This is a genomic window from Isoptericola halotolerans, assembly GCF_013149785.1.
In the GTDB taxonomy this organism is placed as follows: Bacteria; Actinomycetota; Actinomycetes; order Actinomycetales; family Cellulomonadaceae; genus Isoptericola; species Isoptericola halotolerans.
Map to the genome: position 1 here is coordinate 282,150 of NZ_JABEZU010000002.1, position 111,498 is coordinate 393,647.

General features: G+C 72.7%; 108 protein-coding genes, 1 tRNA gene and 2 riboswitches (1 of these 111 cut by a window edge). Of the genes, 66 read left to right on the forward strand and 43 right to left on the reverse strand.

What is annotated here, in order from left to right; genetic code table 11:
- The 5 genes from HDG69_RS09060 to HDG69_RS09080 all read left to right on the forward strand — a co-directional run.
- Positions 1–1,595: the 3' portion of a PH domain-containing protein gene (locus HDG69_RS09060; RefSeq protein ID WP_171783473.1), read on the forward strand. 118 nt of this gene lie to the left of the window's left edge; only the last 1,595 of its 1,713 coding nucleotides appear in the window; the start codon falls outside the window, past its left edge; the stop codon is at positions 1,593–1,595.
- Positions 1,592–2,560, forward strand: a complete 969-nt coding sequence (locus tag HDG69_RS09065; RefSeq protein ID WP_343036352.1) for a Rossmann-like and DUF2520 domain-containing protein — start codon at positions 1,592–1,594, stop codon at positions 2,558–2,560. Before HDG69_RS09060 ends, HDG69_RS09065 begins: the two co-directional genes overlap by 4 nt.
- Positions 2,557–3,534: a pantoate--beta-alanine ligase gene (gene panC / locus HDG69_RS09070; RefSeq protein ID WP_171783474.1), complete on the forward strand. Its 978-nt coding sequence runs from the start codon at positions 2,557–2,559 to the stop codon at positions 3,532–3,534. The genes HDG69_RS09065 and panC overlap by 4 nt, the downstream gene beginning before the upstream one ends.
- Positions 3,535–3,622: 88 nt before the next feature.
- Entirely contained in the window at positions 3,623–4,033 is a 411-nt protein-coding gene (gene panD / locus HDG69_RS09075) for an aspartate 1-decarboxylase (RefSeq protein ID WP_246256482.1), read from the forward strand.
- Positions 4,030–5,706, forward strand: coding sequence for an L-aspartate oxidase (locus HDG69_RS09080; protein ID WP_171783475.1), 1,677 nt, complete (start codon positions 4,030–4,032; stop codon positions 5,704–5,706). The genes panD and HDG69_RS09080 overlap by 4 nt, the downstream gene beginning before the upstream one ends.
- A gap of 21 nt (positions 5,707–5,727) precedes the next feature.
- On the opposite strand, the gene nadC is transcribed toward HDG69_RS09080, so the two are convergent.
- Entirely contained in the window at positions 5,728–6,594 is an 867-nt protein-coding gene (gene nadC, locus HDG69_RS09085; protein WP_343036404.1) for a carboxylating nicotinate-nucleotide diphosphorylase, read from the reverse strand.
- A 257-nt stretch (positions 6,595–6,851) separates the two neighbouring features.
- On the opposite strand from nadC, the gene HDG69_RS09090 reads away from it, so the two are divergent.
- From HDG69_RS09090 to HDG69_RS09135, 10 genes are all read left to right on the forward strand, one after another.
- Entirely contained in the window at positions 6,852–7,256 is a 405-nt protein-coding gene (locus HDG69_RS09090; protein WP_171783477.1) for a GntR family transcriptional regulator, read from the forward strand.
- Positions 7,204–7,953: an ABC transporter ATP-binding protein gene (locus HDG69_RS09095; RefSeq protein ID WP_246256399.1), complete on the forward strand. Its 750-nt coding sequence runs from the start codon at positions 7,204–7,206 to the stop codon at positions 7,951–7,953. Before HDG69_RS09090 ends, HDG69_RS09095 begins: the two co-directional genes overlap by 53 nt.
- Positions 7,950–8,768 carry a hypothetical protein gene (locus HDG69_RS09100; protein WP_171783478.1) on the forward strand — a complete coding sequence of 273 codons (819 nt, stop codon included), beginning with the start codon at positions 7,950–7,952 and terminating at the stop codon, positions 8,766–8,768. Before HDG69_RS09095 ends, HDG69_RS09100 begins: the two co-directional genes overlap by 4 nt.
- Positions 8,769–8,808: 40 nt before the next feature.
- Positions 8,809–10,323 (forward strand): lysine--tRNA ligase, encoded by a 1,515-nt coding sequence (lysS, locus tag HDG69_RS09105; RefSeq protein ID WP_171783479.1) that lies wholly within the window; start codon positions 8,809–8,811, stop codon positions 10,321–10,323.
- Between the two features lie 10 nt (positions 10,324–10,333).
- On the forward strand, positions 10,334–10,519 hold the full coding sequence (locus tag HDG69_RS09110; protein ID WP_171783480.1) for a hypothetical protein: 186 nt from the start codon (positions 10,334–10,336) through the stop codon (positions 10,517–10,519).
- An 88-nt stretch (positions 10,520–10,607) separates the two neighbouring features.
- Positions 10,608–10,940 carry an Lsr2 dimerization domain-containing protein gene (locus tag HDG69_RS09115; RefSeq protein WP_171783481.1) on the forward strand — a complete coding sequence of 111 codons (333 nt, stop codon included), beginning with the start codon at positions 10,608–10,610 and terminating at the stop codon, positions 10,938–10,940.
- Positions 10,941–11,016: 76 nt separating this feature from the next.
- Entirely contained in the window at positions 11,017–12,096 is a 1,080-nt protein-coding gene (locus HDG69_RS09120) for a lactonase family protein (protein ID WP_171783482.1), read from the forward strand.
- 32 nt (positions 12,097–12,128) lie between these two features.
- On the forward strand, positions 12,129–13,385 hold the full coding sequence (gene mshA / locus HDG69_RS09125; protein ID WP_171784001.1) for a D-inositol-3-phosphate glycosyltransferase: 1,257 nt from the start codon (positions 12,129–12,131) through the stop codon (positions 13,383–13,385).
- Positions 13,386–13,423: 38 nt separating this feature from the next.
- The gene (locus tag HDG69_RS09130) at positions 13,424–13,864 is read left to right on the forward strand and encodes a nitroreductase family deazaflavin-dependent oxidoreductase (protein WP_171783483.1); all 441 of its coding nucleotides are present in this window, start codon (positions 13,424–13,426) and stop codon (positions 13,862–13,864) included.
- A 70-nt stretch (positions 13,865–13,934) separates the two neighbouring features.
- Entirely contained in the window at positions 13,935–14,675 is a 741-nt protein-coding gene (locus HDG69_RS09135; RefSeq protein ID WP_171783484.1) for a phosphoglyceromutase, read from the forward strand.
- A gap of 79 nt (positions 14,676–14,754) precedes the next feature.
- On the opposite strand, the gene phoU is transcribed toward HDG69_RS09135, so the two are convergent.
- Positions 14,755–15,426, reverse strand: coding sequence for a phosphate signaling complex protein PhoU (gene phoU / locus HDG69_RS09140; protein WP_171783485.1), 672 nt, complete (start codon positions 15,424–15,426; stop codon positions 14,755–14,757).
- Between the two features lie 157 nt (positions 15,427–15,583).
- Here phoU and HDG69_RS09145 point away from each other — a divergent pair, with 157 nt between their 5' ends.
- The 6 genes from HDG69_RS09145 (at position 15,584) to pstB (ending at position 21,747) form a co-directional block, all read left to right on the forward strand.
- A complete protein-coding gene (locus HDG69_RS09145) occupies positions 15,584–16,867 on the forward strand; it encodes an ATP-binding protein (protein ID WP_171783486.1) in 1,284 nt (427 codons plus the stop codon).
- A complete protein-coding gene (locus HDG69_RS09150) occupies positions 16,864–17,580 on the forward strand; it encodes a response regulator (protein ID WP_171783487.1) in 717 nt (238 codons plus the stop codon). Before HDG69_RS09145 ends, HDG69_RS09150 begins: the two co-directional genes overlap by 4 nt.
- 180 nt (positions 17,581–17,760) lie before the next feature.
- On the forward strand, positions 17,761–18,852 hold the full coding sequence (gene pstS / locus HDG69_RS09155; protein ID WP_425484028.1) for a phosphate ABC transporter substrate-binding protein PstS: 1,092 nt from the start codon (positions 17,761–17,763) through the stop codon (positions 18,850–18,852).
- Positions 18,853–18,972: 120 nt separating this feature from the next.
- The gene (pstC, locus tag HDG69_RS09160; protein WP_171783488.1) at positions 18,973–19,959 is read left to right on the forward strand and encodes a phosphate ABC transporter permease subunit PstC; all 987 of its coding nucleotides are present in this window, start codon (positions 18,973–18,975) and stop codon (positions 19,957–19,959) included.
- A complete protein-coding gene (pstA, locus tag HDG69_RS09165; RefSeq protein ID WP_171783489.1) occupies positions 19,959–20,921 on the forward strand; it encodes a phosphate ABC transporter permease PstA in 963 nt (320 codons plus the stop codon). Before pstC ends, pstA begins: the two co-directional genes overlap by 1 nt.
- 46 nt (positions 20,922–20,967) lie before the next feature.
- Positions 20,968–21,747 (forward strand): phosphate ABC transporter ATP-binding protein PstB, encoded by a 780-nt coding sequence (gene pstB, locus HDG69_RS09170; protein ID WP_171783490.1) that lies wholly within the window; start codon positions 20,968–20,970, stop codon positions 21,745–21,747.
- Between the two features lie 93 nt (positions 21,748–21,840).
- Here pstB and HDG69_RS09175 read toward each other — a convergent pair whose 3' ends face one another.
- Positions 21,841–22,311 carry a hypothetical protein gene (locus HDG69_RS09175; RefSeq protein WP_171783491.1) on the reverse strand — a complete coding sequence of 157 codons (471 nt, stop codon included), beginning with the start codon at positions 22,309–22,311 and terminating at the stop codon, positions 21,841–21,843.
- A gap of 250 nt (positions 22,312–22,561) precedes the next feature.
- Here HDG69_RS09175 and HDG69_RS09180 point away from each other — a divergent pair, with 250 nt between their 5' ends.
- From HDG69_RS09180 to ispF, 3 genes are read left to right on the forward strand one after another with little or no spacing between them, the layout of a single operon-like run.
- On the forward strand, positions 22,562–23,044 hold the full coding sequence (locus HDG69_RS09180) for a CarD family transcriptional regulator (RefSeq protein WP_171783492.1): 483 nt from the start codon (positions 22,562–22,564) through the stop codon (positions 23,042–23,044).
- Positions 23,045–23,085: 41 nt separating this feature from the next.
- Positions 23,086–23,778, forward strand: a complete 693-nt coding sequence (gene ispD, locus HDG69_RS09185; RefSeq protein WP_343036405.1) for a 2-C-methyl-D-erythritol 4-phosphate cytidylyltransferase — start codon at positions 23,086–23,088, stop codon at positions 23,776–23,778.
- The gene (ispF, locus tag HDG69_RS09190) at positions 23,775–24,260 is read left to right on the forward strand and encodes a 2-C-methyl-D-erythritol 2,4-cyclodiphosphate synthase (RefSeq protein ID WP_171783493.1); all 486 of its coding nucleotides are present in this window, start codon (positions 23,775–23,777) and stop codon (positions 24,258–24,260) included. Before ispD ends, ispF begins: the two co-directional genes overlap by 4 nt.
- 75 nt (positions 24,261–24,335) lie before the next feature.
- Here ispF and HDG69_RS09195 read toward each other — a convergent pair whose 3' ends face one another.
- Entirely contained in the window at positions 24,336–25,697 is a 1,362-nt protein-coding gene (locus tag HDG69_RS09195) for a D-arabinono-1,4-lactone oxidase (protein WP_171783494.1), read from the reverse strand.
- 50 nt (positions 25,698–25,747) lie between these two features.
- Here HDG69_RS09195 and HDG69_RS09200 point away from each other — a divergent pair, with 50 nt between their 5' ends.
- The 3 genes from HDG69_RS09200 to rlmB are packed head-to-tail and all read left to right on the forward strand — an operon-like array spanning position 25,748 to position 29,354.
- The gene (locus tag HDG69_RS09200; RefSeq protein ID WP_171783495.1) at positions 25,748–26,914 is read left to right on the forward strand and encodes an alanine racemase; all 1,167 of its coding nucleotides are present in this window, start codon (positions 25,748–25,750) and stop codon (positions 26,912–26,914) included.
- Between the two features lie 23 nt (positions 26,915–26,937).
- A complete protein-coding gene (gene cysS / locus HDG69_RS09205) occupies positions 26,938–28,368 on the forward strand; it encodes a cysteine--tRNA ligase (protein WP_171783496.1) in 1,431 nt (476 codons plus the stop codon).
- Entirely contained in the window at positions 28,368–29,354 is a 987-nt protein-coding gene (rlmB, locus tag HDG69_RS09210) for a 23S rRNA (guanosine(2251)-2'-O)-methyltransferase RlmB (protein ID WP_171783497.1), read from the forward strand. The genes cysS and rlmB overlap by 1 nt, the downstream gene beginning before the upstream one ends.
- A gap of 31 nt (positions 29,355–29,385) precedes the next feature.
- Here rlmB and HDG69_RS09215 read toward each other — a convergent pair whose 3' ends face one another.
- The 4 genes from HDG69_RS09215 to HDG69_RS09230 all read right to left on the reverse strand — a co-directional run bounded on the left by HDG69_RS09215 (position 29,386) and on the right by HDG69_RS09230 (position 34,351).
- Positions 29,386–30,681: a DUF4032 domain-containing protein gene (locus tag HDG69_RS09215; RefSeq protein ID WP_171783498.1), complete on the reverse strand. Its 1,296-nt coding sequence runs from the start codon at positions 30,679–30,681 to the stop codon at positions 29,386–29,388.
- Between the two features lie 83 nt (positions 30,682–30,764).
- Complete coding sequence (locus tag HDG69_RS09220) at positions 30,765–31,880, reverse strand: ABC transporter ATP-binding protein (RefSeq protein WP_171783499.1); 1,116 nt, start codon at positions 31,878–31,880, stop codon at positions 30,765–30,767.
- A 181-nt stretch (positions 31,881–32,061) separates the two neighbouring features.
- Positions 32,062–32,895: a trehalose-phosphatase gene (otsB, locus tag HDG69_RS09225; protein ID WP_171783500.1), complete on the reverse strand. Its 834-nt coding sequence runs from the start codon at positions 32,893–32,895 to the stop codon at positions 32,062–32,064.
- Positions 32,888–34,351, reverse strand: coding sequence for an alpha,alpha-trehalose-phosphate synthase (UDP-forming) (locus HDG69_RS09230; protein ID WP_171783501.1), 1,464 nt, complete (start codon positions 34,349–34,351; stop codon positions 32,888–32,890). Before HDG69_RS09230 ends, otsB begins: the two co-directional genes overlap by 8 nt.
- 186 nt (positions 34,352–34,537) lie before the next feature.
- Between HDG69_RS09230 and HDG69_RS09235 the strand changes: the two genes are divergently transcribed.
- From HDG69_RS09235 to HDG69_RS09245, 3 genes are all read left to right on the forward strand, one after another.
- The gene (locus tag HDG69_RS09235) at positions 34,538–36,448 is read left to right on the forward strand and encodes a serine/threonine-protein kinase (protein WP_171783502.1); all 1,911 of its coding nucleotides are present in this window, start codon (positions 34,538–34,540) and stop codon (positions 36,446–36,448) included.
- Between the two features lie 124 nt (positions 36,449–36,572).
- A complete protein-coding gene (locus tag HDG69_RS09240; protein ID WP_171783503.1) occupies positions 36,573–37,424 on the forward strand; it encodes a DsbA family protein in 852 nt (283 codons plus the stop codon).
- 62 nt (positions 37,425–37,486) lie between these two features.
- Positions 37,487–37,562 (forward strand) — tRNA-Thr (locus tag HDG69_RS09245).
- Positions 37,563–37,668: 106 nt separating this feature from the next.
- Here HDG69_RS09245 and HDG69_RS09250 read toward each other — a convergent pair.
- Both HDG69_RS09250 and HDG69_RS09255 read right to left on the reverse strand, forming a co-directional pair.
- Positions 37,669–38,514 carry an SGNH/GDSL hydrolase family protein gene (locus tag HDG69_RS09250; RefSeq protein ID WP_343036354.1) on the reverse strand — a complete coding sequence of 282 codons (846 nt, stop codon included), beginning with the start codon at positions 38,512–38,514 and terminating at the stop codon, positions 37,669–37,671.
- Between the two features lie 22 nt (positions 38,515–38,536).
- Positions 38,537–39,187 (reverse strand): uracil-DNA glycosylase, encoded by a 651-nt coding sequence (locus HDG69_RS09255; RefSeq protein ID WP_171784005.1) that lies wholly within the window; start codon positions 39,185–39,187, stop codon positions 38,537–38,539.
- 129 nt (positions 39,188–39,316) lie between these two features.
- Here HDG69_RS09255 and HDG69_RS09260 point away from each other — a divergent pair, with 129 nt between their 5' ends.
- The 4 genes from HDG69_RS09260 (at position 39,317) to groL (ending at position 42,667) form a co-directional block, all read left to right on the forward strand.
- A complete protein-coding gene (locus HDG69_RS09260; protein ID WP_246256497.1) occupies positions 39,317–39,628 on the forward strand; it encodes a DUF3263 domain-containing protein in 312 nt (103 codons plus the stop codon).
- Positions 39,629–39,695: 67 nt separating this feature from the next.
- Positions 39,696–40,406 (forward strand): LytR C-terminal domain-containing protein, encoded by a 711-nt coding sequence (locus HDG69_RS19565; RefSeq protein WP_171783505.1) that lies wholly within the window; start codon positions 39,696–39,698, stop codon positions 40,404–40,406.
- 80 nt (positions 40,407–40,486) lie between these two features.
- Complete coding sequence (locus HDG69_RS09270) at positions 40,487–40,690, forward strand: cold-shock protein (protein ID WP_171783506.1); 204 nt, start codon at positions 40,487–40,489, stop codon at positions 40,688–40,690.
- Between the two features lie 342 nt (positions 40,691–41,032).
- Positions 41,033–42,667 carry a chaperonin GroEL gene (gene groL, locus HDG69_RS09275; protein ID WP_171783507.1) on the forward strand — a complete coding sequence of 545 codons (1,635 nt, stop codon included), beginning with the start codon at positions 41,033–41,035 and terminating at the stop codon, positions 42,665–42,667.
- A 110-nt stretch (positions 42,668–42,777) separates the two neighbouring features.
- Here groL and HDG69_RS09280 read toward each other — a convergent pair whose 3' ends face one another.
- From HDG69_RS09280 to HDG69_RS09295, 4 genes are all read right to left on the reverse strand, one after another.
- Complete coding sequence (locus tag HDG69_RS09280) at positions 42,778–43,065, reverse strand: WXG100 family type VII secretion target (protein ID WP_171783508.1); 288 nt, start codon at positions 43,063–43,065, stop codon at positions 42,778–42,780.
- 106 nt (positions 43,066–43,171) lie between these two features.
- Positions 43,172–43,900: an HD domain-containing protein gene (locus HDG69_RS09285; protein ID WP_171783509.1), complete on the reverse strand. Its 729-nt coding sequence runs from the start codon at positions 43,898–43,900 to the stop codon at positions 43,172–43,174.
- 107 nt (positions 43,901–44,007) lie between these two features.
- Entirely contained in the window at positions 44,008–45,624 is a 1,617-nt protein-coding gene (locus HDG69_RS09290; protein WP_171783510.1) for a sensor histidine kinase, read from the reverse strand.
- Entirely contained in the window at positions 45,621–46,364 is a 744-nt protein-coding gene (locus tag HDG69_RS09295; protein WP_171783511.1) for a response regulator transcription factor, read from the reverse strand. The genes HDG69_RS09290 and HDG69_RS09295 overlap by 4 nt, the downstream gene beginning before the upstream one ends.
- Before the next feature lie 89 nt (positions 46,365–46,453).
- On the opposite strand from HDG69_RS09295, the gene HDG69_RS09300 reads away from it, so the two are divergent.
- On the forward strand, positions 46,454–47,818 hold the full coding sequence (locus tag HDG69_RS09300; RefSeq protein ID WP_171783512.1) for a hypothetical protein: 1,365 nt from the start codon (positions 46,454–46,456) through the stop codon (positions 47,816–47,818).
- Here HDG69_RS09300 and HDG69_RS09305 read toward each other — a convergent pair.
- Complete coding sequence (locus HDG69_RS09305) at positions 47,809–48,444, reverse strand: NYN domain-containing protein (protein WP_171783513.1); 636 nt, start codon at positions 48,442–48,444, stop codon at positions 47,809–47,811. The two genes, HDG69_RS09300 and HDG69_RS09305, sit on opposite strands and share 10 nt — an antisense overlap.
- Positions 48,445–48,537: 93 nt before the next feature.
- On the opposite strand from HDG69_RS09305, the gene HDG69_RS09310 reads away from it, so the two are divergent.
- A complete protein-coding gene (locus tag HDG69_RS09310; protein WP_343036356.1) occupies positions 48,538–49,326 on the forward strand; it encodes a type 1 glutamine amidotransferase in 789 nt (262 codons plus the stop codon).
- Between the two features lie 92 nt (positions 49,327–49,418).
- On the opposite strand, the gene HDG69_RS09315 is transcribed toward HDG69_RS09310, so the two are convergent.
- The 3 genes from HDG69_RS09315 to HDG69_RS09325 all read right to left on the reverse strand — a co-directional run bounded on the left by HDG69_RS09315 (position 49,419) and on the right by HDG69_RS09325 (position 53,527).
- Positions 49,419–50,156, reverse strand: coding sequence for a PspA/IM30 family protein (locus HDG69_RS09315; RefSeq protein ID WP_171783514.1), 738 nt, complete (start codon positions 50,154–50,156; stop codon positions 49,419–49,421).
- A gap of 88 nt (positions 50,157–50,244) precedes the next feature.
- A complete protein-coding gene (locus tag HDG69_RS09320; RefSeq protein WP_171784007.1) occupies positions 50,245–52,386 on the reverse strand; it encodes a TPM domain-containing protein in 2,142 nt (713 codons plus the stop codon).
- 229 nt (positions 52,387–52,615) lie between these two features.
- Positions 52,616–53,527: an NAD(P)-dependent oxidoreductase gene (locus HDG69_RS09325; protein WP_171783515.1), complete on the reverse strand. Its 912-nt coding sequence runs from the start codon at positions 53,525–53,527 to the stop codon at positions 52,616–52,618.
- Positions 53,528–53,621: 94 nt separating this feature from the next.
- On the opposite strand from HDG69_RS09325, the gene HDG69_RS09330 reads away from it, so the two are divergent.
- Positions 53,622–53,954, forward strand: a complete 333-nt coding sequence (locus HDG69_RS09330; protein WP_171783516.1) for a winged helix-turn-helix transcriptional regulator — start codon at positions 53,622–53,624, stop codon at positions 53,952–53,954.
- Positions 53,955–53,972: 18 nt separating this feature from the next.
- Here the strand turns inward: HDG69_RS09330 and HDG69_RS09335 are convergent, their stop codons facing one another.
- From HDG69_RS09335 to HDG69_RS09350, 4 genes are all read right to left on the reverse strand, one after another.
- A complete protein-coding gene (locus HDG69_RS09335) occupies positions 53,973–54,971 on the reverse strand; it encodes a TIGR03557 family F420-dependent LLM class oxidoreductase (RefSeq protein WP_171783517.1) in 999 nt (332 codons plus the stop codon).
- A 305-nt stretch (positions 54,972–55,276) separates the two neighbouring features.
- Complete coding sequence (locus HDG69_RS09340; protein ID WP_171783518.1) at positions 55,277–56,956, reverse strand: DNA repair helicase XPB; 1,680 nt, start codon at positions 56,954–56,956, stop codon at positions 55,277–55,279.
- A gap of 105 nt (positions 56,957–57,061) precedes the next feature.
- Positions 57,062–59,362: a helicase-associated domain-containing protein gene (locus HDG69_RS09345; protein ID WP_171783519.1), complete on the reverse strand. Its 2,301-nt coding sequence runs from the start codon at positions 59,360–59,362 to the stop codon at positions 57,062–57,064.
- Positions 59,363–59,404: 42 nt separating this feature from the next.
- Entirely contained in the window at positions 59,405–60,322 is a 918-nt protein-coding gene (locus tag HDG69_RS09350) for an NAD-dependent epimerase/dehydratase family protein (protein ID WP_171783520.1), read from the reverse strand.
- Positions 60,323–60,435: 113 nt separating this feature from the next.
- Between HDG69_RS09350 and HDG69_RS09355 the strand changes: the two genes are divergently transcribed.
- The 5 genes from HDG69_RS09355 to HDG69_RS09375 all read left to right on the forward strand — a co-directional run bounded on the left by HDG69_RS09355 (position 60,436) and on the right by HDG69_RS09375 (position 67,235).
- Positions 60,436–61,173 (forward strand): TetR/AcrR family transcriptional regulator, encoded by a 738-nt coding sequence (locus tag HDG69_RS09355; RefSeq protein WP_171783521.1) that lies wholly within the window; start codon positions 60,436–60,438, stop codon positions 61,171–61,173.
- 138 nt (positions 61,174–61,311) lie between these two features.
- Positions 61,312–62,811: a sugar transferase gene (locus HDG69_RS09360; RefSeq protein ID WP_343036357.1), complete on the forward strand. Its 1,500-nt coding sequence runs from the start codon at positions 61,312–61,314 to the stop codon at positions 62,809–62,811.
- Between the two features lie 113 nt (positions 62,812–62,924).
- Positions 62,925–63,308, forward strand: a complete 384-nt coding sequence (locus HDG69_RS09365) for a cold shock domain-containing protein (RefSeq protein WP_171783522.1) — start codon at positions 62,925–62,927, stop codon at positions 63,306–63,308.
- A 13-nt stretch (positions 63,309–63,321) separates the two neighbouring features.
- Positions 63,322–64,170: a DUF3027 domain-containing protein gene (locus HDG69_RS09370; RefSeq protein ID WP_171783523.1), complete on the forward strand. Its 849-nt coding sequence runs from the start codon at positions 63,322–63,324 to the stop codon at positions 64,168–64,170.
- Positions 64,167–67,235, forward strand: a complete 3,069-nt coding sequence (locus HDG69_RS09375) for a sacsin N-terminal ATP-binding-like domain-containing protein (protein WP_171783524.1) — start codon at positions 64,167–64,169, stop codon at positions 67,233–67,235. The genes HDG69_RS09370 and HDG69_RS09375 overlap by 4 nt, the downstream gene beginning before the upstream one ends.
- 4 nt (positions 67,236–67,239) lie before the next feature.
- Here HDG69_RS09375 and HDG69_RS09380 read toward each other — a convergent pair whose 3' ends face one another.
- Positions 67,240–67,491 (reverse strand): DUF2530 domain-containing protein, encoded by a 252-nt coding sequence (locus tag HDG69_RS09380; RefSeq protein ID WP_171783525.1) that lies wholly within the window; start codon positions 67,489–67,491, stop codon positions 67,240–67,242.
- A gap of 102 nt (positions 67,492–67,593) precedes the next feature.
- On the opposite strand from HDG69_RS09380, the gene tagD reads away from it, so the two are divergent.
- The 3 genes from tagD to rfbB are packed head-to-tail and all read left to right on the forward strand — an operon-like array spanning position 67,594 to position 70,479.
- Positions 67,594–67,986, forward strand: a complete 393-nt coding sequence (tagD, locus tag HDG69_RS09385) for a glycerol-3-phosphate cytidylyltransferase (protein ID WP_171783526.1) — start codon at positions 67,594–67,596, stop codon at positions 67,984–67,986.
- Between the two features lie 41 nt (positions 67,987–68,027).
- The gene (locus HDG69_RS09390) at positions 68,028–69,482 is read left to right on the forward strand and encodes an NCS2 family permease (RefSeq protein WP_171783527.1); all 1,455 of its coding nucleotides are present in this window, start codon (positions 68,028–68,030) and stop codon (positions 69,480–69,482) included.
- A gap of 1 nt (position 69,483) precedes the next feature.
- Positions 69,484–70,479, forward strand: coding sequence for a dTDP-glucose 4,6-dehydratase (gene rfbB / locus HDG69_RS09395; protein ID WP_171783528.1), 996 nt, complete (start codon positions 69,484–69,486; stop codon positions 70,477–70,479).
- Between the two features lie 5 nt (positions 70,480–70,484).
- On the opposite strand, the gene HDG69_RS09400 is transcribed toward rfbB, so the two are convergent.
- Positions 70,485–71,099 (reverse strand): dTDP-4-dehydrorhamnose 3,5-epimerase family protein, encoded by a 615-nt coding sequence (locus HDG69_RS09400; protein ID WP_171783529.1) that lies wholly within the window; start codon positions 71,097–71,099, stop codon positions 70,485–70,487.
- A 48-nt stretch (positions 71,100–71,147) separates the two neighbouring features.
- Here HDG69_RS09400 and rfbD point away from each other — a divergent pair, with 48 nt between their 5' ends.
- The gene (rfbD, locus tag HDG69_RS09405; RefSeq protein WP_343036358.1) at positions 71,148–72,032 is read left to right on the forward strand and encodes a dTDP-4-dehydrorhamnose reductase; all 885 of its coding nucleotides are present in this window, start codon (positions 71,148–71,150) and stop codon (positions 72,030–72,032) included.
- On the opposite strand, the gene rfbA is transcribed toward rfbD, so the two are convergent.
- Positions 72,013–72,876 (reverse strand): glucose-1-phosphate thymidylyltransferase RfbA, encoded by an 864-nt coding sequence (gene rfbA / locus HDG69_RS09410; protein ID WP_171783531.1) that lies wholly within the window; start codon positions 72,874–72,876, stop codon positions 72,013–72,015. The genes rfbD and rfbA overlap by 20 nt on opposite strands.
- Positions 72,877–72,930: 54 nt before the next feature.
- Positions 72,931–74,244 carry a glycoside hydrolase family 27 protein gene (locus HDG69_RS09415; protein ID WP_246256401.1) on the reverse strand — a complete coding sequence of 438 codons (1,314 nt, stop codon included), beginning with the start codon at positions 74,242–74,244 and terminating at the stop codon, positions 72,931–72,933.
- 54 nt (positions 74,245–74,298) lie between these two features.
- Here HDG69_RS09415 and HDG69_RS09420 point away from each other — a divergent pair, with 54 nt between their 5' ends.
- From HDG69_RS09420 to HDG69_RS09455, 8 genes are all read left to right on the forward strand, one after another.
- Positions 74,299–75,891, forward strand: a complete 1,593-nt coding sequence (locus HDG69_RS09420; RefSeq protein WP_171783532.1) for a DUF2142 domain-containing protein — start codon at positions 74,299–74,301, stop codon at positions 75,889–75,891.
- A 9-nt stretch (positions 75,892–75,900) separates the two neighbouring features.
- Complete coding sequence (locus tag HDG69_RS09425) at positions 75,901–76,350, forward strand: hypothetical protein (RefSeq protein WP_171783533.1); 450 nt, start codon at positions 75,901–75,903, stop codon at positions 76,348–76,350.
- Between the two features lie 63 nt (positions 76,351–76,413).
- Entirely contained in the window at positions 76,414–77,361 is a 948-nt protein-coding gene (locus HDG69_RS09430; RefSeq protein WP_171783534.1) for a glycosyltransferase family 2 protein, read from the forward strand.
- Positions 77,358–78,530, forward strand: coding sequence for a glycosyltransferase (locus HDG69_RS09435; protein ID WP_171783535.1), 1,173 nt, complete (start codon positions 77,358–77,360; stop codon positions 78,528–78,530). The genes HDG69_RS09430 and HDG69_RS09435 overlap by 4 nt, the downstream gene beginning before the upstream one ends.
- Complete coding sequence (locus tag HDG69_RS19010; RefSeq protein WP_343036359.1) at positions 78,527–80,242, forward strand: methyltransferase domain-containing protein; 1,716 nt, start codon at positions 78,527–78,529, stop codon at positions 80,240–80,242. The genes HDG69_RS09435 and HDG69_RS19010 overlap by 4 nt, the downstream gene beginning before the upstream one ends.
- 35 nt (positions 80,243–80,277) lie before the next feature.
- Positions 80,278–81,024: a methyltransferase domain-containing protein gene (locus HDG69_RS09445; protein ID WP_171783536.1), complete on the forward strand. Its 747-nt coding sequence runs from the start codon at positions 80,278–80,280 to the stop codon at positions 81,022–81,024.
- A 73-nt stretch (positions 81,025–81,097) separates the two neighbouring features.
- Positions 81,098–81,523 carry a MarR family transcriptional regulator gene (locus tag HDG69_RS09450; protein WP_171783537.1) on the forward strand — a complete coding sequence of 142 codons (426 nt, stop codon included), beginning with the start codon at positions 81,098–81,100 and terminating at the stop codon, positions 81,521–81,523.
- Positions 81,520–82,815, forward strand: a complete 1,296-nt coding sequence (locus HDG69_RS09455; RefSeq protein ID WP_171783538.1) for an MFS transporter — start codon at positions 81,520–81,522, stop codon at positions 82,813–82,815. Before HDG69_RS09450 ends, HDG69_RS09455 begins: the two co-directional genes overlap by 4 nt.
- A gap of 23 nt (positions 82,816–82,838) precedes the next feature.
- Here the strand turns inward: HDG69_RS09455 and HDG69_RS09460 are convergent, their stop codons facing one another.
- Both HDG69_RS09460 and serC read right to left on the reverse strand, forming a co-directional pair.
- Entirely contained in the window at positions 82,839–83,609 is a 771-nt protein-coding gene (locus HDG69_RS09460; protein ID WP_216645515.1) for an MHYT domain-containing protein, read from the reverse strand.
- A 92-nt stretch (positions 83,610–83,701) separates the two neighbouring features.
- Positions 83,702–84,829, reverse strand: a complete 1,128-nt coding sequence (gene serC / locus HDG69_RS09465; protein WP_171783540.1) for a phosphoserine transaminase — start codon at positions 84,827–84,829, stop codon at positions 83,702–83,704.
- Positions 84,830–84,933: 104 nt separating this feature from the next.
- Between serC and HDG69_RS09470 the strand changes: the two genes are divergently transcribed.
- The 5 genes from HDG69_RS09470 (at position 84,934) to HDG69_RS09490 (ending at position 90,169) form a co-directional block, all read left to right on the forward strand.
- A complete protein-coding gene (locus tag HDG69_RS09470; protein WP_171783541.1) occupies positions 84,934–85,632 on the forward strand; it encodes an iron-dependent transcriptional repressor DtxR in 699 nt (232 codons plus the stop codon).
- 164 nt (positions 85,633–85,796) lie between these two features.
- Positions 85,797–85,953, forward strand: a riboswitch (cyclic di-AMP (ydaO/yuaA leader).
- A 51-nt stretch (positions 85,954–86,004) separates the two neighbouring features.
- Complete coding sequence (locus tag HDG69_RS09475; RefSeq protein ID WP_171783542.1) at positions 86,005–86,757, forward strand: C40 family peptidase; 753 nt, start codon at positions 86,005–86,007, stop codon at positions 86,755–86,757.
- Between the two features lie 248 nt (positions 86,758–87,005).
- Positions 87,006–87,196, forward strand: a riboswitch (cyclic di-AMP (ydaO/yuaA leader).
- A 51-nt stretch (positions 87,197–87,247) separates the two neighbouring features.
- The gene (locus HDG69_RS09480) at positions 87,248–88,036 is read left to right on the forward strand and encodes a C40 family peptidase (protein WP_171783543.1); all 789 of its coding nucleotides are present in this window, start codon (positions 87,248–87,250) and stop codon (positions 88,034–88,036) included.
- A gap of 151 nt (positions 88,037–88,187) precedes the next feature.
- Positions 88,188–89,129, forward strand: a complete 942-nt coding sequence (locus HDG69_RS09485; protein WP_171783544.1) for a universal stress protein — start codon at positions 88,188–88,190, stop codon at positions 89,127–89,129.
- A 149-nt stretch (positions 89,130–89,278) separates the two neighbouring features.
- Positions 89,279–90,169, forward strand: coding sequence for a DUF559 domain-containing protein (locus tag HDG69_RS09490; RefSeq protein WP_171783545.1), 891 nt, complete (start codon positions 89,279–89,281; stop codon positions 90,167–90,169).
- An 85-nt stretch (positions 90,170–90,254) separates the two neighbouring features.
- Here HDG69_RS09490 and HDG69_RS09495 read toward each other — a convergent pair whose 3' ends face one another.
- Complete coding sequence (locus HDG69_RS09495; protein ID WP_171783546.1) at positions 90,255–91,079, reverse strand: ABC transporter permease; 825 nt, start codon at positions 91,077–91,079, stop codon at positions 90,255–90,257.
- The gene (locus HDG69_RS09500; protein WP_171783547.1) at positions 91,076–92,104 is read right to left on the reverse strand and encodes an ATP-binding cassette domain-containing protein; all 1,029 of its coding nucleotides are present in this window, start codon (positions 92,102–92,104) and stop codon (positions 91,076–91,078) included. The genes HDG69_RS09495 and HDG69_RS09500 overlap by 4 nt, the downstream gene beginning before the upstream one ends.
- Positions 92,105–92,194: 90 nt before the next feature.
- Between HDG69_RS09500 and HDG69_RS09505 the strand changes: the two genes are divergently transcribed.
- Complete coding sequence (locus tag HDG69_RS09505) at positions 92,195–93,676, forward strand: serine hydrolase domain-containing protein (protein WP_171783548.1); 1,482 nt, start codon at positions 92,195–92,197, stop codon at positions 93,674–93,676.
- 6 nt (positions 93,677–93,682) lie between these two features.
- On the opposite strand, the gene HDG69_RS09510 is transcribed toward HDG69_RS09505, so the two are convergent.
- Positions 93,683–94,438 carry a GntR family transcriptional regulator gene (locus HDG69_RS09510; protein WP_171783549.1) on the reverse strand — a complete coding sequence of 252 codons (756 nt, stop codon included), beginning with the start codon at positions 94,436–94,438 and terminating at the stop codon, positions 93,683–93,685.
- Positions 94,439–94,678: 240 nt separating this feature from the next.
- Between HDG69_RS09510 and HDG69_RS09515 the strand changes: the two genes are divergently transcribed.
- From HDG69_RS09515 to HDG69_RS09530, 4 genes are read left to right on the forward strand one after another with little or no spacing between them, the layout of a single operon-like run.
- Entirely contained in the window at positions 94,679–95,620 is a 942-nt protein-coding gene (locus HDG69_RS09515; protein ID WP_171783550.1) for a transporter substrate-binding domain-containing protein, read from the forward strand.
- A gap of 4 nt (positions 95,621–95,624) precedes the next feature.
- Positions 95,625–96,374, forward strand: coding sequence for an ectoine/hydroxyectoine ABC transporter permease subunit EhuC (ehuC, locus tag HDG69_RS09520; protein WP_171783551.1), 750 nt, complete (start codon positions 95,625–95,627; stop codon positions 96,372–96,374).
- The gene (ehuD, locus tag HDG69_RS09525) at positions 96,374–97,018 is read left to right on the forward strand and encodes an ectoine/hydroxyectoine ABC transporter permease subunit EhuD (RefSeq protein WP_171783552.1); all 645 of its coding nucleotides are present in this window, start codon (positions 96,374–96,376) and stop codon (positions 97,016–97,018) included. Before ehuC ends, ehuD begins: the two co-directional genes overlap by 1 nt.
- Before the next feature lie 28 nt (positions 97,019–97,046).
- A complete protein-coding gene (locus HDG69_RS09530) occupies positions 97,047–97,835 on the forward strand; it encodes an amino acid ABC transporter ATP-binding protein (RefSeq protein ID WP_171783553.1) in 789 nt (262 codons plus the stop codon).
- A gap of 78 nt (positions 97,836–97,913) precedes the next feature.
- On the opposite strand, the gene HDG69_RS09535 is transcribed toward HDG69_RS09530, so the two are convergent.
- Genes HDG69_RS09535 through HDG69_RS09550 form a run of 4 tightly spaced genes read right to left on the reverse strand, consistent with a single transcriptional unit; the run spans position 97,914 to position 101,024 of the window.
- Positions 97,914–99,203 (reverse strand): aspartate aminotransferase type Ic, encoded by a 1,290-nt coding sequence (locus tag HDG69_RS09535; RefSeq protein WP_171783554.1) that lies wholly within the window; start codon positions 99,201–99,203, stop codon positions 97,914–97,916.
- Between the two features lie 10 nt (positions 99,204–99,213).
- Positions 99,214–100,047: a hypothetical protein gene (locus tag HDG69_RS09540; protein ID WP_246256403.1), complete on the reverse strand. Its 834-nt coding sequence runs from the start codon at positions 100,045–100,047 to the stop codon at positions 99,214–99,216.
- A gap of 10 nt (positions 100,048–100,057) precedes the next feature.
- On the reverse strand, positions 100,058–100,546 hold the full coding sequence (locus HDG69_RS09545) for an SRPBCC family protein (protein WP_171783555.1): 489 nt from the start codon (positions 100,544–100,546) through the stop codon (positions 100,058–100,060).
- 4 nt (positions 100,547–100,550) lie between these two features.
- A complete protein-coding gene (locus HDG69_RS09550) occupies positions 100,551–101,024 on the reverse strand; it encodes an OsmC family protein (protein ID WP_171783556.1) in 474 nt (157 codons plus the stop codon).
- An 88-nt stretch (positions 101,025–101,112) separates the two neighbouring features.
- Between HDG69_RS09550 and HDG69_RS09555 the strand changes: the two genes are divergently transcribed.
- Positions 101,113–101,403 carry a hypothetical protein gene (locus tag HDG69_RS09555; RefSeq protein WP_171783557.1) on the forward strand — a complete coding sequence of 97 codons (291 nt, stop codon included), beginning with the start codon at positions 101,113–101,115 and terminating at the stop codon, positions 101,401–101,403.
- 19 nt (positions 101,404–101,422) lie between these two features.
- On the opposite strand, the gene HDG69_RS09560 is transcribed toward HDG69_RS09555, so the two are convergent.
- The 8 genes from HDG69_RS09560 to HDG69_RS09595 all read right to left on the reverse strand — a co-directional run bounded on the left by HDG69_RS09560 (position 101,423) and on the right by HDG69_RS09595 (position 110,595).
- On the reverse strand, positions 101,423–101,749 hold the full coding sequence (locus HDG69_RS09560) for an SHOCT domain-containing protein (RefSeq protein ID WP_171783558.1): 327 nt from the start codon (positions 101,747–101,749) through the stop codon (positions 101,423–101,425).
- 31 nt (positions 101,750–101,780) lie between these two features.
- Positions 101,781–102,251, reverse strand: coding sequence for a DUF6325 family protein (locus tag HDG69_RS09565; RefSeq protein ID WP_171783559.1), 471 nt, complete (start codon positions 102,249–102,251; stop codon positions 101,781–101,783).
- A gap of 111 nt (positions 102,252–102,362) precedes the next feature.
- Complete coding sequence (locus HDG69_RS09570) at positions 102,363–103,262, reverse strand: formylglycine-generating enzyme family protein (RefSeq protein WP_171784010.1); 900 nt, start codon at positions 103,260–103,262, stop codon at positions 102,363–102,365.
- A gap of 29 nt (positions 103,263–103,291) precedes the next feature.
- Entirely contained in the window at positions 103,292–105,652 is a 2,361-nt protein-coding gene (locus HDG69_RS09575) for an arylsulfatase (RefSeq protein WP_171783560.1), read from the reverse strand.
- A 152-nt stretch (positions 105,653–105,804) separates the two neighbouring features.
- Positions 105,805–108,039 (reverse strand): LuxR family transcriptional regulator, encoded by a 2,235-nt coding sequence (locus HDG69_RS09580; protein WP_171783561.1) that lies wholly within the window; start codon positions 108,037–108,039, stop codon positions 105,805–105,807.
- Between the two features lie 51 nt (positions 108,040–108,090).
- Complete coding sequence (locus tag HDG69_RS09585) at positions 108,091–108,501, reverse strand: carboxymuconolactone decarboxylase family protein (protein WP_216645441.1); 411 nt, start codon at positions 108,499–108,501, stop codon at positions 108,091–108,093.
- Complete coding sequence (locus HDG69_RS09590; protein WP_171783562.1) at positions 108,498–109,901, reverse strand: hypothetical protein; 1,404 nt, start codon at positions 109,899–109,901, stop codon at positions 108,498–108,500. The genes HDG69_RS09585 and HDG69_RS09590 overlap by 4 nt, the downstream gene beginning before the upstream one ends.
- A gap of 103 nt (positions 109,902–110,004) precedes the next feature.
- Positions 110,005–110,595 carry a hypothetical protein gene (locus tag HDG69_RS09595; protein ID WP_171783563.1) on the reverse strand — a complete coding sequence of 197 codons (591 nt, stop codon included), beginning with the start codon at positions 110,593–110,595 and terminating at the stop codon, positions 110,005–110,007.
- A gap of 68 nt (positions 110,596–110,663) precedes the next feature.
- Between HDG69_RS09595 and HDG69_RS09600 the strand changes: the two genes are divergently transcribed.
- Positions 110,664–111,485, forward strand: coding sequence for a thymidylate synthase (locus HDG69_RS09600; protein ID WP_171783564.1), 822 nt, complete (start codon positions 110,664–110,666; stop codon positions 111,483–111,485).
- Positions 111,486–111,498: the final 13 nt, after the last annotated feature.

A 111,498-nucleotide genomic window follows, 5' to 3' on the forward strand; every position in this document is an offset into this window, starting at 1 on the left:
TGCGGGGATGGGCGATCATCGTCGCCCTGCTCTTCGTGGTCACGCAGCAGAGCTTCGAGGGGATCCCGTACGGCGAGCTCGTCGACGACGTCGCCCAGGTCTGGTGGGTGTTCGTCCTCGGCATCCTCGGCGTGCTGGCCGTGGTCTTCGGGTTCGCCGCCCTGTCCTGGCGGATGACCTCCTTCGCCGTCGACGACGACGCCGCCCACCTGCGCAAGGGCATCCTGTTCCGGCAGCAGCGGCACGCGAGGCTCGACCGCCTGCAGGCGGTGGACGTGCGCCAGCCGCTGCTGGCGCGGCTCTTCGGCCTGGCCGAGCTCACGCTCGAGGTCGCCGGCGGGTCGGACTCGGCGGTCGCGATCGGGTTCCTTCGCCTGGACGACGCCACGGCCCTGCGCGCCGACCTGCTCGCCCGGGCGGCCGGGGTGAAGGCGCGCAGGTCAGGACCGGCACCCGCCGTGCCGGACCCGGCGGACGCGGCCGACACCTCGTCGGCCGAACCGGGTGCCGGACGGGCAGCGGCGGCCGAGCCAGGCTCCGGTGACGGCCGGCCGGACGGGCAGGTGCCCCTGGTGGCTGTCGAGGCCCCGGAGAACCAGGTGTACGAGGTGCCGCCTGCCCGCCTGCTGGGTTCCCTCGTGCGGCTGCCTGCGGTCTGGGTCTCCCTGATCCTGTTCGTCGGGCTGGGCGTCGTCGTGGCCCTGACGCGCAACGTCGGTCTGCTGTTCTCGCTGCTGCCCGCCGTCCTCGGCGTGGGGACCTTCCTGTTCAACCGGTTCGCCGGGGAGTTCGGGTTCCGGGCCGCGGTGTCGCCCGACGGCATCCGGCTGCGGCACGGTCTGCTCGAGACCCGCTCCCAGACGATCCCGCCGGGCCGGGTGCAGGCCATCGAGCTGAGCCAGGGCCTCTGGTGGCGCGGCAAGGACTGGTGGCGGATCAAGGTGAACGTGGCGGGCTACGGCGTCGAGGGCAGCGAGGGCACGCAGAGCGTGCTGCTGCCCGTGGGCCCGCGGCAGGAGGCACTCACCGCGATGTGGCTCGTGCTGCCCGACCTCGGCACGCCGGACCCCGCAGCGCTCGTCGACGAAGGGCTGACGGGCGACGCCCGCACCGACCGCAGCTTCACGACGAGCCCGCGCCGGGCGCTGATCCTGGACCCGCTGACCTGGCGCCGCAACGGCTTCGCCGTCACCGACCGGGCTCTGCTGCTGCGTGGGGGCCGGCTGACCCGCCGTCTCACCGTCGTGCCGCACGAGCGCACCCAGTCGCTGGGCCTCCAGCAGGGCCCGTGGCAGCGACGTCGTGGGGTGGCCTCGTTCACCGTGCACTCCACCCCGGGGCCCATCAGTCCCGCCGTGCACCACCTCGACGCGCCCGACGCGGCGCGGCTCATCGACGCCCAGGCGGTGCGGGCCCGCACCGCCCGTGCGCAGCAGACACCGGAGCGCTGGATGGAGACCGTCGCCGCGGTCGCGGCGGCCGCCGAGCCGACCGACCAGTCGGACCGCCAGATGACCGACCAGCCGACCGGCGAGCCGGTGGCCGAGCGGTCGGACGCACCCGCCGCCCGCCCGACGAGCGAGGGCGACGCGTGAGCCTGCCGCTGTCGGACGGCCCGGTGGGAGGTGCGCGACCGGGCCGCCTCGGCGTCGGTGTCCTCGGGGCAGGGCGCGTCGGCGCGGTCCTCGGCAGCGCGCTGCGCTCGGCGGGGCACGCGGTCGTGGGGGCGAGCGGCGTCTCGGAGGACTCGCGCGAACGGATCGCGACGCTCCTGCCGGGGGTGGAGAACCTCGAGATCCCCGACGTCGTCGAGCGCGCCGAGCTGGTGCTGCTCGCGGTCCCGGACGACGCGCTGGCCGACCTGGTCGCCGGGCTCGCGGAGGTCGGGGCCTGGCAGGGCGGGCAGATCGTGGCGCACACCTCCGGCCGCTACGGCACCGACGTGCTCGCTCCCGCGCAGAGCGCCGGAGCGATCCCGTTGGCGATCCACCCGGCGATGACCTTCACGGGGACCTCGCTCGATCTCGCGCGCCTGATCGGCTGCACGTTCGCGGTCACGGCGCCGGGGCCCGTGCTCCCCATCGGGCAGGCGCTGGTCGTGGAGATCGGGGGTGAGCCCGTGGTCGTCGACGAGAGCGCCCGCGGCCTGTATCACGCGGCCCTCGCCCACGGCGCGAACCACCTGGTCGTGCTCGTCGCGCAGGCCGCGCAGGCCCTGGAGGCCGCCGGGATCGACCGGCCGGGCAGGCTGCTCGCCCCGCTGCTCGGCGCGGCGCTCGACGGCGCGACCCGGTCCGCGGACGTCCGTGACGGCGTCGGGCCCGGTGCGATCGCGGCCCTCACCGGGCCGGTGTCGCGCGGTGACGTGGGGACCGTGGCCACCCACCTCGAGGTCCTCGGCGACCTCGCCGCCCGCACCGGGGCCACCGACGTCCCGGACAGCTACATGCAGCTCGCGAGGGGCGCCACCCGGCGTGCGCTCGCGAGCCACCGTATCGACGAGGACGCTGCGCGCACGCTGCTCGACGTCCTCGGTGCACCACCCCAGGAGAAGGAATGACGACCCCCGCAGAACGAGAGACGGCGTCGCAGCACGGCCCCGGGCCGTCGGGGCCCACCATCGTGAGGACCCGCGCCGACCTGCGCGACGCCATGGCGATGTGGGCACTCACCGCACCGGCCGCCACCGACCGCCGCGCCGTCGTCATGACGATGGGGGCGCTGCACGAGGGCCACCTCGACCTGGTGCGCCGCGCCCGGGCGGAGGCCGGGCCCGGCGGTCAGGTCCTCGTGACCGTCTTCGTCAACCCGCTGCAGTTCGGCGCCGGCGAGGACCTCGACGCCTATCCCCGGGACCTGGACCGGGACGTCTCGCTGTTGGCCGAGACGGGCGCCGACGTCGTCTACGCACCCACGCCGGACGTCGTCTACCCCGACGGCGACCCGGTCGTCCGTGTCAGCGCAGGTCAGATCGGTGAGGTGCTGGAGGGGGCCTTCCGTCCCGGGCACCTGGACGGCGTGCTCACCGTGGTCCTCAAGCTGCTGCACCAGACGCGCCCCGACGTCGCGCTCTTCGGCCAGAAGGACGCCCAGCAGCTCCTCGCGGTGCGGCGCATGGTGCGTGACCTCGACCTCGACGTCGAGGTCGTCGGCGTGCCGACCCGGCGCGACGAGGACGGCCTCGCGCTGTCCTCGCGCAACGCCTACCTGTCCGCCGAGGAGCGAGACTCCGCGCTCGCGCTGTCCCGCGCGCTGCGCGCCGGGGAGCAGCAGGCGACCGACGGGGCGGGTGCCGCGGCCGTGCGGGCGACCACCTCGGGAATCCTCAACGAGGCCACCGACGTTGTGGTGGACTACCTCGCGCTCGTCGACCCGGATACCGTGGAGGAGGTTCCCCCCGAGCACACCGGACCCGCGCTCCTGCTCGTCGCGGCGCGCGTGGGGACCACCCGACTGATCGACAACCAGGCCGTGGACGTCGTCGCGCCTTCCGACGGCAACGAACCTCCAGGCCAGGAGGCATCCCGTGACTGACCAGACCGCACCGTCCGCCGGCACGCACGGCGCCCCCGGGCACAGCCCGTCCGCGTCCTCGCGCCGCCCGGCGTCCCTGCAGCGCCCGATGATGATCGGCAAGATCCATCGCGCCACCGTGACCCAGGCGGACCTGCACTATGTGGGATCGATCACGGTCGACACGGACCTGCTCGAGGCCGCGGACCTGATCCCCGGCCAGCAGGTGGACGTCGTGGACGTCGACAACGGCGCCCGGCTGACCACCTACGTCATCCCCGGGGAGGCGGGCTCCGGGCAGATCAGCATCAACGGCGCCGCCGCGCACCTGGTGCACCCGGGTGACACCGTCATCATCATCGCCTACGGCATGCTCTCGGACGCCGACGCCCGCAGCTTCCTGCCGCACGTGGTGTTCGTCGACGGCGAGAACCGGATCGTGCAGATCGACGACGACCCGGGGCAGGTCCCGGACGGCTTCGGGCTGGTCAGCTCCGGCATCCCCCTCGCCGCACGGTGAGGGAGGCCCGGCTCGCTCGCACCCTCGCCGCACCCGCTGCGGGCTGGACGGCGCACGCGGACGCCGTCGTCGTCGGCTCCGGCATCGCCGGGCTGACCGCAGCGCTCGAGCTGCGCACCCGGGTGCCGCACGTGCTGCTGGTGACGAAGGCCGCCCTGCTCTCCGGGTCGACCGTGTGGGCGCAGGGCGGGATCGCGGCGGCGCTGCACCCGGACGACACCCCGGCCGCGCACCAGCACGACACGCTCGTCGCCGGCGGGGGCCTGAGCGACCCGGCCGCCGTCGAGGTGCTCGTGACCGAGGGTCCCGACCGGGTGCGCGAGCTGGTCGCCCGCGGTGCGACGTTCGACCGGGCGGACGACGGCGGCATCGCGCTCACGCGGGAGGGCGGTCACCGGGCCGACCGCATCGCGCACGCCGGCGGTGACGCCACGGGGGCTGAGATATCGCGCGCGCTGGTCGCCCAGATCGAGGCGGTCCGGGACGATCCCGGCATCGAGGTGATCGAGAACGCGCTGGTCCTCGACGTCCTCACCGGGGCGCCGTCGTCGGAGGGTCCGGGGCCGGTCGCCGGCGTGACGCTGCACGTCCGCGGCGAGGGGTCGCGCGACGGTGTCGGCGCGGTGCTGTCGCCGACGGTCGTGCTGGCGACCGGGGGAGTGGGGCAGGTCTTCCGCTCCTCGACCAACCCGCCGGGGGCCACGGCGGACGGCATCGCCGCTGCGTTGCGGGCCGGTGCCGAGCTCGCCGACCTCGAGTTCGTGCAGTTCCATCCCACGGTGCTGTGGCTCGGGGCGGGAGCGCGGGGCCAGCTGCCGCTCATCAGCGAGGCGGTGCGTGGCGAGGGGGCGTTGCTGCTGGACGTCGCCGGGTACCGGTTCATGCCGGACGCGCACCCCATGGCGGAGCTCGCCCCGCGGGACGTCGTGGCGCACGCGATCGTGCGACAGATGGCGGCCACGACGGCGGACCACGTGCTGCTCGACGCCCGCGCGCTCGGCGCCGACTTCCTGCGGCGCCGCTTCCCCGGCATCACGGCGCGGCTCCTCGGGATGGGGATCGACTGGACCGAGGAGCCGGTACCGGTGGCTCCGGCTCAGCATTACCACTCGGGCGGTGTCGTCACGGACCTGCACGGCCGCACATCGGTGCCGGGGCTCTACGCGGTCGGCGAGGTGGCCCGCACCGGCGTGCACGGCGCCAACCGGCTGGCCTCCAACTCGCTGCTCGAAGGGCTGGTGTTCGCGCACCGCGCGGCTGCCGACGTCGTCCGGCGCTTCGAGGCGGGCGAGCTGGCAAGGGCTCCGGAGGTCGTCGACCGGCCCGGGGAGTCGGCGCTGGTCGCGGCGGTCGCCCGGTCGAGGGTGCAGCGAGCGGCCTCGGAGGGCGCGGGGCCGGTCCGGTCGGCGGAGTCGTCGGCCCGCGCGGACGCCGCGCTGGCCGGGGTGACGACGGCGGCGCACCGGGAGGCGGACGTCGTCGCGGCGCCGCAGGCGGCCGAGTGGGAGACCACGAACGTCCACCAGGTCGCGCGGGCGCTGGTGCGCGCCGCCTGGGTGCGGACGGAGAGCCGTGGCGGGCACTTCCGGACGGACTTCCCGGACCGTGACCCCGCGTGGGAGCGGAGGGTCACGGCGTCGCTGGCCGCCGACGGCACCCTCGTCGTGCGGTAGCGCTCGGCCCGGGGGGAGCGCTCAGCCCTGCAGGTCGAGGGCCAGGTCGAGGATCGGCGCCGAGTGCGTCAGCGCACCGACCGACAGGTAGTCCACCCCGGTCGACGCCACCTCTCGCGCCCGGTCGATCGTGAGGTTGCCGGTGGCCTCGAGCTCGACGTGCTCGGCCACGCCGTCGCGCCCCTGGCGTTCCCGGACGGCGGTCACGGTGGCGGCGAGCACCGGGGTGGTCATGTTGTCCAGGAGCAGGAAGTCGGCCCCGGCGTCGAGGGCCTCCATGGCCTGGGCGGTGGTGTCCGCCTCGACCTGGACCAGGACGTCGGGGAACGTGGTCCGGACCGCGCGGATCGCGGCGGCCACGCCACCGGCGGCGACGACGTGGTTGTCCTTGACCATCGCGACGTCGTAGAGGCCCATCCGCTTGTTCGTGCCGCCCCCGGCGCGGACGGCGTACTTGTCGAGGGCCCGGAGCCCTGGCGTGGTCTTGCGGGTGTCGAGGACCTGGGCTCCCGTGCCGGCGAGCTCGCGGCTGAACGCCGCCGCGGCGGTGGCCACCCCGGAGGCGCGGGAGGCGAGGTTGAGCAGGGTGCGCTCGGCGACGAGCAGCACCTGGGTGCGGCCGGTGAGCGTGGCGAGGACCTGCCCGGGGACGACGGCGTCGCCGTCCTGGGCCCGGAAGGTCACCTCGGGGGTCGGCAGGGCGAGCCGGGCGGCGGTCTGTCGCAACGTCTCGACGACCACGACCAGGCCGGCGACGGTCCCTTCCTCGCGGGCGACCAGCTCAGCGGTACCGGTGGCCGACGGCGGGACGGTCGCCTGGGTGGTCACGTCCCGGCCCGGTGCGGGGCCGAGGTCCTCCGCGAGCGCGATCTCGACGGTCCGGGTGATCCAGGCAGGGTCGAGTCCCGGTTCGACGGCGGACGGGGCCGCGACGGACGAGGACTCGCCGGCGGAGGGCTCGGTGGCCGGGGACTCGTGGGGCCGAGGGCTCTGGGGCGTGCTCACGGCGTCACGGTACCCGCCGCAGTCCCCAGGGCCCCTCCCGCCGCGGGTCGCCATCCCTCCCGCTGTGGGTGAGGGGGAGAGGAGGGGATGGGGTTGTGTTAGTGTATTAAGGTCTTAGTACAGCAACACAGGAGGTGGGCGTGGAGTTCGACACCGGTGCACCCATCTGGGGCCAGCTGGTCACCGAGTTCTCCCGGCGCATCGTCACCGGGGAGTGGGCGGCGGGCAGCAGGATCCCGGGGGTCCGCGAGCTCGCTTCCGAGCTCGGCGTCAACCCCAACACCGTCCAGCGTGCGCTCGCCGAGCTGGAGCGGCGTGGGCTCTGCCGCTCCGAGCGGACCGCCGGCCGGTTCGTCACCTCCGACGAGGAGCGGATCGACGCGATCCGCGCCGAGCTCGCCCACGTGGCGGCCGACGACTTCATCCGTCGAGCGCGAGGGCTGGGCATGCGCCCGGCGCAGGCGCTCCACCTGATCGAGGAGAGATGGACCCATGGCGACCACACCCCTGCCGATGGCGCCCGAGGAGGCCACGATGACGTCTGAGCACGCGCTGGTGAGCGTCCGTGGCCTCACCGTCCGCTACGGCACCCGCACCGCGCTCGACGATCTCGACCTGGAGCTGCCCGCGGGGCGGATCATCGGCCTGCTGGGTGAGAACGGCTGCGGCAAGTCGACCCTGCTGAAGACGCTCGCCGGGCTCTACGCCGACTACACCGGCGAGGTGCGGGTGGGCGGACACGCGCCAGGTCCGCGGTCCAAGGCGCTCGTCTCGTACCTGCCCGACCGCAGCTCGCTGCCGGACCACGTGCGGGTGCGCTACTGCCTCGACCTCTTCTCCGACATGTTCGCCGACTTCGACACGGCCAAGGCGCGCGAGATGATCGCGGGCTTCGGGCTGGACGAGTCGATGCGGCTCAAGGAGATGTCGAAGGGGATGCGCGAGAAGGTCCAGGTATCGCTCGCCATGGCGCGCCGGGCGCGGGTCTTCCTGCTCGACGAACCGATCTCCGGGGTCGACCCGGCCGCACGGGACGGGATCCTCGACCGCATCCTCGGCAACCTGGAGCCGGGGTCGTCGTTGCTCGTCGCCACCCACCTCGTGCACGACCTCGAGACCACGTTGGACTCGGTGGTGATCATGCGCCACGGCAAGGTGCTGCTCGAGGGTGAGGTCGACGACCTGCGGGCCGAGCACGGATCCAGCCTCGACCAGATCTTCCGGAAGGTGTACCGCTCATGATCACGCTGCTCAAGCACGAGGTCGTCCAGACCCGCGCGATGCTCGGACTGGTGGGGCTGGTGGCCCTGCTGGTGACGGCCGTCGGTGCCCTGTTCGCCGCGACCGGCTGGCCGGCGCTCGCCCCCTTCGGGCTGGTGCTCGTGGTGGCCGCGGCCTTCGGTCTCGTCCCGGCGGCCCAGATCGTGCTGGCCGTCGCCTACTGGCGGTCCGGCTACGGCCGCATGGGCCACCTCACCCACACCTTCCCCGTCCGGGGGTCGACCATCTACTGGGCCAAGACCGTCTGGGCCTGGGCGGTGTCGCTCCTCGGGGTCGCGCTGAGCGTCGGGCTCGTCCTGGCCGCTTCACCGCTGCTGGCGCGCGGTCTCGGGACGGACCGTGGTGACCTGTTCCGTCCCCTGCGTGAAGGCTGGGCGCTGCTCGCCGAGATGGCACCGGTCTGGGGGATCGCCGCCGCCGCGGCCGCTCTGGTCGTGCTGGTCCTGATCTGGCCGGTGCAGTACTTCTTCGCGGCCTCCGTCGGCAGCCAGGCTCCGCTGAACCGGCTGGGTGTCGGTGGGCCGGTCATCGTGTGGTTCGGTGTGTACTTCGTCACCCAGGTGCTCACCTTCGTCTCCTTCGCCGCCGTGCCGTTCGCGGTCGGGAGCGACGGCGAACGGCTCGCGATCGTCCGGTTCGACCTTTTCGCGGAGATGATGGCGGGCACCTCGGCCGAGGTGATGCCGATCGGGTTCCTGCCGTCGCTGCTGCTGATCACGGTGGTGTGCATCGGCTGGACCGTGCACTCCTGGAACCGCCGGGTCTCGCTGGTCTGAGCGACGCGGGCCGGTGTGGCGACGCCCGTAGAATCGGACGGTGACCTCCCCCGAGAATGCCGCTGCCACCGTGCCCGACGACCTGCCCGAGCAGCTGCGCGTCCGCCGCGAGAAGCGCGACCGCATCATCGCCGAGGGCGGTGAGGCGTACCCGGTCAACCTGCCGATCACCACCACGATCGTCGCCGTCCGCGACGAGTACGGTCACCTCGAGCCCGGCGTCGAGACGGACGACCTCGTGGGTGTCGCGGGCCGCGTCGTGTTCCTGCGCAACACCGGCAAGCTCTGCTTCGTGTCGCTGCAGGACGGCGAGGGCAACCGGCTGCAGGCGATGCTCAGCCAGAAGGTGGTCGGTGAGGAGTCGCTGAGCGCCTTCAAGGCGGACGTCGACCTCGGCGACCACCTGTTCGTCCACGGCCGCGTCGGGGCGTCCCGCCGCGGCGAGCTGAGCGTCTTCGCGGACTCGTGGCAGCTGGCCTCCAAGGCGCTGCGCCCGCTGCCGGTGCTGCACAAGGACCTGTCGGAGGAAGCACGCGTCCGTCAGCGCTACGTGGACCTCATCGCGCGCCCCGCCGCGCGCGACATGGTGCGGGTGCGGGCCGGAGTCATGCGCTCGTTGCGGGAGAACTTCCATCGCCGCGACTTCCTCGAGGTCGAGACCCCGATGCTGCAGACGGTCGCCTCGGGCGCCTCGGCGCGGCCTTTCGCGACGCACATGAACGCCTACGACATGGAGCTGTTCCTGAGGATCGCTCCGGAGCTGTTTCTCAAGAAGGCCGTCGTCGGCGGGGTCGAGCGGGTGTTCGAGATCAATCGCAACTTCCGCAACGAGGGTGCCGACTCCTCGCACTCACCGGAGTTCGCGATGGTCGAGGCGTACGAGTCCTACGGCGACTACGACACGATGGCGGAACTCACGCGGAATCTTGTGCAGCAGGCTGCCGAGGACGTCCTCGGCACCACGCTGGTCACGCTGGCGGACGGCGAGGAGTACGACCTCGGCGGCGAGTGGGCCGACATCAAGATGTACGACTCCCTCTCGACCGCCGTCGGTGAGGAGATCACGCCCGAGACGTCGGTGGAGCACCTGACTGCGCTCGCCGAGAAGGTCGAGATCTCGATCGACCCGAAGAAGGTCAATCACGGAAAGCTCGTCGAAGAGCTGTGGGAGCACCACGTGGGCGACCATCTGCACGCTCCGACGTTCGTCCGCGACTTCCCCGTCGAGACCTCCCCGCTCACGCGCGACCACCGCAGCGTCCCCGGCCAGGTCGAGAAGTGGGATCTCTACGTGCGCGGTTTCGAGCTCGCCACGGCCTACTCCGAGCTGGTGGACCCGGTCGTCCAGCGCCAGCGTTTCGAGGCGCAGGCCCTGCTCGCCGCCGCAGGCGACGACGAGGCCATGCGGCTCGACGACGACTTCCTCACCGCGATGGAGTTCGCCATGCCGCCCGCGGGCGGCATGGGAATGGGAATCGACCGGTTGCTCATGGCACTCACCGGTGCAGGGATCCGCGAGACCATTCTCTTCCCCCTCGTCAAGCCGACTCACTGAGAGGGCCGCTATGAGTACGTTCTGGGCAGTGATCGCGGGGTTGATACCCTCCATCGGTGTCGGCCTCCTCTTCTGGTTGGCGATGCGAAAGATCGTGCGTGCCGACCGGAACGAGCGGGCCGCGCTGCAACGCCATGACGCCGAGGCGCGGTCGACCGTCGCGAAGGAATTGTCGAATGACTCGCCCGTGCAATGACGAACTCGTCGTGGTGAGTTGACTTTCTATTCTCCGGTCGTGCATGCTCGAATCGCTCAAGTTTTTCGAGACACCGGAGGGTGACAGCGTGGTTCAGAAGACACAGGTCGTGCTGATCGACGACATCGACGGCAGCGACGGTGACGAGACGGTCACGTTCGCCCTGGACGGTGTGTCGTACGAGATCGACCTCTCCGCGGCGCACGCTGCCGAGCTGCGCGAGTCCTTCGCCCAGTGGATCGGCCACGGTCGCCGGACGGCAGCCAGGTCCGCTCCGCGCGCGTCCGCGTCGCGCCGGGGTCGGACCGATCGCGAGCAGCTCCAGAAGATCCGCGAGTGGGCTCGCGACAACGGCCACCAGGTCAACGACCGCGGCCGCATCCCGGGACGTGTGCTGGAGGCCTACGAGGCCGCGCACTGACCCCCTCCAGACGCCTGCGCCCCGGTCGGATCGTCCCGGCCGGGGCGCGGTGCTGTCCGGCGCCTAGGCTGGCCCCATGACCTCGACGAGCTCGCGGACCCTGTGGATCGGCACGTACCCGCCGGGTGACACCCCGGGGGCGGGAGAGGGCGTCTGGCGGGTCGCCGTCGACCTGCGCTCCGGTGCCCTGGGAGTCCCGGAGCTCGCCGCCGAGGCCGCGGCGCCGTCGTTCCTCGCCCTGCACCCGCACGTCCCGGTGCTCTACGCGGTCTCCGAGACGGCGCCAGGGCGCCTCACGGCGCTGCACGTGGCCGACGACGGCGGACTGTCGACCGCCGCCTCGTCCCTCTCGGGCGGGGACGACGCGTGCCACGTCGCGGCCACTCCCCGCACGGTCTGGGTCGCGAACTACGGCGACGGCGTGGCCGCGGCGTTCGAGGTGGCCGACGACGGCGTCCCCGCCGCAGACCGCCGTGCGATCCGTGCCGGCTCGGGCTCCGGTCCGGTCTCCGACCGCCAGGAGGGTCCGCACGCCCACCAGGTCACGGTGGTGGGCGACCACGTCCTGGTCACCGATCTCGGCGGCGACCTGATCCGTCGGTACCCCGTGGACCCGCTGCCCGGCGAGACCTCCACCGACGACGCCGACGAGGACGTCGTCGCCGCCCACCTGCCGGCCGGCGCCGGGCCGCGCCACCTCGTCGTCCTGCCGAGCGGCGCCCTGGTGGTGGTCGGCGAGCTCGACGCGCACCTGCACGTCCTCGTCCCGGCCGGTGACGGCTGGGAGCACTCCGGCAGCGTGCCGCTGGCGCCCGCGGCCGTGGCGGGCGAGGACTTCGGTGGGCACGTCACGCTGAGCGCCGACGGCACCCGCCTGCACGTCGGGGTCCGTGGCTCGGACGTCCTCGCGGTCCATGCGGTGTCCGACGGCGCGGCGCCGCAGATCACGCACCTCGTCGACGTCCCGCTCGGCGACGGTGCCTGGCCTCGCCACCACGAGGTGCTCGCCACCGACGACGGCGAGCTGGTGGTGGTCGCGCTGCAGGGGACCGGAGAGCTGGTCACCGTCCGGCTCGTCCCCGGCACCGGTGCCGGCGAGGTCGTGCACCGGGCCGGGTGGGCGACCCCGCCGGCGTGCGTGCTGGTGGCACGGTGAGCCGCCGGGCCGCGTCCGGGCCGCGGGTCGCGATGCTCTCGGTGCACACCTCGCCGCTGGACCAACCTGGCGCGGGCGACGCGGGAGGCATGAACGTCTACGTCCTGGAGCTGTCCCGGGCACTGGCCCGACGGGGTGCCGAGGTCGAGATCTACACCCGGGCGACGACGTCGGCCCAGCCCCGGGTGGTCGACGCCGAGCCGGGGATCCGGGTCGTGCACGTGGCGGCCGGCCCGTACGAGGGCCTCGACAAGAACGACCTGCCCGGCCAGCTCTGCGCCTTCACGGCGGGCGTGCTGCGGGCCGAGGCGCACCGCCCCGCCGGCTGGTACGACGTCGTGCACGCGCACTACTGGCTCTCGGGGCAGGTCGGCTGGCTGGCCGGGGAGCGCTGGGACGTCCCCCTGGTGCACACCATGCACACCATGGCCCGGGTGAAGAACGCAGCCCTGGCACCGGGGGACAGCCCGGAACCGCAGGGTCGGGTGATCGGTGAGGAACAGGTGGTCGAGGCCTCCGACGCGCTGGTCGCCTCCACGCGGGAAGAGGCGGACGACCTCGTCCGGTACTACGGGGCCGACCCGGACCGGGTCCACGTGGTCGCACCCGGTGTCGACCTGCAGCAGTTCTCGCCGGGGCCGGGCGACCCGGCGACGGCGCGGCGCGCGGCGAGGGAACGTCTCGGGTTGCCGACGGACGGCCCGATCGTCCTCTTCGCGGGCCGTGTACAGCTGCTCAAGGGGCCTGACGTGCTCGTGCGGGCGCTCGGTGTCATGGCCGACCACGCGGACCCCGCGGGCCGAGGAACCGAGGGGCTGCCGCGCCTGGTCGTGCTCGGGGGCCCGAGCGGCCGGCCGACCGCCGTCCGCGAGCTCGAGGCACTCGCTCACCAGACCGGTGTCGCCGACCGGGTGGACGTGCGCCCGCCCGTTCCCCGCGCCGAGCTCGCCGACTGGTACCGGGCGGCGGACGTGGTGGCGGTGCCGTCGCACAACGAGTCGTTCGGGCTGGTGGCGGCCGAGGCGCAGGCCTGCGGCACACCGGTGGTGGCCGCCGCCGTCGGCGGCCTGCGGACCGTCGTCGTCGACGACGTCTCCGGGGTCCTCGTGGACGACCACAGCCCGTGGACCTGGGCTCGTGAGCTGACGGGCCTGCTCGACGACGGCGAGCGGATGGCCCGGCTGGCGGCCGGTGCGCGTCGTGCGAGCGAGCGGTTCTCCTGGGACCGCGCCGCGGCCGCGATGCTCGACGTGTACTCCCAGGCCACGAAGGTGCGCCAGACGCGGTAGGGGGAATGCCGGGGCGGCGCGACGACGTTGTCGCTGACATGCCGATCACCGGAGAGTATGTCCCCAGCCCGTCGACCTGGGCCGCCGACCAGGTCGAGACGTACGAGGCCTCGGGCGGTACCGAGGGCACCACGTTGCGTGGCAGGCCGGTGGTGATCCTCACGACCCTCGGCGCCAGGAGCGGCAAGGTGCGCAAGACGCCGCTGATGCGCGTCGAGCACGACGGCGCCTACGCCGTCGTCGCCTCCATGGGCGGAGCTCCGAAGCACCCCGTCTGGTACCACAACATCGTCGCGAACCCGCAGGTCGAGCTGCAGGACGGTCCCGAGAAGCACGACTACGTCGCCCGCGAGGTCATCGGCGAGGAGAAGGCGGTGTGGTGGGAGCGCTCGGTCGCCGCGTGGCCCGACTACGCCGAGTACCAGCGCAAGACGGACCGTGAGATCCCGGTCTTCGTCCTCGAGCGCGCGAGCTCCTGACCGCGGACGTCCGACGTCCGCGATCCGGCCGATGGTGCGTCCACGCCCTCGGTCAGGGCAGGATGGACGCATGACCTACACCCTCGTGCTGCTCCGCCACGGCGAGAGCGAGTGGAACGCCAAGAACCTCTTCACCGGCTGGGTCGACGTCCCGCTGTCCGAGAAGGGCATCGGGGAGGCGAAGCGTGGCGGTGACCTCCTGCGGGAGGCCGGCGTCGCCCCTGACGTGCTGCACACCTCGTTGCTGCGCCGCGCCATCATGACGGCGAACCTGGCGCTCGACACCGCCGACCTGCACTGGATCCCGGTCAAGCGGTCGTGGCGCCTCAACGAGCGCCACTACGGCGACCTGCAGGGCAAGGACAAGAAGCAGGTCCGTGACCAGTACGGCGAGGAGCAGTTCATGCTCTGGCGCCGCTCGTACGACGTGCCGCCGCCGGAGATCGAGCTCGGCTCGGAGTTCTCCCAGGACGCGGACGTCCGCTACGCCGGTGAGCCGATCCCGCGCTCCGAGGCCCTCAAGCAGGTCCTCGACCGCGCCCTGCCCTACTGGGAGGGCGAGATCGTCCCGGACCTGAAGGCCGGCAAGACGGTTCTCGTGGCCGCGCACGGCAACTCGCTGCGCGCGATCATCAAGCACCTCGACGGCGTCGACGACGAGACGATCGCCGGGCTCAACGTGCCGACGGGCATCCCGCTGGTCTACGAGCTCGACGAGGAGACGCTGCAGCCGACCAACCCGGGCGGCACCTACCTCGACCCCGAGGCCGCGAAGGACGCCATCGCCGCGGTGGCGAACCAGGGCAAGTAGCCAGCCCGCACCCGCTACGCACTCCGGCCCGCAGGTTCATCGCGAACCTGCGGGCCGGAGTGCGTAGCGGGGACGGTGCTCAGGCGTCCGTGGCGGCTGCCGCGTGCTCGGTGTCGAACTCGCCGGTGACGAGGAACGTGATCCGCCGCGCGACGGAGACGCCGTGGTCGCCGAACCGCTCGTAGTAGCGACCCAGCAGCGTCACGTCCACGGTCTCCTGCGCGGTACCGGTCCAGTCCGGCGAGAGCGTGGCGGCGAACGTGTCCTGGTGGAGCTGGTCCAGGTCGTCGTCCCCCTGCTCGACCTCGGTCGCGAGCGCGACGTCGCGGGTCGCCAGCAGCTCGGTGGTGCGCCGGGCGACGAGCATCGCGGCCTCGTTCATGGCCACGAAGGTCTCGCGTGCCTGCTCCGGCACGGCCGACGCGGGGTACCGGCCGCGGGCGACCTCGGCGACGTGCTGGGCGAGGTCGCCCATGCGCTCCAGCGTGGCGCTGATGCGCAGGGCGCTGATCACGACGCGCAGGTCCGTCGCGACGGGGGCCTGCTGGGCGAGCAGGTGGACGCACCGCTCGTCCAGGTCCTTCTCGAGCCGGTCGATCTCGTGGTCGGCGGCGATGACGTCCTGGGCGAGCTGGTGCTCGCCGTCGAGCAGCGCTGCGCCGGCCCGCGTGATCGCGGACTCGACCAGCCGGCTCATCTCGACCAGTCCCTGACCGATCTGCTGCAGCTCGGCGTCGAAGATCTCTCGCATGGGTGTCCTCTCGAATGCGGGTGCTGAGCAACTCTTGCAGCCGGCTCAGACTCTCAGGTGAACGTCGCGAGGTCCACAGGTGAACAGTGGACGACACGTCAGGGAGCAGAAGGCGCCCTGGCGCTGTGAGGGGCCTCGCGCGACCTAGGCTGAGGGTGTGGAGGGAATCATCCAGGGTGCGACCGCCGTCGTCGCCGGCGTGCTCGGCGTCGTCGTCGGGCTCGTCGCTGCCCTCGCCTTCCGTTTCTCCGACCGCGCCCAGCGCCGGGACAGCGACACCGGGGCGTCCGAGCTGGACAGCGGGCTGGTGCGGGTGCTGTCGGTGCTGCGCTCCGCGGCGGTGGTCCTCGACGACGACGACGAGGTCGTCCGGGCGTCACCGCCGGCCTACGCGCTCGGTGTGGTCCGCAACGACGCCCTGGTGCACCCGGCGATCGTCGACATGGTGCGCGAGGTGCGGCGCGACGGCGTCATCCGGGAGGAGGAGCTCGAGCTCCCCCGCGGGCCCATCGGGTCCGGCACGGTGCTGCTGCAGGTGCGGGTCGCCGCGCTGGGCCTCGACAAGCTGCTCGTCCTGGCGGAGGACCGCACGGAGGCGCGGCGGGTCGAGGCGATCCGCCGGGACTTCGTCGTCAACGTCTCCCACGAGCTGAAGACGCCGGTCGGCGCGCTCGCCCTGCTGGCCGAGACGGTGCAGGACGCGGCCGACGACCCGGTCGCGGTGCGGCGGTTCACCGCGCGGATGCAGTCCGAGGCGCACCGGTTGTCCGCCCTGGTGCACGAGATCATCGAGCTGTCGCGCCTGCAGGTGGCCGGTGCGCTGCAGAAGGTCCGCCCGGTGCCGGTGCGCGACGTCGTCGACGAGGCCGTCGACCGGGCCCGCACGACCGCGCAGGGGAAGAACATCACCATCACCGTGGGCGGGTCCGCGGACTGCGTGGTCTTCGGGGACCACAACCTGCTGGTCACCGCGGTGCGCAACCTGCTGGACAACGCCGTGTCCTACTCCGGGGAGAACACCCGGGTGGGCGTCGGCGTGCACGAGCGGGGCGGTCTGGTGGAGATCGACGTCGTCGACCAGGGCATCGGGATCTCGGCCGAGGTGCAGGAGCGCGTGTTCGAGCGCTTCTACCGCGTCGACCCGGCACGCTCCCGCGACACCGGCGGGACGGGGCTGGGACTGAGCATCGTCAAGCACGTCGCCGCCGACCACGGGGGCGACGTGCGGGTGTGGTCCGAGCCGGGCAAGGGCTCGACGTTCACCCTGCGGATACCTGCCGCCGATCTTCCGGCCGGCGAGCTGCCCGCCGGGTCGTCCGGATCGCCCGACGACACCGACGACGACGCTTCCCACGAGACGGGTGCGCCTCCGACCGGGAGACGTGCCGGAGACCAAGACCGCGGGCCGGACGGCCCGACGAACGAGGAGGTAGGCGCGTGACGCGCATCCTGGTGGTCGAGGACGAGGAGTCCTACCGCGACCCGCTGACGTACCAGCTCACCCGAGAGGGGTACGAGGTCGTGGCGACGTCGAACGGCAACGACGCGCTGGAACGGTACGACGACGGCGGTGCGGACCTCGTGCTGCTCGACCTGATGCTCCCCGGTCTGAGCGGCACGGAGGTGTGCCGCGAGCTGCGCCAGCGCGGCGACGTCCCGATCATCATGCTCACGGCGAAGGACTCCGAGATCGACAAGGTCGTGGGCCTCGAGCTCGGTGCCGACGACTACGTCACCAAGCCGTACTCGTTCCGTGAGCTGCTGGCCCGGATGCGGGCCGTGATGCGCCGTCGCGGTGCCGGCGGCATCGAGAGCGGGAGCAACGGGCACGACGACGACGGCGAGTCCGTCCTCGAGGTCGGCCCGGTGCGCATGGACGTGGAGCGGCACACCGTCGCGGTGGGTGGCGCGGCGGTCTCCCTGCCCCTCAAGGAGTTCGACCTGCTGGAGCTGCTGCTGCGCAACGCGGGGCGGGTGCTGACCCGCGGTCAGCTCATCGACCGGGTCTGGGGTGCCGACTACGTCGGCGACACCAAGACGCTGGACGTCCACGTCAAGCGCATCCGCTCCAAGATCGAGGCGGACCCGGGCTCCCCGAGCCTGCTCCTGACCGTGCGGGGCCTGGGGTACAAGCTCGCCGACGACGAGTCCTAGACCTTCTCGCCAACCTGCCGTCGGCTGTTCATTCGTCGTTCACCTGCTCCTGGTCACCGGTCCACCTGGCCTCCCTAGCGTTCCTGACGGACGCCGGCGGCCGCCGGTGCCACCAGATGCGTGAAGGATGGACGACTCGTGAACCTCAGCCGATTCACTCGTGCCGGATCTGCCGTCGCTGTGGGCGTGCTCGCCCTCAGCCTCGCCGCGTGCGGCTCGGACCCGGAGCCCGAGGGCAACGCCTCGGACACGGACGCCCCGGGGTCGTCGGAGACGAACTCCGGCGAGGAGATGGGCTCGATCTCCGGCACCCTCTCGGGCGGTGGCGCCTCCTCGCAGGAGGCCGCGATGAACGCCTGGCGCGCCGGCTTCCAGCAGGCGAACCCGGACGCCACCGTGAACTACGACCCGGTGGGCTCCGGCGGCGGTCGCACCGGCTTCGGTGACGGCTCGTACGCGTTCGCCGGTTCGGACGCCGCGCTGGACGAGGACGAGATCGCCGCCGCCGAGGCGCAGTGCGGCGAGGGCGGCGTCATCGAGTTCCCCGGCTACGTGAGCCCGGTGGCCGTGGCCTTCAACCTCGACGGCGTCGACTCGCTGAACATGTCCCCGGAGACCATCGCGAACGTCTTCCTCGGCGAGATCACCTCCTGGGACGACGAGGCGATCGCCGCGGACAACCCGGACGTCGAGCTTCCCGGCACCACCATCACGGTGGTGCACCGTTCCGACGAGTCGGGGACCACGGAGAACTTCGAGGAGTACCTCCACACCGTCGCCCCGGACATCTGGACGGCCGAGCCGTCCGGCGTGTGGCCGGTGGACGGCCAGGAGTCCGCGCAGGGCACCTCGGGCGTCGTCGGCGCGGCCCAGGCCGGGCAGGGCACCATCACCTACGCCGACGCCTCCCAGGTGGGTGGCCTCGGGACCGTGGCGGTCGGCGTCGGCGGCGAGTTCGTGCCGTACTCGGCCGAGGCTGCCGCCGAGGTCGTGGCCCAGTCGCCGCGCACCGAGGGCACCAGCGACTACGTCTACACGATCGAGCTCGAGCGCGACATCGCGGGTACCTACCCGATCGTGCTCGTCTCCTACTCGCTCGCCTGCACGTCCTACCCGGACGAGGAGACCGCCGAGCTCGTCAAGGGCTTCCTCGGCTACGTCGTGAGCGAGGAGGGCCAGCAGGCCTCCGCCGACGCCGCCGGCGCCGCCCCGCTGTCCGACACGATCCGCGAGGCGATCCTGCCCGGCATCGAGTCGATCTCCGCGGGCTGACCCTCACGGTCCCGGCCGGAGGCCGGGCGGCACGCCCTACCAGGCGCGACGCCCGGCCACCGGCCCCTCCGTCGGACGAAGAGCAGAGAGCAGCGCACCCAGCATGAGCGAGGAATCCGAGTGAGCATCACCGACAGCCCGCCGCGAGCGGGCACCCGCACGGCCCGCCGACGGCGGTCGTCCGACCGTGGTTTCAACCGTGGCTTCCGCTGGATCGCCGTCGGCGCCGGCGTCCTGATCCTCGTCGTCCTGGCCGCGGTGGCCCTGTTCCTGCTGTGGCAGGCCTGGCCGGCCCTCACGGCGGGCGGCGACGAGCTCGCCGCCGAGGTCCCGCGGTTCCCGGCGGACACGTCCTTCCTGGGGTACGTGGGCCCGCTGGTCTTCGGCACGCTGCTCGCCGCGGTGCTCGCGCTGTGCCTGGCGGTGCCGGTGGCGATCGGTATCGCCCTGTTCATCTCGCACTACTCGCCACGGCGGCTGTCGCAGGTGCTGGGATACCTCGTCGACCTGCTGGCCGCCATCCCCTCGGTGGTGTACGGCCTGTGGGGCTTCCTCGTCCTGGCGCCGGTCCTCACACCCTTCTGGCTCTGGCTGAACGAGAACCTGAGCTGGATCCCCCTCTACGGCGGTCAGGCCTCCACCACCGGACGGGCCATGGCCACGGTGGGTGTGGTGCTCGCGGTGATGATCCTGCCGATCATCACCGCCGTCTCGCGCGAGGTCTTCCTCCAGACGCCGAAGCTGCACGAGGAGGCGGCGCTCGCCCTCGGTGCCACCCGGTGGGAGGTCGTCCGGACCGCCGTGCTGCCGTTCGGCCGCTCCGGCGTGATCTCGGCGGCGATGCTCGGGCTCGGGCGTGCGCTGGGCGAGACGATGGCCGTGCTCATGATCATCTCGCCCGGGTTCAGCTACAGCCTGGACATCCTCGCCGCGGGCCAGCACCAGACGATCGCCGCCTACATCGCGGCGGACTTCCCGGAGTCCACCGGCCTCGGCATCAACACGCTGATCGCGGCCGGGCTCGTGCTGTTCGTCATCACGCTGGCCGTCAACATGACCGCGCGCTGGATCGTCGCGCGCCGCAAGGAATTCTCGGGGGCCAACTGATGAGTGCCGCGACCGCAAGCACGACCACCTCCGACGCCACGGAGCGCACACGCGCCCTGCTCACGACCGCCGACTCGGGACGCCGGCGCACGGACCGCGCCATGCAGGTGCTGATCTGGTGCGCCTTCGCGCTGGCGATGGTCCCGCTGGTCTGGTTGCTGTGGACGGTGACCACCGAGGGCATCGGCCGGATGAGCATCGACTTCCTGACCCTGTCGACGCGCAACATCTTCGGCGGCGACCCCGGCGGGGGCATCTACCACGCGATCATGGGAACGCTCATCATCACGGGGATCGCCGCCGCGATCTCGGTGCCGGTCGGGATCCTCACCGCCATCTACCTCGTCGAGTACGGCAAGGGCTGGCTGGCGCGGTCGGTGACGTTCTTCGTGGACGTCATGACGGGCATCCCCTCGATCGTCGCCGGTCTCTTCGCCTTCTCCCTGTTCGCCCTGTTCCTCGGGCCGAGCGCACAGATGGGCATGATGGGCGCCGTCGCGCTCTCGGTGCTGATGATCCCGGTCGTGGTCCGCTCCTGCGAGGAGATGCTCAAGCTCGTGCCCAACGAGCTGCGCGAGGCCTCCTACGCCCTCGGCGTGCCGAAGTGGCTGACCATCGTCAAGGTGGTGCTGCGCACCTCGGTGGCCGGCCTGACCACGGGCGTGCTGCTCTCCGTGGCCCGCGTGATCGGCGAGACCGCGCCCCTGCTGGTCACGGTCGGCGTCACGGACTCGATCAACTTCAACCCGTTCGACGGCCGCATGATGACGCTGCCGGTCTTCAGCTACCGGCAGTACCACCAGGGGTACGCACCGTGCCCCGCCGGCGAGTCGGCGTCGTGCGTGGCGGACATCGCGTTCCAGAACGCGTGGGGAGCCGCGCTCGTGCTGATCGGGATCGTCCTGCTCCTCAACCTCGTCGGCCGACTGGTGAACCGATGGTTCTCCCCGAAGCTGCGCTGACGCGCAGACCTGCCGATCAGCCGCAGCTCACACGAAGGAAGTAACGATGGCACAGCGCATCGAGGTCAAGGACCTCAACATCTACTACGGCGACTTCCTCGCCGTGCAGGACGTCGCGATGACGATCGAGCCGAAGTCCGTGACCGCCCTCATCGGCCCGTCCGGCTGCGGGAAGTCGACGTACCTGCGCACCCTCAACCGGATGCACGAGGTGATCCCGGGGGCCCGGGTGGAGGGGAAGGTCGAGCTCGAGGGCGTCGACCTCTACGGCAGCGACGTCGACCCGGTCGCCGTCCGGCGCAACGTCGGCATGGTGTTCCAGCGCCCGAACCCCTTCCCCACCATGTCGATCCGGGACAACGTGCTGGCGGGCGTCAAGCTCAACAACAAGCGCATCTCGAAGCCCGACGCCGACGACCTCGTCGAGTCCTCGCTGCGCGGGGCGAACCTGTGGAACGAGGTCAAGGACCGGCTCGAGAGGCCGGGGTCGGGCCTGTCCGGCGGTCAGCAGCAGCGGCTGTGCATCGCGCGGGCCATCGCGGTCAAGCCCCAGGTGCTCCTCATGGACGAGCCGTGCTCGGCCCTGGACCCGATCTCGACGCTCGCGATCGAGGACCTGATCGGTGAGCTGAAGAGCGAGTACACCATCGTCATCGTCACGCACAACATGCAGCAGGCGGCCCGCGTGAGCGACCGGACGGCGTTCTTCAACATCGCGGGCACGGGCAAGCCCGGCAAGCTCATCGAGATGGACGACACGTCGACGATCTTCTCCTCGCCGGCGGAGAAGTCGACCGAGGACTACGTCTCGGGCCGCTTCGGCTGACAGCCCCCGGTTCAGCGCCACGACGACGAACGCCCCCTCCGCTCGAGCGGAGGGGGCGTTCGTCGTCGTCGGTCCGGCCGTGGCCGGACCGGCTCACGGCAGGTAGTCCACGTACTCCGGCAGGGTGCCGTCGAGCACGGGCAGGTAGAAGTCCTCGCTCGCACCGGCGGCGCTCAGCGTCGCCTCGAGGTTGCCGCCGGGGATGGTGGCGACGGTGCCGAGCATGGCCTGCTCGCCGTCCTCGGTGCCGAGGTAGACGGTCTCCCTGGCCCCGACACGGATGCTCACGGCGTCGTTCCCGGGCGTCTCGAGGACGAACTCGACGTCGTCGGGCGTGGAGTTGGCGAGCGCGCCCAGGAGCGTCCCCTGCTCGCCCTCCGCGGCGGAGACGACCATGAGGTTGACGCCCCGGGCGTCGACCCCCTCGAGGTCGACCCGGGAGCCGTCGGACGGGGCGTAGGGAAGCTGTGTCGTGAGGGGTGCGCACGCGCCCAGCAGCAGCGCTCCGGCGGCGGCGCCCGCGACGGCGAGGGTGGGTCGGGCAGGACGGGCGGAGCGGGCCACGTGCTCTCCTTCGGCTGGGTGTGCGTGCTCGGGTCTCGGGCACCGGTCTGGGCACGCAGTGAGGTCATGGGAGGGGCAGCGAGCCCTGCGCCATCCTACCGGGGGCCGGTCGCCGACATCCACCAGCGTGCCGCGCGAGCCTCTGACCTGCATCGATGCGGATGCTTGGGCCCCGATCGCCGTGGTCGGCGCGCCGGGTCGAAGGCTGCACCGTGATAGACTCGTCCACTGGGAAAGGGGACATCTACAGATGACGTTCACAGTAGGCGAGACGGTTGTCTACCCGCACCACGGCGCCGCGCTGATCGAAGAGGTCAAGACGCGCAAGATCCGTGGTGAAGAGAAGATGTACCTCAAGCTCAAGGTCGCCCAGGGCGATCTGACGATCGAGGTCCCGGCGGAGAACGTCGACCTCGTCGGCGTGCGCGACGTGGTCGACCAGGAAGGGCTCGACAAGGTCTTCGACGTCCTGCGCGCCCCGTACACCGAGGAGCCGACCAACTGGTCGCGGCGGTACAAGGCGAACCTCGAGAAGCTGGCGTCCGGCGACGTGATCAAGGTCGGTGAGGTCGTCCGTGACCTCTCGCGCCGTGACGCGGACCGCGGCCTCAGCGCCGGGGAGAAGCGCATGCTGGCCAAGGCTCGCCAGATCCTCGAGTCCGAGGTCGCCCTCGCCGAAGGTGTCGACGAGGAGAAGGCCGGCGCCATCATCGACGAGGTGCTCGCCTCCTGACGACGTTCGCGATCCTCACCGCCGCCGGTTCCGGTACGCGGCTGGGCCGTGACGTCCCCAAGGCTCTCGTCGAGATCGACGGGACGCCGCTCGTCGCGCACGCTGCCCGCGCCCTGGCCGCGTCCGGCGTCGTCGACGCCCTCGTGATCACGGCTCCGGCCGGGCGCAGCGCGCAGCTGCGGGCCGCCGTCGGTCCGCTCCCGCTCGATGTGCAGGTGGTGGACGGCGGCGGGACCCGTCAGGCGTCCGTCGCCGCCGGTCTGCGCCTCGTCCCGCCGGACGCCGACGTCGTCCTGGTCCACGACGCCGCCCGCCCGTTCGCGCCGTCGTCCCTCGTGGAGCGGGTCGTGAGCGCGGTCCGGTCAGGGCACGGCGCCGTCGTCCCCGGCCTGCCCGTGACGGACACCATCAAGCGCGTCGCGCCCGACGGCAGCAGCCCCGCCGGTGAGGTCGTCACCGGGTCGGCCGGGATCGAGCGCGTCGTGGACACCCCCGACCGCAGCGTGCTGCGCGCGGTGCAGACGCCGCAGGGCTTCGACCGGGAACTGCTGCAGCGCGCCCACGCCGACGGGGCCGCCCGGGCTGCGGCCGAGCACCTGGCCGCCACGGACGACGCCGGACTGGTCGAGGCGCTCGGGATGCCCGTGCACGTCGTGGCCGGCGACGTCGCGGCGTCCAAGATCACCACCGAGCGCGACCTCGTGCTCGCCACCCTGCTGCAGGGGGAGCGATGACCCCCCTGCCCCGCACCGGCATCGGTGTCGACGTCCACGCCTTCGCCCCCGAGGGCACTGACCGCGGGCTGTGGCTCGGCGGGTTGCACTGGCCGGGGGAGCGAGGGCTGGCCGGCCACTCGGACGCCGACGTCGCGGCGCACGCGGCGGCGGACGCGTTGTTCTCCGCCGCCGGGATCGGCGACCTGGGATCCCACTTCGGCACGGGCGAGCCGCAGTGGGCGGGTGCGAGCGGCGTCGTCCTGCTGGCCGAGGCGGCGCAGCGTGTGCGGGCCGCAGGTTTCGAGATCGGGAACGTCGCGGTGCAGGTGGTCGGGAACCGGCCCAAGGTCGGCCCGCGCCGGTCCGAGGCCGAGGCCGCTCTCTCCGAGGCGGCCGGGGCACCGGTGTCCTTGAGCGCGACGACGTCCGACGGGCTGGGTCTCACCGGGCGCGGCGAGGGCGTCGCCGCGATCGCGACCGCTCTGGTCGTCCCCACCTGAACGTTGTGGGCGTGATTTCTGGCCCATCTTGTCCTTTTAACCGGGCAAAACGGGCCAGAAATCACGCCCACAACGCTAGGGGCCGAGGACGCGTTCGGTGTAGGCGTTGCGGAACACGCCGTCCGGGTCGACGACGGCCCGCACCCCCGCCACGTCCGCCAGCGGGTAGTGCGCCGCCAGGTCGTCCGCGGTGCGGGTGTGCAGCTTGCCCCAGTGCGGCCGCCCGCCGGCGGCGACGAAGATCTCCTCCGCGGCCGCGAAGTACCGCTCCCGAGGCATCCGGTGGTACTGGTGCACCGCCACGTACGCCGTGTCCCGGCCACGCGCCGTCGACAGCCACACGTCGTCCGCCGCGGCGCACCTCACCTCGACCGGGAACGGCACCGGCTCGCCGGAGGAGCGCAGCCAGGCGGCCAGCTCCGTCAGCACGCCCGCGAGCTCCGACCGCGGCACGGCGTACTCCATCTCCACGAAGCGCACCCGGCGACGAGTCACGAGCACCCGGTCCGACGGTGCCACGTAGCTGCGGTCGCTCAGTGCCGAGGCACTGATCCGGTTGATCCGCGGCACCCATCGTGGCGCCGCGGCCGCCACGTGCATCGCAGCCCCGAGGACCCCGTTGGCCAGCACCTCCTCGTCGAGGAGGGTCCGTCCGGCCGCGCCGAGGCGTCGCAGGGCCCCGGCCGCGCCCTCCTGGCGCTGCGCGTGCGCCGCCGCCTCGTCCCGGTCCAGCGGGTCGTTGCACCAGGTGAGCATCCGGTCGGTGCCGGGGAACCAGTAGGCGTCCACCCGCTCGTGCCGCGCGACCAGCTCGTCGTAGCCGTCCACCACCGCACGCCACGGACGGACGGTCTCCGTCGAGCGCAGCAGGTACGCCGGGACCACCTCCAGGGTCACGGCCGTGAGCACCCCGACCGAGCCGAGGCCGAGGCGAGCGACCTCGAACAGCGCCCGTTCCGGCGAGCCGGCCGGGTCGGCGTCGGACACCGACCGCACCGTGCCGTCGGGCAGGACGAGACGCACGCCGCGCACCTGCGTCGCCAGCCCGCCCAGCCTCGCGCCGGTGCCGTGCGTGCCGGTGGAGATCGCGCCGGCGACGGACTGCCGGTCGATGTCACCGAGGTTGCGCAGGGCCAGTCCCTGCACCGCCAGCAACCGGTTCAGCTCGGCCAGGCGGGTACCGGCCCCGACCGTCACCAGGGCGTCACCCGACGGCAGCCGCTGCACCGACTCCAGCCCACGGAGGTGGTCGAGACTCAGCAGCAGCCCGTCGGTGACGGCTGCGTCCGTGAAGGAGTGCCCGGCTCCCACCGTCCGCACCGCCAGGCCGTCCTGCGCGGCCCGGGCGACCTGTGCGCACAGCTCCGGCTCGTCGCGCGGCGTCGCACGGCGCGCCGGCTCGGCGGTGAAGGTCCGCCCCCAGGTGGTGAACGTCACGGCGCACACTCTGCCACGTCGCTGCAACGTCCCCGGTGTAGCGTGCCCGCATGACCGTGACCGATCGGCTGACCCGCGCCACGCGGGGTCTGCCCGCGCCGCTCGCCGTGGTCGACCTCGACATGTTCGACGCCAACGCGGCAGGCCTGCTCCGGCGGGCCGGCGGCACCCCGGTGCGGGTCGCCGCCAAGTCCGTGCGGGTGCGCTCGCTCGTCGAGCGTGCCCTGGGTGCGGGGTTCGCCGGGGTGATGGCCTACAGCCTGGACGAGGCGCTGTGGCTCGTCGGCACCGGAGTGCGCGACGTGCTCCTCGGGTACCCCACGGTCGACACCGGCGCGCTCGCCCGGCTCGCGGCCGACCCGGAGGCCCGCCGCGAGATCACGCTGATGGTCGACGACGTCGCCCAGCTCGCCCTCGTGCAGGCCGCCCTGGCGGGTCCCGGCGGCGGGCCGGAGGTCGCGGTCTGCCTGGACGTGGACTCCTCGCTGCGGCTGGGCGTTCTCCACCTCGGCACCCGCCGATCGCCGCTGCGCGCTCCGGAGCAGGTGGCGGCGCTCGCGGCCAGGGTCGCCGGGACGGACGGCCTGCGCCTGCGCGGGCTGATGTTCTACGAGGCGCAGGTCGCGGGGCTGCCCGACACCCCGGCGGTCCGGGTGGTCAAGGCGTTGTCCGTGCCCGACGTCGACCGTCGCCGCCGCAGAATCCTCGCGGCGGTGCGTACCGCCGTCAGGCAGGACGTCGAGCTCGTCAACGCCGGCGGGACCGGGTCGCTGGAGACCTCTGCGGCGGGAGCCGGGGTCACCGAGGTGACGTCCGGGTCCGGGTTGTTCGTGCCGGGGACCTTCGACGGGATGCGCAGCGTGACGCAGCGGCCCGCGGCCTTCTTCGGGCTGGACGTGGTGCGCACCCCGGGGCCCGGCTGGGCGACGGCGTTCGGCGGCGGGTACGTCGCCTCCGGCCCGGCCGGACCGTCGCGCCTGCCGCGGCTGGTCACCCCCGGCTGGTCGCTGACCCGGCGCGAGGCGACCGGCGAGGTGCAGACCCCGCTGCGGCGACGGCGCGAGGGACGGCCCCTGCAGGTCGGGGACCGGGTGTGGTTCCGCCACGCCAAGGCCGGCGAGCTGATGGAACGGTTCGCCGCCGTGCTGCTGGTGCGCGGCGACGAGGTCGTCGACACGGTGCCGACCTATCGCGGTGAGGGTCGCACGTTCGGCTGACACGTGGCCGGTACCCTGGACCGGTGACCTTGCACCTGTATGACACTGCCACGCGCGCCGTGCGCGAGCTCGTCCCGCGCACCCCGGGCAAGGTCGGCATCTACCTGTGCGGCGCCACCGTCCAGTCGTCCCCCCACGTGGGCCACCTGCGCCCGGCCGTCGCCTTCGACGTGCTGCGGCGCTGGCTGCTGCGCCAGGGGCTGGACGTCACGCTCATCCGCAACATCACGGACATCGACGACAAGATCCTCGCCAAGGCCTCCGCGGCCGGGGTCGAGTGGTGGGCGCACGCCGCCGTCTACGAGCGGGCGTTCACCGCCGCGTACGACGCGCTGGGCGTCCTGGCACCCACCTACGAACCGCGTGCCACCCAGCACGTGCCGCAGATGGTCGACCTCATGGAGCGTCTCGTCGAGCGCGGCCACGCCTACGCCACGGGGCCCGGCAACGTGTGGTTCGACGTCCGTTCCTGGCCCTCGTACGGCGAGCTGACGTCGCAACGTCTCGAGGACCTCAACCCCGAGTCCACCGACGACGCCGTCGCGACGGAGAAGCGCGACCCGCACGACTTCGCGCTGTGGAAGGCCGCGCGCCCCGGCGAGCCGGGGACCGCGGCCTGGGACACCCCGTACGGCCGGGGCCGGCCGGGCTGGCACCTCGAGTGCTCGGCGATGGCGCACCGCTACCTGGGTGAGTCGTTCGACATCCACGGCGGCGGGCTCGACCTGCGCTTCCCGCACCACGAGAACGAGCAGGCCCAGTCCCGGGCGGCCGGCTACGGGTTCGCCGACCGGTGGATGCACTCGGCCTGGGTGACGCAGCAGGGCGTCAAGATGAGCAAGTCCCTCGGCAACGGGCTGCTCGTGGAGGAGCTGCTCGCCAAGGCGCCCGCCCCCGTGGTCCGGTACGCCCTGGCAGCCGTCCAGTACCGCTCCATGCTGGAGTGGGGTCCCGACACCCTGGACGAGGCCCGCGCCACCTGGGAGCGGCTGCGCGGGTTCGTCGGCCGCGCCACCGAGCGGGTCGGTGACGTGTCCCGGGCGGAGGCCGCCGGCGCGATCCTCCCGCAGGCCTTCGCGGCTGCCATGGACGACGACCTCAACGTCCCCGCCGCGCTCGCCGTCGTGCACGAGACGTTGCGCGCCGGCAACACGGCGCTCGCCGACGCGGACGACGACGGCGCGCGAGCCGCGCTCGTCGCGCTGCGGGGCATGCTGGACGTGCTGGGCCTGGACCCGGCCGACCCCCAGTGGGTCGACACCACCGACACGAAGGTCGCCGACGCGCTGGACGCCGTCGTGCGTGCCGAGCTCGACGCCCGGGCCGCCGCACGTGCGGCGAAGGACTGGGCGACCAGCGACGCGATCCGGGACCGCCTCGCGGCGGCCGGCGTCGTCGTGCAGGACTCACCCGACGGCGCCCGATGGACGCTGTCCACAGCCGAGGAGAACTGATGGCGGGCAACTCGCAGCGACCGGGCGCGAAGCGCAAGGAAGGCACCAAGAAGGGTGCGCAGGTCGGCACCGGCGGTCACAGCCGCAAGGCTCTGCAGGGCAAGGGACCGACGCCGAAGGCCGAGGACCGCACCTACCACCCCGCGCACAAGAAGAAGGTCGCCGCCGAGAAGCGCCAGGCCTCGCAGAGCGCCCAGGGCGCCCGCAAGGGTGTCGCCCGCGGGACGCGCAAGGCCACCGGTGGCGCCGAGGTCGTGGCGGGCCGCAACGCCGTCCTGGAGGCCCTGCGCACGCAGGCGCCGGTGACCGCGGTGCACATCGCCGACCGCATCGACCACGACGACCGCACCCGCGAGATCCTCGAGCTCGCGTCGATGCGCGGAGCCCGGCTCCTGGAGTCCTCGAGGGGTGCGCTCGACCAGCTCACCGAGGGCTCCGTGCACCAGGGCGTGGCGCTGGAGGTGCCGCCGTACGAGTACGCGTCGGTCGACGACCTCCTCGACGCCGCCGCCGAGGCGGACGAGCCGCCGCTGATCGTGGCCCTCGACTCCGTGACGGACCCGCGCAACCTCGGTGCGGTGCTGCGGTCGGCCGGGGCGTTCGGGGCGCACGGCGTGCTGGTGCCCTCGCGACGCTCGGCCTCCATGACGGCGTCGGCCTGGAAGGTGTCGGCCGGGGCGGCGGCTCGGGTGCCGGTCGCCAAGGAGACGAACCTGGCGAGGACGCTGACCGAGCTCAAGAAGTCCGGCGTCTTCGTCGTGGGTCTCGACGCCGGGGGCGACACCGCGGTGCGCGAGCTCGCCTTCGCCACGGACCCCCTGGTGATCGTCGTCGGGTCCGAGGGCAAGGGCCTGTCGCGGCTGGTCCGCGAGACGTGCGACGCCGTCGCGTCCATCCCGATCGCCTCGTCCGTGGAGTCGCTCAACGCCGGTGTGGCCGCGGGGATCGCGCTCTACGAGGTCGCCCAGGCCCGCACCTCGCGGTAGCGGGGGTGACGCACGATCCGGCGCGGTGGGGTCAGCCCGCCGGGTCGTCGTCCGGGTCCGCCGCGGCGTAGTGGAAGTAGTCCGCCTCGGGCCCGGCCTCGGGCTCGTCGCCGGGCGCGAGGCCGAGGATCGCCTTCTCGTCAGGACGGTGCTGGAGCACGTTCTCGACGTACGAGGCGACCGTCTCGGGCATCGGCACGTCGCGCTGCGCCCGCTCGGAGATGAACCAGCGGTGGTCGAGGATCTCGTGGTAGAGCTGGGCGGGCTCGAGCTTGCGGCGCAGCTCTCGCGGGACGGCGCGGATGGTCGGGTGGAAGACGTTCTGCAGCCAGTCGTGCGCGACGAGCTGCTCGTCCTCCTCCTGGCGCTCGGTCGCGGCCTGGTAGGAGTCGAGGTCGTTGAGCAGACGTCGCGCCTGGTTGTCCTGGACGTCCAGCCCGGTGAGCTTGAGCAGGCGCCGTGAGTGGTGCCCGGCGTCGACGACCTGGGGCTGGATCTGGACCGTGGTGCCGTCGATGTCGGTGGTGATGGACAGTTCGCCGACGTCGAAACCGAGCTCGTTGAGCTGGTCGATGCGGGCGGCGATCCGCCACCGCTCGTCGGTGTGGAAGGCCTCGACCCCGGTGAGGGCCTCCCAGAGCTCGGTGTACCGCTCGACGAGGGAGTTGCCGATCCCGATCTCGTCGACCTCGTCGTCGAGCAGCTCGCCCGCGGCGAGGTCCATGAGCTCACCGATGATGTTGACCCGGGCGAGCTCGAGGTCGTAGTCGCGCTGACCGGGGGTCAGCTCGCGGTGCAGGGCGCCGGTCTCGGCGTCGACCAGGTAGGCCGCGAACTGGTTGGCGTCGCGACGGAACAGGGTGTTCGACAGCGAGACGTCGCCCCAGAAGAACCCCGTCAGGTGCAGGCGGACGAGCAGCACGGCGAGGGCGTCGATGAGCCGGTTGGCGGTCTCGTCCCGCAGGGCCTGGCTGAAGACGGAGCGGTACGGCAGGGAGAACGCGAGGTGCTCGGTGATCAGCGCGGCCTCGAGGGGCTCGCCGGTGTCCGAGAGCCGGCCGGTGACGACGCCCACGGGCTTGACCGAGGGCACCTCCAGCTTGCGCAGCTGACGCAGCATCTCGTACTCGCGGAAGGCGATCGACTCGCTGGTCTCCTTGATCGCCAGCACCCGGCCGTCGAGGCGCACGAACCGCACCACGTGCCGGGAGATGCCGCGAGGCAGCGCAGCCAGCACGTCGGCGGGCCATCCGGCGAGCGGCTGCCGCCAGGGGAGGTCGAGAAGCGCCGAGTTCGGCGTCGCCGAGGTGATCTGCAGCTGTTCCATCGGTGTCAGCGTAGACGACGACGGGGGCGGGCCCGGCCGACGCCGGACCCGCCCCCGTCACGCCTGTCGCGTGGTGCCGTCGGTCAGAGACGGGCGCCCGTGGAGGCGGAGAACACGTGCGACTTGCCCGGCTTGATGGTGACGTAGACCGTGTCACCCTTCATCGGGACGTCGCGCGGGTCGATGCGCACGATGACCTGGTCGGAGGAGCCGGAGTGCAGCTCGCCCGCGGCGCCGTCGGTCTTCAGCGAGCCGTAGACGAACGCGTCGGAGCCGAGCTCCTCGACGAGGTTGACCTCGACCTGGAGGGCGTCGGGCACCGCGGAGGACACCACGTCGAGCGCCTCGGGGCGGAAGCCGACGGTGATCTTGCCGTTGTCGGCGTCCGTGAGCTGGCTGACGACGTCGCGCTCCAGCGGGACCGCGGCGTGGCCGACGACGGCCTTGCCGTCCTTGACGTCGAAGGTACCGACGTTCATGGCGGGGGAGCCGATGAAGCCCGCGACGAAGACGTTCGACGGGGTGTCGTACATCTCGCGGGGGGTGCCGACCTGCTGCAGCAGACCGTCCTTGAGGACCGCGATGCGGTCACCCATCGTGAGGGCCTCGGTCTGGTCGTGGGTGACGTAGACCGTCGTGACGCCGAGGCGGCGCTGCAGCGAGGCGATCTGCGTACGCGTCTGGACACGCAGCTTGGCGTCCAGGTTGGACAGCGGCTCGTCCATGAGGAACACCTGCGGCTGACGCACGATGGCGCGGCCCATGGCGACACGCTGACGCTGACCACCGGAGAGGGCCTTCGGCTTGCGGTCGAGGTACTCGGTGAGGTCGAGGATCTTCGCGGCCTCCTCCACGCGCTGGCGGATCTCCGCCTTCGGCGTGCCGGAGATCTTCAGCGCGAAGCCCATGTTGTCCGCGACGGACATGTGCGGGTAGAGCGCGTAGTTCTGGAAGACCATCGCGATGTCGCGGTCCTTGGGCTGCACGTCGGTGACGTCGCGGTCACCGATGTAGATGTGCCCGCCGTTGACGTCCTCGAGACCCGCGAGCATGCGCAGGGAGGTCGACTTACCGCAGCCCGAGGGGCCGACGAGGACGAGGAACTCGCCGTCCTCCACCTCGAGGTTGAGCTGGTCGACGGCGGGGCGCTCAGTGCCCGGGTAGATGCGCGTCGCGTGGTCGTAGGTGACCGAAGCCATGGTGATTCCCTCCACCGGCAGGTACGTGCCGGACGATCCGTTGTGGTCGGGTGTCTTGCGTTCACGACTGGCGTGTCAGCGGTGACACATTCTGTTGTTCGCGCACGGGTGCCGGACCGTTCCGGCGGGTGGCGCTGCTCGATACTACATGGCCGTGACGGGGATCACGCCATGACCCAGGTCACGATCCTGCGTCACCCTCGATGAGGTCCGCGAGCCGTCCCAGGAGGGCGGCCACGGCCTCCGGGTCCGTGACCCGCTGGTCCGCGAGCGTCTCCCCGGGACCGACCTTGACGGTCACGTCCCCGTCGCCGAGCACCGCGAAGGCCTTCTCGTCGGTGGTGTCGTCGCCCGCGTACAGCACCCGCACGGCCGGTGCGGCGAGATCCTCGGCCACGACGCGCCGCAACCGCCCCAGCGCTTCGCCCTTGGACGTGTGCAGCACGGCGGTCTCGACGACGTCCTTGCCGTGCATCGCCTCCAGCCCGAGCCGGGTGGCCGCTGCGTCGGCCGCCGCCACGGCCGCCGCGGTGTCCTCGGGACCGGCCTGGCGGGTGTGCAGGACGGCGGCGCTCGGCTTGCGCTGCACCCAGGCGCCCGGACGGCCGGCGACGGCCTCGTCGAGCGCGGCGGTCAGCTCGCCCAGGGTCGTGGCCTGCTCGTCGGTGAGGGTCAGAGGGACCGAGTCCAGGCCGTCGGGCGTGGCCCGGCCGGTCTGCGCGCCGTGGCTGCCGACGACGTACGCGCCCGCGGGCGGTTCGGCCAGCAGCGCGAGGTCGTCGAGGTCGCGGCCGGAGACGAAGGCCAGCCGCACGTTCGTCCCGTGCGCGGCAGCCAGTGCACCGATCCGGTCGACGGCGGCTCGCGCTCCCGCCGTCATGCGCGACGCCGCGGGGTCGTCCACGAGCGGGGCGAGCACGCCGTCGAAGTCGAGGGCGACGAGCAGCGCCGCGCCGTCGTCGGTGGCGAAGGCGGTCAGAGCGGTGCGCAGGGCGTCGTCGAGCACCTCAGACATGCGTGTCCCGGGAGGGCATCGCGGTGAGCACGCCGAGGAAGCTCTTCGACCACTTCGCGACGTCGTCGCCCATGACCTTGCGGCGCAGCCGGCGCATCCGGCGCCGCTTCTCCTTCGGGTCCAGGTGCGCGGCCGCCACGATCGTGTCCTTCATCCCGTCGATGTCGTGCGGGTTGACGAGCAGGGGGCCGGGGGCCAGCTCGTCGGCGGCACCGGTGAACTCGCTCAGGACGAGCACCCCGTCCAGGTCGGAGCGGGCGGCGATGTACTCCTTGGCGACCAGGTTCATGCCGTCCCGCAGCGACGTCACGAGCATGACGTCCGCCGCGAGGTAGAGGGCCGCCATCTCCTCGGGAGGGTAGGAGTGGTGGAGGTAGTGGATCGCCGAGTGCCCGATCTCGCCGAACTCCCCGTTGAGGCGCCCGACGAGGATCTCGACGTGCTCGCGCAGCTCCTGGTACGCGCCGACGTTCTCGCGCGAGGGGCTGGCCACCTGGACCAGCGTGGTGTGCGCCGCGTCGATCCGGCCGTCCTGGAGGATCTCGCCGTACGCCTTGATCCGGTGCCGGATGCCCTTGGTGTAGTCCAGCCGGTCGACACCGAGCATGACGACGTCCGGGTCGCCGAGGTCGGCGCGGATCTCCTTGGCCCGGGCCTGGACCTCGGGGCTGCGCGCCAGGTCGTCGAAGCGCTGGGTGTCGATGGAGATGGGGAACGCCGCCGCCCGCACGCGCCGGCCGGGGTTCCCGTCGGCGTCCTCCATGGAGACCACCGACCCGCGCGTCGGGTGGTCCGTGAGGCGCCGCACGGCGCGCACGAAGTTGGAGGCGTCGCCGCCGCGCTGGAACCCGATGAGGTCCGCACCGAGGAGCCCCTCGAGGATGTTCCGGCGCCACGGGAGCTGCTGGAACAGCTCGACCGGGGGGAACGGGATGTGGTCGAAGAACCCGATGCGCAGGTCTGGGCGCAGCTCCCGCAGCATCTTCGGGACGAGCTGGAGCTGGTAGTCGTGCACCCAGACGACGGCGCCGGGGGCCGCCTGGGCGGCAGCCGCTTCCGCGAAGCGCTGGTTGACCCGCCGGTAGGCGTCCCACCACTGCCGGTGGTAGGCGGGCGGGGCGATCACGTCGTGGTACAGCGGCCACAGGGTGTCGTTGGAGAAGCCCTCGTAGTACTTGCGGATCTCGCTCGCGGAGAGGGTGACGGGCACCAGCATCATGCCGTCGGCCTCGAACGGCTCGTGCGCCAGGTCGGGTGCTCCCGACCAGCCCACCCAGGCGCCCTCGTTCTCTTGCATGACCGGTTCGAGCGCCGAGACGAGCCCGCCGGGAGAGCGCTGCCAGTCGACCGCGCCGTCGTCGTCGACGGAGAAGTCGACCGGGAGCCTGTTGGCGACGACGACCAGGTCGTACCCCTGGCCGCCGGTGGAGCTGTGTACCGATCCTTGACCTGTCAACGGTTGTTCTCTCCCAAGGTTGGTGGCTCCCCGCACTGCCTTGACGGGGTGGCCAGACGCCCAGGGCGAACCTTACCGACCGCGCGTGCCGGGTGCGCGCGAAGCCCGGCGGGGCACGGCCGACACGTCTCGGTTCCGCGCCCTCGCGAGCGCGCGGAACCCCGCTGCGGCGCTACGGTGTGGCCCATGGGTGAGGGCGACGAGGCGCAGGTGATGACGACGGGTGCCCCCGCGTCCGGAGCCGACGGGGCGCTCCCGGCGGGGGCGGACGTCGGAGGCTACTCGGTGGTCTCCCTGCTCGGCCGGGGGGCGATGGGGGCGGTCTACGAGGCGGTCGACGGCGGAGGGCAGCGGGTGGCGCTCAAGGTGCTGCACGCCCATGTGGACGCCAACCCCGCGGGCCGCCAGCGGCTGCGCCGTGAGGTCGCCGCGCTGCAGCGGCTGCGGCACCCCGCCGTGGCGCAGGTGCTCGACGCGGAGTTCGAGGGACCGCACGCGTTCGTCGTCACCGAGCTCGTCGAGGGCCTCACCCTCGAGGAGGAGGTCGACGCCCGCGGACCGCTGGACGTCGCCGACCTGTTCTCCCTGGCCGACCAGCTCGCCGACGCGCTGGAGTCGGTGCACGCCGCCGGCGTGGTGCACCGAGACCTCAAACCGTCGAACGTCATGGTCACGGGAGCCGGGCCCTCGCTCATCGACTTCGGCATCGCGCACAGCCCGGAGGACGCCCGCACGACCATGACCGGGTTCGTGATGGGTACACCGGGCTACATCGCCCCCGAGCTGCTCGACGGCGGCGATCCCGTGCCCGAGACCGACTGGTGGAGCTGGGGGGCGCTGCTCGCCTTCGCGGCGACCGGCCGGTCGCCGTTCGGCGTGCGCCCCACCGACCTCGTGCTCCGCCGCTCCCGGGAGGGCCGGGCCGACCTGGTGGGTGTCCCGGCCCGCACCGGCCGGGCGCTGGCAGGTGCGCTGCACGCCGATCCGGCCCGGCGCTGGGGCCCCACCGACGTCGTCCGCGCGCTCCGCCGCGACCTCGAGGACGGTGCGCACGACGTCGTGGGGGTGCCGGCCGACCCGCAGGCCACCCAGCGCATCGTGGTCGCCGCCGGCGCCGCGACGGCGGCCCTCGCGGGAGCTGCCGGTGCCGGGGCGTCGTCCGGGTCCGGGGCGGACACGGCGGTCTCGGGGTCGTCGAGCGACGACGCTCCGGGCGCGATGGACCGGACGGAGGTCGTGCCGAGGGTGCCGGCAGGCGACGAGACCGCCGTCCTGGGTCCTCCGGTGCCGCCGCCGGACCCGCAGGACACCGCGCAGACGATGACGGCCGACGACCGTGAGCGTGCGCTCGCCCACGACGGCGTCACCCAGGCCGTTCCCGTCGGCGACCTGCGCTACCGCAGCTACGACGAGCTCGACGTCGCACCGGAGCCGGTCCCGGAGGTGCCCTCCGGTCCGTACGTGGCCCCGCGCCACCCGCGACGGTGGGGGACGGTGCTGGCGCTCGGCGTGCCCTTCGTGGTGCTGGCGGCGTTCTACCCGCTGATCGCCTTCGGTGTCTTCTGCGGCGTCACGGTGCTCTGCCGCATCGTGGGGACGGCGGGTCACCGGTTCCATGAGCGGCGCGAGCGTCACGGGGTGCGTCGGTCGGACGGCCTGATGGCGACGCTGCTGTTCCCCTACCACGCGGTGATCGGTGCGCTCGGCATCATCCCCGCGGCGCTGGTGGGAGGCTGTGTCGGGCTGCTCGCGATCATGGGGGGCTACTGGCTGTTCGGCGACGGCAACCTCATCGTCGCCCCGCTGACGGACGTCGAGTCGCGTTCCGTCGGCGGTCGCAACGCTCCGATCGTCTTCGGCCTGGTGCTCATGGCGGCGATGGTCGCGGCGGTCGTGGCGACCTGGTTCGGACCGGCGGGCCGGACGGCGCGCGACGGCGCCCGGACGATCCTCGACAACCTGGCGCCGGGCCTGGTCGGCGCGGCCGTCGTGGTGGCGCTGTGCCTGATCGGGTCCTGGGTGCTGTACGGACAGCTCACCGGGGACCCGCACCCGATCGAGTGGTGGCCGATGGGTGGGCCGCCCGCGTTCCTCTGAGGGACGCCCAGGTTCCTCCCAGCATCCATCGCTATGGTCGCGCGGTCCGACGCGTCCGCACGGGTAGGCTGACGCGCGGAGATCTGTCGCTCCGGACCCCACGAACCGAAGGACCTCTACCGAGATGTCGAACAAGAACAAGGCGCAGCTCCGCGAGGAGGCGCGCCTCGAGGCGCTCGCGCTGCAGCAGAAGCAGGTGGCGCGCGACCGCCGCAACCGCATCCTCGTCTTCGGCGGCCTCGGTGTCGCGATCGCGGCGCTGGTCGCGGTGGCAGCGTTCATCCTCGTCAACGAGGGCGCGAAGAAGAGCGTCGACGACATCCCGCTGGCGGAGGTCTCCGACGTGCCGTCGACGGCACTGGAGAGCGGCGGCATCCCGGTCGGGTCCGACCTGGTGGCGGGCACCGAGAACCCCGAGGCCACCGTGGTGGACGAGTACCTCGACTACATGTGCCCCGTGTGCGGCCAGTTCGAGCAGGTCAACGGTGCCGACGTCGAGGAGCTGCTCACCTCCGGCGACGCCACGGTCGTGTTCCACCCGGTGTCGATCCTCGACCGGCTGTCGAACAACACCGACTACTCGACGCGCGCGGCCTCGGCCGCCTACTGGGTGGCCGACCAGGCGCCGGCCGCCTTCTACGCGTTCAACGAGGCGCTGTTCGTCAACCAGCCGAGCGAGAACTCGCCGGGCCTCGACGACGACGAGCTGGCCGCCCTCGCCGAGGAGGCCGGGGCCGACGCCGACGTCGCTGCCGGGATCGCGGACGGCACCGCCCGGGCCACGTTCGGGCAGTACGTGTACTCCCTGACCAACGACGCGACGGCGGACCCGTCGTTGGCCAACTCCGGCGGAGGTTTCGGGACGCCGACCATCCTCGTCGACGGCGAGCGCTTCGAGGGCTGGAACCAGCCTGGCGCGCTGCTCGCGGCCGTCCAGGGCGGCGAGGCCGCCGAGGAGGAGCCTGCCGAGGGCTGACGTGCCCTGGGGAACGGCCGGGGACCGGCCACCGCCCGCGCGGTAGGCTGGTCCCCGCCCTCGCCGCCTTAGCTCAGCTGGTAGAGCTCCCGTCTTGTAAACGGAAGGTCGTCGGTTCGAATCCGACAGGCGGCTCCACTCTCCGTTGTGGGCGCGATCTCTGGCCCGACTCGTCCCTCTCGGGACGATCTCGTGGCCAGAGATCGCGCCCACAGCACCGTGGTCGGGAGCGACGCCCCGCCCGTCAGCGCTCGGACGGCGGCCACGCCTTCGGCTCCGTCCACTTGGCCGGCCGGCCGTCACCGCTGGACGTACCGGTGATCCGCCGTCGGACCCAGGGTGCGACGTGCGTCCGCGCCCACTGCGCGTCCTCGCGGAGCCGCTGTCGCAGTCGCACCGACGGCGCGGCGTCCAGCGGGTCGTCGTACGCCGGGTCGTCCGGGGCGAGTCCGAGCCCCACGAGCGCGGCGTTGGCGATGCGGCGGTGGCCCTCGTCGGTGAGGTGGATGCGGTCGTCGGACCACATCCGCCAGTCCTGCAGGCTGTGCAGCCCCCAGGTGTCCAGCACGTGGGCGCCGTGGCGCCGCGCGATCGACCAGATGTTCGCGTTGTAGACGCCCACGCGCCCCTGCGTCCAGTTCAGCGCCCCCTCCGTGCGGAAGCCGGTCGCCAGCAGGACGTCGGCCCCCGTCCCGCGGATCTGCGCGACCGCTCGCTCGAGCACGGTGGACAACGCGTGCACGTCGGCGTGCGGCCGCAGGATGTCGTTGCCCCCGCCGACCAGCGACACCAGGTCCGGCTCCATCGCGAGCGCGGAGGACACCTGCTCGGTGACGATCTGCCGCAGCTTGCGGCCCCGGATCGCCAGGTTGGCGTACTCGAACGGAGCGTCGCCACGGCGCTCGGCCAGGTGGTCGGCGAGGCGGTCGGCCCAGCCGCGCTGGACCCCCTCGGACTCCGTGCCGGGCGTCACCGGTGTGCCGTCCGTCCGGGGGTACGGGTCCCACAGGCCTTCGGAGAACGAGTCGCCGATCGCGACGTACCGGGACCAGTGCGGGGTGGCGTCAGGTGCGGGGGAGGGCGAGGTCACCCGGCCATTCTGCACCCGTCGCTCAGGGCAGGCGCCAGTCGACGGGTGCTGCACCCTGCTGGTCGAGGAGCGCGTTGACGCGGGAGAACGGCCTGGACCCGAAGAACCCGCGGTAGGCCGCCAGTGGGCTGGGATGGGCGGACTCCACCGTCGGGGTCGCGCCCAGCCAGGGCTTCAGCGACGCGGCGTCCCGACCCCACAGGATCGCCACCAGCGGGCCGCCGCGCGCCACGAGCGTCTTGATGGCGGCCTCGGTCACCTGCTCCCACCCCTTGCCGCGGTGCGACGCCGGCTCGCCCGGACGCACGGTGAGCACCCGGTTGAGCAGCATCACGCCCTGGTCGGCCCACGGGCTCAGGTCGCCCGACGACGGCGGGGGAGCGCCGACGTCGTCCGCGAGCTCCGTGTAGATGTTCGCCAGGGACTTGGGGATCGGGCGGACGTCCGGCTGCACCGAGAACGACAGCCCCATGGGATGGCCGGGCGTGGGGTACGGGTCCTGGCCCACGACGAGCACCCGGACGTCCGCGAGGGGGCGTCGGAACGCCGCGAAGACGTCCCCGGGAGCCGGGAGGTAGGTGCGCCCGGCGGCGACCTCGGCCCGCAGGAAGTCGCCCATCGCGTGGACCTGCGGCGCGACGTCCGCCAGGGCCGCTGCCCAGTCGGGCGCCATCACGGTGTCGAGTGCCGGTCGGGCCGTCGTCGAGGAGTCCACGACCGCGACGCTAGCGCACCCGCGACGCGCGGCGACAGATGCCCGGGAGGATGCCCCAGGTGCCCCATACTGGCCGCTATGAGCGAGATGCTGGTCCAGGACATCGACACCACGACGGAGGCCCCGTCGTCGGCCACCGAACCCGGTGCGCTGACCGACAGGGACCGCGAGATCCTCGCCTTCGAGAAGCAGTGGTGGAAGTACGCCGGCTCCAAGGAGCAGGCGGTGCGCGAGCTCTTCGACATGTCGGCCACCCGCTACTACCAGGTGCTCAACGCACTGATCGACAGTCCGGCGGCGCTGGAGCACGACCCCATGCTCGTGAAGCGGTTGCGACGCATGCGCGCCACCCGCCAGCGGGCTCGCAGCGCACGGCGCCTCGACGGCACGAACGGCTGACCTGCACCGGCGCGATCGTGAACAAGGCCTGTAGGTCTCGCGGCGGGGAACCGCTACCCTGTCCGGCGTGACCAAGAGCCAGTACCCGTACCCGCCCGACGAGTTCGACGTCCGCGGTCCGGAGGGCGCGCCGGTGGGGGTCCACCGCGAGCCCCGGAGCGGGTGGAGCTCGGCCTGGCCCTTCCTGCTCGTCGCGGTGGTCTTCGCCGGTCTGGGCGTCGGCATCATCTCCTACCTGTCCGACGGCGGCGAGTCGCCCACGGAGAACCCGCCCGCGGCGTCGGAGCAGTCGGCCGACCCGGAGGGCGGCGAGGGCTCCGGCGACGGCGAGGAGGACCCGGAGGGCGACGAGGGCGCGGCGGGGGACGAGGACGCCGACAGTGAGGACGGCGCGTCCGAGGACGACGGGGACGACGCAGGATCCGAGGACGGCACCGAGGACGAGGCCGACGAAGAGGGCGACCTGGCCTCGCTCGTCGCGGCCGCCGACACCGGCGCGTTCGTCCGGGTGCTGAACGACGACAGCGGGGTCGCCGGCGAGGCCGGTCGTGGGGCCGACGCTCTCGAGGCGATGGGCTTCTCGAACACGGAGGCGACCAACTACGACGGGGACTCGGGCCAGACGACCAACGTCGTCTGGTACGCCGAGGGGCGTGCGGAGACCGCGGCCGCCGTGGCAGCCGCCCTGGGTGTGTCCGCCGAGCAGACGTCGCAGCAGCCGCTCGCCAACGGGGACGTCGTCGTCGTGGTCAAGGAAGCGCTCGCCATCGCGGAGTGACAGGCGTGACCTGCGCCACTATTCTCCTGTGCACGGCGGGGCGTCGGCCCCGTGCGTGCCGGAACGACGAGGAGAAGTAGATGGCCCAGGGCACCGTCAAGTGGTTCAACGCCGAGAAGGGGTACGGCTTCGTGACGCCGGCCGACGGCGGACAGGACCTGTTCGTCCACTTCAGCTCGATCCAGGCCGACGGGTACCGCAGCCTCGACGAGGGGCAGCAGGTGGAGTTCGAGGTCGGTCAGGGCCAGAAGGGCCCGCAGGCGGAGCAGGTCCGCCCGCTCTGATCGTGCTGAGCTGACAGTTGCAGTGCCGGCGAGGGCCGGCGCCCGCGCAGGGATGCGTCGGGCGTCGGCCCTCGTCGCGCCGTGCTCGGTGCTGTGCCGCGCCCGGCGTCGTACCCCCGGTGTCGTGCAGCCGTTGTGCGCCGGTGGCGAACGTCTTGCACTCTCGGGTCGAGAGTGCCAATAATGGGTTAGCACTCTCGGCTGTCGAGTGACAGTCGTGGTGAACAACCTTGGTCGAAAGGTGAGGCACGCCCGCGCCCGTGATGTGAACGGTGCGAGGGCAGGCCGTCCGTCGCGGGCACCGGCCGACCGTCCACCAGCCACAGCGGAGGATCAATCCCCATGGCCAAGATCATCGCGTTCGACGAGGAAGCTCGTCGGAGCATGGAGCGCGGGCTCAACCAGCTCGCCGACACCGTCAAGGTCACGCTCGGCCCCAAGGGCCGCAACGTCGTCCTGGACAAGAAGTGGGGCGCCCCCACGATCACGAACGACGGTGTCTCCATCGCCAAGGAGATCGAGCTCGACGACGCGTTCGAGAAGATCGGCGCCGAGCTCGTCAAGGAGGTCGCCAAGAAGACCGACGACGTCGCCGGTGACGGAACCACCACCGCGACCGTGCTCGCCCAGGCGCTCGTCAAGGAGGGCCTGCGGGTCGTCGCGGCCGGCGCCAACCCGATCGCCGTCAAGCGCGGCATCGAGAAGGCCGTCGAGGCGGTCACCGAGCAGCTGCTGAACGCTGCCGTCGACGTCGAGACCAAGGAGCAGATCGCCGCCACGGCCGCGATCTCCGCCGGCGACCTCAACATCGGCGAGCTCATCGCCGAGGCCCTCGACAAGGTGGGCAAGGAAGGCGTCATCACCGTCGAGGAGTCGAACACCTTCGGCCTCGAGCTCGAGCTCACCGAGGGCATGCGCTTCGACAAGGGCTTCCTCGCCCGCTACTTCGAGACGGACCCGGAGCGCCAGGAGGCCGTCCTCGAGGACCCGTACGTCCTGATCGTCGAGTCGAAGATCTCGAACGTCAAGGACATGCTGCCGCTGCTCGACCAGGTCATGAAGTCGGGTCGCTCGCTGCTCATCATCGCCGAGGACGTCGAGGGCGAGGCCCTCGCGACCCTGGTGCTGAACAAGATCCGCGGCACCTTCAAGTCCGTCGCCGTCAAGGCCCCGGGCTTCGGCGACCGTCGCAAGGCCATGCTGCAGGACATCGCGATCCTCACCGGCGGCCAGGTCATCACCGAGACGGTCGGCCTCAAGCTGGAGAACGCCACGCTCGAGGAGCTCGGCCAGGCGCGCAAGGTCGTCGTCACCAAGGACGAGACCACGATCGTCGAGGGCACCGGCGACGCCGACCTCATCGCCGGTCGCGTGCAGCAGATCCGCTCCGAGATCGAGAAGTCGGACTCGGACTACGACCGCGAGAAGCTCCAGGAGCGCCTCGCCAAGCTGGCCGGCGGCGTGGCCGTCATCAAGGCCGGTGCGGCCACCGAGGTGGAGCTCAAGGAGCGCAAGCACCGCATCGAGGACGCCGTGCGCAACGCGAAGGCCGCCGTCGAGGAGGGCATCGTCGCCGGTGGTGGCGTCGCGCTCATCCAGGCCGGTGCCGCTGCGTTCGCCAAGCTCGAGCTCGAGGGCGACGAGGCGACCGGTGCGCAGATCGTCAACGCGGCGATCTCCGCCCCGCTGAAGCAGATCGCCATCAACGCCGGCCTCGAGGGTGGCGTCGTGGCGGAGAAGGTCCGCCAGCTCACCCCGGGTCACGGCCTCAACGCCGCGACCGGCGAGTACGAGGACCTGCTGGCCGCGGGCGTCAACGACCCGGTCAAGGTGACGCGCTCGGCGCTGCAGAACGCCGCGTCGATCGCCGCGCTGTTCCTCACGACCGAGGCCGTCGTCGCCGACAAGCCGGAGCCCGCCGGGGCCTCGGCCGGCGAGGGTGGCGGCATGGGCGACATGGGCGGCATGGGCTTCTGACCCACGCTCGCCCGGTGCGGTAGCCCGCGCCCGGTACATGACGGCGGCCGGTCGCTTCCTCAGGGAAGCGGCCGGCCGCCGTTCTCGTCCGGTGCGCCCACGACGGAACCTCAGCGGGCGAAGAGCCGCGCTGCCTGCGTCTCGGCCTCGGCGTAGGTCGTCGAGGCCGACTGCAGCGCCGCCGTCACCGAGTCGAGAGCCGCCTCCACCTGCGTCTGGGCCGACTGCCACTGCGTCATGACGCCGGCGAACGACGTCGCCGCGCTGCCGTGCCAGCTCGCCTGGAGATCCTGCAGGTGCCGCATCATGGCGCCCACCTCGGCGCGGATGGCCCCGACGGAACCGTTCACCGCGGCGCTCGCCTGCGCCACCCGATCGCTGTCGACCTCGTATCGCACGTCCTGCTCCCTCGTCGTGGTTCCCGGTGGACCGGGCTGGCCACGACGCTAGGGGGCGTCGCGAGACGTGCGCCGCCGTCGTCCACAGCCTGTGGACGACGGCGGGTCAGCGGCGCGCAGGACCGGCCGTCGCCTCCTCGCCCAGCCGGCGGCGTTCCTTGGTCAGGCGGTGGAGCTCCGCGTCGAGGTTCTGCCGTGCCGGTTGCTCCCAGGTCGCCCCGAGCGGGCTCGCGTACAGCCGCGGGCGGCCCAAGAGCTTGGTCAGCACCTTGATGCGGGCGTCCAGGTAGTCGGAGAGCGGGATGTGGGCGTACTCGGCGCGGATCGCCGCCACGTACTCCTTGTACCGCTGCGGTTCGGCGGCGAGCATGCCCAGGTCGGCGTCGTTGAGGACGGCGGAGTCGAAGTCCCCGGGCAGCGCCTTGTGCCGCGCGAGGCTGTCGACCAGCTCGCCGACCCGGTGCGCTGCCTCCGCGGAGACCCCGATCTCGACGAGCTGGGTGCGCGCGAGCTCGGCGCTGAGCGTGGTCTGCTCACCGCCGCGGGTCGCATAGGCGACCTTGCGGTTCGCATCGAACACCGCCCCGTGGTACCAGGCGGCGAGCCGCACGAGGTCGGCCTGGTGCGTCTCGTGAGCGAGCTCGTCGACGCGGTGCAGGACGGCCGCGAGGTGGCGCAGGTTGTGGAAGTGACGGTCCGACCCCGACCAGCGCTCGATGAGCTCCGAGCCCACCGCGCGGACGGCCTCCTCGGGCTCGGTGGCACCGGCCCCCCGGCACGTACGGACGAACGCCGAGAGGAACCACTGCGGCGCGTCGGCGCTGAGGACGCCCATCGCTATCAAGACCTTCGCTTCTGTCCGAACGTGCTCTGTCTGCCTCCCAGCCTACGACCGGCGGCCGACAGTGGTGTCCGGTCGCGCGGCGTGGGCCGGCAGGGCCGTCACGAAGCGTAGTCCTCGGCGGACCTCAGGAGAACCCGCACGGTCATGCCGCCCCCCGGGGTCCGGCCGACGGAGGCCTTCCCGCCGTGCGCAGCGAGGATCGCCGCCACGATCGCGAGCCCCAGGCCCGACCCGCCCGACTCGCGGTTGCGCGAGGAGTCGGCCCGGTAGAACCGCTCGAAGATCCGGTCCGCCTGCTCCGGGGAGACGCCCGGTCCGTGGTCGCGCACCTCGACGGCCACGCCACCGTCCGCCACGGTCCCCAGGGCCAGCTCCGCGGGGGAGCCGGGTGGGGTGTGCCGTGCGACGTTGCCGACCAGGTTGGTCAGCACCTGCCGCAACCGGTCCGCGTCCCCGACGGTCCGCAGGGCCGACGGCGGTGCCTCGCCCGGGCCCAGGCCGGTCACCGAGACGGTGCGGGTCGGGTCCAGGGCGTGCAGGTCCTGGGCGGTCTCCTGCGCCAGGGCCACCAGGTCGACGACCTCGTGCTTCAGGGGGCGTCCCTCGTCGAGACGCGCCAGGACCAGGAGGTCGTTGACCAGCGCTCCCATCCGCCGCGCCGAGTCCTCGATGCGGACCATCGTGTCGTCGACCTTGTCGTCGGTGTCGAGCGCACCCATCCGGTAGAGCTCGCCGTAGCCGCGCACGGTCGCCAGCGGGGTGCGCAGCTCGTGGCTCGCGTCGGAGACGAAGCGGCGCATCCGCTGCTCCGACGCTTCCTGCGCGGCGAAGGCGGCCTCGATCTGGGTGAGCATCGCGTTGAGCGAGTGCGACAGGGACCCCACCTCCGTCGACGCAGGCTGCTCCGGGACGCGGCGTGACAGGTCGCCGTCGGCGATCGCGGCGGCCGTGGCCTCGATCCGGCGCAGCGGGCGCAGGGAGTGCTGCACCAGCCAGAAGGCCAGGGTCCCGCCGAGCACCACGATGCCGATGCCGGACCAGAGCAGCGAGCTCGACAGGTAGGCGGTCGTCTTGTCGACACCGGCCATCGGCAGCGCGACGTACGCGGCACCCTCCACCGGGCTGCCCTGCGTCTGGCTGCAGGGGATGGACACGACACGCCACGGCGTCGGGTCGGTGCCCCCGGTCGACTCGACGGTGAACGGCTCCAGCCCGCGGTCGACCACGTCCTCCAGGGGCTCGTCCGGGACCTGCGGGGTTCCGTACCGGTCCAGAGTCCCGGGCCATCCGAGCGGTGGTCCCTCCAGACCGTTGCAGTTGCGCAGCGCGACGGCGTACTCGCTGGGGATGTACTGGGCGCCCTCGGTCGGGTTCAGCGCCGTCGCCCGCGCCACGCCCTGCGCCGACTGCTTGAGCTGCGTGTCGAGCTGGTCGATCAGGAAGTTCGACACGACGGTCCGGGTCGTGAGGCCGGCGAGGACCATCCCGGCACCGAGCAGGAGCACGATGATCGCCACGAGCCGTGCCCGCAGCGGCACGCGTGCGAGCCAGCCCGGGTGCCGCTGGGCCTCGTCCGGCGTATGGTCCGGCGCGAGCACCGTCGTCGTGCCCGACGGCGGTTCGCTCGTACCGTCCTCCCCGCCGTGAGGCGCGGCGTCCGGTACAGGGTCCGGCGCGGCGAACGTCGGCTCGTCGGGCAGGTCGCGAGAGGTCATCGCTGCGGGGCTCGCAGCAGGTAGCCGACGCCCCGCTTCGTGTGGATCAGGGGAGGCAGCTCGACGTCCGTCCCGTCGGGACCGGTCACGGTCAGGTGGTCGATCTTGCGCCGCAGGTACGAGATGTAGGACTCGACGATGTTCGCGTCGCCGCCCCAGTCGTACTGCCACACGTGGTCGAGGATCTGCGCCTTGGACAGCACGCGCCCGGCGTTGAGCATGAGGTAGCGCAGCAGCTTGAACTCGGTGGGGGACAGGTCGACCTCGATGCCGCTGCGGCGCACCTCGTGCGAGTCCTCGTCGAGCTCGAGGTCGCCGACCCGCACCACGGCGTCGTCGTCGGGCTCGCCGCCCGCGGTGCGTCGCAGCACCGCGCGGATCCGGGCCACGACCTCCTCCAGGCTGAACGGCTTGGTGACGTAGTCGTCACCACCTACCGTCAGTCCCTGGATCTTGTCCTGGGTGTCGTCCCGTGCGGTGAGGAAGAGCACGGGCGTGTGCCGGCCCGTGGCACGCATCCGGCGGGTCACGGTGAAGCCGTCCATGTCGGGCAGCATCACGTCGAGCACCACGAGGTCCGGCTCGGTGTCACGGACCAGCTGCAGCGCGCTCCCGCCGTCGGCGGCGGCGTGCACCTCGAACCCCGCGAAGCGCAAGGACGTGGAGAGCAGCTCGCGGATGTTCGGCTCGTCGTCGACGACGACGAGCCGGGCTTCGGGGCTGTCGGAGGATGCGGCCATGTCCCCAGTGTGCTCCCGGATCCTGGAGGTTTCCTGGACACGGGCCGCGTGGAGTCGCGCGACGGCCGGACCCTGGCCAAGGTGGGCACGTGACAGCATCCGCTGCAGCACCTCCCGGTCTCAGCAGCCGGAGAGTCCTCGTACGCCGATGGGTCGGCGCCGTCCTCGTGGTCGTCACGACCGTGCTCGTCGTGGCGTCCAGCGTGGCCGTGTGGGCGCACCGCACCGTCTTCGACACCGACCAGTTCATGGCGACCGTCGGGCCGACGCTGGACGACCCGGCGTTCGACGCCGCGCTCGCGGACGACATCACCGAGCAGACCCTCGAGGCCCTCGACCTGGACACCCGTGTCTCCCGGCGGCTCGCCGAGCTCGACGAGGTCGTGGCGCTCGCCCTCGTCGAACGGCTGGACGTCGAGCCCGGGCCCCTGCTGGAGGCGCTGGGCTCCCGGGTCGACAGGCCGACGCTCGCCGTCCTCACGCCGATGGTGGTCGAGAGTCTCGAGGGCCGCGTCGAGACGGTGGTCCACCGGCTCGTGACCTCCGAGGCCTTCGGGGCCCGGCTGCCCCGGCTGGTCGAGCGCGCGCACTCCGCCGTGACCGGGCTCGCGCGCGCCGACGTCGACGACTACCCGGACGTGTACCTCACCGAGGACGCGGTCATGCTGAACACGGTGCCGCTCGTGGTCGAGGCGCTGCGCGAGTCCCTCTCCGGCCTGGCCGACGTCGTGCCGGACGTCACGCTGCCCGAGGCCGTCGCCGAACGAGCCCCCGAGGTGCGCGCCCAGCTCGAGGAGGCCCTCGGCGCCCGCCTTCCCGCGGACCTCGGGCAGGTGGTGCTGATGGACCGGGAGATGTTCGACCTGGTCCAGACCTCCGTCGTGACGGTCGACCGTGCGGTGTGGCTGCTGCTCGCGCTCACCGTGGTCCTCGTCGTCGCGACCCTGCTGGTCGCGCCCGACCGGCGACGCGGCGCGATCCAGCTCGGGCTCGGCGTCGTGGCGGGTCTCGTGATCTCCGTCGCGCTGGTCGGCCGGCTCCGGGACCTGGTCGTGGACGTCGCCCGCACGCCCGACGGCGAACGGGTCGCCGAGGTGCTGTTCGACGCCGTCGCCGGCGGCCTGCACGAGATCGCCTGGCTGGTGGGCGTCCTGGCCGCCGTGACCGCCGTCGTCGGGACCCTGCTCGGGCGCCCCGCACGGCCCGCCCGGGCAGGTGAGCGGTGGCCGTGGCTGCGCGCCACGACCGGACAGGACGGCAGGCCGGCGCAGCTCGTCGCCCACCACGCCGACGCCCTGCGGGTGGTCGTCGTGGCCACCGCGGTGGTGACTGTGGTGGCCACCGGCTTCAGCTGGGTCGCGCTGGTGCTGGTGACGCTGCTCGGCACGGTCTGCCTCGTCGGCATCTCGGTCGCGCAACGCACCGCCGACGTCCCCGGCCGCCGTCAGAGGTAGCGCAGCGGGTCGAACTCGTCGATCGGGATGATCCGCACGCGCGGCAGCGGGCTGGTGAAGGCGTCGACGTCGCCCTCGAGGTCGAAGATCTCCAGCCCCTCGTCGGTGAGGGCGGTGAGCTGGCCGTTGACGAACTCGCGGAAGGCCAGCAGGCCCACCCGCCGGTCGTCGTCGGCCAGCAGCCGCTCGACCTGGGGCAGGAAGTCGCCGTCGTGGCTGGCCAGGAGGACGTCGCCCTCACGACCGGCGATGGCCTCGAGCGTGCGCTGGATACCGAGGTCGACGACCTTCTCGTCACCGTTCGCCGCCAGCGGGATGGGCCGGTAGCCCATCGCGAGGAGAGCCTGGACGAACGACATCGGCATCTGGCCGCTGGTCGCGTTGAGGAAGAACAGCGGGACGACCTCGGAGCCCCACACCTTGCTCGCGAACTTCGTGATCCGGTCCCACCGCGGCCGCTCCTCCGGGTTCGGGCGGCGGTTGAGCACGTTCATGCCGAGCGTGGCGTCGATGTTCTCGCCGTCGACCAGCAGGTAGGTGGTGCGAGCCGGCTCGTCCGGCGACGCCGGGGTCGGCGCCGGCACCGGTGCAGGCGAGGCGGTCGGCGCGGTGAAGGGGGAGGCCATGCGCCCAGGGTACGCGCGACGACGTCGGTCCGGCGGTCAGGACGGTGGCCGGGGCATGGACCGCGGGCGCCCGGCGGAGTAATCTCAGCGGCCGTGCCCGAGATCATGAAGCCCGACCACCTCCGGGTGACCGTCCTGCAGCACGGCTCCGACGTCCCGCTGGACCGGTTCGCCCGGCCCCTCGCCGGGGCACGCGTGGTCCGGCTGTTCGCCGGAGAGCCCGTGCCGCGCCTCGAGGAGTGCGGGGATGCGCTGGTCGTCCTCGGCGGGCAGATGAACGCCTACGCGGACGCCGAGGCGCCGTGGCTGCCCGCGGTGCGGTCCCTGCTCGCCCACGCGGTCGGTGCCGGGCTGCCCACGCTCGGCATCTGCCTGGGCGCACAGCTCCTCGCGGTCGCCGGAGGCGGGGCCGTGCAGGTCGCCGCGCCCCCTGGCCGGGAGGCCGGGGTCGTCGACGTGCACTGGCGTGCCGCGGCGCTGCACGACCCGGTCCTGGGGCCCCTCGTCCGGGCCGCCGGAGCCACGGGCGACGACGGCGTCGAGCGGCTCGGCTGCGTGACCCCCGTGGTCTCCATGCACTCCGACGCCGTCATCGAGCTGCCGGCCGGGGCGCAGTGGCTCGCCTGGTCGGACACCTACCCCTATCAGGCGTTCCGCTGGGGCTCGGCCCTCGGGGTGCAGTTCCACCCCGAGGCGAGCCCGTCGCTGGCCGTGCGGTGGGCGCTGGGCGAGACGGACGTCGACACCGCCACGGTGCACGCCCAGGTGACCGCGCACGACGCCGGTCTGGCGCGGACCGCCGACCTGCTCGCCGCGGCGTTCCTCGAGCAGGCGCGTGCCGCCGTCGGCCGGACGCGCAGGCCCGAGGCCGCACCCGCCTGACGCTCAGTGCTGTGGGCGCACGACACGCCGTCGGATGCCAACCGGCGACGGCGTGTCGTGCACCCACAGCACTGAGGGGGCGGGGTGAGGGGTCAGGACTCGATCTGGCCCGGCGTCGTGCCGGTCTTCAACGCGGCGAGGCGCGCCTCGAGCTCGACGTCCTGCATGGAGCCCTCGAGCTCGGCGAACTGCGAGTCCAGCGACGACGCCGCGATCTCCGCCTGGCCCATGGCCTGCGCCTCCTCGCGGCGCACGATCTCCTCGTACCGGCTGAGCTCGCTGGTCGGGTCCATGATGTTGATCGAGCTGATCGCACCCTGGACGGTCTGCTGCGCCACCGCGGCCTTCTGGCGGGCGACGAGCTGGTCGCGCCGGGACTTCAGGTCGACCAGCTTGTCCTTCATCTGCGCCAGCCCGGTCTTGAGCTTCTCGACCGTGACCTGCTGCTGCTCGATCATCGGGCGCGACGACGTCACCTCGCTCTCGGCGTCGAGCTGCTTGCGCAGCGCCACCCGGGTGAGCTGGTCGAACTTGTCGGCGTTGGCCTGGTCGCCGGCGGCACGACGCTCGTCGGCCTTGCGGGAGGCCGCCAGCGCCTTCGCGCCCCACTCCTGCACCGACTGGACGTCCTCGTGGTAGTCCTGCTCCGCCAGACGCAGGTTGCCGATCGTCTGGGCGATCGCCTGCTCGGCCTCGGCGATGTTGCTCGTGTAGTCCCGGATGAGCTGGTCCAGCATCTTCTGCGGGTCCTCGGCGCGGTCGAGCAGCGCGTTGATGTTCGCCTTCGTGAGCTGGCTGATCCGCCCGAGGATGCTCTGCTTCTGCGTCATGACGTGCCCTTCGTGGTCCGTGGTACCCGGTCGTTGCTGATGTGAAGAGGACGACGGCGCGGGCCCGGTAGTTCCCGCTCCGCCACGATCAGAAGCGTCCGCCGGCCCCGCCGCGACCGCCACCGCCGAACCCGCCGCCGAACCCGCCGCGCGACCCCCCGCGCGAGCCTCCGCCGCCGCCGAAGCCGCCGCCGCCTCCTCCGAAGCCACCGGAGCCGCCCCTGCGGCGCCCGGAGCCGCCACGCAGCACCGCGTCGAGGACGATCCCCCCGAGGATCATGCCGCCGACGTCCGCCGACCGCCCGCTCGACCCGCCGAAACCACCCGGGCCGCCGTGGCGCATGTCCCAGCCGGAGGTGTCGGTCTGGGCCATCTGCGTGGCCTGCTGCGCGTACCGCTCGGCCTGCTGGGCTGCCGCGAGGGCGGCGTGCGGGTCCGCCTGCTGCAGGGCACGCGACTCGCCGGCCAAGCGTTCCGCCTCGGCGAGCCGGGTCCGGGCGTCCGGTCCGACCGCGCCACGGCGCGTCGTCACATAGCTCTGCGCCGCCCGGAGCTGAGACTCGACCCGGCCCAGGACGTCACGCAGCAACGCACGCGCCCTCGCGTCCGACTCCGCCTGCTGCCGGGCGGGGGCGAGGGCGTCGTCGAGCGCGGCCTCGGCGGCCGTGAGCCGGGCGAGCGCGGCGAGGGGGTCGCCGCCCGTGCGGGCGGCGCTCGCCTGCTCGGCAGCGGAACGGGCCTCCGTGGCGGCCTGCTGCACCACGGGGTCCGAGGGCGCCAGGCGTTCGGCATCGAGGATGTCCTGGGTGATCGACGCGATGCCCTTGCCGAGGTTGGTCCCGGCCGACGCGAGGTCGACCTCGGCGCTCTCGACGGCGTCGAGCAGCGTCACGGCCTGGCCGAGGGCGTTCTGCGCGGCCCGGGCATCGGCGACCGCCACCGCCTTCTTGCGCTTCTGCACGGCCGTCCGCCCCGCCGTGACCGCGTCGCGGGCGTTCTCCACGAGGGCCGCGGCCTGGTCGGGGTTGTCCCGGACGGACGCCAGCGCGGAGGCGGGGTAGGTGGCGTTCAGCCCGGCGAGCGTGCGGCGCGCCACCTCGATCCGGGCCTCGATCTCACCCGCGCGCTGCTCGGCCTCGTCGAGGACCTGCGGGGCGCGGGACTGCAGGCGGCGCAGGCCGTCGAACGACTCCGACTGGGCGTCCAGGGCCGACGCGGCCGCCTCGCACCGCCGCACGACGTCGGCGAGCAGAGCCCGCCGACGCGCGGCGTCGGCCGGCGGGACCTCCCCCGGTGCGCCGTCGTCGATGCTCTGGCGGATCCGGAACGCCTCCGCGACGTCCTGGCGGGCCTGGTCGAGCACGGTGCCGAACTCTCGCGTCGCCTCGGTGCCGAACTCGGCCTGCGCGAAGCCGAGCTCCTGCTCGGACGTGCGGATCGCGTCGTCGACGCTCACCAGGGCGCTGCCGGCGCGCTGGGCGAGCTCGGCGTCGGTGAGGTTCGCGAGCGGGTCCGGGTCCGGCCCGCCCGCGCCGGTGCGGGCGGCCGCCGCGGCGGCACCGCGGCGGGTCAGCTCCTTGTCGCGTCGGGAGCGGGTCCACAGGAGCGCCCCGAGCCCGACGACGGCGGCGAGCCCACCGATCAGCACCGGGCCGGACAGCGAGAAGCCGCCCGACGTGCCGGACGTCGCCGAGCCCGACGCGGCACCGCCGGATCCCGTCACGGCGAGCGTCGCGTCGACGGCTGCCACCGTGGCGCCGGCCCAGTCGTCGTCACGCAGCGCGTCGACCGTGGCGTCGCGGATGGCGTCGAGCTGCTCTTCGCTCAGGTCGACGTTGTTGTCCCAGCTCAACCCGTACAGGCGGTCCTCGGTGGCGACGGCGAGCAGCAGGTCGGAGGCGCCGAGCTGTGCGTTGGTCGCCGTGGAGTCCGCCCAGGCCCGGCCGTCGACGCCGTCGAACCGGTCCGTGTAGACGACGAACAGCTGGTAGGAGGTCTCGTCGGCCAGCTCGTCGAGGGCTTCCTGGACCTCCGCCAGCTCGCCGTCGCTGAGCACGTCCGCCGTGTCGGTGACGTCGCCGTCCAGGTCGGTCAGGGGAGGCTGCGCGTGCGAGACGCCGACGGCGAGGGTGAGGGCCACGGGCAGGGCGGCGACCAGCAGCAGCGTCCGGCGGGCGAGGACGGCCGTGCGTCGCCGCACGGCCTGGGGAGACGGGATCACGGAGTGCATCGTTCCGCGCACGCGGGCGCTGCGCAATCCCGGGGTGGGTGACGTGCACACGGTCGGTGTCTACTCGAGCCCTTCCGCGGCGGCTGACGCTCGGGGTCGCGAGCAGGTCGGAGTCGACCAGCCCGTGCCGCGTCAGGTACGACGACGAAGCTCACCGCCGGGTTCGTCTCCAGGGCGCGGGAGAGATAGGCGCCGTAGGCCGTGACGGAGGCGTCCGCCCTGCGGCGGGTCACGACGCGGGCGAGCCGATCCTCCCGCGGAGCACGTCCACGACCCGGGACCAGGAGTCACCGCCGTGCCCGGCGTCCACCGCGCTGCGCGCGAGCCGACGCATCAGCTCGGGCAGCGCGGGGTCGACGCCGGTGGACTCGCTGGTGGCGACCATGTGCTCCAGCGCCGCGAGCTCCATGGTGACCGTGTCCTCGTGCCCCGGGTGGGTGCCGGCGTCGACGTCCGCCGCGAGGCCGTCCACCGTGACCGGCAGCAGCTCGAGCACGCTGCGGGCGTGGACGGCGAACGTCCTGGCGTCGATGCCCTCGTGCGCGACCATGGCGGCCGCGTGCAGGAACGCGGTCATCCCGGCGAAGTAGACCTCGAGCATGGCCGTGTCCAGCAGGGACGCGTGGCCCGGGTTCTCGCCCACGTGCTCGGTGCGGCCGGCCAGCATCTCCAGGACGTCACGGTGCTGCTCGACGAGTCCCGGGTCGCCCGCGTAGAGGATCTGCGCCTCCGCGGTGCCGATCAGCGGCACCGGGGCCATGATCGCGCCGAGCAGCACCGTGATCCCGTGCGCCGTGGCCCACGCGTGCGTGGTCCGGGCCTCGTCCGGCGTCGCCGAGGCGAGGACCACCACGGTCCGTCCGCGCAGGGCCTCCGGCGGCACGGTGGCCAGCAGGGCACGCGTGGTCTCGTGGTCACGCAGGCACGTGATCACCAGGTCGGCCGAACTGAGGGCCTCGGCGAGGTCGGTCGCCGGGACGGCGCCCTCGCCCGCGAGGGCCTCGGTGCGCGAGCGGGTGCGGTTCCAGACGGTCGGGGGTGTGGTGCCGGCGGCCAGGAGCGCTCGGGCGAGCGCCGTTCCCATGGGGCCGAGGCCGATGACTGCGGTGCGGGTCGGGGCAGGGGCGTGATCGAGGGTCATACAGTGAGTCTCAGCAGAACCGTCCGTCAGCGGAAGTACCCACTTCCAGGTGCGTACCCACCACCTGGTGCGTGCCTGGTGCGAGGAGGAGAGCATGACCGAGTTCCTGTGCGGCCTCGACGCGGCGGTCGCCGTCGTCGGCGGCAAGTGGAAGCCCCTGGTCCTGTGGGCGCTGTCGGTGCAGCCCCGCCGCACCGGTGAGCTGCGGCGAGAGCTGGCCGGCGTCTCCGAGAAGGTGCTGATCCAGCAGCTCCGCGAGCTGGAGCGCGACGGGGTGGTGCGCCGTGTGGTGCACGACCAGGTGCCACCCAAGGTCGTCTACAGCCTCACCGACGACGGCGCCGAGCTGGAGCGAGCGCTCCGACCGCTCGGGGACTGGGGCGAGGAGCGCATCGTCGAGATCAACTCGGCTCGACAGGGCGCGTGACGCCTCGCCTGGGGCGGGTCAGGCCGTCACGTGGTCGGGCGAGGCTGCCCGCAGCTTCTCGAGGAGCGGTCCGGCGGCCTCCGCGAGGAACTGCTCCTGCTTCTCGTCACCGATCTGGTGGATCACCAGGTCGGTGAAGCCTGCCTCCCAGTAGGCCGACGCCGCCTCGACCACGGCGTCGAGGTCCGGGCCGCACGGGATCGACCCTGTGACGTCCTCCGGCCGGACGAACGCGCTGGCGTCCTCGAACGCCTCGGTCGTGGGCAGGTTCGCGTTCACCGGCCAGCCGAGCCCGAACCAGCGGAACTGGTCGTGCGCGCGTGCCACGGCGGTGTCGCGGTCCGGGTCCCAGGAGATCGGCATCTGCGCGATCTTCCGGGAGGCGGGCAGGTCGGCGTCCTCGCGCTCGCCGTCCCACTGCTCCAGCAGCCGGGCCTGCGGCTCGGTCGCGATCAGGTGGTCGGACAGCGTCGCGAAGTGACCCACCGACTGCGCGCCGGAGACGGCGACGCCGATCTCCACGGGGTGCTCCGGCAGGTCCCACAGCCGCGCCGAGTCCACCTGGAAGTGGTCGCCGCGGAAGCTCAGCAGGTCACCCCCGAACAGCGCGGAGATGATCTGCACCGCTTCGGAGAGCATCTCGTGACGCTCGTCGACGGCCGGCCAGCCGGCGCCCACCACGTGCTCGTTGAGGTTCTCCCCGGAACCGAGCCCCAGCGTGAACCGCCCGTCGGACAGCAGACCCATGGTGGCGGCCTTCTGGGCCACCACGGCAGGGTGGTACCGCAGTGTCGGGCAGGTCACGAACGACATCAGGCCCACCCGCTGTGTCGCCTGGGCCACGGCCCCCAGCACGCTCCACGCGTACGGCGAGTGGCCCTGGGAGTCCAGCCAGGGGAAGTAGTGGTCGCTCATCACCTCGAACTCGAAGCCGGCGTCCTCGGCCCGGACCGCGTAGTCGACGAGGCTCCGCGGACCGGACTGCTCGGTCATCAGGGTGTATCCGAACCTGGTCACCCGACCACGGTGGGACGGATGTCGGATGCCCGCACCCCGACGACCTGACGGCTGCCCCCACCCGCTACTTCGCTCCGTCCAGCTCCTCGGTTCCCTCGGTCGGAGCCGGACTGCGCTGCGTAGCGGGCGGGATTCCTCGTGAGCCCTCGGTCGTGATCGACCTGCACTCGCAAGCTCGCTCCGGACGACCACTCGGGCCTCGGCCCCCACCCGCTACTTCGCTCCGTCCAGCTCCTCGGTTCCCTCGGTCGGAGCCGGACTGCGCTGCGTAGCGGGCGGGATTCCTCGTTCCTCGGCCCCACCCGCTACTTCGCTCCGTCCAGCTCCTCGGCGTCGACGATGCGGTAGGCGTAGCCCTGCTCCGCCAGGAACCGCTGGCGGTGGGCCGCGAAGTCCTGGTCGACCGTGTCCCGGGCGACGACGGCGTAGAAGTGCGCCGTGCGGCCGTCCTGCTTGGGCCGCATCACCCGGCCGAGCCGCTGCGCCTCCTCCTGGCGGGAACCGAACGACCCCGAGACCTGGATCGCCACGGAGGCCTCCGGCAGGTCGATGGAGAAGTTCGCGACCTTGGACACCACCAGCCGGGAGATCTCCCCGGACCGGAACGCGCCGAACAGCTTCTGGCGCTCGCGGACGGTCGTCGCGCCGGTGATCAACGGCGCGTCCAGGTGCTCGGCAAGCTCGGTGAGCTGGTCGATGTATTGCCCGATGACCAGCACCTGGTCGTCCGGGTGCTGTGCGACGAGCCGTTCCACCACGCGGTTCTTGCCCGGGGCGCAGGCCGCGAGCCGGTACTTGTCCTCCGGCTCGGCGGTGGCGTACACCATCCGCTCGTGCTCGGGCAGGGTCAGGCGCACCTCGACGCAGTCCGCCGGGGCGATGTAGCCCTGCGCCTCGATGTCCTTCCACGGGGCGTCGTAGCGCTTGGGCCCGATGAGGGAGAACACCTCGTCCTCGCGGCCGTCCTCGCGCACCAGCGTCGCGGTCAGGCCGAGCCGACGTCGGGCCTGCAGGTCGGCGGTCATGCGGAAGATCGGGGCGGGCAGCAGGTGGACCTCGTCGTAGACGACGAGGCCCCAGTCGCGGGCGTCGAGCAGCTCCAGGTGCGTGTAGACGCCCTTCCGTCGGGTCGTGAGCACCTGGTACGTCGCGATCGTGACGGGCTTGATCTCCTTGCGCGCGCCCGAGTACTCGCCGATCTCGTCCTCCGTGAGCGAGGTGCGCCGGATCAGCTCGTCGCGCCACTGCCGGGCGCTGACGGTGTTCGTCACCAGGATGAGCGTCGTCGTGCCGGACTTCGCCATCGCCCCCGCGCCGACGATCGTCTTGCCGGCGCCGCAGGGCAGGACGACGACGCCGGACCCGCCGTGCCAGAACCCGTCGACGGCCTGTGCCTGGTACGGGCGCGGCTCCCAGTCGGAGGCCTCCTCGCCCGGGTGGACGGGCTTCGTCGTCGGCGACAGCGTGATCGGGTGCTTCTCGCCGTCGACGTAGCCGGCGAGGTCCTCGGCGGGCCAGCCGAGCTTGACCAGCGCCTGCTTGAGGTTCCCTCGCTCGGACGGGTGCACCGCCACGGTCGTGTCGTCGATCCGGTCGCCGACCAGCCCCTTGGTCCGCTTGGACTTGAGCACCTCGGCCAGCACGGCGGCGTCGGTGGACTCCAGCACGAGCCCGTGCGTGGGGTGGGCGGCGAGCGTGAGACGCCCGTAGCGGCCCATCGTCTCGGCGACGTCGATCAGCAGCGCGTGCGGCACGGGGTAGCGCGAGTACGCCATGAGCGTGTCGACGACCTGCTCGGCGTCGTGCCCGGCGGCGCGCGCGTTCCACAGACCGAGATTGGTCAGCCGGTACGTGTGCACGTGCTCGGGGGCGCGCTCGAGCTCGGCGAACGGGGCGATGGCGCGGCGCGCGTCCCCGGACTGCGGGTGCTCGACCTCCAGGAGGATCGACTTGTCGCTCTGGACGATGAGGGGGCCGTCGGGCATGCGGGTCCTTCCGGTGGGTGTCCAGGGTGGCAACGCCGTGGGCCGTGCTGCTGTTCCGGCCCTCAGTGTGACTCGTCGGACGGTTCGCGGCGCGCGACCGCCGGGTCAGTCGAGGGGCTCCACCGACGCGATGCGGTGCACGGCGATCGTCAGCTCCGCCTCGCGCTGGGGGTCGAGCGCTCGCAGGCGCCCGCCGTCGAGCCGCATCGGCTTGAGCTCGCGCCGCACGAGGGTGCCGGACCCGCCGACCATCTCGATCAGGACCGTGCGGCCCTCGCGCAGCGCGTCGTGCAGCAGGGCCAGGGCGTCCCCGGGCTGGTTCGCCCCCTGCCCGACGGCGGCACCTGTCGAGGAGGGCACCTCGCCGGGCGAGGCGCTCACCCGCGCCGGGGTGCCGCCGTCGGGCGCGGCGTCCGCGGACGGCGCCGTGCCGCGCAGCCGGGCCACGAGCGCCGTGCGGGCCTCGGCCGTCGTGTCGCGGACAGCAGCTGCGGGGCGGCGTGACCACGCGGCCCGCTCGAGCCGCACGGTACGGCGCACCGGCCCCAGCGGCCGGCCGTCCGGGCCCTCCAGTCCGGACAGCAGGCCACGGTCGCGCAGCACGTCGTGCAGCTCGGCGGCCGGGACGGCGGCGGCGAGCACCGTCGGTGCGAGGCGCACGAGCCCCAGCCCGGCGAGGCGCGGGTCCTCCACGAGCCCGGCCAGCGCTGTCGGGTCGGCGGATCGCACGTACGACGTCGCCGACCCGACGCGCACGGCCTCGTGGCGACGTGCGGTGTCCTTGACCAGGTACTCCAGCGCCTGGGGCACGGGCACCGGCGACCGTGCGGAGAGCTCGGCGAGGAGCTCTGCACCGCTGCGACCGTGATCCAGCGCCCGGGTCACCGAGGTCGTGGAGAACCGGACGGTGGTGGCCGCCCCGCGGGACTCGACGTCGGCCGCCTGGTCCAGCAGCCGGGCGAGCGCCGGGGACGGGCGTCCGGGGACGATGCCGGTGAGGTCTCCCTGGAGCAGCACCTCGTCGACCTCGGCCGGGAGCACCGCGCGCAGCGCACGGGCGAGGTCCGCGTCCGGCGCGGCGACAGGCTCCGTGGACGGGCTGCTGGCCGCCAGCGCGTGACCGGGGGAGGACAGCGCCCCCGCCCCGGTGACGCCGAGGAGCGACGCCTCGCGCAGCAGCCCGGCCAGGGCGGCCTCCGGGGGAACCGTGCGCGGCGAGTGCCACCGCAGCACGGCGAGCACGTCGTCGGCGTCCAGCGCCGTCCCGGGCTGTGCCGCCAGCACGTCGAGGACCTGTGCGCGCAGCCGGGGCACCCACGGGCGGTGCAGCTCCGGCGACAGGGGTGCGCGCAGGGCGCCCTTCTCGTCGCGTGAACCCACCTGCCACGGGGTCCGTCTCGACGTCCTCCAGGCAGCCGCCAGCCACGCCCATCGCCCCGCGTCGTCGGTCTCCTCCCACACGTCCGCCTTGGTGGTGGGCACGTACGACGCCGGGGCCTCGCCGTCGTCGGACACCAGGCCGGCGCTCGCCGCGAGCTCGACGACGAAGGCGGCCGTGGCCTCCTCGGTCTCCAGGAGCGCTGCTGTGCGGCGCAGGTCGCGGACCCCGAGCCCGCCGGCGCGCAGCACGGACGGCGGGCCGTCGTCCCAGGCGGTGATCAGCCGTGCGACCTGGCGGACGGTCTCCAGCGCGGCGACGGCCGACTCGGCGTCGGCTCCGGCGCGCGGCACCTCGCGGCCCGTCGGACGGGGCGGCGCGAGGTCTGGTGCCCGGTGCGTGCGCCCTCCGCGCAGGGCGAGCCCGACGTCGCGGGGGAGCAGCACGTGCCGGGCGTCGGAGCGCACCAGCAGACCCGCCTCGACGAGCTCGTCGACGGCCTGCCGCGGTGCGGTGCCGGGCGGTGGCACCACACCGACCGGGGGTCCCCAGGCGAGCGCGTCGAGGATCGGTCGCGCGCCGGGCGGGAGGTCGTCCGGCGACGCTGTCGGCACGGCGGCGTCGCGGGCCGGACCCAGCCCGGCGGGGTAGGGGCCGAGCACCTCGTCCAGCCCGGGTGCGGGGCGTACGCCCTGGCCCTCGTCCCACACCAGGGCGGCCGTGCGCGCGGTGTCGAGCACGCGGCCGACGGCGGCCCCCGCCTCCGGTGCGCCGAGCGCGGCCGCGACCCGGTCGGCGTCGACCGGGTCGCCGTCGTGGGAGAGGGCGAGCAGCGCCTCGAGCACCTGGAGGGTGCCGGCGTCGAGGTGGCCCAGGGCGCGGTCGAGGCTGGTCCGGCTGGCGGCCCGAGCTGCCAGCGAGCGCAGGGTGGACGGGGCGGGGGTGCCGAGGTCCGGTCGGGCGGCGAGCAGGGCGAGGAGCTCGTCCTCGGTGCGGGTGCGCACCCATTCGGTGTAGCTGCCGGCCATCTGCACGATGCTACGCCCGCCCCCTGGGGCCGGGCGGGTCCGTCAGGCCCGCGCCGTGGCGCGGCACACCTCGTCCCACGGTGTCGGGGCGATGCCGAACCGCTCCTGGGCGGCGGAGGAGTCGAGCACGTAGGGCGCCTCCCACTGGTAGGCGAGCTGGTGCAGCTCGCGCAGCAGGGGGGAGAAGGCCGCCACGGCCGCCCAGGCCGGTCCGCGGAGCGACGACACGGGCACCGCCGGTCGTCCGGCGGTGGTCAGCACGTCGGTCAGCGCCTGGGCCTGCGTGACCGGCGGGTTGCTGGGGACGTGCCAGGTGCGGCCGTGGGCGCCCGGGTCCTCGGCGGCGGCGACGAGCGTCCGGGCGACGTCGCGCACGTCGGTGAAGGTGTGCGGCAGGTCGGTGCGTCCCAGCATCCAGGCCCGCTTCCCGCGCAGCGCCGTCGGCACCACGCGTGAGACGTGCCCGTTGGCCCCGACGCCGGGGCCCATGTAGTCCGAGCCGCGGACCTCGACGGCGCGCAGCCGCCCGGCCTCGTGCGCGGCGCGGGCGTCGGCCCACATCCCGGCGCGCAGGCGGCCCTTGTGGTCGGTGGCGGCGTCGGGGAGGTCCTCGGTCATCGGGCCGTCGACGTGGCCGTACGGGTACAGGTTGCCGGTGAGGGCGTAGACGGCGCCGGTCCGCTCGACAGCCTCCAGGAACGACGCCGCCAGGGGCGGCCAGACGGTCGACCAGCGGGTGTAGTCGGTGGGGTTGGCGCAGTTGTAGACGACGGCCGCGTGCTCGGCGGCGCGGCTGAGGGCGTCGGGGTCGGCGGCGTCGAGCGCGAGGTGCTCCACGCCGTCGAGCCCGGTGGTGCGCCCGGACCGGGTGGCGACCGCGACGGACGTGCCTCGCTCGGCGAGCAGGGCGGCGACGTGTCGTCCGACAGGTCCGGCGCCGACGACGAGATGACGATCCATGATCAGTGCTCCTTGTTGTGAACGGTGCTCTCGAACTCAGCATGGACCCCGACGCCGCCTTGCACAAGAGCGGTGCTCTCGAGATGGAGCGCTGATCGTGGCACCATGTCGGGATGACCGCCGCACCCCGGACCGCCCGCGCCCTCGCCCGGGCGACCATCACCCGCGAGATCGTGGCGGCGGCGCGGGCGCGCCTCGCCGCCGAGGGCCCGGCGTCGTTGTCGCTGCGTGCCGTCGCCCGCGACGTCGGCATGGTCTCCTCGGCCGTCTACCGCTACGTCGAGAACCGGGACGCGCTGCTGACCCTGCTGATCGTCGAGTGCTACGACGAGCTGGGTGCCGCCGTCGAGCACGCCGATGCCCGGATCGCCGACCGGGGCGACGTCACCGCCCGCTGGCTCGCCGCCTGCCGGGCCGTGCGTGGGTGGTCCGTGGGGCACCCGGGCGAGTTCGCGCTGCTCTACGGCACCCCGGTCCCCGGCTACGCGGCCCCCCGGGACACGGTGGACCCGGCGATCCGCCTGGTGCTGGTCCTGGTCGGCATCGTGGCCGACGCCTACCGCGACGGGGCGGTGCCCCCGCTCGGCCCGACCGTCGAGAGCGGTCTGGCGACCCTCGTGGCCGGTGCGCGGGACGTCGTCGCGGCCCGCGGGCTGATCGACGACGCCCCGCCCGAGCTGGTGGTGCGGACCCTCATGGCGTGGACGACCGTGCTGGGCACGGTGTCGTTCGAGCTCTTCGGTCATCTGGCCGGGTCCGTCGACGATCCGGAGGCCTGGTTCGACGTCGTGTCGCTGCGTCTGGCGGCTGACCTGGGGATCGGCCTCGGGCAGGCGGTATCACCCGGGTGAAATGGCCTCTGACCGGCGCTGATGGCGCCCCCGCGCAGGGGGTGAAAGAGGGGGTGAAAGGCCCTCGAAAAAGCACATCGAAGCGTTTCTCCGCTCCTACAGTCATGACAGAACACGTCATCCCGAGGAGCCAGCATCGTGTCCATCACCGGAGCCCAGCAGCGCACCCGCAACGCGCTCGCCGGTGTGCGTGCTGCCCGGTTGCGGGAGGTGCGGGCGATCTTCCGGGCCGGGAGCTGGCAGACGGCGTACCGCCGCCGGCTCATGTGGTCCGACGGCCTGCTGGTCGCCCTGGCGGCCCTCCTGGCGGTCGTGGTCAACAACCTCGGCGACTGGATGCCCCTGGGAGGCGTCCGGGCGGACCAGCTGGTGTTCATCGCGGTGGTGTCGGTCGTGTGGCCGGTGTCCATCGCCCTGAGCCGCGGCTACGACGTCCGAGTCTTCGCGTCCGGGCCCCAGGAGTTCGAGCGCGTCTTCAACGCGACCCTGCGGCTGTTCGCCGTGCTGGCCCTCGGGGCGTTCCTGCTCTCCTGGCCGGGGCTGCGTTCGTACCTGCTCGTGGCGTTCCCGGTCGGGCTCGTCCTGCTGCTCCTGGGGCGGTGGCAGTGGCGGGGCTGGCTGCGGCGCCGCCGCGCACGGGGCGAGTCGACGACCTCGGTGCTCGCCGTCGGGCTGCACGACCAGACGGAACGTCTCGTCCGTGAGCTGAACGAGCGGCCGTCCGGGTACCGCGTGGTCGGGGTGTGCTGCCCGCCGGCCGAGGTCCGGCCGGGCCAGGAGGTGCTCGGGGTCCCGGTCCTCGGAGACCTGGACGGTGCCGCGACGATCGCGGCCCAGGTCGGCGCCGACTGCGTGGCCGTCGCCGGTTCGGACCACATGACCGCCGACGCGGTGCGCCGGCTCGGGTGGGAGCTCGAGCCCGTCGGGGTCGACCTCATGCTCATGGCGGAGCTGGCCGACGTCGCGGGCCCGCGCATCACGGTGACCCCGGAGCAGTCCGTCTCCCTGCTGCACGTCGACGCGCCGCGCTTCGTCGGGCCCAAGTACGTGGCCAAGACGATCATGGACTGGCTGGGAGCGGCCCTGATCACCCTCCTCGTGCTCCCCGTCCTGGTCGGCGTGGCGCTCGTCGTGGCGCTCACCAGCCGCGGGCCGGTGTTCTACCGGCAGCACCGGGTCGGCCGCGGCGGCCGGACCTTCCCCATGCTCAAGTTCCGCACCATGCGCGTCGGCGCCGACACCGAGACCACGGTGCTCGAGGCGGACCACGACGGCGCCGGGGTGCTCTTCAAGCGACGCGACGACCCGCGGATCACGCGTGCGGGCCGCACGCTGCGCCGCTACTCGTTGGACGAGCTGCCCCAGCTCTTCAACGTGCTGGCGGGCCAGATGTCGTTGGTCGGCCCCCGCCCGCCGCTCCCGCAGGAGGTCACCCGCTACGAGGCGCGCATGCGACGTCGGCTCCTCGTCAAGCCCGGGATCACGGGGCTCTGGCAGGTCGGCGGTCGGTCGGACCTGCCGTGGGAGGAGGCGGTCCGGCTGGACGTCTACTACGCCGAGAACTGGACCCCCTTCGGCGACCTGCTGATCCTGGCGCGCACGGCCAAGGTCGTGCTCGGCGCCCAGGGCGCCTACTGAGCATCCTGAGAAACGCTGCGACGGAGCGTCGCCCAACTTCCCGGTACCCTGGGACACTGCCTCGGCCGCACCGGCCGGGCGCTGTGGAGAACGACGAGCACGAAGAGGTCCAGGTGCCTACCGGCAAGGTCAAGTGGTACGACGCGGAGCGCGGTTTCGGTTTCATCGCCAACGACGACGGCGGTGAGGTCTTCCTGCACGCCTCCGCGCTGCCCGCGGACACCCCGAGCCCCAAGCCGGGTGCGCGGGTCGAGTTCGGGGTGGCTGACGGTCGCCGAGGCCCGTCCGCGCTGTCCGTGAAGCTCCTCGACCCGCAGCCGTCGGTGGTGAAGGCCAAGCGGCGGCCGCCGTCGGAGCTGGCGGGCATCGTCGAGGACCTGATCCGGGTGCTCGACCGCACGGGCGACCAGCTCAAGCGGGGCAAGTACCCCGAGGCCGAGGCCGGCAAGCGCGTCGCCACGATGCTCCGTGCCGTCGCAGACAACCTCGATTCCTGAGAGCGAGACGATCATGGCAACCGCCGACGCGCCTGCCAGGGCACGCCGCGTGAGCTCGCGCGCCCGCAACGACGCCGTCCTGCTGGGCGCCGTCGAGCTCGCGCGCGCCGCGGCGCTGGACGTGGCCTCGTCGCCGGAGGACGTCGGCGAGCACCTGGGCACGCAGGCCGAGGGCGAGCGCCTGATGTCGCACCGGTTCGCGGCCGGTATGAAGGGCTACCACGGGTGGCACTGGACGGTGACGCTGGCTCGGGTGCCGCGCGGTCGGGTCGCGACCGTCTGCGAGGTCGAGCTGCTGCCCGGCGAGGACGCGATCCTCGCTCCGGAGTGGGTGCCCTGGTCCGAGCGGCTGCGCCCCGGCGACCTGCGTGCGGGGGACACCCTGCCGTTCCGTGCGGACGACCCGCGCCTGGAGCCCGGGTGGACGCCCACGGGTGACGAGGAGCTCGACGGCGTCGCGATCGAGGAGCTGGCGCTGGCCCGCCAGCGTGTCCTGTCCCCGCAGGGCCGCGACGAGGCGGCCGAGCGGTGGTACCGGGGGACGCGCGGGCCGACGGCGCCGAACGCGGTCGCCTCGGCGTCCGAGTGCACCACGTGCGGGTTCCTCGTGCCGTTGCAGGGCCCGCTGGGCCAGCTCTTCGGCGTGTGCGCGAACGAGTGGTCCCCCGACGACGGCAAGGTCGTGTCGCTGGACCACGGCTGCGGTGCCCACTCCGAGACGGACGTGAGCCGTCGCGGGAGCGACTGGCCGGCGCCCGCGCCGCTCATCGACGAGTCGTCCATCGAACGGGTGCAGGTCGAGACGGACACCGCGGCGCCGGCCTCGGCCGCCGGGACGACGGAAGGTACCGGGATCGCGTGACGGACGACGTCTTCGGGACCGCCGCGCTGCGGCACGCGGTCGCGGAGGCGTGGCTCGGGTCCGCGACACGCTTCCGTGAGGACGCGAACAGCGAGGAGGACCACGCCCGCGGCCACTACCGCGACCGTGTCGTGGTCGAGCTGCTGCAGAACGCGGCCGACGCCGCGGCGCGTTCCGGGCTGCCCGGTCGTGTCGAGGTCCGTCTCGACCTGGGTGCACGCCGCCTGGTGGTGGCGAACACCGGTGCCTCGCTGGACGCCGACGGCGTCGCGTCCCTCTCCTCGCTGCGCGCCTCGGCGAAGTCCGGGCCGGGACAGGTGGGCCGCTTCGGCGTGGGGTTCGCCGCGGTGCGCTCGGTGTCGGACGAGGTGACGGTGCGCTCGCGCACCGGCGGCGTGCGGTTCTCGACCGTCGCGACGCGGGACGTGCTGGAGAAGCTGACCGCCGAGGACCGTCCGGGAGCGCAGCGTCTCGCGGCGGACGTCGCGGACCGTGGGGACGACCTCCCGGTGCTGCGCCTGCCGGTGGAGGCCCCGGCCCTGCCCGCCGGCGTCGAGCACGACACGGAGGTCGAGCTGACGCTGCGCGACGACGCCGCGTCGGCGGCGGTCCGCGCCCAGCTCGCCGAGGTGGACGACGTCCTCCTGCTCGCCTTCCCCGCTCTCGACTCGGTCACCGTGACCGTTGTGGGCGCGAATCCTGGGGTCCCAGAAGGGGATGAACGGCGCATTTCGGGCCAGGATTCGCGCCCACAACGAACGGCGGTGGGCCGGTTCGAGGAGTCGGAGGTCGCCGACCTGCCGAGGGAGCACCGCCGCCTCGACTGGTCGCTCACCTGGGCGCTGCTGCCCGACGGCGGCACCCCGGCAGCGCCGCGACGTCGCGTGCTCCACGCACCCACCCCCACGGACGTCCCGCTCGACCTGCCCGCGGTGCTGCTCGCCACCTTCCCCGTCGACGCGGGCCGGCGCACCGTCCTGCCCTGCGCGGCGACGGAGCGCCTCGCCGCGGAGGCCGGCCGGGAGTACGCGGCCCTGCTCGGCGACGTGGCCCGCCGCCGGTCCCGTGCCGACGCTCCCGTCCCCGACGACGTCGACGTGCTCGCCCTCGTACCCACCGGGCTGCCGGCCTCCGAGCTGGACGCCGCGATCCGCTCGGCAGCGGCCGAAGCGCTGTGCCGCACCCCGCTCCTGGACGGCGGTGTGGCACCGGTCGACGCCCTCGTCGTGGCGGGCGAGCCCGGGGAGGACCACGACCTCGTGGCGGCCCTGGGGCCCGTCCTGCCCGGGCTCGTGGCCGTCCCGGTCCGGCCCCAGGCGACCGTACGGTCCCTGGGAGCCACCACCGCGTCGCTCGCCGACGTCGTCGACGACCTGCCGTCCGGGCTGCCGGCCGTGCGATGGCACGAGCTGCTGACCGCCCTGGAGCCGCACGCCGCCGAGCCGGGCGTGCTCGAGGCGCTCGCCGGTGCCCGCATCCCCCTGGCCGACGGTCGCGTCGCCGGGGTGCGTGGCGCCGTCGTCCTGCCCGAGTCCGCGGACGACGGCGACGAGGCCTCGCTCGCCGCGACGGCTCGTGCGCTGGGACTGCGGGTGGTGCACCCGGACGCGACGCACCCGCTCCTGCTCCGGGCGGGGGCCGTGGCCACCGACCCACGACGGCTGCTCCACGACGCGGAGGTGCGGGACGTGTCCCTCGCCGCCGCGGAGACCGTCCTCGACGGCGGGGACGACGACGGCGCGCGCGAGCTGGTGAGTCATGCCCTCGCGCTCGTCCGGCTGGCCGGCGGGACGGACGTGCCCTTCTGGACGGGCGAGCTGCCCGTGCCGACGGTGGACGGCGAGACCGTCGCGCTGCGCGACACCGTGCTCCCCGGCACGTGGGCGGCGGAGCTCTTCACCGGGCTGGTGCCCGTCGCGCCCGAGTTCGTCGCCCGGTACAGCGCACCCGTGCTCGCCGCGGCCGGTGCGCGCACCGAGCCCGCCGTCTACACGGTCCGAGACGTCGTGACCCCCGAGCCGGACGGCTCGGACGGGCCGGAGCTCGAGGGCACGGGCAGCGGCGGCGACCACGACCCGGACGACCCGTCCGGCTGGCTCGCCGGGTGGTCGGACTACCTGAAGATGCTCGCCGGACGTCTCGGCGCCGGCGTGGCCGTGGGTGACCTGGTGGCCGTCGCGGACCTCGACGCCGTCGGCGACGAGGCCTGGCCGAGCGTCCTGTCCCGGCTCTCCTCCGACCCGGACGCCCGCCACGCCCTGCTGGCACCGGTGCGCACCGGCCGCGCCTCCGCGCCCTCGTACACCGCGTGGTGGTTGCGCGAGCGCTTCGGAGCCCCCTTCGCGCTGCACGACGGCGTCCCGCTCCTGCCGACGGCACCGCGCGACCTGGCCGGGCTCGACGTCGCGACGCGGCGTGCGCTCGGCGGCGTGGAGGCGCTGACCGACCTCGACGCCGCCGACTGGCCCGCCGCGCTGGACCGGCTCCCGCCTGCGGGAGCGAGCCTGCCGCTGCGCGACGCCCTCGTGGTGTGGCGTGGTCTGGCGCGGCTCTCGGCGCGGCTCGACCCGTCCGACCGCTCCTCCGCCCTGGACCCGCTGCCCGACCGCCTGCCCGCGCTGGACGCGAGCGACGTCGTCGTGCAACGGGCAGAGGACGTCGAGGTCGCCGGGACGGCCCGCTGGGCGGCCCTCGGGGCGGTGCTGCCCGCGCCCGCTGCGGACGCCGAGGCGCTGGCCGACCTGCTCGACCTGCCGCTGGCGGGCGAGGACGGCCTGCCCGCCCCGGACATGCCTGGCACCGAGCGGGAGCTGGACCCTCGCCTCGCCGTGCTGGACCATCGCATGCCCGCCTCGTGGTTCGAGCACGAGCGCCTCTCGGTGGCCGGCCGGCCCGTGCCGTGGTGGGTCGACGCGACCGGGCGCGTGCACGCGACGTCGCCGGCGGGGCTCGCCGCGGGTGTCGCCGACGTGCTCGGGCGGCCCGACCGCACCGTGCTGGTGGGCGCCGTGCTCGCGGACCCGGAGCGCGCGGTGGCGCTCTGGGCGACGACCGCCTGGGGCTGAGCCGTCAGTCCTCGGGGTCGTCGCGGTGACGGCGTGCCCAGAGCAGGCCGAGGCCACCCAGCGCGACACCGGCGAGGCACACACCCACGGCGTCGTCGGTGGGCTGTCCTGCCAGGGCGAGCACGCTCAGGGCGACCAGCACGACCGACCAGACGATGATGCCCAGCAGGATCACGCGCCGCAGGTCCACGCGCTCCGGCGGTGGCGTGGGGCGGCGTCGCTCCGGGTGGAGCAACAGGGACATCACGGTGGGCACGGGTCGATCGTACGTCGCGGACGCCCGGATACCCTCTCGCGGCGTAGGATGAACGACTGGCGAACGCAGTGCTGCGTGACGGTTACCGACGAGGGACGAGGAATGAAGCGAGTCATCACCTACGGCACCTACGACCTGCTGCACTACGGGCACATCGAGCTGCTGCGCAGGGCGCGTGCGCTGGGCGACTACCTGATCGTGGCGCTGTCCACGGACGAGTTCAACGCGGGCAAGGGCAAGAAGTCGTACTTCTCGTTCGAGGAGCGCCGCCGCATGCTCGAGGCGATCCGCCACGTCGACCTCGTGATCCCCGAGAACACCTGGGAGCAGAAGTCCGAGGACATCAAGCTGTACCACGTGGACACGTTCGTCATCGGTGACGACTGGGCGGGCAAGTTCGACGAGCTCAAGGAGCACTGCGAGGTCGTCTACCTGGAGCGCACGCCGGAGATCTCCACCACCCAGATCAAGGCGGGACTCGCCTCCAAGGCCTGACCCTCCCCAGGACCTTCACATCTCTGGCACCATGGGTGCTCATGGCCAACCAGACCAGCGCGCCCGCTCAGGCGTCCAGCGCGATCGACCGGTTCTTCAAGATCTCCGCACGCGGCTCGACCGTGGGCCGGGAGATCAGGGGCGGTCTCGTCACGTTCTTCGCGATGAGCTACATCATCGTGCTCAACCCCTTGATCATCGGTACGGTCCCGGACGGCACCGGCCAGTTCCTCGGCGGGGGCGGTGAGCCGAACCTGGGCATGGTCGCCGCCGCGACCGCGCTGATCGCCGGCATCGTGACCATCGCGATGGGTGTCTTCGCGAACTTCCCGATCGCCCTGGCCGCGGGACTGGGCCTCAACGCCGTGGTCGCGTACTCGATCGCCAGCCTGCCCGGGGTCACCTGGGCGGACGCGATGGGCCTGGTGGTCATCGAGGGCCTGATCATCCTCGTGCTCGTGCTCACCGGCTTCCGCGAGGCCGTCTTCAACGCCGTGCCGCTGGAGCTCAAGACGGCGATCAGCGTGGGCATCGGTCTCTTCATCGCTCTCATCGGCTTCGTCAACGCCGGGTTCGTGGTGCCGGGCGAGGGCACGCCGGTCGCGCTCGGCTATCTCGGGACCTGGCCGATCCTCGTGTTCGTCGTCGGTCTGCTGCTGGTCATCGTCCTGTTCGTCCGCAAGGTGCGCGGTGCGATGTTCATCGCGATCGCCACGGCCACGGTCCTCGCCGTCGTCCTCGAGAACACGCTGAACATCGGGGCCAAGCAGCCCGACGGGTCGAACCCGCACGGCTTCAACCTCAACGCGCCCACCTACGACGGCGTGGCGACGATCCCGGACTTCGGCCTCCTCGGGCAGTTCTCCCTGCTGGGTTCGTTCCAGTCGATCGCCGTCGTCACCGTGCTGCTGCTGGTCATCTCCCTGCTGGTCGCCGACTTCTTCGACACCGTCGGCACGATGGTCGCCGTCGGTTCCGAGGCCGGCCTCCTGGACGAGAAGGGCAACCCGCCCAAGACCCGCGCGATCCTGGTGGTCGACTCCTTCGGTGCGATCGCGGGCGGCGTGGGGTCGGTGTCCTCCAACACGGCCTACGTCGAGTCGACCTCCGGCGTCGGCGACGGTGCGCGGACGGGCCTGGCCTCCGTCGTCACCGGGTTCGCCTTCCTGGCGGCGACGTTCCTGGCACCGCTCGTGGCGCTGGTGCCCTACGAGGCGGCCGCGCCCGCGCTGGTGTTCGTCGGCTACCTGATGATGATGCAGGTGGCGTCGATCTCCTGGAAGAACGTCGAGATCGCGATCCCTGCGTTCCTGACGATCGTCATCATGCCGTTCACGTACTCCATCGCCGACGGCATCGGCGCGGGCTTCATCGCCTTCGTCGTCATCAAGCTGGCGCTCGGCAAGATCCGCGCGATCCACCCGCTCATGTGGATCGCGTCGGCGATGTTCGTCGTGTACTTCCTCCTCGAGCCGCTGGAGTCGGTGGTCGGCTGACATGCGCCTTCTCGTGACCGGTGGTGCCGGGTTCATCGGGGCGAACTTCGTGCACCAGACGGTGCGGGAGCGTCCGGACGTCGCGGTGACGGTGCTGGACGCGTTGACGTACGCGGGGGACCGGTCGTCGTTGGTCGGGGTCGAGGACGCGATCGCGTTCGTGGAGGGTTCGGTCGCGGACGCGGGTCTGGTGGACCGGTTGGTGGGCGAGACGGACGTGGTGGTGCACTTCGCGGCTGAGTCGCACAACGACAACTCGTTGGCGGATCCGTGGCCGTTCGTGCAGACGAACCTGGTCGGGACGTTCACGTTGCTGGAGGCCGTGCGGCGGCACGGGGTGCGGTTCCATCACATCTCGACCGACGAGGTCTACGGCGACCTCGAGCTGGACGACCCGGCGAAGTTCACGCCGGACACGCCGTACGACCCGTCGAGCCCGTACTCGTCGACGAAGGCGGGCTCGGACCTGTTGGTGCGGGCGTGGGTGCGCTCGTTCGGGGTGCGGGCCACGATCTCGAACTGCTCGAACAACTACGGCCCTTACCAGCACGTGGAGAAGTTCATCCCGCGGCAGGTCACGAACCTGATCGACGGGGTGCGGCCCCGGTTGTACGGGGCAGGGCTGAACGTGCGCGACTGGATCCATGTGGCCGATCACAACGCGGCGGTGTGGGCGATCATCGACCGGGGCAGGGTCGGGGAGACGTACCTGATCGGTGCGGACGGTGAGACGAGCAACCTGGACGTGGTGCGCACGTTGTCGGAGGTGTTCGGCCGCGACGCCGACGACTTCGATCAGGTGGCCGACCGGCCGGGCCATGACCTGCGCTACGCGATCGATGCGAGCAAGCTGCGCGACGAGCTGGGCTGGACCCCGCGGTTCACGGACTTCCGGGCGGGCCTGGAGGCCACGGTCGAGTGGTACCGCCGCAACGAGGCGTGGTGGCGGCCCGCCAAGGCGGCCGTCGAGGCGAAGTACGCCAAGACCGGTCAGTAGAGGCGTCAGCGCAGGCTCGCGAGGTAGGCGTTCACCGCATCGAGGGTGGGCAGTAGTCCTTGCTGCTCGGCCTCGACCAGGGTGGGCGCGGCGGTGTCCTTGTCCGAGAGCTGGGGGCTCAGGGGTGAACCGTCGCGGGCGGTGGTGGGCCAGTCGATGCCGATCGCCGGGTCGAGGGGGTGGATGCCGTGCTCGGCGCCGGGGTCGTAGCCGGTCGAGCACAGGTACATCACGGTGGAGGCGTCCTGCAGGGACATGAACGCGTGCCCGAGACCCTCGCCGAGGTAGACGGCGCGCCGGTCGACGTCGTCCAGCAGGACCGAGTCCCACCGGCCGAAGGTGGGGGAGCCGACGCGCAGGTCGACCACGACGTCGAGGATCGCTCCGCGGGGGCAGGCGACGTACTTGGCCTGCCCGGGGGGGACGTCCGCGACGTGGATGCCGCGCAGCACCCCGGCCGCGGAGACCGACAGGTTGGCCTGGGCCAGGTCCAGCGGGTGGCCGACGGCCTCGGTGAACGGGCCGGTCTTGAACCACTCGAGGAACACCCCGCGCGGGTCGCCGTGCTGCACCGGGGTGATCTCGAACGCGCCGGGCACGGACAGCTCACGGAACTGCACTGGGCGGCCTTCCGGTCGGGGACGGTGTCGCGCTCTAGGATGCTACGGGTGAGCACCCTGGCGCGGTCGGGTCCCTGGGCGGTGGTCGGCGCCTCGGGGATGCTCGGGCGGGACCTGGTCGACCTGCTGGCCTCGCGGGGCATCGAGGTGACAGCGCTGGGACGGACGGACCTCGACCTTACCGACGCCGGAGCGTCGCAGCGAGCGCTCGTCGGGGCCGCCGTCGTCGTCAACTGTGCGGCCTGGACCGCCGTGGACGACGCCGAGTCCCGCGAGGCAGAGGCGTTCGCCGTGAACGCGACGGGTGCGGCGAACCTGGCCCGGGCGGCGCGCGTGGCCGGTGCGAGGTTCGTGCACGTCTCGACGGACTACGTGTTCGACGGCGAGGCCACCGAGCCGTACGCCGAGGACGCACCGGTGGCGCCGCGCTCGGCCTACGGCCGCACCAAGGCGGCCGGGGAGCGGGCGGTGCGTGCGGAGGCACCGGACCACCTCATCGTGCGCACGGCGTGGTTGTACGGGGCGCACGGTGGTTGCTTCCCGAAGACCATGGCGCGTCTGGCCGCCGAGCGTGACCGGCTCACCGTCGTCGACGACCAGGTCGGCCAGCCGACGTGGGCCCGGGACCTGGCCGACCTCATCGTCCGACTGGTCGAGGCCGGCGCGCCGTCCGGGACCTATCACGGGACGTCGTCCGGCCGGACGTCGTGGTTCGGCTTCGCCCGGCGGATCGTGGCGGCCACCGGCCACCGCACGATCGTGGAGCCGACGACGAGCGAGGCGTTCCCGCGCCCGGCCCCCCGCCCGGCCTGCTCGGTGCTCGGGCATGACGCCCTGCACGCCGTGGGCGTCGAGCCGATCGGCGACTGGGCCGAGCGGTGGGATGTCGCGGCACCCGAGGTTCTCGCCCCGCTCAGTCCTCGAGCAGGCTGAGCAGGTAGGCGCCGTAGCCGGACCTCACGAGCTTCTCGGCGCGGGCGCGCAGCTCGTCGTCGGAGAGGAACCCGCGCCGCCACGCGACCTCTTCCGGCGCTCCGACCTTGAGGCCCTGGCGCTGCTCGACGGTGCGCACGAAGTCGCCGGCATCGATCAGGGAGTCGAACGTGCCGGTGTCCAGCCACGCCGTGCCGCGCGGCAGCACCTCGACGTGCAGGCGGCCCTGGCGCAGGTAGGCGGCGTTGACGTCCGTGATCTCGTACTCACCTCGCGCCGAGGGCTCCAGGTCGCGGGCGATCCCCACGACGTCGTTGTCGTAGAAGTACAGCCCCGGCACCGCGTACCTCGACCTCGGCGCGGCAGGCTTCTCCTCCAGCGAGACCGCGCGACCCTCCTCGTCGAACTCCACCACCCCGTACGCGGACGGCTCGGCGACCCGGTAGGCGAAGATCGAGCCGCCGTCCACGCCGGTGAAGCGCTGGAGCTGGTCGCCCAGGCCCTGGCCGTAGAAGATGTTGTCGCCCAGCACCAGCGCCACCGACTCGCCGCCGATGAACTCCGCGCCCAGGACGAACGCCTGCGCGAGCCCGTTCGGCTGCTCCTGGACGGCGTACCGGATCGAGATGCCGAACTGCGAACCGTCACCGAGCAGGCGCTGGAACTGTGCCGCGTCGTGCGGGGTGGTGATCACCAGCACGTCGCGGATCCCGGCCAGCAGCAGCGTCGACAGCGGGTAGTAGATCATCGGCTTGTCGTAGACCGGCACGAGCTGCTTGCTCACGCCCAGGGTGATCGGGTGCAACCGGGTGCCGGAACCGCCGGCCAGGATGATGCCGCGCATGGCGTCGATGCTGTCACGACGGCGCCGGGCAGGCCGGGTGATTCCGTGGATGTGTCAGACCGCAGGTCCCGCGAGCAGCACTGCGCCGTGCGGGGGCAGCGCGAGATCGAGCGCCGCGCTGCCCGGCGCGACGCCCCGGGCGTCGTCGCTCTGCACGGGGACCTCCCGTCGGGGAAACGTCGCCCCGGTCCACAGCTCGCGGACCTCCGGGCCGCCGCTGGCGGCGAACCCGACCCGGGACACGTCCTGGCTGAGCGCCAGCGGCTCGTCGCCGAGGTTGAAGACGGCGGCGTAGGCGGTGCCGTCGTGCCCGTCGGCGGCCCACATCACCAGCGGTCCCTCGCGGAACACCTCGCGGTTGCGCCGGGAGTCGCGGTGCACGGCGAGCACGTCGGCGTTCTGCAGGAGCGCGACGGTCCCCGGGTCCGACGTCGGCAGGTCGCCGCCGAACATCAGGGGCGACCGGGCGATCACCCACAGGGTCAGCAGGCTGACCCGCTCGTCGGGCGTCAGGCCGTCGTCGCGCGGCTCGCCGCGTTCGGCGCGCAGCCCGATGCGGCCGAGCGGCAGCATGTCGCCGTCGGCCCAGCCGCCGTCGCCCGACAGCGGCGCCCAGCGGGCGAACCGCGCGAAGTTCGCCTCGACGTCCTCCCACCGGTCCCACAGGTCGTCGCAGATGCGCCACATCGTGGCGTGCTCGCGCAGGTGGGGCTCGTGCGTGGTCGACAGGTCACGGCCGGGGGAGAGGCTGAGCTCGATCGCGCGCCCGCTCCGCGCGATCGCCCGCGCGTACGCCTCGATGTCGGCCGCCTGGTAGGGCCAGAGCATGTCGTCGGCCTTGATGAAGTCCACGCCCCACGACGCGTAGAGGGCGAGCGTGGAGTCGTAGTAGGCCTGCGCGCCCGGGTGGGAGTGGTCGAGACCGACCATGTCCGGGTTCCACTCGCACGCGTTCGTCGGGTCGGCGATGTCCACGGCGGTGGCCGTGGTGCCCGGCACCGGTGTCGCCCGATCGACCGCGAGCCGTGGCACGCCCCGCATCGTGTGGATGCCGAACCGTAGCCCCAGCTCGTGGACCTGCGCGGCCAGCGGCGCGAACCCGCGGCCGTCCGCCGCGCTCGGGAACCGCCCAGGGTCCGGCAGGAGCCGCCCGTGGGTGTCCATCGTCAACGGTGCACCGGCGTTGTACCCGTGGGAGCGGGCTGTCGGGTCGGACCAGTCGATGTCGACCACCACGGTGTCCCAGCCGAAGGGCAGCAGGTGCTCGGCCATGAACCGGGCGTTGGCCAGCACCTCGTCCTCGGTGACCGTGGTGCCGTAGCAGTCCCAGCTGTTCCAGCCCATCGGGGGGCGGGACGTCGTTCCCATCGTTGCTCCTTCGTCTCGTCGGGCGTCCCTAGCCTGGCCTGTCACAATGACCGGGTGACGCGTGACACGCCGCCGTGCGAGCGTGCCTACCGCCGCACCCTCGCCGTCCTGACGCTCGCCGTGGCGCTGTGGGCCGTGGCGTGGGCCGCGCTGACCCCGGGGTTCCGCTCGCCCGACGAGCAGAACCACCTGAACAGCGTGATCCGTGTCGCCTACGGCGGAGGATGGCCGGCGCCGGGGGACGCGTACTTCGCGCCGGTCACCGACCAGGCCGTCACCGAGGCCGCCTACCCGGCCGACCTGCCGGGACGCTGGCGGTACCGGGCCGACGAGGCGCAGTTCGTCGACGTCGTCCCCGTGCCCGCCGCCGAGCGCGTGCGGATCGACGCCGGCAACGCGCTGCCGGTCGAAGGCAGTGACGCGACCGTCGACCAGATGACGCAGCACCCGCCGGCCTACTACGTGCTGGGTGCGGGGGTGCTGCACGCCACGGGTACCGCGGACGCGCGCTGGGACGTCGCTCTGCTGACCCTGCGCCTGCTCGATGTCGTGCTGTTCGCGGCCACGGTGCCGCTCGCGGCGGCCACGGTGCGTCGGCTCACCGGGTCCCGGTCCGCCGCCCTGGTGGCCGCGCCGTTCCCGATGCTGATCCCGCAGGTCGGGCACATCATGGGCGCCGCGAACAACGATGCGCTCGTGGTGCTCACCGGTGCCGGTGTCACCTACCTCGCCGCGCGCGTCGTCACCGGTGACCTGCGGTGGCGGGTCGCCGTGGCGCTCGGTCTGGTGCTGGGTGCCGGGCTGCTCACCAAGGTGATGCTCGCGTTCGCGATCCCCACGGTCGTGCTCGCGTACCTGCTCGCTCCCGGGCCGCGCGCCCGTCCACGGGCGGGACCGACGGCGGTGGCCCGGAGCGCCCGCGGCCTCGTGGCGCTGTCGCTCGCCTTCGTCGTCGGCGGCTGGTGGTGGGCGCGCAACTGGATCGTCGACGGCGCCGTGCAGCCGGTCGGGCTGCCACGCGACTACTCGGGCATGACCCGGGTCCCTGCCGACGAGGTGTTCTCCGACGCGGTCGGGCGCACCGCGCAGGCGTTCTTCGGCAACCTCGGATGGCTGGAGGTGCGCCTGCCCGGCGACCTGGTGGCGCTCGGCTCGGTGCTCCTGATCGGCGCCACGCTGGTCGCGGTCGCGGTCCCCGGCGCACGGCGCGGCTCCCTGACGGTCGCGCTGCTGCCCGTCGGCCTGGTCGGCGGCGTGATCGCCAACGCGATGAGGAGCTGGTCCGAGTCGGGCGTGCTCGTCGCCCTGCAGGGCCGGTACGTGTTCGGGGGGCTGACGGCGCTGGCGGCGCTCGTGGCCGTCGCGGTCTGGCAGGGGTGCCGACGTCGGGAGCGTCGGACGGCCGTCGCGGTCCCGGTCGTCGCGGGCCTGGCGGTGGTCGCGGCCGCGTCGGGCCTGGTGTGGGCGTTCGGCGCGATGTACCGGGGGCCGGGAGAGAGTGCGGCTCGGGCGTGGGACCGCTGGGTGGCGTGGAGCCCTCTGGGCGAGCCGGCGCTGGTGGTCGTGCTGGTGGTGGTCGCCGTCGGTCTCGTGGCGTCCGTCGTCGCCGCCGTGCGGTGGTCGCTGCTCACGAGACCCGCCGAGTAGGGGGCGGACGTGTGCACCACGCTCGTCTGGGCGGTGAACCGGGCCGCCGACACCGAGGGCCTGCGCCGGTTCACGCACGAACGTCTCGGTGTCTCACCACGCCCGGCGGGCCGTCGGATCGTGGCCGACCAGGTGCGGCCGGGCGCCGTCACCTTCACGGTGACACCGAACCTGTGCGACTGCCGAGCGCTGATCGGCCTGCACGACGAGCCGGAGTCGCCCGGGGAGATCGGTGCGGGGGCGTGGCTCGGTTGGTTGCGGGACCTGCCTTCGGCCGCCCCGTACCTCACCCGGCTCGCGGTGCTGCGTGCCTGGAGCCCCGACGACACGGCGGCGCTCGTCCCGGTCGCCACCCGGTCGGTCGCCGTCGACGCGGTCGACGAGGCGACACTGCGCACGGTGCGCCACGACGCGCTGCTCGTCGTGGACTACCCGTGCACTCCCTGGTCCCGTCGTTAGACTCGCGCCGTCAGCGCCTCCGCGCTGCTCGCAGTGCCGCCGTCGTCCCACCGAAGGGCCTCGATGAAGCTCGTCGTCCAGATCCCGTGCCTCGACGAGGCCGAGACCCTGCCGCTCGTGCTGGCGAACCTGCCGCGTGAGGTGCCCGGCTTCGACGAGGTCGAGTGGCTCGTCATCGACGACGGGTCCAGCGACGGGACCGCGGAGGTCGCGAAGAACCTCGGTGTCGACCACGTGCTGCGGCACCGCAGCACGATGGGGCTGGCCCGGTCGTTCCGCGACGGCGTCGACTTCGCGCTCTCCCGCGGTGCCGACGTCGTGGTCAACACCGACGGCGACAACCAGTACCCGTCGGAGCGCGTCGGCGACCTGGTCGCCCCGATCCTGGCGGGGGACGCCGACATCGTCGTGGGGGACCGGCAGACCGCCACCATCGAGCACTTCTCCCCGTTCAAGAAGCGGATGCAGCGGGTCGGCAGCCGGGTGGTCAGCGCCGCGGCCAAGGCCAGCCTGCCCGACGCCGCGAGCGGGTTCCGGGCGTACTCCCGCCAGGCGCTGCTGCGCCTCAACGTGGTCACCCAGTTCAGCTACACGATGGAGACGATCATCCAGGCCGGCAACAAGGGGCTGCGGATCGCCTCGGTGCCGATCGTCACCAACCCCAAGACCCGCGAGTCACGGCTGTTCCGCAACATCTGGCAGCACATGGGCCGCTCGGCGCGCGCCATCGTGCGCAGCTGGATCATGTTCCGTCCCCACCTGGTGTTCCTCACCCTGGCGGCGCTGTTCTTCGTGGCGTCGGCGGTGCCCGCGGTCCGGTTCCTCGTGTTCTTCGTGCAGGGGCAGGGCTCCGGGAACGTACAGTCTCTGGTCTTCGCCGCGGCGATGCTGGTCGGCTCGCTGCTGTGCCTGGCCCTGCTGGTGATCGCCGACCTGCTGCGCACCAACCGCACGCTGCTGGAGGACTCCCTCGAACGGCTCAAGCAGCTGCAGTACGGGCGGGAGGAGTGATCGTCGCGTTCGGCACGTACGACGCCGCCCGACACCCCCGCGCGGGGATCCTCGTCGCCGGGCTGCGCGACCACGGGTACGCCGTCGCCGAGCTGAACCGCCCCCTCGGGTTCAGCACCGCCGAGCGCGTCCGGATGCTCCGCCAACCGTGGCGGCTGCCCCTGCTGCTCGTCCGTCTCCTGGCCTGCTGGGCGCTGCTGGTCCGGGACGACCTCGCCCACCGCCGTGCCCACGGCTCCCCGGACGCCCTGCTGGTCGGCTACCTCGGTCACTTCGACGTGGTCCTCGCCCGCGTCCTGCATCCCCGCACCCCCGTGGTGCTCGACCACCTCGTCTTCGCCGCCGACACCGCCACCGACCGCGGCGCCACCGGCCTGCGCGTCCGACTCCTGCGGGGCCTGGACCGGCTCGCCCTGGCGTGCGCCGACGTCGTCGTGGTCGACACCGACGAGCACCGCGCCCTGCTTCCCGACGGGCGTCCCCGGCGCGAGCAGCGCGGCGTCGTCGTCCCGGTCGGGGCTCCGGACGTCTGGTTCGCCGCAGCGCCCGGGCCCGACGGCGGCACGCCACCCGGGAGCGCCGCGTCCGACGGCGGCACCCCGGCCGAGACCGCGCCGCTGCGGGTCGTGTTCTTCGGCCTGTTCACTCCCTTGCAGGGTGCGGCCGTGGTGGCCGAGGCGCTCGCGGACGCGCTGCCTCGCGCCGCGGCGGCCGGCCGGGCGATCGAGGTCACCCTGGTGGGTCACGGCCAGGACCACGCCGCCGTGCGGGCCGTGCTCGGCGGTGTCCCGGGCGTGACGTGGCACGAGTGGGTCGAGCCGGCCGACCTGCCTGCCCTCGTGGCCCAGCACGACGTCTGCCTGGGCATCTTCTCCGACACGCCCAAGGGTCTGCGGGTGGTGCCGAACAAGGTGTTCCAGGGGCTCGCGGCCGGGTGCGTCGTGGTGACCTCCGACACCCCGCCGCAACGCCGGCTGCTCGGTGACCACCTCGAGCTGGTGCCTCCCGCGGATCCCGCCGCCCTCGCCCAGCGCCTCGACGAGCTCACCGACGCGGGCCGGCTCGCTGCCGCCCGGGCCCGCGCCGCCGCCGCACGCGAGCAGATCAGGCCGGCCGTCGTCGTCGGCTCCCTGCACACGGCGCTCGCCGCCCGCGGGGTGCGGCCGTGAGCGCGGGCACGGGCTCGGCCACCCGGTTGCTCGCCGTGCTGCGTTCTCCCTGGACGCGGTGGGGGTTCCTGCTGGTGGCCGTGGGGCTCGCCGTCTATGCGGTGGTCGCCGTGCGCGAGGACCTGGTCGACGCCGCGCGGGCACTGTCCACGGCACGGATCTCCGTGGCGCTGGTGATCTCCCTGGCCTTCGTCGGCGCCACCCTGCTGTCCTGGCGCGCCGTGCTGGCCGACCTGGGGTCACCGCTGGGGACACGCGCTGCCGTCGCGGTGTTCGGCATCAGCCAGCTCGGCAAGTACGTGCCGGGGGGAGTGTGGAACATCGTCGCCGCCGCCGAGGTGGGCGCGGACCACGGTGTGCCCCGTCGTCGCACGATGACGGCGACCGCCGTGGCCACCGGCGTCGGGGTGGTCTCCGGGGCGGTGGTCGGCCTCGTGGCGCTGCCCTTCCTCGCCGCCGACGCCCTCGGGTCCTGGGCCTGGACGCTCTGGCTGCTGCCCGCGGTCGTCGTGCTCCTCCTGCCGCCCGTCCTCAACCGGCTCCTCGCCGCTGCCCTGCGCCTCGCCCGGCGACCGCCCCTCGAGCACCCGCTGTCCTGGCGCGGGCTGGGCACGGCCGCCGCCTGGGCGGTGCTCGGCTGGGTGCTCGCCGGTGTCCAGGTGTGGCTGCTGGCCACCGGGCTCGGCATGGCGACCGGTGCGCGGACCCTGGCGCTCGCCGTCGGCGGCTACGCGCTCGCCTGGATGGTCGGCTTCCTGGTGGTGGTGGTGCCGGCGGGGGCCGGCGCTCGCGAGCTCGTCCTGCTCGCCGTCCTCGCCGGCACGCTCCCGCACGCGGAGCTGCTCCTGGTGGTGCTGGTCAGCCGTGTGCTGGTGACCGCGGCCGACCTGGCGTTCGCCGGGGCGGGAACCCTCGTGCGACGCCCCCCGTACCCCCCGTTGGCGCCGCGCGCCCGGCTGCGCTGGGACGTGCTGCGCCGCGCGTTGCCGCGCAGGCGTGCGCGGGTGCTCGAGGTCGGGTGCGGCCAGGGCGCCGTCGGGGCCCGCATCGCCGCCCGCCACGACTACACGGCGGTCGAGCTCGACGGCACCACCTGGGCGGTCGCGTCGGCGCGGATCGGCGAGGCGGCACCGGGGTCGCGGGTGCTGCACGGCGACCTGGCCGCGCTGGGGACGGGCGAGCAGTTCGACGTCGTGTGCGCCTTCGAGGTGGTCGAGCACGTCGCCGACGACGCCGGGGCGCTGGCCGCGTGGGTCGCCCGGGTGCGTCCCGGCGGCGAGCTGCTGCTGTCCACCCCTGCGTGGCCGGAGCGGTTCGGGCCGTGGGACACCCTGGCCGGGCACTACCGCCGCTACGAGCCCGACCACCTGCGCCGGCTCATGACCGAGGCCGGGCTCACGGACGTCGACGTGCGGCTCTACGACGCTCCGCTGGGCTACCTCCTCGAGGCGGTGCGGGACCGGGTGGCGCAGCGGCGGGCCACCCGCCGGACGACGGCCGACCCGGCCGAGCAGACCGCCGGGAGCGGGCGTGTGCTGCAGCCCGCGTCGCCGGTCACCGGCGCGCTCGTCGCGCTCGCGGTGTGGCCGTTCTGCCTGCTGCAGCGGGCCCTGCCCCGGCACGGCACGGGGATCGTCGCTCGCGGTCGGCGTCCGGAGAGCGCCTCGGCCACCGGCGAACATCGTCGTCCGGACCGCGACACGGCCGACTGACCGTCCGCAACCATCTGCTCCACGGAGGATCTCTCGTGACGAAGCGCCCGCCCCTGACCCTGTTCGGTGCCCTGCGCTGGGACGTCGTGCGGCGGGTGCTGCCGCCGGAACCGTCACGGGTGCTCGAGATCGGCTGCGGGCAGGGAGCCGTGGGTGTGCGGCTGGCGGCGGCGGGCCACCGGTATACCGGGGTCGAGCTCGACGCGACCAGCGCAGAGGTCGCGAGCGGCCGGCTGGCTGCCGCTGGGCTGGAGGGAGGGATCGTGCACGGCGACGCCGCCGAGCTCGCCCCGGGCGACGAGTTCGACGTCGTGTGTGCGTTCGAGGTCCTGGAGCATCTCGAGGACGACGCCGGCGCGTTGGCGCAGTGGGTACGGCTGCTGCGTCCCGGGGGTCTGGTCCTCGTCTCCACGCCTGCCTGGCCGGCCCGCTTCGGCCCCATGGACGCGGCCGTCGGCCACCATCGCCGCTACGAGCCCGCTCAGATGCGTGCGCTGCTCGCCGGGGCGGGGCTCACCGACGTCGGCGGCCGGTTGTACGGGGCGCCGCTCGGCTACGCGCTGGAGGCGGTGCGCAACCAGGTGGCCCGGCGTCGGCTGGAGGGCGACGGGACGACGACGGCGGAGCGCACCGCGCGCTCCGGCAGGCTGTTCCAGCCGGGATCGGCCGTCGGGGGCGCCGGGGTGGCGGTCGCGACCTGGCCGTTCCGCGTGGTGCAACGTGCCCTGCCCCGCACGGGGCCGGCCCTCGTCGCGTGGGGAAGGACGTCTCGGAGCGCGTAGCGGGTCCCGAGGGCGCCGGCGTGTGATTGCCCCCACATATCATTTCGCGCGGTAATGACCTACCGTAAGAACAGTGACCGACGACCCCGCCCAGCTCAGCAGCGAGCTCCGCGTCGCCCTCACCCGCGCGGCCCGCCGGCTGCGGACCCAGCGCGGCGAGGCGGACCTGCCCGAGGGGCAGTTCGGAGTCCTCGCCGTTCTCCACCGCCACGGGGAGATGAGCCCCGGCGCGCTCGCAGAGCACGAGCGCGTCCGTCCGCCGGCCATGACGCGTGCGGTGGCCGCGCTGGCCGAGCTCGGCCTCGTCGAGAAGGTCGACCACCCCACCGACCGGCGTCAGGTCGTGGTACGCCTCACTGAGGCCGGGCGCCACGAGATCGCCGAGACGCGACGCCGTCGGGACGCCTGGCTCACCTGCCGCCTCGCCGAGCTCGACGCCGACGAGCGCGCCACCCTCGCCGCCGCCACGGAGATCCTGGCCAAGGTGGCCGCCGGATGAGCGCCACCTTCACCTCGCTGCGCTACCCCAACTACCGCCTCTGGTTCGGCGCCGCCCTGGTGGCGAACATCGGCACGTGGATGCAGCGGGTCGCCCAGGACTGGCTCGTGCTCACCGTCCTCACCGACGACTCGGGGGTGGCGCTCGGCATCACCACCGCGCTGCAGTTCCTGCCCATGCTCCTGCTGGGGCCGTGGGCGGGCCTGCTCGCCGACCGCCTGCCACGCCGTCGGCTGCTCATGGTCACCCAGGGCGCGATGGGGGTCCTGGCGCTCGGGCTCGGGGCGCTCGTGCTGTCCGGGCACGCCCAGCTCTGGCAGGTCTACGCCTTCGCGCTGGGGCTCGGTGTCGTCACCGCCTTCGACAACCCGGTGCGCCAGACGTTCGTCGCCGAGCTGGTGCCCCCCGAGCGCCTCGCGAACGCCGTCGGGCTCAACTCGGCGTCCTTCAACGCCGCCCGGCTCGTCGGCCCCGGCGTCGCCGGGCTGCTGATCGCCGCCGTCGGCACCGGGTGGGTGTTCGTCATCAACGGCGTCACCTTCGCAGCCACCATCGCGGCGGTCGCCCTCATGAAGGCCGAGGCGACCTGGTCGCGGGAGCCGACGCCGCGCGGCAAGGGGCAGATCCGTGAGGGGCTGCGCTACGTGCGGGGACGCTCGGACATCGTGGTGATCATGGTGGTCCTCGCCGTCGTGTCGATGTTCGGCCTCAACTTCCAGCTCACCTCGGCGATGATGGCGAGGGTCGAGTTCGAGCGCGGCGCCGGCGAGTTCGGGCTGCTCGGGTCGGTGCTCGCCATCGGGTCGCTCACGGGGGCGCTGCTGGCGGCCCGTCGCGACCGCCCCCGCGTGCGGCTGGTGATCGGGTCCGCCTTCGCCTTCGCCGTCGCCACGGCGGTCATGGCGCTCATGCCGACGTTCCCGGCGTTCGTCGTGGCGTGCGTCCCCGTCGGCCTCGCGTCGCTGACGATGATGACCGCCGCGAACTCCACCATCCAGACCTCGACCGACCCGGCCATGCGGGGACGTGTCATGGCGCTCTACATGATGGTGTTCCTCGGCGCGACGCCGATCGGTTCGCCGATCGTCGGCTGGGTCGGCGAGACGTTCGGTCCTCGCTGGGCGATCCTCATCGGGTCGATCGCGACGCTCCTCGTGGCGCTCGGTGCCACGGCGTGGGCCGTCCGGAACTGGCGCCTCAGGGTGCGCTACCGGCTGCTGCGGCGGCCGCACCTCGAGGTGGTCTACCTCGAGGCGCCCGCGGTCGACCAGGACCACGCCCGCGCGGCCTGACGGCTTCGGCAGGCACGCCGGTCTCACCGGGACGTCGTGCCGGCGACCCGCTCCTCGAACGCCTGGCGCTCGCGCATCTCGTCCTCCGTCGGCCACATGAGCACGACGAACACCATCGCCACCGTGGTGAGGAAGATCCCGGCGATCAGCGGGCCGAGCAGCTCGAGGGCGGAGGTGCCGCCGGGCGGCGTGCCTGCCGCACCGCTCATGTGCATGGCTGCCATGCCGGTGTAGTGCATGCCGGCGACGGCGGCGGCCATCACCAGGGCCGCGACCGACGCGAGCAGCCAACCCTTGACATGGACGCAGAGCCACAGCGCGGCGGTGCCCGCCACGACGGCGATGACGAGCGAGACGCCCACGAGCACCGGGTCGTAGTGGATCTCGCCGCTCATCTCCATGGCGGCCATCCCGAGGTAGTGCATGCTCGCGACGCCCAGGCCGACGAAGAGCCCCCCGATGAGCAGGTACAGCAGCTTGTCACCGAGGAAGCCGACGAGGAACAGGCCTGCCGCCACCACGGCCATCGCCAGCAGCGCCGAGGCGATCGTCAGCGGCACGTCGTAGTTGATCGGCATCCCCTCGACGCTGAAGCCGAGCATGGCGATGAAGTGCATGACCCAGACACCGGTGCCGCCGATCGCGACGGCGCCGACGAGCAGCCAGGCGCTCTTGGCCCCGGCGCTCGTGGCCGCGCGTGCCCGAGAGGTCGCTGACAGGCCGGTGAGGCAGCCGATGAAGGAAGCGATGTACCCGACCAGCGGGGTCAGCATCCCGTACGTGAAGTGGTCCATCTCGGGCACGCCACAGCTCCTTTGCCATCTGTCGGTTTTGACTGAATCGCCCGAAGATTAGCAGCGGAGCGGGTGAAATTTCTCGATGAAGGCTACATGAGTTGATCCACCACGAAATCTATGCTCCCAGTCAGTGCCGCGACGTCCTCCGGCTCGACGGCCGGGAACATCCCGACGCGGACCTGGTTGCGGCCCAGCTTGCGGTAGGGAAAGACGTCCAGGATCCCGTTGTCACGCAGGTGCCCGACGACGGCGGCGGCGTCGACGTGCTCGTCCAGGTCGACCGTCCCCACCACGGTGGAGCGTTCCGCCGGCTCGCTGACGAACGGAGAGGCCCACGCGCGGCGCTCCGCCCAGTCGTAGAGGATGCCCGCCGACGTCGCGCACCGCTCGCTCGACCACGCCAGCCCGCCCTGGGCGAGGATCCACTCGACCTGGTCCGCCAGCATCACCAGCGTGCCGACCGCGGGGGTGTTGAGCGTCTGGTCCAGGCGGGAGTTCGCCAGGGCGGTCGTCAGGGACAGGAACTCGGGGACCCACCGAGCGCCTCCGGAAGCCTCCACCTCCGCGGCCCGCTCGATCGCCGCCGGGCTGCACAGCGCGAGCCACAGCCCGCCGTCGGCCCCGAAGACCTTCTGCGGGCCGAAGTAGTACACGTCCGTCTCGCGCAGGTCCACGGGCAGGGCGCCCGCGCCGGACGTCGCGTCCGTCAGCACGAGCTGGTCGGTGCCGGCCGGTCGCCGCACCGGCGCCATCGCGCCGGTCGAGGTCTCGTTGTGCGGGCTGGCGTAGACGTCCACCGCCGCCGACGACGCGAGGTGGGCCACGCTCCCCGGCGCGGCCTCGACGACCTCCGGCTCGGCCAGGAACGGGGCGCGCCGCGTCGAGGCGGCGAACTTCGCCCCGAACTCGCCGAACACGGCGTGCTGAGCCCGTTCACGCACGAGGCTGGCCGTGGCGACCTCCCAGAACGCCGTCGACCCACCGTTGCCCAGGGCCACCTCATAGCCCTCGGGGAGGTCGAACAGCTCGGCCAGCCCGTGGCGCACCCGGTGCACCAGGTCCTTCACGCCGGACTGCCGGTGCGACGTGCCGAGCACCGGGTGCGCCGGGTCCCCGGCCGACAGCAGGGCCCGGGCCTGGGCCGGGCGCACCTTCGAGGGGCCGGCGCCGAAGCGGCCGTCCGAGGGCAGCAGCGACGAGGGGATCTGGAGGGTCATGGCGACTCCGTGGCTGGCGAGGGAGGGGCGCCCGCGGGTCAGCGGGAGCCGTGACGGTGACGTGTGCGAATAGACTAGGCCCGGGCCTCAAGACGGGAGTGGACGTGACCGACCTGATCGACACCACCGAGATGTATCTGAAGACGATCTACGAGCTCGGCGAGGAGGGCATCACGCCGCTCCGCGCGCGGATCGCGGAACGTCTCGGGCACTCGGGACCCACCGTCTCGCAGACGATCGCCCGGATGGAGCGCGACGGGCTCGTGGTCGTCACCGGCGACCGCCACCTGGAGCTGACCGACGAGGGGCAGGCCAAGGCGACCCGCGTGATGCGCAAGCACCGGTTGGCCGAACGCCTCCTGACGGACGTCATCAAGCTCGACTGGGAGCACGTCCACAACGAGGCCTGCCGCTGGGAGCACGTGATGAGCGACCTCGTCGAGCGTCGCCTGGTCACGCTCCTCGACCACCCGCACCACGACCCGTACGGCAACCCGATCCCGGGCCTGTCCGAGCTCGGCGAGCAGTACGAGGACGTGCCGTTCCTCGAGGGCGTGCAGTCGCTGCCCTCGTTCCTGCGTGGCGGGACCGAGAACGTCGCGATCGTGCTCCAGCGGATCGCCGAACCGGTCCAGGTCGACGACGAGTTCCTCGCGCGACTCGAGGGCGTCGGGCTGGTGCCCGGGGCGCGGATCGAGGCGCGCGCGCTGGGCGACTACTACGCCGTCCAGGCGGAGGGTGCCACCGAGGGCCTCGAGCTGCCCGACGACCTGGCCAAGCACCTCTTCGTCGCGGCCCGCTGACCTGCTCCTGGGACCTGCCGGTGGGGGGAGACCTGCGCCGGAACAGGACGGTGTGACCGGAACGTGACATCGCCGGGCCGTTCCGGTACGGTCGGACTCGCTCGCGGGAGTCTCCTCCGGCGAGTGCCGGGGTGGACCGCCAAGTCCTGCCACCGCTCTGGCCCCACGGAAGACCGCCGGCAGGAGCGGGGGACCCATTTGTGGGCATCGGTGACGGTGTCCTTGGGGTGAAGTCGCACGGGGCCGTTGGTCTCGTGGGGCCGGGTGTTTCTCCCACCCGAACCCGACAGCTGACCTCGTAGGCGACAGGAGAGGGAACACGTGAACGCATCTACCAGGACGCGTGGCAAGCACCGCGCCGCTCGTCGTCCGATGTTGGCCGCCCCGTCGGCGGCTGCCGGTCGTCGGGCTGCTGTGGTCGCCACGGCCGGTGGTCTGCTGGTCTCGACGATCGGTGGGGCGACTGCGGCGCAGGCTGCCCCGGTCGACACCGACGCGGCGAAGAAGCTGAGCACGGTTGATCTGGGAGCTCTGACCGACCAGGCGCGGACCGCGCTGGAGGCTGCTCCGGTCGTGACCGTGGACTCCGAGGCCAAGGTCTCGGGTGAGCGGATCACGCCGAAGATCGCCGCGAAGGCCGAGATCAAGGCTGCGCCGGAGCCCGAGCCGGAGCCGGTTCGTGAGGTCGCTCCGTCGCGCTCGGCCGAGCGCACCGCGGTGCCGACGAGCACCGGGTCGTCGGAGTCGAGCACGGAGTCCGCCTCGACGCCCGCCGCCGCGCCGGCCTCGGCCAACGGGTCGAACATCATCTCGATCGCCTCGCGCTACGTCGGCGTCCCGTACGTCTCCGGTGGCACGACGCCGTCGGGCTTCGACTGCTCCGGCTTCACCTCCTACGTCTTCGCCCAGGCCGGCATCACGCTGCCCCGCTCCTCCTCGGCACAGCGCGACGCCGGGACGGTCGTCTCGCGTGCCAACGCGCAGCCGGGCGACCTGATCTGGTCCCCGGGCCACATCGCCATCTACGCCGGCGGCAACTCGCAGATCGACGCCCCCCGTCCGGGCAAGACGATCCAGTTCCGCAGCATCTGGCAGTCGAACCCCACGTTCATCCGCGTGGGCTGACCTCCCCGGTCGGTCGTCGCCCGCAGGCCCTGTCGCAGATCGTCGCGACAGGGCCTGCGGGCGTCTCTGCGCCGTGACCGACCGTCGGGCCCCCCTCTGCCCGGGAACGGTGACACGAGGCCTGAGGGGCCGCCGAGGGGCCTCTGGCGGCCTGTGACGGAGTCCACCGGTCGTTGTCGTGACCTAAACGTGACATGGGCGCCGGGATCCGCTACGGTTTCCACGTCCGGTGGAGGTTTCTGCCGGATCCTGACCGGACGCCGAGTCCTGCCACCGGTCGGGGAACCAAGACCGCCGGCAGGAGCGGGGGACCCATTTGTGGGCATCGGTGACGGTGTCCTTGGGGTGAAGTCGCACGGGGCCGTTGGTCTCGTGGGGCCGGGTGTTTCTCCCACCCGAACCCGACAGCTGACCTCGTAGGCGACAGGAGAGGGAACACGTGAACGCATCTACCAGGACGCGTGGCAAGCACCGCGCCGCTCGTCGTCCGATGTTGGCCGCCCCGTCGGCGGCTGCCGGTCGTCGGGCTGCTGTGGTCGCCACGGCCGGTGGTCTGCTGGTCTCGACGATCGGTGGGGCGACTGCGGCGCAGGCTGCCCCGGTCGACACCGACGCGGCGAAGAAGCTGAGCACGGTTGATCTGGGAGCTCTGACCGACCAGGCGCGGACCGCGCTGGAGGCTGCTCCGGTCGTGACCGTGGACTCCGAGGCCAAGGTCTCGGGTGAGCGGATCACGCCGAAGATCGCCGCGAAGGCCGAGATCAAGGCTGCGCCGGAGCCCGAGCCGGAGCCGGTTCGTGAGGTCGCTCCGTCGCGCTCGGCCGAGCGCACCGCGGTGCCGACGAGCACCGGGTCGTCGGAGTCGAGCACGCCGTCGGCCGAGTCCACCAGCTCCGAGTCGACCTCCGCCGCACCCGCCGCCGACGGCTCGCGTGGCTCGCAGGTCGTCTCGATCGCCGCGCGCTACATCGGGACGAAGTATGTCGTCGGTGGTGCATCGCCGTCGGGCTTCGACTGCTCGGGTCTGGTGACCTATGCCTACGCCCAGGTCGGCGTGACCTCGCTGCCCCGGTCGTCGAGCCAGATGGTCGGCTCTTCCGCCACGACGCAGGTCTCGCGGGCCGAGGCTCAGCCCGGCGACCTCATCTGGTCGCCCGGCCACATCTCGATCTACATCGGGAACGGTCAGCAGATCGAGGCGACGCGCCCCGGTGGCTGGACCGTGCGGCAGTCCGGCATCTGGCAGTCCAACCCGACCTTCCTGCGGGTCACCGGCTGATCTGATCGCCCGCAGCATCCACGACGCCCCGACATTCCCGTGAATGTCGGGGCGTCGTGCTGTCCTTTGCTACACCTTGCGCCCGTCTTTCGTTACGCTTGAACCACAGCGGTCCCGGACGTCGAGGTCCGGGCATGACGGGAGGCGCGACATGACACGTCCAGAGGTCGTCCTGGTGGGCGTCGATGGTTCCACCGCGAGCATGCACGCCCTGGACTGGGCGGCGTCCTACGCTCAGCGGGTCGGTTGGGGGCTGCACATCGTCTGTAGCTACTCGCTCCCGTCTTTCACTGCTGCTTCGCTCGACGGTGGCTATGCAGCCCTCGACGACACGGCCATCTCCGAGGGCGCCAAGGCCGTCCTCGCCGAGGCGGAGGCGCGAGTCTCCGGCCTGGGGATCTCGGTCCAGGGCACCGTCGCCACCGGTGACGCGGCCGGGGTGCTGGTCGAGATGTCCAGCGACCACTCCCTCTCCGTCGTCGGCACCCGCGGGCGGGGCGGGTTCACCGAGCGTCTGCTGGGTACGGTGTCGTCCGCGTTGCCCGCGCACGCCCACTGCCCGACCGTCGTCGTCCCGCACCGCGCCGGCGCCGACGACCCGGAGCGTCGCGACGGGGACTTCGTGCACGACGTCCACCGGATCGTCGTCGGTGTCGACGGGTCTCCGACGTCCGAGGTCGCCCTGCGGTACGCCGTCGAACAGGCCGAGTCGTGGGATGCAGAGCTGGTCGCCGTCGCGGGGGTCCCGTTGGGTTCGGGGGCCGGCGTGCTGGCCTGGCTCCCGTCCCAGATCGATCATGAGCAGGTCCTGGCGGACGTGCGGGCCGGGCTCGACGTGATCGTCGACCAGGTGGAGACCGAGCATCCGGGGCTGCGGATCAAGCGCCATGTGCTGGACGGCTCCGGTGCGGAGCTCCTGACCGAGTTCTCCTCGGCAGCCGACCTGGTGGTCGTCGGCTCGCGGGGGCGCGGAGGATTCCGCGGGCTGCTACTGGGTTCGACGAGCCAGGCGGTGCTGCACCATGCGCAGTGCCCGGTGCTGGTGGTCACCCGCAGGTGCGACGCGGAGATGCAGGCCGACCCCGCCGCCTGACCGCACCCCTCCTGTTGTGGGCGCGATTTCTGGCCCGTTTTGTCGTTGATGGGCACCTTTTCGCCCCAGAAATCGCGCCCACAACCGATGGTTGCTCCGGGCTGTGGATAGACGGCCGTCTCAGGGGCTCATGCTGGCACGGTCGGTGCATGTCGATGGCCGATCAGCGAGCAGCCGCCCCCTTCTCCGTGCGGTCGGCGATCGGCGACGGTGCGTCCGCCGAGTCGCTGCGCGTCGGCGACTCCCTGGCGGCCCCCTTCCACGGTGTCCGCGTCCCCGCGCCGTGGAACGGTGACTTTCTGGCCCGCTGCCGCGCACTCGCCACCGTGCTCGACGACTCCGTCGCCTTCAGCCACGGGACAGCGCTCCGCCTGCTCGGCGTCGACCTGCCCTGGACGATCGCAGGGGAGTCTGCGTTGCACGTCATCTCGTCCGACCCGTCAGAACGCCCTCAGCGTCCCGGGGTGGTGGCGCACCGGAGCCGACAGGAGGGCCTCGAGGTCGTGGACGTCGGCGGGCTACGAGTGACTGCGCCGGCGCAGACCTTCGTCCATGTGGGTGTCGGCCTGCGGCGGCCCGACGACGTCGTGGTCCTGGGCGACTCGTTCCTCCGCCGCCAGCAGGTGCTCACCACGGTGGCGGAGCTGACACGCAAGGCCGAGACGACCCGCAAGGTCAAGGGCATCGCGCAGGTGCGTGAACAGCTGTCCCGGGTCCGGCCGGGCACCGACTCGGTGATGGAGACGCGCACGCGGCTGCTCCTGACGAGCGCCGGCCTGCCCTGTCCCCTCGTGAACGAGGTGGTCCGGCTCGGCGACGGGACGTACGTCAAGCGCTGCGACCTGCTCTACCCGGCCCAGAGGGTGGTGATCGAGTACGACGGTGACCAGCACCGGACCGACAAGGAGCAGTGGCGTGAGGACATCCGCCGTCGGCGATGGCTCGAGGAGATCGGGTTCACGGTGATCGTCGCGGTGGCTGACGACGTCGTCCGGGACGGGACGAGGCTGGTGGGCCGCACCCGACAGGCTCTGCGATAGGCGTTGTGGGCGCGATCTCTGGCCTCTCCATGCCCCCACAAAGGGCGAACAGGGCCAGAGATCGCGCCCACAACACGCCGAGTCGTCAGTGGCGGTTGCGGTAGAGGTACATCGTGATCGGGGCGAAGACCGCGGTCATGACGACGGCGGAGATCAGGACCGTCGTGACGTCGCCGATCCCGGCAGTGCCGGCCATCAGCCCTCGTACCGCGGTGACCAGGTGCGACACCGGGTTCACGTTCACGAAGGCCTGCAGTCCCGAGGGCATCGTGGACGGGTCCACGAAGATGTTGGACGCGAACGTCAACGGCATGAGCACCATCATCGACACGCCCATCACGGCGTTCGGGGTGCGCAGCAGCAGCCCGAGGATCGTGAAGATCCAGCTCAGCGCGAACGCGAACACCAGGAGCAGCGCGACGCCGGCGACGACCCCGAGCACTCCGCCGTCAGGCCGGAAGCCGATGATCAGCCCGAGCCCGATGCACATGATCGAGGCGATGGTGTAGCGCACCGTGTCGCCCATCAGGGCACCCACGATCGGCGCCGGTCGCCAGATCGGCAGGGACCGGAACCGGTCGAACACACCCTTGGTGATGTCGGTGTTGAGCGTGTAGCCCGTGTACACCGTCACGATGATGATGGTCTGCACCAGGATGCCCGGCAGCAGGAACTGGATGTAGGCATCCGTGGACCCCGCGAGCGCACCGCCGAACAGGTAGGTGAACATCAGGGTGAAGATGACGGGGGAGACCAGCACGTCGAAGAGCTGCTCCGGCACGTGCTTGATCTTCAGCAGGGCACGCCACGCGAAGGTGAACGAGCTGGCGACCGCCGAGGGACGCGACGGGCGCGACTCGAGCGCCACGGCCTCGCGCAGGGACGTCGTGCTGATGTCGACGGCGCTCATCGGGCCACCTCCTCCTCGACGGCAGCGCCGTCGTTCGTCTCGTCCGCGGGCAGCGGCTCGCCGGTCAAGGTCAGGAACACCTCGTCGAGGCTCGGCTGACCGAGAGAGAACTCGGGCACGGCGATCCCCGCCTCGCCGAGGGCTGGCAGGACCTGCGCCACGAGGTGGGCGCCGTCGTCGGGCACCCGGGCGTTGAGGGCGTACGGGTCCGTCGGCAGAGTCGGCTCGGTGCCCAGGACCCGATGCACGACGGCGGCGGCCTCGGCGCGCTGCGTGGCGTCCGCCAGGCGGAGGTCCACCGCACCCTGCCCGACGGACCGCTTGAGCTCGGTCGACGTGCCCTCGGCGATGAGCCTGCCGTGGTCGATCACGCCGATCCGGTCGGCGAGCTGGTCGGCCTCCTCGAGGTACTGCGTCGTGAGCAGCACGGTCGCCCCGTCCTCGACCAGCACCCGCACGATGTCCCACACCTGGTTGCGCGAGCGAGGGTCGAGGCCGGTGGTCGGCTCGTCGAGGAACAGCACCCGGGGCGAGAGCACGAGGGACGCGGCGAGGTCGATGCGCCGCCGCATGCCGCCGGAGTACGTCTTGACCTGGCGGGAGCCGGCGTCGGTGAGGCTGAACGCCTCGAGCAGGTTCGCCACCCGCTGGGTCGCGGCCCGGCCGCGGAAACCGTACAGCCGGGCGAGCATGAGCAGGTTCTCCGTGCCGGTCAGGTCCTCGTCGACCGAGGCGTACTGCCCGGTGAGCCCGACGGCGCCGCGGACGGCGTCGGCGTCGTGCACGACGTCGTGGCCCAGCACCCGGGCGGTGCCGCCGTCCGGTCGCAGCAGCGTCGCGAGCATGCGCACGACGGTCGTCTTGCCGGCACCGTTGGGGCCGAGCAGCCCGAAGACGCTCCCGTGGGGGATGGTCAGGTCGACGCCGTCGACAGCCTTGGTGGTCTTCTTGCCGGAGGTGAAGTGCTTGACGAGGCCCGTGGCCTCGACGGCGAGGGGCGGGGGTCCTCCCGCGTGGTCGGTCATGGTGGCTCCTAGGGGTGTGGTTTCCAAACTAGAACGTAGGACCCGCCTCCGACAGTCTTTTCATCGGTCTCCCCGGCTAGGGTGACGGGCATGACCGTCGGCGCTCCCGAGCGTGCCCGCGCACGCTCGACCCCGGACCTGAACACCTCCTACCTCGCGGACTGGGTCACGACCCGAGCCGCGCTCGCACGGGTCCCGGGCGTCCAGTACGCCGTGCTCGTCGGTGACGAGGTGGTCCTCGACGGTGCGTGGGGCGTCACCGACCTCACCTCCGGCACCCCGCTGCGTCCCGACCACCTGTTCCGGGTCGCCTCGCACTCGAAGACGTTCACGGCCACCGCCGTGGCGCGCCTGGTCGAGCGGGGTCAGATGCGCCTCGACGACCGTCTGGGGACGTTCGTGCCCGAGATCGGCCGCGCCCCCGTGGGAGAGGTCACCGTCCGCGAGGCGCTCGGGCACACCGGCGGGGTCCGCCGCGACGGCCGGGACGCGGACTTCTGGCAGCTCGGAGCACCCTTCCCCGACCGTGCGCGCCTGCTGGACGAGGTGCTCTCCGGTGGCGACGTGCTCGGCCGCGGCGAGGCGTTCAAGTACTCGAACCTCGCCTACGGGCTGCTCGGCCTCGCCATCGAGGCCGTCACCGGAGTCTCGTACGCCGAGCACGTGAGCACCGACCTGCTCGAGCCGCTCGGTCTGGCCGACACGTACCCGGAGCTGGACGAGGGCCTGGAGCGCCGTGCCGTCGTCGGTCACTCGGCCCCGACGCTCGCCGAACCAGGTCTGCCCGTGCGCTTCGCCGACGGCCGGCTGCCCGTCGCCGCCGTCACCACCGGGGCGCTCGCCGCGGCCACGGGCTTCTGCTCCACCGCCCGCGACCTGGTGCGGTGGGCGGCCGCGCACGGCGAGGGCTCCGACCTGCTGGAGCCGCAGACGCGGCGGCTGCTGCAGCGCGCGGAGTCCGTGGTCGACCGACCCGGCGCGCCGCGTCGGGAGTACGGCCTGGGGTTCGAGGTGCGCGAGATCGGCGGGCGCCGCGTCGTCGGGCACTCGGGTGGCTTCCCGGGCCAGATCACCCGTACCTGGTGCGACCCGGCCCGTCGCGTCGCCGTCGCGGTCCTGACGAACGCCGTCGACGGCCCGGCGGACCAGATCGCCTCCGGGCTGTTCTCCCTGGTCAGCCGGTCCCTGCCCGACGACGGCGGGACGGCCGCGGGTGCGGGCGGCACCGTCACGCAGGGCTCGCTGTCGGGTGACACGCACCCCCTCGACCGGTGGACGGGACGGTTCGCGAACCTGTGGGGCATGGTCGACGTGGTGCGGCTGGGGGGCCGGCTGTGGTCGATCGACCCCCGGCAGGCGGACCCCTTCGTCGGGGCCGAGGAGCTCACCGTGGACGGCGCGGCGCTCCGCCCCGAGGTGCACGACGGGTTCGGGCCGGTCGGCGAGCCGATCGAGGTGCTGCGCGACGCGGCGGACGAGCCGGTCGCCGTCGTCGTCGGCGGGATGACGTCGTGGCGGGCGGCCGACTACGAGCGCGAGCGTCGCGCGCAGGCGGGGCAGCTCAGCCGCTGACCTGACTCAGAGGTCGATCGGGTCCAGCCGGGGCGCGGGCAGCGGGCGAGGTTCCTCGAGCGTCTCGACCCCGGCGGCCTCCGGGGTGAGCAGACGCGTCACGGCGTCGTCGAGGTTGGCGCGGATCGCGGCGTCCAGGCCGTCGGCGTCGCGGGCCTCGAGCCGCTCGACGAGCGGTGCGTGGGACTCGGCCGCGTCCTTGCGCACCACGTACTCCTCGCTGACGGTGAAGCTGGCGATGCGGACCTCGACGATGAGCGTGGTCATCCAGCGCAGCAGCCACGGGTTGCCGCTGGCGGCGACCAGAGCCCAGTGCACGTTGAGGTCGGCGGCGCCGACCTGCAGGGCGTCGTGCGTCGCGTCGGCGCGCACGAGCGCGTCGTGCGCGGCACGGACGGAGGCGACCTGCTCGTCGCCGGCCTCGGCGACGGCGATCCGCGCGGCCGACGTCTCGACGACGGTCCGCGCGGCGTACAGGGGCCGGATCCGGTCCTTGCCGATGGTGCGCACCGACAGGCCGCGTCCCGGGGTGGCGACCACGAGCCCTTCCGAGACGAGGCGCTGCGCCGCCTCGCGGAACGGTCCGCGGCTGACGCCGAGCTGACCGGCCATCTCGACCTCGCGGATCGGTGACCCGACGCGCAGCGCCCCGGAGTAGATCGCGTTGCGCAGCTCGGCGGTGATGAGGTCGACCGTCGAGGGTCTGGTCACGGGGGAGAGCGCGGGTGCTGCGCCCGGGGCAGGCCGGCCGGTCGAGGGCATGCGAGGTCCTTCCGAGGTCACGACATGACAACGATCACGGGCGCCGCGATGTTGCCGGCATGTGTCGCGAGGTGAATTCTGCCGTCTCTAGCCGCGCCAACGCGCGGCGCTCTAAGATTGTAGACAATCAGACGAGCCGACACGCCCATTGTCGGATCGTCCAGAACGCCGCTACCGTGGCGCATCGTCCGCACATCCAGCCCCGCAGCGCTCGCGTCGGGGCGACGGAAGGAGACCACCGTGCAGTCCACCAGGACCACGCATCGCCGCCGCGCACTGGCCGCGGCCGGCTCAGTTCTTGCTCTGACCGCGCTGGGCGCTTGCTCGAGCGTCGACGAGGGCGGATCGGGAGACGGGGACGGCGACGGCTCGACGCTCGCCGCATTGCAGGACGCCGGCACGATCGATGTCGGCTTCTTCGGCGAGGTGCCGTACAGCTACGAGGAGGGTGGCGAGCTCACCGGCGCCACCATCGAGCTCGGCCGGCAGATCTACGGTGAGCTCGGTATCGACGAGGTCACCGGTACCCAGGTCGAGTGGGGCTCCCTGATCCCCGGCGTCACGGCGGACCGGTTCGACGCCGTCAGCGCGGGCATGTCGATCCTGCCGGAGCGCTGCGAGCAGGTCGCTTTCGCCGACCCGACGATCATGTACACCACGGCCTTCCTGGTGCCCGAGGGCAACCCGGACGGCCTCGTCGACTGGCAGTCGGTGGAGGGCTCGGGCCTGACGCTCGCCGTCACCTCGGGTGCGATCGAGGCAGGCTACGCCGAGGAGACCGACGTCGAGGCCATGGAGGTGCCCGACCGCCAGGCCGGCCTGGACGCCGTCGCCTCCGGTCGCGCCGACGCCTTCGCCCTGACGGGCATCTCGATCCGCGCGATGGCCGAGGAGACCGACCAGCCTGTCGAGGCGACCGAGGCGTTCGTCGCGACGATCAACGGTGAGCCGCAGATCGGCGCGGGTGCAGAGGTCTTCCGCCAGGGTGACACCGAGCTCCTCGAGGCCTACAACGAGCAGCTCGCCACCTACGTGGGTGACGAGGCCGCGTGGCTCGAGATCATGGAGCCGTTCGGCTTCGCCTCCGCGGAGTTCCCCCCCGAGGGTCTGACGGTGGACCAGCTCTGCGACCCGGACCAGGACCTCTCCGACCTTGCCGACGAGCTGGGGCTGGACTACTGACCTGATGTCAGACGATCTCCAGACGCTGGTCGACAGGCTTCCCGGCCTTGCCGACGGTGTACTCGTCACTCTGCAGATGACGCTCGGCGGCGCCGTCCTCGCGATGGTCGTCGCCGTCGTCCTCGGGTTCGGCTCGCGCACCCAGTCGCTCTGGGTGCGCGGGCCGTCCCGCGTCGTCGTCGAGTTCTTCCGTGGCACGTCGCTCGTGGTCCAGCTCTTCTGGCTCTTCTACGTGCTGCCGCAGTTCGGGTTCAAGATGGAGGCGCTCGCGGTCGCGGTGCTCGCCCTGGGGCTCAACTACGGTGCCTACGCCTCCGAGGTGGTGCGCGGGTCCATCGCCTCCGTCCCGAAGGGCCAGTGGGAGGCCGCCACCGCGCTGAACATGACCTGGCTGCACAAGGTGCGACGCGTGATCTTCCCGCAGGCCTGGGCGCTCATGATCCCCATGCTCGCGAACTTGCTGATCCAGCTCCTCAAGGGCTCGGCTCTGGCGTACTACATCACGCTGCAGGACGTGAACTTCTGGACCGTGGAGCTGCGCCGGGCCACGGCCGACACGATCTTCAGCTACACGGCAGGACTACTCGTCTACTTCGTCATCGCCTATCTGCTCACCTGGGGCATGAACCTGCTCGAGGAGCGTGCCAAGCGGCGCCTCGGCCGGGGGACCCGTCCGAGCCTGCGAGAGGCCTTCGGGCTGAAGCCCAGGGCGATGTATGCCCCGAAGGTTCCTGAGGCGAGGGGGGCGATCTGATGGGCGACATCTGGAGCTGGGAGCGGGCGTGGGACGTCCTGCCCAAGCTGCTCGAGGGCCTGGTGGTCACCATCCAGGCGACCGTCGTCGGTATGGTGATCGCCTCGATCCTCGGCCTCTTCATCGCCCTGGCGATGCGGTCCCCGAGCCGGTGGGTGCGGATTCCGTTGAAGTTCGTCGTGGACTTCATCCGGATGACGCCGCTGCTGGTCCAGCTGGTGTTCGTCTACCTGCTCTCCCCGCCGTGGATCCCCGGGCTCGCGATCGGCTGCGTCGTGCTCGGCATCCACTACGCGACGTACATGTCCGAGGTCTACCGCGCCGGGATCGAGGCGGTCCCGAAGGGGCAGTGGGAGGCGGCGACCGCGCTGAACATGGCGCCGGGACGCACCTGGCGTGCGGTGATCCTGCCGCAGGCGATCCGTAACACGCTGCCGGGCCTGGGCAACTACGCGATCTCGATGTTCAAGGAGACGCCGTTCCTCTTCGCGATCTCCGTGGTGGAGATGTACACGGCTGCCCAGCAGTTCGGTGCCGGCACGTTCTCCTACATCGAGGCGCTCACGATGGTCGGACTGCTCTTCCTCGCGGTGAGCTATCCGACGTCGCTGCTGGTGCGCAGGATGGAGACCCGCCTTGCCTGATTCGACCCGTCCCACAGGAAGCCAGACCATGACCACCACCCCGGGTGACGTACCCGCGATCGAGTTCCAGGACGTCGTCAAGCGGTTCGGCGACAACACCGTCCTGGACCGACTGAACTTCTCCGTGCCGCAGGGCCAGCGGATCACGCTGATCGGTCCGTCCGGCTCGGGCAAGACCACCATCCTGCGCCTGCTCATGACGCTCGAGGAGCTCAGCGGGGGCCTCATCCTCATCGACGGCGACCCGTACACGCACGAGTACAAGGGCGAGAAGTGGGTCGCCGTCCCCGAGAGGCGTCGCCGGGTGGTGCGCAACCGGGTCGGGATGGTCTTCCAGCAGTTCAACCTGTTCCCGAACATGTCGGTGCTGGAGAACATCATCGAGTCGCCCGTCCATGTGCTGAAGAAGTCGAAGGACGAGGCCGTCGCCGACGCCGAGCGCCTGCTCGACAAGGTCGGGATGTCGGAGAAGCGCGACTTCAAGACGAACGAGCTCTCGGGAGGTCAGCAGCAGCGTGTGGCGATCGCCCGGGCGCTGGCGATGGACCCGGAGATCCTCCTCCTCGACGAGGTGACCTCCGCTCTCGACCCGGAGATCGTGGCCGACGTGCTGGACGTGCTGCGAGAGATCGCGGACACGACCGACATCACGATGCTGCTGGTCACGCACGAGATGCAGTTCGCCCGTGAGGTGTCGGACCGTGTGCTGATGTTCGACAAGGGGCAGATCGTCGAGGAGGCGGACCCCGAGACGATGTTCACCAACCCGTCCCACGAACGGACCCAGGCGTTCCTCAAGGCCGTCCTCGGCGGCTGACCGCGCGTTGTGGGTGTACGACACGCCGGCCACCTGACGGGGTGACCGGCGTGTCGTGCACCCACCACGTGAAACGGGTCAGGAGGTGACGGCCTCCGCGGCGGCGAGCAGGATGCACGTTGCGACACCGTCCATCGCCACGCGGACCTCGTCCAGCGGGGGCATCGACGGGGCCAACCGGATGTTGCGGTTCTGCGGGTCGTCACCGTAGGGGAACGTCGCGCCGGCCGGGGTCAGCTTGATGCCGGCCTCGCCCGCGAGCTCCACGACCCGTGACGCCGTGCCCGGCACCACGTCCACCGAGACGAAGTAGCCGCCGTCCGGGTCGGTCCACGTCGCGACGCCCGTGTCGGCGAGCCGCTCGGTGAGGATCGACGTCACCGCCTCGAACTTCGGCGCGAGGATCTCGCGGTGCTTCGCCATGTGGGCGCGGACGCCCGCGGCGTCCCCGAAGAACAGCGCGTGCCGGAGCTGGTTCACCTTGTCCGGGCCGATCGAGCGGAACGACAGGTGCTGGGAGAACCAGGCGATGTTCGCAGGGGAGGACGCGAGGAAGGACACGCCGGCGCCCGCGAAGGCCACCTTCGACGTCGAGGCGAACATCAGCACGCGGTCGGGGTGGCCCGCCTCGGCGGCCAGCTCGATCGCGTTCGCCGTCTTGGTCTCGTGCTCGGTGAGGTGGTGCACCGCGTAGGCGTTGTCCCAGAAGATGCGGAAGTCCGGAGCAGCGGTCGGCATCGAGACCAGCCGCCGCGCGACCGCCTCGGAGACCACCGAGCCGTCCGGGTTGGCGTAGGTCGGCACGGCCCACATGCCCTTGACCGACGGGTCCTCGGCCACGAGGGCGGCGACCGCCTCCGCGTCGGGGCCGTCCGGCGTCATGGGGACGGTCACCATACGGATGCCCAGCTCCTCGCAGATCGCGAAGTGCCGGTCGTACCCGGGCACCGGGCAGATGAACGTGATCGGTCCGTCGGACGCGGACCACGGCCCGTCGCCGCCGGGAGCCCCGAACAGCATCGCCTGCACCACGCAGTCGTACATGAGGCGCAGGGAGGCGTTGTCCTGGGCGAGGAGCTGGTCGGTCGGTACCCCGAGCAGCTCGGCGAAGATCTCACGCAGCTCCGGCAGGCCCGCGAGCCCGCCGTAGTTGCGCACGTCCGTGCCGGACGCGGAGGTGTGGTTACCCTCGCCGGGCAGGGACAGCATCGGCTCGGACAGGTCGAGCTGCTCGGCCGAGGGCTTGCCGCGGGTGAGGTCGAGACTCAGTCCACGGGCCTGCAGGGCGGCGTACTGCTCGCGCAGCGCCGGCAGGCGGTCGGCGAGCGCGGGGTCGACGGCGGTGGCGTGGTCAGGTGAGGTGCTCACGGTCCCGACCCTACGCGCCCGGGTACGCGCCGTCGTCGTCGGAGATCGCCGAACCTCGCCGCCGGAATCGGCGGAACCGCACAGGTCGACGGCCCACGGCGGTGCCCGCCTCGATCGCCGCGCGCTCGTTCTCGATCACGCGCGGGAAGTGCGGCGGCGGCGGCCCGAACGCGGTGCGCGACTGCGCGACCACGCCGTGACCGAGCGCCCGGCCGCCGGCGAACCCGACGACGGCACCCACCCCGAAGGGGATCATCCGGCCGAGCGCCAACGTGCCCTGCTTGGCGACCTGACGCTTGAGGAACCGGTGCGTGAGCACGTTGTTGACCCGCTTGATCGCCGTCTGCGGCATCGAGGTCAGCAGCACCTTGCCCCACGCGAGCTGGGAGCCCTCGGCAGCGCGCTGGACGTCGCGGGCACCGCCCTCGCCGAGCACGCTCGCCAGCAGCAGCGCGCGGCGTCGGCCGACGTCGTCGATGGCGACGCCGTGCACGTCCGCGACCGCCAGCGAGAACGCCGCCGACGTCGCGAAGAACGTCGCGATGTCACTGGTGGTGAGGACGGCTGCGGCCGTTGTGCCGACCGCGGGGGCCGCGGCGGCCGCACCGACCGCGCCCCCGGTGGTCGAGACCACGGTGACGTACTCGCGCTCCAGGATGCGGATCACCCGGGCCGGGTCTGCCTCGGGGTTGCGGCGCCGGACCGAGTCGACGTGCTGGTGGATCGCGGCGGACGGGATCGTGACGGCCTTGTCGAGCAGGGAGTCCAGCAGGGGGGTGGGGCGGTAGCGGGTCCAGCTCTCGACCTCGCGTCCGCCTTCCGGGGTCGCGTCCGACGGGCTCATTTCCGCGACTCTACCCGCGACGCCGTCTGCTCTCTCGGCCGAACCTCCACAGCGCGAGCCACAGCATCCCGCGCAGGAACACACCGACGACGAGCTCGTTCGGCCGGCGCGGCCACGGGCCGGCGAGCCGCACCTCCTCCCACCACACGACGCGCGACCTGCCCTCGTCCACGGGGACGACGTCGAGGCCGGCGAGCCCGACGAGCGCGGGACCCGCCTTGCGGACCACGCTGCGCCCCACGGTGCCGTGCGCCGTCGACGGTGGGTCGTGGTCCACCACCACCATCCGGTCGACGAACCCGGAAGTGCCCCGTCGCGCACCCGGCCCGCTGACCATCGTGAACTCCTCGCCCGGGCCGGGGGCCGCCGTCGGGCCCTCGTAGCGGGTCAGCGGGATCCAGCGCGGGTGGTGCCGGGGGTCGACCACCGTGGCGAACGCCGACTCGGCGTCGACCGGCACGAGCCGGGACACCTCGACGCGGCGCGCGCGACGCGTCATGGCCTCAGGAGTCCGCGTGCGGGGAGAACTGTGCGGGCGGGACCTCGGCGCCGGCCTTGAGCGTCCGGCCGACGGTGCAAGCCCGGTCGATCGAGCGCTGGGCGAGCAGCAGCGTCTTCTCACGGGTCTTGTCGTCCAGGCTCGACAGGTCGATCTCGAACTTCTCGGTGAGGACCGGGTAGCGGTCGTCCGCCATGTCCTTGGGGTCCTCGACCCGGACCGTGACGCGGTAGTCGTCACCGAGCACCCGGGAGAACTTGGTGTCGCTGGCCATTCCGGCGCACGCGGCCAGGGCGATCTTCAGCAGCTCGCCCGGGGTGAAGACTGCCCCCTGGTCGGCCGGGCCGATCTCGACGCTGGCGCCCCGGGCGGTGTGACCGCGGTAGGTGCGGGTCCCGGTGCGCTCGACCCACAGCGGGTCGGTCGGGCTGGGGGTGACGGCGGCGGGGGTGTCGGTGTCGTTGGTCTGGTCGGTCATGCTCCCGATCTTCCCACCCCGGTGCCGCTGGGCGCGACGGCACCCGTCACACCGGGCGGGTGGGGGCGGACGGTGCTTGGATCGGAGGATGAGTACTCGGGACAGGTCCGACTTCGGGTCGGGGAAGATCCTGCCGGACGAGCTGCCCGGCGTCTCGCCCGACGACGCGTCGTCCGCCGACGGGACCGACGTGCACCCCGAGCGGGGCTGGGTGACCGGCCCCGACGTCGCCGGTGCCGAGGCGACCGGGCAGCCCACAGCGGTGCAGCACGGTGCTCACCTGCGCGCGGACGAGCCGGGGGCCACCCCGCAGGAGCCCCTCGACCCGCCGCACCCACCGAAGCACGCCCGGTCTGCCGACTCCGCGGAGCCGTCCTAGCGGTCGGTGCCGAGGCGGCTCAGTCGGCGAGGATGCGCGCCTTCTGCGCGTCGAACTCGGCAGGGCTGAGGACTCCCTGGTCACGGAGCGCGGCCAGTCGTCCGAGCTGTTCGATCCGAGCGTCCATGCTGGTCGGGCCAGGGGCCGGCGACGGCGGGACGGGGGGCGGGGCAGGAGGTGCCGGCGCGGACCAGGGGTCCGGGGCGGCGTACGCCGGGGCGGGTGGTCGCGCGCTCTCCTGCGCGGCCCAGCGCCCTGCCTGGCGGCGCGAGACGCGGTTCGAGACGGCGGTCGCCGTCCCGGCGACGACGGCGGTGCGAGCGACACCGCGGAGCAGTCCGGGCACGAGATTCTCCGTTTCTCCGAGCGAGCAGGTTTCAGGCGTCCGAGGCGTCCAGGGACGCGAGCAGGGCCTGGACGGGGATGCGTCCGTTCGCGACCAGCTGCGCACCGTTGCGCCGCAGCGCCAGGGCGAAGGGCGCGGCCCAGGTGTTCTCGTAGACGAGGATCACGGCGGTCCGGCCGGGTTCGACCGTCTGCGCGGCCTCGGCCAGGTCTTCGTCGTCGAGTAGCCCGGACCGGGCCCCGGCGAACACCTCCAGGCCCGTCGAACCGTCGTCGAGCTCCTCGAGGCCGACCGCGGTGACGGTGTCGTCGGGTTGCCGTCGGACGACCACGAGATCGAGGACCCGGACGATGCCCCGGTCCACCAGGTCCAGCAGGTGGGGGAAGGCGGCGTCGCCGGTGGCGCGGTCCGTGGGCAGCTCGATGATCAGGAAGTCGATGGGACCGGACTCCTCCAGGTCGCCGAGCCCGCCGTCGAGCGGGTCGCTGAGGTCTTGCGTCATCGTGACCGTCCTCCCGATGCACGCCCGCGCCGGTCGCGGGCCCCAGTCAAGGTTCGCTCCACCTGGCCACGGCGTCCTCACGCAGAATGGGTGAAGTCCGGGCGGCGGCCGTCAACGGTCGCGCGCGCAGCGGAACCCGATGTGCGTCGTGGCGGTGTCCTCCGCCTGCGGTGAGCGGGCCGACGGACGGAAGCGGAGGCAGTAGTCCGGGGAGCACAGGTACGACCCGCCCTTGAGGACCCGCCGTGGGATGCGCGAACCCGGTTCGGCACCGACGCCCGCCAGCAGGGTGGGGCGCGCCCCGGCGTCGACCGGGGCCGTGCCGGGCGGGTGATGACGCTGTGTGTAGTAGTCGCTCGTCCACTCCCAGACGTTGCCGATCATGTCGGACAGGCCGAACCCGTTGCCCGGGTAGGAACCCACGGGGGCGGTCGAGGCACCGAACGGCCCTTGGTTGTCGTAGGGGAACCGCCCGAGCCACGTGTTCGCCTGGACGACGCCGCCCGGGTGCTGCTCGTCTCCCCAGGCGAACGGGGCACGGTCGTCGCCACCGCCGCGGGCGGCGTACTCGTGCTCGGCCTCCGTGGGCAGCCGCTTGCCCGCCCAGCGCGCGTAGGCGGCCGCGTCCTCGAAGGACACCTGGACGACGGGGTGGTCCATCCGTGCCTCGACGGACGAGCCCGGCCCTTCGGGGTGGCGCCACTGCGCACCGGGCTGCCAGCGCCACCACCGGCTCCAGTCCCGCAGGTCGACGGGCCCCTGGGTCGCCGTGAACACCAGAGCGCCCGGTGCCCGCTGCCAGGGAGCGGCGTCCGGGTAGTCGGACTCCTCGAGCGGCCGCTCGGCGACCGTCACGTGACCGGTGTCCGCGACGAAGCGTGCGAAGTCCTCGTTCGTGACCACGTGACGGTCGAGCAGGAACGGCTCGACGACCCGGCGGTGGACGGGCCGCTCGTCAGGGTAGAAGTCGTCGCTGCCCATCATGAACGTCCCACCAGGGACGAACGTCATCGTCCCGTCGGGCGCGGAAGCAGCCGAGGTCACGGTGCCGATGCGGGGCGAAGGTACTCCACGTGCACGGTGCCGATGCGTCCTTCCAGCGCGAAGGGCAGGCGGTCCGCGTAGGTCCGCGAGACCGCACCTCCGTAGGCGCGCCCGATGTCGAGGCAGTCGTTCGCGGAGAAGAGCAGGGGTGCACTGACCGGGACGGTGCCTGATCCGACCTCGGCACCGTCGACGCGCAGCGACACCTGCAGGGGTCCGGCGGGACGGGGATCGCCGGCGAACCGCGTCTCGATCTCGACCTCGTGGCTCCCGGCGGGCACGGGGCCGTCCGAACGGACGACCGTCCGCTGCACGAGGAAGAGGTTGTACTCGTACACGAGGACGCCGTCCAGCAGGAAGCACGTGAGCCCGCCACCCGCACCGCCCAGCTTGTACAGCACCCCGTCCGCCCCGTCGCCGACGGTGACGTCCATGGTCACGACGTTCGGCCGGTTGCCCAGGGCCGGGGCGCAGAACTCGGGGATCCGGACGGTGTCCCCGGACAGGGTCCACTGCGAGTAGGGCGGCGTGATGCGGTACTCCGGGTGCATCACGGGCACCCAGAGCCCAGCGCCGACCGGCAGGACGTCGTTGCGAGCGGCCTCGATCGCGAAGGTCTCCTTGAGCTCGGCCAGCCTCTCGGGGTACTCGTCGGTGAGGTCTCGGGCCTGGCTCCAGTCGGAGTCCAGGTGGTAGAGTTCCCACCGGTCCTGGTCCGGCGTCCAGGTCTTGATGCCCGGCGGCAGGCCGGGCACCCACGGCAGGCGCGGGCCGGTCGCGCTGGCCATCCACCCGTCGGCGTAGATCGAGCGGCTCGCCATGACCTCGAAGTACTGCGTGCGGTGCCGCTCCTCGGCCTGGGCGTCGTCGAACGAGTAGGCGAGGCTCGTCCCGTCGATCGGGTCCTGCGGGACGCCGCCGACCGTCTCCGGGGCGGTGATGCCGAGGATCTCGTAGATGGTGGGGACCACGTCGTTGACGTGGCTGAACTGTGTGCGGGGCTGCGGGTCCGGCTCGAGACGCGCCGGCCAGCTGACGAACAGCGGGTTGCGGGTGCCCCCGAGATGGGAGGCCATCAGCTTCATGCCCTGGTACGGGGACGAACCCGCCCAGGCCCAGCCCGCGTGGTACATGTTGTCGGTCGCGGGGGTCCCGAGCGCGTCCAGCCCGCCGAGGTCGTCGAGGGCCTCGATGTGCTGGTCGACCGTCGTCGGGATCCCGTTCTGGGCGAGGAGCTCGCTGATGGTGCCGTTCTGCCCCTCACCCGAGGATCCGTTGTCACCCCAGATGTAGAACACCAGCGTGTTCTCGAGGTGACCCAGGCGCTCGATCTCGTCGATGACGCGGCCTGCCTGCACGTCGGCGTGCTCGCCGAACCCTGCGGCCACCTCCATGAGCCGCCGCTGGAACGGCTTCTGATGCTCCGGGATGTCGTCCCACGCGTCGAGCTGCTCCGGTCGTGGTGTGAGCTCGGCGTCCTCGGGAACCCAGCCGGCAGCCTTGGCGCCCCTGAACGAGCGTTCCCGGTAGGCGTCCCACCCGTCGTCGAACGCACCGGCGTACCTGTCGGCCCACTCCTTCATGATGTGGTGCGGGCCGTGCAGCGCGCCGGTGGCCCAGTACATGAAGAACGGCTTGTCGGGTGCGTTCGCCGTGTGGTCCCGGAGCCATCTCGTCGCGTCGTCCGCGATGTCCTCGCTGAGGTGGTACCCCTCCTCCGGAGTCTTCGGCGGGAGGACCGTGGTGGTGTTGCGCACCATGTTCGGCTCGTACTGGGAGGCTTCTCCGGCGAGGAAGCCGTAGAAGTACTCGAAGCCGTACCCGGTGGGCCATCGGTCGAACGGGCCGGCCGCCGTCGTCTCCTCGGCCGGCGTGTTGTGCCACTTGCCCCAGGCGCCCGTCGAGTACCCGTACTGGCGCAGCACCTCGGCGACGGTGGCGCTGCTCGCAGGGATGCGACCGGAGTACCCGTCCCAGTCGTTCGCCAGCTCGGCGATCTGCCCGTTGCCGACCCGGTGCTGGTTGCGTCCGGTCAGGAGCGATGCGCGCGTGGGCGAGCACATCGCCGTCGTGTGGAAGCGGTTGTAGCCGACGCCGTTCGCCCTGACGCGGTCGAGCGTCGGTGTCCGCACGGCGCCACCCAGCGTCGTCGGGAGCGCGGGCCCCGCGTCGTCGATGAGGATCACGAGGATGTTGGGCGCTCCGGGAGGGAGCCGGCGCTCGGGCGGGAGCGGCGAGTACGTCGACTCGCCGAGCGTCCGGCCTGCGACGCTGCCCGACCGGCGCGCAGGGAAGGGCAGCGACCGTTCGACCGGCAGCGGGCTGCCGACGACCGTGCGGCGAGGATCGTCACTCATCAGCGCTCTCCTGTCTGCTCCACGTCCAGGACGGCGTGGCGGCGTGGTCCCCGGGCGGGTGCCCACGTACCAGCACCGTCACCGTAGGTCGGTGGGCTCGGGGGGAGCATCACGCAGATCGCACGAACGCGGCGAGTGGTGCCGCCGAGTGCTCAGCCTCCGAGCAGTCCGATGTCGGTCGCCCGCTCCACGGCGGCGCCACGGGTCGTCACGCCGAGCTTGCGGTAGATCGACCCGACCTGGGTGCTCACCGTGTTGCGCGAGACGAACAGCCGGCTGCCGATCTCGGCCATCGTCAGGTGCGTCTGGAGATAGGGGAGCAGCCGGTGCTCGGCCGGGGTGAGCGGTGGTGCGCCGGGTGATGCGGCGAGGCGTTCGAGACGTGTCCGGAACCCGGTGACCTCCTGCGCCAGCAGGCCGACCCGAGGACGACGGCGCAGGAGCTCGGCAGCCTCGGCCGCGAGGTGCATGGCGGTCGTCCGGTCTCCGAGCGTCATGTACGCGTAGCCGAGCTGGAGCCGTACGCGCATCGCCAGGAACGGCAGGACGTGGGTGCACTGGACGCGAGCACGCATCGCTCGTGCCAGCAGTCTCTCGGCGACCGTGACCTCGCCACGGTGCAGCGCGACCCGGCCGCTCGCCGCCTGGGCGAGAGCCGTCGTGGAGTAGCCCTCCATGTGGTGCTCGTCGATCGTGCGCACCGCGGCCCGTGCGTGCTCGTCGGCGTCCGCCCAGCTCCCCTCGTCGATGGCGAGGACGGCGAGCTCCCCCTCGCTCAGGATGATCGAGTCAGGGTTTCCGGCGGTCGCGCCCTGGTCCGCGGCCGCGAGGAACGCCTCCCGCGCCGCGTCGACGTCTCCGCTCAGGAGGTGGACCGACCCGAGCAGGTGGAGCGCCTGGTCACGCCACGGGCTCCAGGCGGGCTCGTGCTCGACGGCGAAGCGCGCGCAGGCGAGCGCCTCCTCCGGGCCGTCCACACACATGGCCGCCCGGATCTGGCAGCGTGCCGACTCGAGCGCCGTGCTCTCGTCCGCCGGCAGGCCGGTCGCGTCGAAGCGTTCGAGCATCGCGGCCCAGCGCTCCGCGGCGGGCGACTCCCCCAGGAGGAGGGCCTTCCACGCGGCCACGACGGTGAGCTGGGGGAACGCCTCGACGGTGCGCTCGCCCAGCTCCTCGAGCCAGCGCGAGACGACGGCCACCTGACCCTCCTGGTAGGTGGGCAGCGCCAGCTCGGCCACGAGCAGGGCAGCATCCTCGACGTCGCCGGCTGCCAGCAGGTGCTCCACGGCCCGGGCCTCGAGCCGGTGGGCCGTGAACCAGGCGGCCGCCCGTCGGTGCAGCGTGGCGACGACGCCGTGCTCCGTGCGGTCCAGCTCTGAGAGCAGGTACTCGCGGAACAGGGAGTGGTAGCGGAACCAGCCGCGCCGGTGGTCGAGCGGTACCAGGAACAGGTTGGCGTCCTCAAGCTCACGCAGCCGTGCCGCCGAGTCCGCCGTGTCGAGGACCGCGTCGCACGCCTCTGCCGAGAGCTGGTCCAGGACGGCGGTGCGCCTCAGGAACCGCTGCGTCTGCGGGGACAACCTGACCATGCACTCCCGGTACAGGTAGTCGGCGACGAACCTGTCGTCCCCCGCCAGCGCCGACGCCTCCTCCCCGGCACGCACGAGCAGCGCGCAGAGGAAGTCGCCCGTCGGCCAGCCCTCGCACCGCCGCACCACCGTCTCGATGCCGTGGTCGGCCTCGACGCCCGCGGCCCGGTAGATCGCCCGCGCACCCTCGTCGTCCACCCGCAGGTCGGCCGGGCCGATCTCGAGAAGGTCGCCCTCGACGCGCCGTCGTGCGAGATGCCCCAGCGTGTGCCGGCCGGCGACGACGACCTGCGAACCTTCCGGGACGCCGCGGAGCACGATCTCCAGCGCGTCCTGGCAGCCCAGCGAGTCCGCCTCGTGCAGGTCGTCGACAAAGAGCACGAAGGGCGTGCGTGCCCGCGCCAGCGCCGAGGCCAGCAAGGAGGCGGAGCGCCCGAGCATCATCGGCCCGGTCCCGCGCATCTCGGCAGCCACGGCCGCGACGTCGGGTGAGACGCGCTCGCACGCGAGGGCGAGGAGGGTGAGCAGGCCCGCGGGGTCGTCGTCCAGCCTGTCGACAGCCGCCCATGCCACCACGCGGTCCTCGAGGCCGGCCCACTCCGCGAGCATCGTCGACTTGCCGTACCCCGGCGGTGCGGTGACGCCGACGATGCGGGCCCCGGAGTCGCGGGCGCTCTCGACGAGCGCACGCCGGGACACCGCGGCGCGGCGCGGTGCGGGCGGCACGACCTTCGCCGCGAGCAACGCGGAGCTCAGGTCGGGTCGTGCGGTGACCGTCTGGCGGCTCCCGTCGGGCACGTCTCGCAGCCTAGGAGCGACTCCCGGTCTCCTCAACAGCAACGCACTTTCTCACCCGGGAGGGCTCGTCCCGTCGCGCCGGTCGATCCTCCCGCCGGCTCGCGGCGCGTCGTCGTCCCAGCCCTCGATCGGCTCGAGGCCGAGAGCGAGCGCGACGCCTGGCGCCGCGGCCACGATGGTCGGCAGCCCGACGATCGGCACGACGGCGCTCAGGACGTCCACGATCTCCTCGGCGGTCACGCCCGCCGCGAGCGCAGCGTCGATCTCTGCCCCGTAGCTGGGCTCGTGACCAGCGCCTGCCACGAGTGCGGCGATCCTGACGAGGGCGAGGTCGTGCGGTGTGAGCACCACCGGATCGACGCCGCGTCCGTCGTCGAGGCGCGCATCGTTGATCGTCAGCCGCCGCAGCTGCTCGGCGTGGTCCACGGCGCCGGTCGGCTCCGGCGCGGGTGCCGGGTTCATGCCGTCCGCGCGTCGGCGTCATGCGCACCGTCGCGTCCCGGTGGATCGACTGCGCCGTCGCCTCCGCGCGCCGGTCTGGCGAGGAGCTCGAGCACGGCGACGACCGCCCCGGTGACCAGCGCGGCACCCACCACGAGCTGCGGCGTCAGCTGGGGAGCGAGCAGGAGCACGAGGGCACCGCACGCCAGCACGGCACCGCGTGCGGCGCGGCCGTGGCGGCCGAGCCAGGTCCCGAGCCGCCCGGTGGTGACACCGCGCCGTTCGGCACGGGTGCGCAGCCGGCCGAACGACCTGGCGATGGTCCGACGCACCGTGCGGGCCGAGTCGCTGGCCCCTGCCAGGTAGGCCGCGACGGCGACGACGATGCCCAGCACCCCGACCGTGCGCAGCGTGATGCGGAGGAACGACACGGTCTGGTCGAACACCGCCTCGGCGGCGTCCAGGCGCAGCACACGGCCCGTCAGTGCGTCCAGGTACAGCTCGCGGGAGACCGCGAGACCGGCACCGAGCAGGACCATCGCCACCGCGAGCGCCAGACCCGCGCCGAGCAGGGCGCGCAGCGGGCGCACCGCGACGAGCGCCGCTGCGGCGTACAGCCCGAGGGTGACCCACGGTAGCCACGTGCCCAGTGCGACGAGCTGTCCGTAGCGGTTCTGCAGGTCGACGAGCTGTGTCGACCTGGCCAACGTGAACGAGGCGTCGATGCTCGGGATGCTGCGTGCAGCGTCGAGCCCTCGCTCCGCGAGGCGTTCCTTGAGGACGTCGATCACCTCGGCGAGCTGGATCGTCAGCTGGCCGTCCTGCACCTGGAGCAGCTCGCCGTCGGCGCCCTGCATGACCACGACGAGCTGCCGGTGCGCCGTCCGGTTGGCCTCCGCCCACAGCGTGGCGAACTGCGGACTGGTGACCAGGTGGTCCGCCGTCTCCCGGACGAACGACTCGACCCCGTTCGTCAGCGGGGCCTCGAGCGCCGACAGGGCCGCGGTCGCGCGCGGCGCGATCTCCCGGTCGTCCAGCGTGCCCTGGAGCTCGCCGACCGCCTCGTGGACGAGCGTGGCGACGTCGAGTCGCGTCATCAGCTCCTGGGTGATGCGGCCGGCCACCGCGCTCTGCACCACGGGGTCGTCCGCGAGGGGGGCGACGGTGGACACGTAGCGATCGGTGTCGGTGAGCGTGCGCTCCGCCCACGCGGCGATCACGGCCGCCGGGGCGAGCAGGGTGGCCGCGACGATCAGCGCCACCGCCGCTGCGGACCGTCCGGGACGGCGGCGCGCGCTCTCCCGGGGCTCGTCCGGCGGTGCCTGCGCCGCGAGGAGGCGCCGTAGCTCGGCGTTCTCGCGCTCGAGCTCGGCGGCCCTGCGCGACGCGTCCTCGACCGGGGCGTCGTCTTCCTTCGCCATGGGGTCCCTTCCCGAGTGCCGGACCTCCAGGATCGGGTCGCGACCGTCGGCCGTCTTCACACAGTCCGCGTGAACCTTCCCGGGGTGCCGCCGTCGGCCACCGTCACCGGCTCAGGTGCGCCAGCACCTGCTCGACGGCGGACGCCCGGTGGGCGCGGGACGGCCACGCGCGTGCGTCGGTCGACGTCGGGAGGAGGTCGAGCCGGGCCGTCGCGTCCCGGACCGTCAGGACATCGACCGTGGACCCGCCGCCCCGGGTGCTGCCGGCCTCGACGGACGCCGGTAGTGTCACCCACCAGCGCGGTGCCTCGTCACCGCGCACCCAGAGCTCGACGCGGTCGGTCAGCAGGGCGTATACGACGTGCTCGCGGTCCGGGCAGTCGGGCGGCAGGCCGCGCGTCCCGGCCTGCAGCCTGCCGGCCTCGGCCGTCAGTGCCGCCGTCGGCCGCCCCACGACCAACGGCGTGCCGGGCCGGTGCCGGGCGACCCGCGCCACCTGGCCGCGGACCCGCGTCGCGACGACGCCGGCCCAGCCCCCCACGGCCAGTGCGGCGACCGCCAGCAGCACGGCGATGCCGCCGAGGACTCCGGGATCGCCCAGCCGACGTCCGATGTACGCCGCGTAGAGCAGCACAATAAGCACGCTCGCCAGGCCGGCGAGACCGCCGTTCGTCGCGAGGCGTCGGGGGCTCATGGCGCCACCGTACCGGCGGGCGGAGCGCCTCCGTCGGGCCCCGCCGGGGCATCCGTAGACTCGTCCGCATGACTGCTCCGACGACCGACGCGGCGATCGCGACCCCGTACGAGGACCTCCTGCGCGACGTCCTGGAGCACGGCACCCCCAAGGGTGACCGCACCGGGACGGGCACCCGGAGCGTCTTCGGGCGGCAGATCCGCTACGACCTGTCGCAGGGCTTCCCGCTCGTCACCACCAAGCGGGTGCACCTGAAGTCGATCGCGTACGAGCTGCTGTGGTTCCTGCGCGGCGACGCGAACGTGCGGTGGCTGCAGGAGCGCGGCGTGTCCATCTGGGACGAGTGGGCCTCCCCGGAGGGTGATCTCGGACCGGTCTACGGCGTGCAGTGGCGCTCGTGGCCGACGCCGGACGGGCGGCACGTGGACCAGGTCGCGGCGGTGATCGAGCAGATCCGCACGAACCCGGACTCGCGGCGACACCTCGTCTCGGCGTGGAACGTGGCCGAGATCGAGAACATGGCCCTGCCGCCGTGCCACCTGCTCTTCCAGTTCTACGTGGCGGACGGCCGCCTGAGCTGCCAGCTCTACCAGCGCTCGGCCGACCTGTTCCTCGGGGTGCCGTTCAACATCGCCTCCTACGCGCTGCTCACGCACATGGTCGCGGCGCAGACCGGGCTCGAGGTCGGCGACTTCGTCTGGACCGGTGGGGACTGCCACATCTACGACAACCACGTGTCGCAGGTGGAGACCCAGCTCGCACGCGACCCGTACCCGTACCCGACGCTGCGCCTCGCCCCGCGCGAGTCGATCGACGCCTACGAGTACGAGGACATCGAGGTGCTCGGCTACCAGCACCACCCCGGCATCAAGGCCCCCGTTGCAGTCTGAGGGCCCGAGGTCT

What these genes read in the sequence shown, in the direction of transcription:
- HDG69_RS09600 (WP_171783564.1), top strand. Translation starts at nt 110,664, where the DNA reads ATGACTGCTCCGACGACCGACGCGGCGATCGCGACCCCGTACGAGGAC.
- HDG69_RS09505 (WP_171783548.1), top strand. Translation starts at nt 92,195, where the DNA reads ATGACCGTCGGCGCTCCCGAGCGTGCCCGCGCACGCTCGACCCCGGAC.
- HDG69_RS09575 (WP_171783560.1), bottom strand. Translation starts at nt 105,652, where the DNA reads ATGAGTGACGATCCTCGCCGCACGGTCGTCGGCAGCCCGCTGCCGGTC.
- HDG69_RS09095 (WP_246256399.1), top strand. Translation starts at nt 7,204, where the DNA reads ATGGCGACCACACCCCTGCCGATGGCGCCCGAGGAGGCCACGATGACG.
- panD (WP_246256482.1), top strand. Translation starts at nt 3,623, where the DNA reads ATGATGATCGGCAAGATCCATCGCGCCACCGTGACCCAGGCGGACCTG.
- HDG69_RS09455 (WP_171783538.1), top strand. Translation starts at nt 81,520, where the DNA reads ATGAGCGCCACCTTCACCTCGCTGCGCTACCCCAACTACCGCCTCTGG.
- ehuC (WP_171783551.1), top strand. Translation starts at nt 95,625, where the DNA reads ATGTCAGACGATCTCCAGACGCTGGTCGACAGGCTTCCCGGCCTTGCC.
- HDG69_RS09305 (WP_171783513.1), bottom strand. Translation starts at nt 48,444, where the DNA reads ATGGCCTCCCCCTTCACCGCGCCGACCGCCTCGCCTGCACCGGTGCCG.
- HDG69_RS09135 (WP_171783484.1), top strand. Translation starts at nt 13,935, where the DNA reads ATGACCTACACCCTCGTGCTGCTCCGCCACGGCGAGAGCGAGTGGAAC.
- HDG69_RS09480 (WP_171783543.1), top strand. Translation starts at nt 87,248, where the DNA reads ATGTTGGCCGCCCCGTCGGCGGCTGCCGGTCGTCGGGCTGCTGTGGTC.
- HDG69_RS09585 (WP_216645441.1), bottom strand. Translation starts at nt 108,501, where the DNA reads ATGAACCCGGCACCCGCGCCGGAGCCGACCGGCGCCGTGGACCACGCC.
- HDG69_RS09370 (WP_171783523.1), top strand. Translation starts at nt 63,322, where the DNA reads ATGGCAACCGCCGACGCGCCTGCCAGGGCACGCCGCGTGAGCTCGCGC.
- HDG69_RS09295 (WP_171783511.1), bottom strand. Translation starts at nt 46,364, where the DNA reads ATGGCCGCATCCTCCGACAGCCCCGAAGCCCGGCTCGTCGTCGTCGAC.
- HDG69_RS09260 (WP_246256497.1), top strand. Translation starts at nt 39,317, where the DNA reads ATGCTGGTCCAGGACATCGACACCACGACGGAGGCCCCGTCGTCGGCC.
- HDG69_RS09220 (WP_171783499.1), bottom strand. Translation starts at nt 31,880, where the DNA reads ATGGCTTCGGTCACCTACGACCACGCGACGCGCATCTACCCGGGCACT.
- HDG69_RS09510 (WP_171783549.1), bottom strand. Translation starts at nt 94,438, where the DNA reads ATGCCCTCGACCGGCCGGCCTGCCCCGGGCGCAGCACCCGCGCTCTCC.
- HDG69_RS09565 (WP_171783559.1), bottom strand. Translation starts at nt 102,251, where the DNA reads ATGACGCAAGACCTCAGCGACCCGCTCGACGGCGGGCTCGGCGACCTG.
- HDG69_RS09570 (WP_171784010.1), bottom strand. Translation starts at nt 103,262, where the DNA reads ATGACGTTCGTCCCTGGTGGGACGTTCATGATGGGCAGCGACGACTTC.
- HDG69_RS09215 (WP_171783498.1), bottom strand. Translation starts at nt 30,681, where the DNA reads ATGGAACAGCTGCAGATCACCTCGGCGACGCCGAACTCGGCGCTTCTC.
- serC (WP_171783540.1), bottom strand. Translation starts at nt 84,829, where the DNA reads ATGACCCTCCAGATCCCCTCGTCGCTGCTGCCCTCGGACGGCCGCTTC.
- HDG69_RS09120 (WP_171783482.1), top strand. Translation starts at nt 11,017, where the DNA reads ATGACCTCGACGAGCTCGCGGACCCTGTGGATCGGCACGTACCCGCCG.
- rfbA (WP_171783531.1), bottom strand. Translation starts at nt 72,876, where the DNA reads ATGCGCGGCATCATCCTGGCCGGCGGTTCCGGCACCCGGTTGCACCCG.
- panC (WP_171783474.1), top strand. Translation starts at nt 2,557, where the DNA reads ATGACGACCCCCGCAGAACGAGAGACGGCGTCGCAGCACGGCCCCGGG.
- phoU (WP_171783485.1), bottom strand. Translation starts at nt 15,426, where the DNA reads ATGCGAGAGATCTTCGACGCCGAGCTGCAGCAGATCGGTCAGGGACTG.
- HDG69_RS09270 (WP_171783506.1), top strand. Translation starts at nt 40,487, where the DNA reads ATGGCCCAGGGCACCGTCAAGTGGTTCAACGCCGAGAAGGGGTACGGC.
- HDG69_RS09285 (WP_171783509.1), bottom strand. Translation starts at nt 43,900, where the DNA reads ATGGGCGTCCTCAGCGCCGACGCGCCGCAGTGGTTCCTCTCGGCGTTC.
- HDG69_RS09340 (WP_171783518.1), bottom strand. Translation starts at nt 56,956, where the DNA reads ATGCCCGACGGCCCCCTCATCGTCCAGAGCGACAAGTCGATCCTCCTG.
- HDG69_RS09350 (WP_171783520.1), bottom strand. Translation starts at nt 60,322, where the DNA reads ATGGATCGTCATCTCGTCGTCGGCGCCGGACCTGTCGGACGACACGTC.
- HDG69_RS09530 (WP_171783553.1), top strand. Translation starts at nt 97,047, where the DNA reads ATGACCACCACCCCGGGTGACGTACCCGCGATCGAGTTCCAGGACGTC.
- HDG69_RS09320 (WP_171784007.1), bottom strand. Translation starts at nt 52,386, where the DNA reads ATGCACTCCGTGATCCCGTCTCCCCAGGCCGTGCGGCGACGCACGGCC.
- HDG69_RS09460 (WP_216645515.1), bottom strand. Translation starts at nt 83,609, where the DNA reads ATGGACCACTTCACGTACGGGATGCTGACCCCGCTGGTCGGGTACATC.
- HDG69_RS09330 (WP_171783516.1), top strand. Translation starts at nt 53,622, where the DNA reads ATGACCGAGTTCCTGTGCGGCCTCGACGCGGCGGTCGCCGTCGTCGGC.
- HDG69_RS09475 (WP_171783542.1), top strand. Translation starts at nt 86,005, where the DNA reads ATGTTGGCCGCCCCGTCGGCGGCTGCCGGTCGTCGGGCTGCTGTGGTC.
- HDG69_RS09500 (WP_171783547.1), bottom strand. Translation starts at nt 92,104, where the DNA reads ATGACCGACCACGCGGGAGGACCCCCGCCCCTCGCCGTCGAGGCCACG.
- HDG69_RS09325 (WP_171783515.1), bottom strand. Translation starts at nt 53,527, where the DNA reads ATGACCCTCGATCACGCCCCTGCCCCGACCCGCACCGCAGTCATCGGC.
- rfbB (WP_171783528.1), top strand. Translation starts at nt 69,484, where the DNA reads ATGCGCCTTCTCGTGACCGGTGGTGCCGGGTTCATCGGGGCGAACTTC.
- tagD (WP_171783526.1), top strand. Translation starts at nt 67,594, where the DNA reads ATGAAGCGAGTCATCACCTACGGCACCTACGACCTGCTGCACTACGGG.
- HDG69_RS09430 (WP_171783534.1), top strand. Translation starts at nt 76,414, where the DNA reads ATGAAGCTCGTCGTCCAGATCCCGTGCCTCGACGAGGCCGAGACCCTG.
- HDG69_RS09485 (WP_171783544.1), top strand. Translation starts at nt 88,188, where the DNA reads ATGACACGTCCAGAGGTCGTCCTGGTGGGCGTCGATGGTTCCACCGCG.
- pstB (WP_171783490.1), top strand. Translation starts at nt 20,968, where the DNA reads ATGGCACAGCGCATCGAGGTCAAGGACCTCAACATCTACTACGGCGAC.
- mshA (WP_171784001.1), top strand. Translation starts at nt 12,129, where the DNA reads ATGCTCTCGGTGCACACCTCGCCGCTGGACCAACCTGGCGCGGGCGAC.
- HDG69_RS09595 (WP_171783563.1), bottom strand. Translation starts at nt 110,595, where the DNA reads ATGAGCCCCCGACGCCTCGCGACGAACGGCGGTCTCGCCGGCCTGGCG.
- HDG69_RS09130 (WP_171783483.1), top strand. Translation starts at nt 13,424, where the DNA reads ATGCCGATCACCGGAGAGTATGTCCCCAGCCCGTCGACCTGGGCCGCC.
- HDG69_RS09590 (WP_171783562.1), bottom strand. Translation starts at nt 109,901, where the DNA reads ATGGCGAAGGAAGACGACGCCCCGGTCGAGGACGCGTCGCGCAGGGCC.
- otsB (WP_171783500.1), bottom strand. Translation starts at nt 32,895, where the DNA reads ATGTCTGAGGTGCTCGACGACGCCCTGCGCACCGCTCTGACCGCCTTC.
- HDG69_RS09540 (WP_246256403.1), bottom strand. Translation starts at nt 100,047, where the DNA reads ATGAGCCCGTCGGACGCGACCCCGGAAGGCGGACGCGAGGTCGAGAGC.
- ehuD (WP_171783552.1), top strand. Translation starts at nt 96,374, where the DNA reads ATGGGCGACATCTGGAGCTGGGAGCGGGCGTGGGACGTCCTGCCCAAG.
- HDG69_RS09240 (WP_171783503.1), top strand. Translation starts at nt 36,573, where the DNA reads ATGTCGAACAAGAACAAGGCGCAGCTCCGCGAGGAGGCGCGCCTCGAG.
- HDG69_RS09110 (WP_171783480.1), top strand. Translation starts at nt 10,334, where the DNA reads ATGAGTACGTTCTGGGCAGTGATCGCGGGGTTGATACCCTCCATCGGT.
- HDG69_RS09415 (WP_246256401.1), bottom strand. Translation starts at nt 74,244, where the DNA reads ATGGGAACGACGTCCCGCCCCCCGATGGGCTGGAACAGCTGGGACTGC.
- HDG69_RS09495 (WP_171783546.1), bottom strand. Translation starts at nt 91,079, where the DNA reads ATGAGCGCCGTCGACATCAGCACGACGTCCCTGCGCGAGGCCGTGGCG.
- HDG69_RS09200 (WP_171783495.1), top strand. Translation starts at nt 25,748, where the DNA reads ATGACCGTGACCGATCGGCTGACCCGCGCCACGCGGGGTCTGCCCGCG.
- HDG69_RS09100 (WP_171783478.1), top strand. Translation starts at nt 7,950, where the DNA reads ATGATCACGCTGCTCAAGCACGAGGTCGTCCAGACCCGCGCGATGCTC.
- HDG69_RS09545 (WP_171783555.1), bottom strand. Translation starts at nt 100,546, where the DNA reads ATGACGCGTCGCGCGCGCCGCGTCGAGGTGTCCCGGCTCGTGCCGGTC.
- HDG69_RS09490 (WP_171783545.1), top strand. Translation starts at nt 89,279, where the DNA reads ATGTCGATGGCCGATCAGCGAGCAGCCGCCCCCTTCTCCGTGCGGTCG.
- HDG69_RS09315 (WP_171783514.1), bottom strand. Translation starts at nt 50,156, where the DNA reads ATGACGCAGAAGCAGAGCATCCTCGGGCGGATCAGCCAGCTCACGAAG.
- HDG69_RS09390 (WP_171783527.1), top strand. Translation starts at nt 68,028, where the DNA reads ATGGCCAACCAGACCAGCGCGCCCGCTCAGGCGTCCAGCGCGATCGAC.
- HDG69_RS09180 (WP_171783492.1), top strand. Translation starts at nt 22,562, where the DNA reads ATGACGTTCACAGTAGGCGAGACGGTTGTCTACCCGCACCACGGCGCC.
- ispF (WP_171783493.1), top strand. Translation starts at nt 23,775, where the DNA reads ATGACCCCCCTGCCCCGCACCGGCATCGGTGTCGACGTCCACGCCTTC.
- HDG69_RS09255 (WP_171784005.1), bottom strand. Translation starts at nt 39,187, where the DNA reads ATGGCGCCCGACTGGGCAGCGGCCCTGGCGGACGTCGCGCCGCAGGTC.
- HDG69_RS09345 (WP_171783519.1), bottom strand. Translation starts at nt 59,362, where the DNA reads ATGGCCGGCAGCTACACCGAATGGGTGCGCACCCGCACCGAGGACGAG.
- HDG69_RS09355 (WP_171783521.1), top strand. Translation starts at nt 60,436, where the DNA reads ATGACCGCCGCACCCCGGACCGCCCGCGCCCTCGCCCGGGCGACCATC.
- HDG69_RS09235 (WP_171783502.1), top strand. Translation starts at nt 34,538, where the DNA reads ATGGGTGAGGGCGACGAGGCGCAGGTGATGACGACGGGTGCCCCCGCG.
- HDG69_RS09290 (WP_171783510.1), bottom strand. Translation starts at nt 45,624, where the DNA reads ATGACCTCTCGCGACCTGCCCGACGAGCCGACGTTCGCCGCGCCGGAC.
- HDG69_RS09550 (WP_171783556.1), bottom strand. Translation starts at nt 101,024, where the DNA reads ATGACCGACCAGACCAACGACACCGACACCCCCGCCGCCGTCACCCCC.
- groL (WP_171783507.1), top strand. Translation starts at nt 41,033, where the DNA reads ATGGCCAAGATCATCGCGTTCGACGAGGAAGCTCGTCGGAGCATGGAG.
- rlmB (WP_171783497.1), top strand. Translation starts at nt 28,368, where the DNA reads ATGGCGGGCAACTCGCAGCGACCGGGCGCGAAGCGCAAGGAAGGCACC.
- HDG69_RS09555 (WP_171783557.1), top strand. Translation starts at nt 101,113, where the DNA reads ATGAGTACTCGGGACAGGTCCGACTTCGGGTCGGGGAAGATCCTGCCG.
- pstA (WP_171783489.1), top strand. Translation starts at nt 19,959, where the DNA reads ATGAGTGCCGCGACCGCAAGCACGACCACCTCCGACGCCACGGAGCGC.